This window comes from Leptospira bandrabouensis (assembly GCF_004770905.1).
GTDB lineage: Bacteria > Spirochaetota > Leptospiria > Leptospirales > Leptospiraceae > Leptospira_A > Leptospira_A bandrabouensis.
Window position 1 is genome coordinate 514,016 of sequence record NZ_RQHT01000012.1, and the last position, 115,343, is coordinate 629,358.

Consider the following 115,343-nt stretch of genomic DNA (forward strand, 5'->3'; position numbering starts at 1 on the left):
TAATCCAAAAATGGAAGGTTTGTCTTATTTAATTCGCAGGGAAGACGAAATGATCGACACCTTTCCTACGCAAGGTGGCGTGGAACATGTGTTACTTGAAAATGTAAAAAGTTTTCAGATGAAATTTTCGGAACGTGGAGATAAATGGGTAGACGATTGGAATTCTAGGACCGCAAAAAAAATTCCAAGGCTCATTCGATTTGAAATTATATCACTAGTGGGGAATGCCTTTGTTAAATATGAATCGCTTGCGCATCCAGTCATTCTCTTCAAATAAAAAAATAAAAAAGGGATTTATGGTCTATCTGCTTGTGATGGCCATAGGTACCGCTTCTTTATTTACTGCCTCAAAATTCTTTGAAGATGCTGCGACGGAATACCGAGTGGCTCGTTCGCAGGCAGATGGATTTAAGGCACATATGCTTGCCAAAGCAGGGTTTATGGGAGCCGTGGGCGCCTTAAAAAAAATCCCGGAAGAGGTATTATACCAATCGGGTTTGGCGATGGACCCTCCTCCGATTCCGTTAGGGGGTGGTGTGATCTATTACACCATGAGTCCTGAAGATGGCAAAATCAACATTAACTCCCTAGTGAAAATTTATGATGATCAACCGAACCAAAGAACGATAGAGATGGTCACGAGACTTTTTTACCAATTTGGTTTAAAGCGGGAAATGATTTTTCCGATTTTGGATTGGATTGATGAAAACCACCAGGAAACGGGGGGAGGTGCCGAGCAGTATTTCTACAGTAGACTTGTTCCACCTAGAAAAATCAAAAACGCTCCCCTTTATTCCCTCTCAGAACTTCTTAGCGTAAAGGGATTTGATCGTTCTATTGTTTATGAGAGTTTGAAGCCCAAAGATTATGATAAAAATAACTCCAAGGACTTTATGACGGAGGAGGAAAGAGCCCTTCGTTCCGATAAAGATTATGTGCTCTCCAATAATATCACAGCCTATTTGCCTGCGGGTGATTCTTATGATGACCGAATCAATATCAATACGGCACCCTATTTTGTCCTTATCTCCCTTTCTGACTTTATGACCAAACAAGCCGCCATGAAAATTTTGAAACTCAAGTTGCAGAAAGGAGGCTATATTAAAGAATTGAAAGATCTGGAGACCGAACCGGAATTCCAAGTGAAAACTACGGGGGATCTAACTCTGTATAAGGAACTGGCAGGAGAAGGAACCGATGTCTCTGGTGGGCGTATCAAAACCAAAGGCGAAGTGTATAAAATTACAGGGGTTGGAATTATAAAGGATAAAGTGGTTCGTAAGGTTTCTGGGCTTTTTGACCTAACCAACAACCAAATGTTATACTATACTGAAGATTAATTATGTTATCATTTGACCAATACCTAGCTATCGATTATGGTTCCACGTTTCTAAAGGGTGTACTTTTTAAAAAAGTACTCGGGAAAGTTGTGATCCTTCGTACGGAAAGCCTTCCCGTTGTGGAACTTGACGAATCAGAAGGGGACCCCTTCGAATACAATATCATTCGTTTCATTCAAAGTTTTTTTCCGGAAGAAAATAGGTTCCTTCTTAATTTAGGAATCCATAATCTATTTGTTCGTGACCTAACTGTCCCCTTGGTTTCGGAAAAAGCCATTCAGGAAGTTTTGCCCTTTGAAGTCGAAAACCTGGTTCCTTACCCCATGGAAGAATTAGAGGTAATTGGGAAAACTTGGAGGGTCGGTAAAGAAAACTCAGATGTGATTTCTTTTAATGTTCACCATTCGGAACTTCTCCGTGCTTTGAAACCATTTGCTAAGGGTGACCTTTCCTTATCTTGTTTATCTCTTGATTCTTTTGTTTTATCCTCTCTAGTAACAAAGAACTATCCATTGTTAGTTGCCGATAAAACAATATTACAGTTGGATCTGGGCGGCAGATACAGCATTCTTAATGTATTATTCGAGGGCAAACTTCGTCACACCCGACAAATTTATATCGGTGGAGAAGATGTTAGTTTAGAAATAGCTAATTCGCTAAAAATCGAACTAGAAGATGCAAGAGAAATTAAGGAATCTCTTCCATCAGGTTTTCTTTTTGATGACGTAGATAAAGGTGAAGAAACTAAATTTCTTACCAAATTTCATATTTCACAAGTACAATGGAAATCTCTTAGAAAGTTTATATTGGCTAAAATCGAACAACTGATCCATGAAGTAGAAAACAGTATTTTTTCTCTTCCGGAAACGGAAAGGCCAAGTTTGATTCTTCTTTCTGGTGGAGCGAGTTTATACCCAGGGCTTACTGCTTATTTGGAAGAAAAGTTAGGTATCAAAACGGGGCGATATGAATTTTTAGGAATTGCCGATCCAAGTTTTGTAACAGCTGTTGCCACGGGAACTCACTTTGAATCTCGTAACCGCGTCAATTTTTTAGAAACTGGATTTGCGAAAAGAATTCATACCAACAGATTTAAATTATCAGCTTTTAAGCCACATTTAATTCTTGTTAGTATTTCTTTGGTTTTACTTTTAGGTGTGTTTGTCATCGGAATTATTTTAGACAAACGTAAGATTTCTGCTAACAAAAAAGTATTAATAGAAAAGTACAAAAATGGAATTGGTGGGGAACTAGGGGAAGACGACGATCCGCTAGCAGAGGCCAGTAAAAAGTTAAAAGCCGAACGTAAAAAAACGGAAATTTACCGTTTGTTTCTTTCTCAGGAAAGTGTTTTGGATGTTTTGAATGAAGCCACCGAACAGTTTCCTTCTCCAGAAGTTTTGCCTTTCATTTTGGATCAATTTAACTTTGAGGAAAAGGAAATTCAAATTTACGGTCGTGTGAACGAGTTTGGTGAAATTGGTACCATCCAATCAGCACTCGAAAAGTCTGAAAAATTTACCAATATACAAATTCAAAACAAAAGACTGATCACCGGGGTCAATAAATTCAAAGTTAGCTTTAAAATCAAAATGGATGTTGTGACTCCAAAGGATGAACCATAATGTTTGATCGTTTGAATGAGAGAGAACGTGTCTTAGTCATAGGTTTAGTTAGCTTTGTGGCACTTCTTGGGATTTATACTATTATTACTCTTTTTTCTGATTTAAGAAATAGTCTTACGGAAGAAATTTTTGAAACTAGATCCCAAGCAACAGAACTAGATCGCATCATTCGTGAGTATAATTATTTACGTGGATTACAATCGGGCGGAAGTGAAGAAGATGTGAGTGTGATGTATTCGAAACTGGATCAAATTTTAGTTCGATACAACCTCAAAGATAAAGTCCAAACCATGAAGGATACAAGTAATGTCATCCAAAAGGACTATAATAAAATTACAATTGATGTATCCTTTCGATCAGTGCTCTTGCAAGATGTAATTAAACTTGTTTACGATATCGAAAAAAACAAACAAATCCAAGCAAAAGTAGACTTACTAAGTTTTCGAAAACCATTTGCTGAAAAAGAAATTTACGATGTGAATCTAAAAGTTTCTTCGTATAGCCGATTGACCAAAGGGAAATAATATGCCAAAAGAAGAAGAGTTGGAAGAAGATTTCCTCACAGAAGAAGATAATGAAATTCAAGAAAGTCTTCTAGAAGACGATGATGATTTGTTTGATGAGGATGGTGACGAAGAACATTCTAAAGTAAACCGCAAACAAGTGTTAACTTTGGTGGGGATTGCCTTTGTTTCTTTTCTAGTATTTACTTTATTTATTTTTCCTTTAAATGAAATAGTGCGTTCTATACTCATCAAAACGGGGAAAGAAACTGGAATTTTTTTGGATGCCAAAGAGATTCATTTTCCTGTGATCGGACGTAAGTCTTTTGATAGTTTTATTGCTAGTTTTCCTTCGGGAACTTCGGTCAAAGCAGAGGAAATCAGTTTAGGTGTTTCTCTACTTGGGCTTCTTCAGTCAAAATTAGAAGGTGATGCCAATATTGGTTATTTTAGTTTTGAAGGGAGTGAATGGGCTATGAGTATCCAAACTTTGGACATCCCGCTTCGTCTTTCTCCGATTGACGATAAAATTACGAAATGGAATGGAGAAGGGGAGATTGAACTTTCTGGTGGAAAGATCAAAGAGTCTGCTGAAATTCCTTTTTTAGGAAGTTTAAAAGGAACTGACATTCGTAAGGCGAATATTGTATTTAAAATTCGTTCTGGAAAGTTACTTTTGGAACGGGGCAGTTTGGAATCTTCTCTAGCTAAATTTCAATTCCAAGGTGTGATTCGTCTCTCAGACACTTTATCGTATTCCCAATTAGATCTTAAGGTTTGTTTTACTTTGACTGAAAAATTTGCTCAGGAACGCCAGGACTTAGTGGGAATGGTGGCCTTACTTCCGCAGGAAGGGGGAAAAACTTGTATCCCGATTCGTGGAACTTTTTCTTCTCCTAAAGTGGATCTTCCCAACTTAAATCAGTTAGGTGGTAGTGCTCCAAAGGCAGAAGAGACTTCCATCGAACCGGCACCAGTCCCTTAAGTTTTTATCTTAGTATCTTCCAATTGATATGATAGGACGGATCTCTTGAAAGAATGTGATTCTGTTCTCTTAATGGATTACTATCGTCATCCTTTCTCCGAATATTAAAATTTCCTAACTAGATTCTCTAGATTGTAATTGATTGATAATTCATCTCGCAAAATGCATACTGTGCTTGTGGGCTACACGGAGGATTCGTTCAGATTTCAAATTTAGCAGAGAGGCAAAAGAGATAAAAAAAGAGACCTAAGGGTTTTTGTCCCAAAGATCTCTTTTTGTACCCACTCTAAACTCGGATCGAAACAACCAGAGTTTAGGATTTTGATTGGAGTTTAGATTTTACGAACAACCAGTTGTGGATCCACAAGAGATACACTTCAGACAAGCTCCGTTACGAACCATTTGGAAGGAACCGCATTCTGTACAGGAATCTCCTGTATATCCTTTGGTTCTCGCTTCTCCAATGATTTTGAGAGTTGCCGCTGCCGATTGCGCAGCTGTTGGTGGTGTTCCGCCTGCGACTGCCACAGCTTCCGGTTTTTCTTCCAAAACAGATTTCATGGAAATGGGCGAAACTTGTAGCGGAACGCGAAGTCCGCTACTTTCCTGCTTTCCCACTAGATCCTTTGTCGGATCTGCTTTTCTTCCTACTTCATCGGTTCTTAGATCCTCGGGAGATACTTGTGCCAAGTCGTATCTTCCCAGGTAGGTAATGGCAAGTTCTCTAAAGATGTAATCGATCACAGAAGTTGACATCTTAATATGAGGGTTGCCTGAAACCATACCGTTTGGCTCAAACTTGAAGAAAGTGAATGCCTCGACAAATTCTTCTAGTGGAACTCCATGTTGTAAACCAAGAGAAACTGCGATCGCAAACGCATTCGTAAGGGAACGGAAAGCGGCTCCTTCTTTATGCATATCGATAAAGATTTCACCGAGTTGGCCATCTTCGTATTCTCCTGTGCGAAGGTATACTTTGTGACCACCTACCATTGCTTTTTGTGTATAACCTGCACGACGGTGAGGAAGTTTTCTTCTTTCCGCAATGTATTTATAAACAAGTTTTTCCGCCACTTCCGTTACCGTTTTCGGAGCAGAAGAAGTTTGAAGTTCTTCCTCTTCCTCACCCACAGCACTTAACAACTGGAATACGGAGTTAAGTGGTTGTGAAAGTTTAGATCCATCACGGTAAAGTGCGTTTGCTTTGATCATCACTTTCCAAGACATGAGGTATGCGTTTTTCACATCCTCGATGGTTGCCTCCTCAGGAAGGTTGATCGTTTTGGAGATCGCACCCGAAATGAATGGTTGTGCCGCAGCCATAATTCGGATATGTGATTGATAAGATAAGAAACGTTTTCCGTATTTTCCACATTTGTTTGCACAATCAAAAACTGCGAGATCCTTCTCTTTGATAAAAGGTGCGTTTTCAATAGTCATGGTTCCACAAACATAATCATTTGCTTGCGAAATCTCATCTGCTGTAAATCCAAGAGTTTCCAAAAGATTAAAACCCATAGAGTTATAAACTGCAGGGTCAATTCCTAAAGTTTTGGAAAGGAAATCTTCACCTAACGTGAATTTGTTGAACGCAAATTGGATATCAAAAACAAATGGAAGTTGTTTTTCGAGTTTTTCTAATACATCTTCTGTAAAACCTTTTTCTTTCAAACGAGCTGTGTTGACACCAGGTGCTCCGTTAAAAGTAGCATGGCCTTTACAGTAGTTCACAATGGCATCTTGTTCTGCTTGACTATACCCAAGTTTTTTAAGAGCCGCAGGAACGGATTGGTTGATGATTTTGAAGTATCCACCACCAGCTAATTTTTTGTATTTCACGAGAGCAAAGTCTGGTTCGATACCTGTGGTGTCACAGTCCATGACAAGACCAATGGTTCCCGTTGGTGCAATCACAGTCACTTGTGCGTTACGGTATCCGTACAATTCACCAAGTTCCAAGGCTCTGTCGGAATCTTCTTTCGCTGCTTCGAGTAAGTAGGAAGGAAGAAAAGACGGATTGATTCCCACTGGAGTGATGGTTAGGCCTTCGTATTCTTCTTTTGGTGCATTGTAAGCAGCACGTCTGTGGTTACGAATCACACGTAGCATGTGGTTTTTATTTTTTTCGTATCCTGCAAATGGTCCGAGTTCTTTTGCCATCTCCGCTGAAGTAGCATAAGAAGTCATATGCATGATGGAAGTAATCGCACCAGTCACAGCCATCGCTTCTTGTGAATCATAAGGAATACCCATGATCATGAGAAGAGAACCAAGGTTTGCATATCCCAGTCCTAAAGTTCTAAACTTGTAAGAGAGTTCTGCAATTTCTTTGGAAGGGAACTGGGCCATAAGCACAGATACTTCTAAGATGATGGTCCAAATTTTGTTTAAGTAACGGTATCCCGCGACATCAAAACTTCCATCTTCTTTTAAGAATTTAACAAGGTTTGCTGACGCTAAGTTACATGCCGTATTGTCGAGGAACATATACTCAGAACATGGGTTCGATGCATTGATCGCACCGTCTTCTGGACAAGTATGCCATTCGTTGATGGTGCTATGATATTGTGTTCCTGGGTCTGCAGAGTTCCAAGCGGCATTCGCAATTCTTTCCCAAAGATCCCGCGCACGTAAAGTTTTAGAAGGTTTTGCTTCTCTGTTTGCGGCCTTTGCTTTTTCTTTTTCCGTTCTGTTATAAAGGTGGAAAGGGAGGTCTTTTTCCACTGCTTCCATAAACTCATTTGTGATTCGCACGGAGTTATTGGAGTTTTGTCCAGAAACAGTATTATAAGCTTCGGATTGCCAATCAGTGGTCAATTCTTCAAAGAGTAAGTCTTTGTAACCTTGTTTGGAAAGGTCAATCACTCGTTTGATATAGTTGTCTGGAACAAATGCTTTTCTTGCTTTTTGGATCGCTTTTTTGAGATCTACATTGGCAGTTGGGTCGTAAGCCGCTTCTTCACCAAGTGTTTGTTTGGCGGAAGAACAAGCGCTCATAATATCGTTTAAGAGGCGGTTATTGAGAATGGATCCTGTAACAAGGGATGCCACTTTTTTCTCTTCTTGTACTTTCCAATCAATGAACTCTTCGATGTCTGGATGGTCCATATCAAGACAAACCATCTTCGCCGCACGACGAGTGGTTCCTCCTGATTTGATGGCTCCTGCAGCTCTGTCCCCAATTTTAAGGAAAGACATGAGCCCAGAACTTTTTCCACCGCCAGAGAGAGATTCATTGGCAGCACGTAAGTTAGAAAAGTTAGTTCCTGTTCCTGATCCGTATTTGAAAAGACGTGCTTCGCGAACCCAAAGATCCATGATTCCGCCTTCATTGACTAAATCATCATCCACAGATTGGATGAAACAGGCATGGGGTTGTGGGTGTTCGTAAGAAGAGGCTGATCTTACTAGTTTTCCTGATTTTGGATCCACATAGTAGTGGCCTTGTGATTTTCCATCAATTCCATACGCCCAGTGGAGTCCTGTATTGAACCACTGTGGGGAATTGGGTGCAGCCATTTGGCTTGCGAGCATAAAAATAACTTCTTCATAGAAAACACGAGCGCTATCTTCATCGGTAAAATAACCGTGTTTATAACCCCAATACGTCCAACATCCCGCAAGGCGGTGGAACACTTGTTTGGAGTCTGATTCTCCCACAAATCTGTCTTCAGGATTGAGAGCGGAAAGTTTTTCATCATCAGGAACCGAACGTTGTAACCATTCAGGAATTCCTTTTTCCGCTACCTTCTTTAAATATTTGGGAACACCTTTTCTTCGAAAGTATTTCTGCGCGAGGATATCTGTTGCCACCTGCGACCAAAAATCCGGAACTTCCACTCCGTTGGCCTCAAATACAACTGACCCGTCCGTATTCGTAATTTTAGAATCCTTACGGACCCAAGTTAAATTCGGGTAAAGACCCGTATTCCCTTTGGTAAAATGCCTCTCAATTTTCATGCAGACCCCATCTACAACAACATATACAATTTCTATTTTTTCCTCTACCAGGAGCGGAGAGGATTATGTCACAATGAAGGTATCTTTGGTTGGAAACATCCATTTTTTCTCTTGAGGTTCCCTCGTTTCTTAGAATTTTTTCAAAATTTCTGTAGGCTCTGAAAGTTTTTTTTCGTTGACCTAGCGACCTTCCTACGTAGCATGGTCACAGATTCGAGATTCCCCTTTAGCTCAGTCGGTAGAGCAAATGACTGTTAATCATTGGGTCGCTGGTTCGAGCCCAGCAGGGGGAGCGGTCTCGAGGTTGTTCTCATTTTGAGTTCCTTCCTTACCAAAAATTTTTTTTTAAAACTCCCGAAAATCTTAGATATTTCCCTCAAACTTTCACCAAATTTCTCATTATCAATCTGTTTTTTTCTAGTTTTTACGGGTTTTCCCTGGACCTCCCTCGGTTTGTCAGCCAGTGATGGGGTTTTACCAGACACAAATACTCTGCTTTTGAAATCAGAACAAATTTTATTTATCACGGCTAGTCCAGGGGAAACGAAGGGAAATTTACATTTTTACACGGTAGAGGAAGGGGAATGGATACCCGTTTTTGAAAATATTCCTGTGCAACTTGGTAAAAATGGAACCACTCCTGCAGAAAAAAAAAGAGAAGGGGATGGTCACACTCCTGCAAATATTTTTCCGATTCAAAGGGTTTTGGGTAGAGATAAAAGAGAAATCCGAAATTTAGAATACACTAAAATTCAAAAATACCATCATTGGAGTGATTCCTCTAATTCAAAACATTATAACCAACTTATAAAACATAAAGAGAAGGGTGCGGTCTCACTATGGGATTCTGAAATTTACGAATTATTTGTTGTGATTGAGCACAATACAAAACCTGCAGTACCCGGTTTTGGAAGTATGATTTTTTTACATCCGTGGAATGAGGACAAACCCACATCTGGTTGTGTGGGAGTTTCTAAAGATATTTTAGAAACCATTGTGTCTAAGTTAGACGGTAAAAAATATCCTAGTTTAGTAATTAAAATTTTAGAATAAAAAAACTTTGGCCACCGATCGTAGTGGAAATCCTTTGCGAAAGCAAAGATTGGAACGGAGAGCGGGATCGCTTTTTTAATGGAACTTTTGTGAAAGGATACAAATGGCGAGGCGCAAAAAAAAGAGAAAAGACTAAAATCATTTGCAACTATCGATTTTAGGTTGGTTGGTCAGTGAAAAAAAAGACCGGCATTGAAATTCAATACCGGCAGAAATGTTGTTTAGGATTTTAAAAAAGTTAGAAAGAATGCAGAGCAAAGTCTTTGTAGTCGGGAGTTTTCATTTCCTTTTCCCAACGACTCCAAGTGTAAGGCCACATCGCAGGATCACCATCTGGGTCTAAATACCAACTTTGGCATCCACCGAGCCAAACAGTATTTTTCATACCAGCTTTGAGGTAGGCTGCGAAATCTTTTAATGCTTCCTCTGTGGTTTCAATTTCATCAAATTTCTTTTTTCTCCAATCGTTTATGATTTTCAAAATATATTTGGTTTGTACTTCACTCATCGCAATGACAGAGAAGTTCCCAATAGGAGTATTTGGTCCGAGCATGAGAACAAAATTGGGGAAATGTGGAATAAATAAAGACCTATAGGCTTGGACTTTCTTTTTCCAAACAGTATCAATAGAGACTCCATCTTTTCCAGTGAGGTTCATGGGTCGCATAAAATTAAACGGATGAAATCCTGTGGCAAGAATCAAAACATCCAGTTCGTGGAGTTTTCCATCTTTAGTCACAACTCCTTTCTCCGTAATTTTTTCGATCCCTTCCGTCACCAAATCAGCATTAGGTTTTTGGATGGCATCATAGAATGTTGAATTAACGATCACACGTTTACATCCAACACGGTAATTAGGTGTTAATTTTGCGCGTAAAACTGGATCCTTAACAGAATTTTTTAAATTTCTTTTACAAAGAAAACTCATTAGCAAATGAGGAATTTTTTTACCAATCACCGCTTTGGAAAAAGTTTGTTCTACAGCAAAAGTATACCATCTGTGAAAACGTTTGAGTATGTTAATGTCTTTTCTCCAACGTTCTTTGTCTTTTTCAGTGTAATCGGTGTCAGGAACACGAACAATCCACTGCGGAGTTCTTTGGAAAACGGAAACTTTTTTTCCCAGTTTCATGATTTCGGGAATGACTTGGGCCGCTGTGGAACCTGTGCCTATGATCCCGATTCTTTTTCCATTTAGATCCACTGAATGATCCCACTCAGCTGTGTGAAAACATTTTCCTTGGAAAGTATCGAGTCCTGGAATGTTGGGGCGGGCAGGGTGGTGTAAAATTCCCGTAGCCGAAATTAAAAAATCGGAAACGTAAGTTTTTCCCTGATTTGTTTTTGTGGTCCACTTACCTTTGTTATAGGATGCTTCCGAAACTGCTTCATTAAAATGGATTTTGGGAGTAACCTTGTATTTATCACTGACTCGTTTAAAATAAGCTTGGATTTCATCTCCGTGAGCAAACCTGTGACTCCACTCAGGATTTGGTTCAAAACTATAAGTATACATATGAGCAGGAATGTCGCAGGCAACACCCGGATATGTATTTTCTCTCCATGTACCACCAAGATCACTTTTTTTCTCTAAGATGGTAATGTCTGTGATCCCTGCTTTTTCTAATTCAATCGCAAGCAGGATTCCGGTCATACCGGCACCGATGACCACAACAGAAGGATTTCTAAGGATGGGTGCTGTCATTTGTTTCCTCATTTCGTAATTTGTTCGAACTTTCTTATGAGAACATTGTTCCGAAATTCGCAACTGAGAGTGAATGACATCGGTTTGGGATTTGTTTGCAATAAAAAAAACATATGTGTGATAAAAAAGGAAAAACAAATTTTTGATTTAGAATCATAGTGATTCTAAAAATATTCCAATTGAACACGGCACTGGTTTGTTCAATTGGGTTTTCACCTAAATATTGTTAGTTTTTTTATTGCCATTCTCCTGGTTTTCCTTTGACTCTCAAGTCCACCGAGATTAAAAGGAAAGGTTTCTTTTGATGATTCCCTAAATCTTTCCCTTTGCAGAAACATTTGCCCAGATTAGATTCGGATCCATCCTAATTTTTGGTTCCGAGAAGATTGCGGGATTGTTTTTAATTAAGTATATGCTTAATTAAGATTTGACTAAATTAAATGTATACTTAAATATAGGAATTATGAATGCTTTTGCTGCCTTAGCAGATGATACAAGAAGAGATATTATAAGACTTGTGGCAAAAAATGGAGAACTGACTTCTTCTGAAATTTGCCAAAATTTTCAAATCAGTCCTCCAGCCATTTCCCAACATTTAAAAGTACTAAAAGAGGCAAATGTCCTTCTTATGAAAAAGGACGCACAAAAACGTATCTATAGTTTGAACCAATCAGGAATCCAGGAAATGGAAGATTGGATTTTAGAGATCAAAGAACTTTGGGTGAAACGTTTGGATAAATTGGACAGATATGTAATGAAATTAAAAGCGGAGAGAGCTAATGATAAAAAATAACACAGAGACAAGGATAAAGGATAATCAAGTAACCTATAAACGTTACTTTGATGTAGATGTTGATTTACTTTTTGAAGTTTGGTCCAAACCAGAACATCTTTCTGAATGGTGGGGTCCGGATGGATTTACCTTAACGATTAAAAGTTTAGATTTCTCCAATGGTGGTATTTGGGAGTTTGTGATGCATGGTCCCGATGGACATGATTACAAAAACAAAATCCAATTTATCGAGATCAGCAAACCTCATTTCATATTGTATCAACATTTGGGAGACGGTGAAGGCGATGAAGATGTAAATTTCCAATCTAGAATTGTTTTTGAAAAAGCCGGAGAAGGAACAAATCTCATCATGGAACAGATTTTTTCAGACAAACAAGAGTTAGAAAGAGTGAATAAAAAATACGGTGCTATTGAAGGTGGAAAACAGCATATTGGAAATCTTGCGAAGTATTTGGAGAGGATTTCAAAACCATAAGGTGCAGTAAGTGGCGATTTGCATGCAGACCAGAGTTTTTGGCGTTACCCCAACGGCCAGAACGTTTATATTCCATTTGGAGTACATAGTCGGTAAATTATTCAAGTAAGTGATTTTGCCAATAACCGTGTTCGTAACTTCAAAGGAAAGTAAAGACATGCCTCAAATTCATTTCATTCGAACCTTATTTAAGATGATGCAACGACTAGCGTTTCGAGTAGATTATTACGTGATGCATTGAGCGACTTCCCATAATTAGTATTATGTCGCATTACGGATCGGACTTTTTGTATAGAAAGGCACATCGGTAACACTTTAGATCACTCACATGTTACATGCTCCAAGTTGGATTCTAGGTAAACCTAAAACCAAAGGAATCCTACCTTTGGAACATATTCTGGCTCTTGAAAATAGAAGGAAAACTTTTCATGGAAACGATCTTTCTCAATCCTTCTTCGATGGCCGACTGGATGCTTGAGGCAATTTTTTCCTTGGATTCTGTGTCATCGGAACTAAATGGAATGGTATGAGAGGTAATCTGTTCGGAATGACCTAAAATACGCTCTTGTTCTCCCAAAGGACTTACCACTAAAAATTCCACGATGGAGGCAAAATTTGCCTGACGAAATTTGGAAGTTCCTTCTTCAAATTCTAATGAACGGTCCACTTGAACCTTTCTTAAAACAATGGCGCCAGGTTCTAGAGGATCGTTCGATTTGAGTGGTGATAACGAACTAACGCTTAAATACCGAGGACTTGTATTCGTTAGTGATTGGAGTGCAAATTGTCCGATGGAGATCTCTTGGGACGGTCCAACTTTTAGAACTTTTCTTTCCAGGTCTTCCGCATACTGCAACCTTAGTGATTTTTCTGATCTTTCGCTTGGGGATGTTGTCTCAGTTTGTGAGGTTGCCACACAATGAACCAACAAAAAGGCCAAAAAGGTAGTAAATCGAAATCCATGTTTCATAGGTAGACCTAATCACTAATTCCACCAAACAATGAGTTTATTGCAAGGCAGTCGGGAAAAACAAGGAAAACGGTGTTAGAATTTTAAAGTCCAAAATTTAGAATCCTTTGAAAACAAAGTGACTTTCCTTTTGTTTGCTTTAAAATTCAGAAAACGCACGGAATTTTCCCGATAGAGTTCCATTGGAAATTCAGTGATAAAAAGGAAATTGGTATGAAAATTGCTTATTTATTAGTCAGGATTTTGCTTGGTGCATTATTCCTTTTTTCCTCAGTGGTTGTACTGTTCAACTTGGTTCAGCAACCCGAAACAACTGGAGATTTAAAGATTTTCAATGACGGAATCAAAGCTTCCGGTTATTTAATGACTCTGATCAAAGTAACAGAACTTATTTGTGCGATTGCTTTTTTGTCGGGTAGATTTGTTCCACTCGCTTCTATTGTCATTGCTCCTATCGTTGTGAATATCTTACTGGTTCACTTGATGATTGCTCCCGAAGGAATCCCGGTTGGGATTTTTGTGGTAGTGGCCAATGCATTTCTTGCTTATGTCAATCGAAATGCATACAAACCACTGTTTGTGGCTGTATACAAATAGTTTATTTACTACTTCTCCAGACAACGCGTGTTAAAATTCATCGTTGTCTGGGTCAAAACGTATTACCTCTTTATCTATTTTTTATTCATCTTAGCCTAATTAAGATTAAGATTCAAGGTTATCGAAAAATTGAACCTCTCCTGAGGAAGTATCATAAAATCCCGAGACTATTTTAATTTCATTTTTATTCACTTTGTCAGATAAATTAGGACTATTTGTTAGAATCTCATGAATTGAATTTTTTACATTCGCCTTCACTACGTGATTAAAAATATGTTCATTTTGTTTTTGAATGGGATGGATGATCTTTTCTGATTCATCGATTGCTTTTTGGATTTTGTTTGTGATACTTGCGATATTTCCTTCTCTCAGTGCATATAAGGCACTGGAAACCGCACCGCAATTGGAATGTCCAAGCACTACAATTAACTTAGTTCCAATTTTGTCACAAGATAACTCAAGGCTTCCAAGAATTTCCTCGTTTACGATATTGCCTGCAATCCGGATGGAAATGATATCACCGAGTCCAGCATCAAAGATAATTTCAGGGCTTGTCCTTGAATCAATGCAGGACAAAACGACTGCGATGGGATTTTGGCCAAAAGCGGTAGCATTCACTTGGTGTTTGAAATATTTTTCAGACCATTTTCCTTTCATAAACCGTTCGTTACCCCGTTTTAAAAAATCCAAAATTTCATCTGGAGTTAGTTTTTGTTGTGCTTCTTTATCTAGAATATTGACAAACTGCACTTGGTCACTGAGTTCGTAGGAATCTTTTAGTCCAATTAAATTCAGTTGGATTTTCTTTTCGACTGAAACTACGGTTTTGAATTCTTCTAACACTTCTAAGATATCATGATCAATGAAATTACAGTTTGATGCATCTACGATTAATTTGGAGTTTTCTGGTAAAGCCCAAAGGGTATCTTTTATTGAAGCTTTATTTAAAAACGAAACTTGGTTTGGTAATTCAATTCGTACCGTTTCGCCAATGTTTAAGGTTTCTGTTTCCACCAAAAATGGATTCTTATAGTTATTTTTTAAGATAAAAATAAAACTAATGGAAAGTCCAATGAGAACGCCTGTGAGCAGGTCAGTAAAAATAATAGCAAAGATTGTCGCTATAAAAGGTAGGAATTGGTAAAATCCTTTTTTGTAAATCGATTGATAAAGATTAAGGTTTGTAAGTTTAAAACCTGTCACAATTAAAATGACAGCTAAAGAAGATAAGGGAATTAAATTCAAAAACGATCCAAAAAAAACAACACTAATGGACAATAGAATTCCATGAAAGATGGTGGATAATTTTGAGCGAGCACCTGCATAAATATTAACTGAACTTCGTACAATCACAGATGTAATCGGAAGTCCTCCGATGAGTCCAGAAAACGAATTCCCTACTCCTTGTGCCACAAGTTCTCTGTTAGGGGATGCTAGTCGTTTATGTGGATCAATTCTTTCCACCGCATCTAAATTGAGTAAGGTTTCAAGTGTGGCAAAGGCGGCAATCGTAAAGGCAAAGTACCAAACCTTCGTTTCTGTAATGGCAGAAAAATTAGGAAAGAAAAATACGGATTCCCAGTTTTTAATATTAGGAATGGTTACCAAATGTTTTTCAGAAAGATAGAAACTTGGAAAAAAAATGTGGTAGATTTCATTTAATACTACTCCCAGGAGGATGACAAGCACTGGAGAAGGCAAAAACTTTAATGGTTTCCATTTTGATTTGTCGTATCCAACCATTAAAGCTAAAGAAGAAATAGCGATAAAAACGGCTCCCCAGGAAAAGTATTTTATAATATTTAATAGTTCTGAAAAAGTATTTTCGCCATCTTTCTGGAAAAAAATAAAATCTTCTTCTGGATCAACATCGAAACCAACCGCATGAGGAATTTGTTTTAAGATTAAGATAATTCCAATTGATGCAAGTAATCCTTGGATCACGTTCGAAGGGATATAGTTTGCGATAAACCCTCCTCTTAATAATCCGATGGCAATTTGAATGAGCCCTGCTAAAAAAACAGCAAGGAGAAATGTGGAATAATCACCTAAACTAGCAATCGCAGCTAACACTAAAGTAACGAGTCCTGCCGCAGGTCCACTGACACTCGTACTCGAATGGCTAAGGATTCCAACTATAATCCCTCCAATGACACCAGAGATGACACCGGATAATAAAGGAGCTCCACTGGCTAATGCAACTCCCAAACAAAGAGGAAGAGCTACTAAGAAAACCACAAGGCCTGAAGGAATATCTTGTTTTAAATTGGAAAACATAAATGTCTGGTGATCCTAAAATCAGAGTGAGGAACTGTCAACCCGAATGGAAAAAGTTCCCACCGTTTTCAAGGATTACGTTTAGGAAGTAGATTCGAAAAATGTGATTTTTAAAACCATACAGTCACATCGTCTAAGTCAGCTTCGCTAATGACATGACGAACTTGGTCTTCTGTGGTAAAAGAAATAGATTGAATATGTATCGAAGACCAAAGGTTTGCATACACATGGGGTCCCACGTGACATTTGAGGATCACGTTCGGCGAAATCTTTTTATCGATTGAACAAATCAGTTCAGGTGTCTTTTTATCTTCTGGTATTAAAATCTGCTTTTGATCATCTAATGCAAAAAATAAAATTTGGAACTTTGAGATACTAGTATTTGTTAGGTTTTCCGTTTTGATAAAGAGTTGTAACTCTTTCGATTGAATTTTATGGCGAGGACGAATGGTAACAAGAATCGGTAAACCCACTTCCCGCAAATAGGCCTTTCTGTTTTCTGGAAAATTTCCACTGGTTCCGGAACAAAACCCAAAGGAGAACCAAAAAAGACCTAAAAGAGGAATCCTAATCCATCCATCCTTGATTTGTAAGTCCCTTTGTGGTTTGATTTGCAAGATTTTGCAATAATGGCTTAAGAAAGGTCCAGACTCAACCTCTTTTCCAGCCCTTCCTGGGCCTGAATCTATTGAGAAACAAACTCAAAATCCTAAGTTATATACCAATTTGATTTATGAATTTACGAGAAGTGGATTCTGTCTAAACCTGGACGTAATAGAAAAATTTACACCTATACACTATCAGGAGCTCTTCAATGACGTTGAGTCTAGACTTCTTTCGGTCCTCAATTGGAAAGAAGATCATTATGGCCATTACCGGATTTATCTGGTTTGGGTTCGTGATCCTTCACATGGTCGGAAACCTACAAGTTTTCCAAGGACCAGAAAAATTAAACACCTACGCAAAGTTTCTTAAGGATTTAGGTCCCCTATTATGGGTAGCAAGGATTGGACTCATTGTGGCCTTTTTTGGACACGTATGTACAGCCATCCTCCTAAAAATTGAAAACTCAAGTGCTAGGCCAGTATCTTATGCTAAAGGTTCTACCATCCAAGCTTCTGTTGCTTCGCGGACAATGGCTTATAGCGGACTCCTTTTACTCACGTTTCTTGTGTACCACCTTGCACATTTTACTTTAGGAATCACGAATCCAGAACATTACAGTTTTGAATACATCCTTAAAAACGGAGATGTAGTACATGATGTTTATGCGATGGTGATTCTTGGGTTTCAAGATCCAATCATTTCAGGAACTTATATTGTTTTTATGGTTTTCCTTGCTCTTCATTTTTCCCATGCATTGGGATCTATGCTCCAGACTTTGGGAATCCTCGCACCAAAACACAACCCAAGCATTCAGAAACTTTCTACAGGACTTGGTCTTATCATTTTCCTGGGAAATTGTTCCATGCCGATCTCGATTTTACTCGGGTATGTCCGTTAAGGGTTTTTAGGAGAAGTTATGAAATTAGATGCAAAAATTCCATCGGGTCCTTTGGAACAAAAATGGGACAAACACAAACAAGATATTAAACTTGTAAACCCAGCTAACAAACGTAAATATAAAGTCATCATCGTGGGAACAGGTCTTGCGGGAGCTTCTGCTGCTGCCACACTCTCTGAACTTGGTTACCAAGTTTCTGTTTTTTGTTTTCAAGATAGTCCAAGACGTGCTCACTCCATTGCTGCCCAAGGTGGTATCAATGCGGCAAAAAACTACCAAAATGACGGTGACTCCGTTTATCGCTTGTTTTACGACACGGTAAAGGGTGGAGATTTCCGTGCAAGAGAAGCAAACGTATATCGTTTGGCTCATGAATCCACAAATATCATTGACCAATGTGTAGCACAAGGTGTTCCTTTTGCTCGTGAGTATGGCGGAACCCTATCCAACAGATCTTTTGGTGGAGCACAAGTGTCCCGTACTTTTTATGCAAAAGGACAAACTGGCCAACAGTTGTTACTAGGTGCTTACTCTGCATTAGAAAAACAAATCTCTCGTGGTGCAGTGAAAATGTATCCAAGAACAGAGATGTTGGAACTCGTTCTTGTCGACGGTCATGCAAAAGGAATCGTGGTTCGTGATCTTGTCACAGGCGAAGTTTCTTCACATGCAGGAGATGCTGTGATTCTAGCATCCGGCGGATACGGAAACGTATTTTACCTTTCTACCAACGCAAAAGGATCGAATGTAACTGCTACTTACCGTGCTTACAAAAAAGGAGCAGGATTTGCAAACCCTTGTTATACGCAAATTCACCCTACTTGTATCCCACAAGCAGGTGATTACCAATCAAAACTCACTCTTATGTCTGAATCTCTCCGTAACGACGGACGGGTTTGGGTTCCTAAGAAAAAAGATGATCTCCGTGCTCCTCACGAAATTCCTGAAGACGAAAGAGATTATTACCTCGAAAGAAAATACCCTTCTTACGGAAACTTAGCTCCTCGCGATATCTCGTCACGTTCGGCAAAAGAAGCTTGTGACAATGGTCTTGGTGTGGGTCCAAAAGTTGGTGACAAACGTCTTGGTGTTTACTTAGATTTTTCTGATTCCATCAAACGATTGGGTGAACCAGTGGTGGCTGACCGCTACGACAACCTCTTCCAAATGTATGAACGCATTACGGGAGAAAACCCATATAAAGTGCCAATGCGTATTTATCCTGCCGTCCACTATACAATGGGTGGACTTTGGGTGGATTACAACCTAATGTCAACTATTCCTGGTCTTCATGTTCTGGGAGAAGCAAACTTCTCAGATCATGGTGCAAACCGACTCGGAGCATCAGCTCTCATGCAAGGACTCGCCGATGGATACTTTGTAATCCCTTACACGATTGGTGATTACTTTGCTCGTGAAGGTCATAAAAATATTTCTACTGACAGACCCGAATTTAAAGAAGCGGAAGCACGAGTGCGTGAGATGACTAACAAACTTCTTTCGATCAACGGTAAAAAAACTCCAGACGATTTCCATAGAGCCCTTGGTAAGATTATGTGGGACCAGTGTGGAATGGCACGTAATGAAAAAGGTCTAAAAGATGCTCTACAAAGAATTCCGGAACTTCGTGAAGAATTCTGGAAAAACGTAAAAGTAGCAGGATCTGGTTCTGAACTCAACCAAGAGTTGGAAAAGGCTGGTCGTGTTGCCGATTTCTTAGAGTTTGGTGAACTACTCTGTTTGGATGCTCTCACAAGAGAAGAATCTTGTGGTGGTCACTTCCGAGAGGAACACCAAACTGAAGATGGTGAAGCAAAACGTAATGACGATAAATTCTGTCACGTAACTGCTTGGGAATATAAGGGTGAAGGAAAGGCTCCTGTAGAACACCGCGAAAAACTTGAGTATGAAAACATCCACTTAGCCGTAAGGAGCTACAAATAATGGATACAATGAAGTTACACCTTAAAGTTTGGCGACAAAAGAATAAAAACGATAAAGGTCGTATGGTTAGCTATGAAGCAAACAACATCAGCGAACATATGTCTTTCCTTGAGATGTTAGATGTAGTAAATGATGACCTGATCAAAAAAGGTGATGAACCGATTGCCTTTGACCATGACTGCCGCGAAGGTATTTGTGGTGCATGTTCTATGGTAATCAACGGGGTTCCGCATGGTCCAGAAAAAGGGACTACTACTTGCCAATTACATATGCGTAAGTTCAAAGATGGAGATACCATTTTTATTGAACCGTGGAGAGCCAAAGCATTCCCAGTGGTAAAAGATCTTTTGGTGGATCGTTCTGCTTTTGACCGTATCATCCAAGCTGGTGGGTATGTTTCCATCAACACAGGTGGAGCTCCCGATGGGAATGCATTACCAATTCCCAAGGTAGATGCTGACCTTGCCATGGATGCTGCGACTTGTATTGGATGCGGTGCTTGTGTAGCTGCATGTAAAAATGCATCGGCAATGCTCTTTGTATCTGCAAAAGTTTCTCACTTAGCACTCCTACCTCAAGGTGCTGTAGAAAAGAAAGACCGTGTTCGTAAAATGGTAAAAGCAATGGACAAAGAAGGATTTGGAAATTGTACAAACCAATACGAATGTGAAGCTGCTTGCCCGAAAGAAATTTCGGTAAACTTTATCACAAGATTAAACCGGGAGTATATTTCCTCTTAAAGCTAATTGGCCCAAGAGAAATACTTTTTGTTTTTTTGCTTCTTGAACAAACCAATTTGATTTGTTCAAGAGAGGAAGTTAAGAACCCGATTGGAATCAGTCGGGTTTTTTTTATTATCTTTAAAACAGATTTGATTAGGCGACTGACTAAACTAGTAGGTAATGCAAGGGAAAATGATTATTCGGAATCGGTATGGATTACCAATTTCTTTTAGTTTAAAATAAAGAGTCAACTAACAACGATTTTAATTTCACTTTCGCAATTGAATGTTCGGATAAAAAATCATCATTCAAACGTTCCATCCAATTTATCTCCTTCCCTCGTTTGATCCGACCTTGGAGAATAGTCTCCATCCGAGTTTTAATGGCATTTTGGAAAAGCAGCTTGGTCTGTAGTCCTAACAATTCCCATTTTCCATTTTCTCGGAATTCTTCCTTTGTGAGTAAAAGTGAATACAATCGAAATCTCTCGAGAGCTTGGTACTGGTTTGAGAGTTGGTCATCGCTACCGCCATAACGGACCATTAAATTTTCATCGATTAAACCTATAGGGTAACCTTCTAAAAGAATTCTGTTCCATAAATCGTAATCTTCACATACAGGTAGTTCGATGCGAAATCCTCCAATCTTATTTAAAGTTTGTTTGTGGGCCAAAAAACTAGAAGAGGTTACCATACAAAGTTCTAAGGACTCTTTTAAAAACATTCCTGAAAGTTTCCTGTATTTTCCTTTGGGTTCCATTAAATTTCCTTTTTTATTCCAAACTTCTTTGGTTTGGGAAAATAAAAATGTTGGGTTTAATTTATGAAATTCCAATTGTTTAAAAAGTTTCTCGGGAAACCACTCGTCATCTGAGTCTATAAAGGCCATCCACTCACCTTCTGCCCTTTCGATTCCAAAGTTTCTTGCTCCGCTCACTCCCCTATGTTCTGTTTGGTGGACTTGGATGGATTTTTTGTTTCTACCAAAAGAGGATAGTTCTCCTTTCCACCTTGGAAGTTTAGAAAGTAGATCCATCCATGTATCATCGGTGGATCCATCGTCCACAATATGGAGTTCCCAATGAGGATAGGTTTGATTGATTACGGATTGAATCGCACGGTCCACAATTCCCTTTCGGTTAAACGTGGGAAGGATGATGGCTACAAGTGGTGTTTCTAAATTGCTCATTTCGATTCTTTTTCCAAAATCAAATCTAGGTGCTGGATTTGGCCCCCTTGGTGCAGGTAAAAAATAGGAATTGGTTCTATGGGCAAGTTTGAATTTTGACCGGAGGGCAATGATTCGGATAAAATTGGCAACGGCTTGGCCGTTGTGGTGATTTGCATCTTGTTAATTTCCCGCAGTAAGGATTTAACCGTCATTCCACTATAAATCGGCTCAAGGAGGATATTTGTATTTCGATAAAACGCTCTAATCCATTCTTTTTGAGAATTAGTCTGTTTGCCAAAAGAAACCGATGTTTGGTTCTCTCTTGTAGAGATGCCAGTTTGGATTTGGTGGGTTGGCTTTGATTCTTTGGGAATTTCCAATATTTGTTCTGCCGGAATGGGGATGGCTTTTAGGCCCAACCGTTTTTGTAAATCACCGGTCTTTGTGAGCCAAGTTTCTTTCTTTTCTCCTACCATCATTCCTTGCACAAGGAGGGAAGTTCCATAAAAAAAATCAAAGGCGGAGAGAAAGGTGACCCCAGATCCAATTTCCATTCGGAGAATGGAATTTATTTTTTTTCGGTGAGACTTGTGGCGAGAGGTATCCAGAGACTGGTTTATTTTATTTTCAAGTTCCTGCCAAAAAGAACGAAGTCCTAGGTTTTGCCCCGAGTGGATTCCAAATTCTGGTAAAGAGAATCCCGGATACTCTTTTTCTTTTGCCAACCAATCATCATAGGCTACTTTTCTATTCGCATAACAGACCAAAGTATTAGAATGCCCCCTGACTAACCTTTCATTATACGACCGAAGATGGGGATCCCTTGTATAGGCAATGGTATCTACGATCAAACCACTTCGACGTAGAATATAGGTAAAACTTGCCAAATAATTCCCATGGATGGCACCCCATAGAAGCACCTTTTGGATTTGGTTCTTTTGCAAATACTGAAGGATCCCCTGTGTTTTCCTCCACTTGGTTCCAAAACCAAAAGGCAGTAAGTCATCCCTAATGAAATGGAGTTCCGGAAGGGAATGTTTAGTGAGAGAGGGTGCGGTTATCTTTGTTTCTTTTTGTACAAAATCGAAAGTGCCAAACGGGATTTCCGAAATGCGGACTGGGAGTGCGGGGAAAAAATGGGAATGGTCCATGGAATCAAAATCAGAAAGAAGAAGATTCATGATCAATCAACCTTGTTTGTTGGGATTCATAGACTTTGTGTGGTGATCCCAATTCATTTTGTGCCAAGAGAATCCCTGGCACAAAATTGCAATTTAGTCCCCGGTTTTTAAAATGGACAAAAAGGCTTCTTGTGGGATTTCCACATTTCCAATTTGTTTCATCCGTTTCTTTCCTTCTTTTTGTTTTTCAAGGAGTTTTTTCTTACGAGAAATATCACCACCGTAACATTTTGCTGTTACGTTTTTACGAAGGGCAGAAATACTCTCTCGGGCTACCACTTTGGAACCGATGGCTGCTTGGAGTGGAATCATAAATTGATGGCGAGGGATGAGGTCCTTTAATTTTTCAATGATGACCCTTCCCCTTTCTTCCGCTTTGGATTTGTGAACAATCGAGGAAAGGGCATCCACCGGTTCCCCATTCACAAGGATATCCATACGTACGAGTTTGGAATCTCGATACCCCACTTCTTCGTAATCTAAGGATGCATATCCTTTGGTATAAGATTTGAGTTTATCATAGAATTCAAAAATAAGTTCTGCCAAAGGAAGTTCGTAGGTGAGTTGGAGTTTGTCTTTGGATAAATACACTGTATCCATATGGATCCCTCGTTTTTCGATCACAAGAGACATGATATTTCCCACATAAGATTCGGGCGCAATGATCGTAGCTTTGACAAAAGGTTCTTCGGATTTCCCAATTAATATGGGGTCAGGCCATTTGCTAGGGTTATCCACTTCGATCACATCGTCTTTCGTTGTTGTGATTCGAAATTTTACCGAGGGAGCCGTTGTGATCAGGGCTAAGTTAAATTCTCTTTCTAACCTTTCCTGTACAATTTCCATATGAAGGAGACCAAGGTAACCTACACGAAATCCAAATCCCAGGGCTGCTGAATTTTCCCTTTCAAAGGTTAGAGCGGAATCATTCAGTTTAAGTTTTTCGATGGCATCCACAAGAGCATCAAAGTCTTCCCCGTTAATGGGGAATAAACCAGCAAATACCATTGGTTTTGCATCTTTAAATCCTTTGACATCTTCTGCGGTTTGGCGATTGGCATGGGTGATGGTATCCCCTGTTTTGGCATCTCCCATCTTTTTCATCCCCGCGACCACATAACCTACGTCACCTGCCTGGAGTTCCTCACAAGAAACCATGGAGAGGCGGTTTATCCCCACTTCCGTCACAGTAAACTGGCGACCAATGTTCATCATATGAATCACTTCCCCTTTACGGAGCTTCCCATCATATAATCGAACTTTGGCGACAACACCCATATAGGTATCAAAAAAGGAATCATAAATCAAAGCTTTGAGAGGTGCATCTACATCCCCTTTCGGTGGTGGGAGTAAATAACAAATTGCTTCTAAAACATCTTGGACATTGAGGCCCGTTTTTGCAGAAATTGGAATGGCTTCCTCTGGATTTAATCCTAATGATTCTTCAATCATCAATTTGCATTTATCGATATCAGCAGAGGGTAAATCAATTTTATTGATAACGGGAATGATGCGAAGGTCAAGATCCATAGCCAAATATAAATTGGCCAAAGTTTGGGCTTCGACTCCTTGGCTTGCATCCACAATGAGAAGTACCCCTTCACAAGCAGCCAAGGAACGAGACACTTCATAGGTAAAGTCAACGTGACCTGGGGTATCGATTAAATTGAGATGATATACATTTCCATCTTTGGCATGATAATCAAAGGACGCATTGTTCGCTTTGATGGTGATCCCACGTTCCCTTTCGATGTCCATGGAATCAAGGATCTGGTCTTTTTTTGTTCTTTGGTCTGTGACAAGACCGATTTCCAGCAAACGATCCGCCAGAGTGGACTTCCCGTGGTCGACATGGGCAATGATGGAAAAATTGCGGGTGAATTGTTGGCGTTCGTTCACGGTTCCCTCTTCTTTTTAAGTCATTTTCCTGGAACAAGGCTCTTTGTCGAAAAAGTTTATTGTCAGAGGCTTAAATTTCCTAAGACTGGGAGTAAATTATCCCTTAGGAGAAACAATTCCCGATGTCCCAAAAAGATAGCATTCGTTCCGTCAAAGCCCGTGAAATTATGGATTCCAGAGGAAATCCAACCGTTGAAGTGGATGTCACACTCGAAGACGGTTCTTTTGGTCGTGCGGCGGTTCCCTCTGGGGCATCCACTGGTGAACACGAAGCTGTCGAACTTCGTGATGGTGATAAAAAAAGATACTCCGGAAAAGGAGTACTCAAAGCAGTCGATAACGTTAATTCTAAAATTTCTAAATCCATCCTTGGTCTTTCGGCAACAAACCAACTCCTTGTTGATGAAACAATGATATCCTTAGATGGAACTTCCAATAAATTCAAGTTAGGTGCCAACGCCCTTCTCGGAGTTTCTATGGCTGTAGCAAAAGCGGCTGCAGCTCATTCTGGCCTTCCTCTCTACCGATATATCGGTGGAACTTTTGCTCGTGAACTTCCCGTCCCAATGATGAATATCATCAATGGTGGTGCACACGCAGACAACAATATCGACTTCCAAGAATTTATGATCCTTCCTGTGTCGGCTCCCAATTTCCGCGAAGCTCTTCGAATGGGTGCGGAAGTTTTTCATAGTTTAAAGTCCGTTTTGAAAGGAAAAGGCCTCAATACTGCTGTGGGTGACGAAGGTGGATTTGCTCCTAACCTAACAAGTAACAGTGAAGCCATAGAAGTGATCTTAACTGCCATTGAAAAGGCAGGCTACAAACCAGACCTAGACATCAAAATTGGTTTGGACTGTGCTGCTTCTGAGTTTTATGATGAGAAGAAAAAGAAGTATGTTCTGAAAGCAGAAAAAAAACCAGAAAAGACCGCCGAAGAACTCGTAGAATACTACTCAAATTTAGTGTCCAAGTATCCGATCATTACCATGGAAGACGGTCTGGATGAAAACGATTGGACAGGCTGGAAAAAACTTTCCGAAAAACTGGGGAAAAAGATCCAACTTGTGGGGGATGATTTGTTCGTAACCAATATCAAAAAACTCGCACAAGGGATCGATAAAGGGATTGGTAACTCCATTCTCATCAAAGTGAACCAAATCGGAACTCTCACAGAAACCCTCAGTGCCATTGAGATGGCTAAAAAAGCGCAGTATACTGCAGTTGTGTCTCACAGGTCCGGGGAAACAGAAGATGCGACCATCTCCCATATTGCCGTGGCAACCAACGCCGGCCAAATCAAAACAGGATCCCTCAGCCGTACAGACCGAATTGCAAAATACAACGAACTCCTTCGTATCGAAGAAGAACTCGGTAAAAATGCGACTTATAGCGGAGTAAATACTTTTTACAACCTAAGGTAATATGACACCAACAAGAGCCTCTTTACTCGTAACATATATTTGTGCTGGTCTCTACCTCGGACTTTTGTCCGAGTCAGGGATTGCCGAACGTATGCGTCTTGAGAAAGAATTATCTAATCTCAATGCAGAGGTAGAGAGGCTTGTGGTCGAAAACCAAGGATTGGAAGAAAAAGAACGCCGCTTAAAAAACGACGTTTATGCCTTGGAACAGGAAGCAAGAAAGTACTATTTACTTTCTGAAACGGCACATGTATTGAAATTTGAAGAAACTCATTCTCCGGGCAAAGAAAAACCTAAAGTTATCCCTACAAATCTTAGGACTGCCGGACTTAGTGGGGAATGGAAAGAACCACCCCTCTTTTTATTACGTTTCTTTTTTATTTCTTTCAGTGTTTTCCTCGTTCTTGGCGTTTACTTCAAGCTGAAACGCTTGCAACCTATGTCTAATCACAAAAGACTGAATTAATATGGCAGAAGAAGAAACACCAGAAAAAGAAATCACCGAAACCATCCAAGATCTCATTAGCGACAAAAACATGGGAAAGAAATTCCTGGAAAAACGGAAAATCTTTCTCTGGGGTCCAGTCACTGACGAATCCTCCAAGGAACTCACCGCCAAACTTATGTATTTGGAAATGGTAGATCCAGGAAAACCAATTACATTTTATATCAATAGCCCAGGTGGTGTAGTAACTTCAGGCCTTGTTGTCTATGATACAATGCAAATGATTTCCTCACCTGTGCATACAGTATGTATGGGAATGGCAGCTTCTATGGGTTCTATCTTACTCATTGGCGGGAAAAAAGGGAATCGTTACATTTGGCCTAACGGTCGAGTGATGATCCACCAACCTTCGATTGGGGGTCAAATCCAGGCTCCTGCAACGGATTTGCTCATCCATGCCCAGGACATTGTCAAAACCAAAGAAAAACTCAATCAAATGTTAGCGGATGCTTGTGGCAAAACCTACGAACAATTGGTGGAAGACACCGATCGAGATTATTATATGGATGCCGACCAAGCATTAGCTTACGGGATTGTAGATAAGATCGTAAACACAATTGACGTCGTCTAACAGAGAATTTAAACCAAGAAGATTTTTAGAAGGTAGACATTTACAAACTGTCTACAACGTACTTTTTCCTCCAGACAATTCTCTTGAGGACGAGTACTATTCAGAGAGTATCCTCATTCCCACAAATGATGGGTCTGGGGATCTGCTTTGGTTAGAACACAATCCTCCTCTCTCCCAAATTCGAAAAAAAGCCTCTAAATGGAACGGACATTATTTACTTCTCATTCATGGAATGGAGGGTAGTTCAGAATCCCATTATATGGTAAGCGTGGGAAAAGAAGCACTAAACCGTGGTTATGGGGTGGTGCGAATGAATTTACGTAATTGCGGTCGCGGCCTTGGGATCGCTAAAAAACCTTACAATGCCGGCCAATCCGAAGATTTGGAAGTTGTCTTAAAATACATTTATAAACATTTTTCAAGATCCATATTTGTTTCTGGATTTTCATTGTCTGCCAATATGGTGATCAAATTTTTTGGAGAAAAAAGGGAACACTACTCGAAGGCATTTTCGGCCACATCCCCACCTTTGGATTTAAAAAGAAGTTGTGACTTTATAGATTCAAGAGCCGGAAATTTTTACCGGGATCATTTTTTGGATACCATGAAAGAAAAAGTAACCTCTGGCGTTTATGAAATCACAGATAAAATGAAAGAGAGAGTGTTACGCAGTAAGTCTTTTTTTGATTTTGATGATTTTTTCACAGCACCAATTTCTGGTTATGCGAATGTTTTGGAATACTATAATATTTGTTCTAGTATCAAATACTTAGGTGGGATCAAAATTCCTGGTCTCATTGTTCATGCCGACGATGACCCGGTGGTTCCTTCGGAAGTTTGGCATGAGATTCGTTGGAAGTCATTCCCTATGTTACAAACTGTCCTTACAGAGAAAGGTGGTCATGTTGGTTTTATCAGCGATCCATCTCCTGACAATCCAGAAGGACGTTGGTTACCGAAGATACTTCTCGATTTTTTTGATTCGCAAATCAAATCGTAATCATCATAGTAATTAAATTTTAAGGAAGGGACGTATGCGAAACCTATTAAAAGAATGTTTGGCCGAAGAGTCCGGATTTGTGGAACTCAGATACCACCATAAAGAAAGTCGCTCTTTTTTTGCAGAAAGGGGACGGGTGGAATCCACTGCCCTACGCAAAAGAACGGGTGTCGGTGTTCGAGTTTTGGAATCGGGAACTTGGGGTTTTGCATCTACTAGTGAAATTTCCAAATCCTCTATCCAAAATGCCATCCAGGTAGCAAAAAAAGCCGCCCGCCTATCCTCTGCTTTGCGAAAGGATAAAATCCCCAACCTCCCTAAGGCCAATTTTGCAATTGGTGATTTTATTGGCAAAGGGATTGAAGACTTTCGTAACCGAACTGTCGAAGAAAAATTAAAACTTGTCCTCGACATCCAAAATGCTGCCGCCAAACAATCGGCAAAACTCCAATCCGTGGGTTGTGGGTATTCTGAAATTTATGAAGAGAAAGCGATCGTGACTACCGATGGCGCTGATAGTTTTTTTAGTATGGTAAGACCCGAATTTCGAGTGTCTGCTGTGGCAAAAGAAGATGGAAAGATGGAATCTGGTTCTCATTCGATTGGAGTGACAGGTGGTTGGGACTGCCTCTTTCGTTCCCTGTCTCCCACAGAAATTTCCGACGAAGCCTGTAAAACAGCTGTGGATTTACTTTCCAGTTCTCTCCCTGACGGGGGACTTTCTACTGTAATTTTATCACCTTCCATTGTGGGTCTTCTCGTGCACGAAGCCATTGGCCATACGGTGGAGGCAGACTTTGTACTCTCAGGTTCTGTGGCCCAAGGAAAAATTGGTCATAGGGTCGGTTCCGACTTAGTGACGTTATGCGACTCTGGCTATTCTGAATATTATGAAGGAGCCGGTGGTTCCATTCCAGTAGATGATGAAGGAGTCATTCCCACAAACACAGTCATCATTAAAAATGGAATTTTATCCTCATACCTTCACAACAGAGAAACTGCCGAACGATTTGGTGTGGCACCAACGGGATCGGCAAGGGCTTGGGAGTATGGTGATGTTCCTCTCATTCGCATGCGAAACACTTTTCTTATGCCCGGAGATTCAAGTTTGGAAGAAATGATCGCAAACACAAAAGATGGGTATTATCTGGATGGTGCCAAAAACGGCCAAGCGGATGCGACGGGTGAATTTATGTTTGCCGTGCAAAAAGCCTACCGCATCAAAAATGGAAAGATCACCGACCTCTTAAAAGGTGTTACGGTATCAGGCCTTGCCTTTGATGTTTTACAAAATGTAGATATGGTTTCCAAAGAATTCAAATGGGATTTGGGTTCGGGGCATTGTGGAAAAGGACAACCTGCTAAAGTAGATGCGGGTGGTCCTTATGTTCGCACAAAAGTATTGTTAGGTGGTAAATAATGGATCGTAAATCGATTGAAAAACGTTTGAACGACCAAAAAGATTTACTTTCTAATTTAGTCAAAAAAGCCAAAACGAATGGGATCGACCAAGTAGAGATTTATTCCAGTTACGGATATTCGGAGGACGTTAGTTTAGAAAAAAATGACTTAAACAACTGTACGGCGACCGAAGAAAATATGTTTGGGATTCGTGTGCTTCATGAGGGAAACCAAGGTTTTATCATCTCCAATCACATCCCTAGTCTTTACCAGTCCATTGAAGAAGCCTATAGTTTGGCTAAAAGCCAATCCACTCCCGATTTGGATTTAGTCCTACCGGAACCAGAATCCATCCAGAATCATTTCAACCAATATGATGATTCTTTAGATTCTATGGGGATTGAGGATTTGGTAGCATCCGCAAAAGAAGCTCTCGGATGGAGAAATGATTTGTATTCCAAAGTCAATATTGACTCAGGCGATTTTTCGCTTAGCAAAGGTTATAAACTGATTGTTTCTTCCAAGGGTGTGATGGCCCATGAACTCGGCGCAGAACTTTCTGCATCGGTGATGGGAATGGGTGTAGATGGGGACCTCGTCGGAAGTTTTGATTATGATTCCGCAAGTGGGTTTGATAAAACTCAGTTCCAAACTTTATGGAAAAAAGCTTTTATGAATTTTGGCGACAAATGTATGGGGGCGTTGTATGCAAAACCCATCTCTGGATTTCAAGGAAAAGTTTTACTTCCACCCGATGCCGTGTATTCCTTTTTTCTCGGGCTTTTTATTGGATCCTTAAACGGAACAAGCCTACGCAAAGGGAAATCTAAAATGGCTGGTAAGTTAGGCGAAAAAGTGGCATCCCCACTTTTGTCCATTTGGGATGACCCAACAAACGATCGTTTTATGGGTTCCACTGGATTTGATCGCGAAGGCCTTCCCACTTCTAAAAAATCAGTGCTGACAGAGGGAGTTTTAGAAACTTACTTTTACAATACTTACGAAGCCAAAAAAGCAGGATTTACAAAATCCAATGGTTGTGCCACAGGTGGAGCCCAAAGTCTTCCTGGTTGTGGTCCCAAACAATTACAAATTGCCCCAGGCACTTCCGCAAAAGATGAATTTTTTAAACTCCCAGGGAAAACTCTATTTGTGAACCGAATTTCGGGAACTAAAGATGGAGCTTCTGGTGATTTTTCGGGAGTGATCAAAGGTGGATATCTTTTAGAAAATGGAGAAAAGATCCCAGTCCGGGAAGTCCAGATTGTCGGGAACGCCTTCGAGGCACTAGGCCAAATTGAAGCGATTTCCAAAGAAGGAGAACTTTTGGGAGAATCGTCTTTTGTTCCTTATATGTTACTAGATGGATTTACCATCACAGGGGTAACAGAAGAATAACCATGCCTCAAGAGATTTTAGAAAGACCACCGGGAGCTTCGTTTTTTGTCATTCTTTCCTACCAAGAGGAAGGAATTCTTTTTGAGCTAAAGGCAATGGCGGAAAAACGTTTTTCTAAAATTCTCTATGAATCTGTTTTACTTCCTAAATGGACCCCTGATGAAACAGAAAAGGAATTTGCTTATCCGGGACGGTTTACAAAAGTTCTTTCTTTCAAACAAAGAATTCATAGAGAAGAACTGGTCGAAAAAAAGAAAGAATGTTTGGAATTCCAATCGGTATTACAAAAAAAAGACCAGAGTGTTCTTCTGATCCCCGGTTACGTAACTTCGCATAACATTGTGATTGCGAAATCAAAGGATGATTTTCACCGCACTTATTTGTTCCAAGGGGTTTACGGAGAAACGGTTTATTTTTTTTCTAGAAGCCAACTCTTAGTGGCGGAATCAGCACAAAACTACTTCCGAGAAAGAGAAGTGAGTTATTTTTTTAACACCTTAAGAGAATCCTATGAATTCAATAAATTCAAATCTTGATACAAAACCAGGTTCTCAAATTTTTACCTGTACCAAAAAAAGAATGATTCAATTCAGTCATACCAAATCCCAATTCTCAAATTGGTAGCATTGCCAAAAATAGAAGGTTTCAAATGGGTCAGAACAAATCTGTTACTAGTATTTTGGGAGTTTTATTAAATCGAAAACAGTCGATTCTGCTTTTTTTTTCCAATCTTTTCATTTTAATCTTATCTTTTTTAGTTTTAAGTTGTGACCGTGTAACCACTAACAAGTTTCAATTCTGCGATAATTTCAATGAACCTTTAGATTGTACAGAACCCAAAACTGAAAACGATATAGTATATCTGGACCAAAAATTATTTAAAAAAGAAAAACCTACTTACGAAGATTTTGGAAATTTTTTATATTTTACTGCAAGAGAAACTCCAGGGTTTCGATTGGTTTTGTCACAACCATTCAATGGTATGGGCAAAGATGCCTTTCGTTCTGGTTATGCGGCTTACCTTCAGTATGGGAATTCTTCGGAACGAATGGAAGGAAATTTATTTCAAAACAATGTGGTGGTTTCCTTTCATTATTTGGGTGCACTCTTAAAGGAAGAGTTTCGCCATAAAGGAATTGAGAAGTCCCCTTTTCGATTAGAGGACTTAGGGGTTATTTCTTTGGAATACAAAGTTATGGTTCCGGAAATGGAACCAATCATCAAACAGAGAACAGTGGAACTTCGCTGGAAGTAACCTGCCTTACTTTTGAATGTATAAGGCCTTTGGATCAAAGAAAAAATCCATAGGCGTATAATCCAAATAGAGTAAAGACAGAACAGATAAAACAACCGCACCCACAATCGGGATGAGAAGGTTATCATCCACAAGTCCTTTGGCTGTTGTGTTTGCAAAAAATTCCGTCACACAAGCAGCAATGACTGAAAAGAACACAAGATAAATTGGTGTCCATAGAAATACTCCTTGGTTATCAAAGATGGCAAGAAAACTTCCTGGATGAGATTTTGTAATCAGAAAGAGAGCAAGGATGGAAAATAAAAAAGCGGGAATTAAAAATCCAATAATTCCTTCGAGTGACTTCCCATTATAAAATCTGTGTTTCCCATACTTACTTCCCACAAAGGCGGCAAAAGGGTCACCTATTACCAAAAACAAAATGGCTAGGATGGCAACTTCGGCAGGGAAAAACAAAACCACTAGGAGGTTTGCAAAAAAATATGGAACCGTGCCATTAAATCTTTTCCTTTCCGATTCTTTCATTAAGAACCCAAAGTATTGATAAAAGAAGTTTTCAAAGCCACTATGGTTTAAACGCACTAACTCTAAAATAAACAATCCGAAAAGGAAAAGAGCTAGTAAGGTTACAAGGATTGCCCGGGTGGCGTACACAAGTCCGAAGGCATCTTGGAAGGGATCAAAAAATAGAGTCACCGGGATGATGAGTCCGAGCACATGCCAAATTTTACGAAAAAAATTAAATCCTGAATTCACTGTTTACCTACTGGATCTTGAGGCCATTTTAAATGCTGCCTCTTCATTGTTTGCTATGGGAAATAAATTACGAACACCCGCCATTAAAAATGCTTGTCTAACACTTAACGGAAGATTGATTAAGATGATTTTGTGTTTGTGGAGAAAGGCTTCTTCACTGAGAGTTTTGAAAGCAATGATCCCTTGTGTGGTCACCATATTCAACTCCTCTAGATCTAAGATGACAGACCCGTGTTTTAAAGAATTGAGTACTGATTTGATGCATTTCTCAGAAGTGAAGTTGTTTAAGTTTCCCTGCAATTTGGTCACATACACTGTGTCTATTTTTTCCGTGGAAACTACTAAGTCGTCTAGGCTCATAAAAATTGCTATTTTTCTTATTTCATTCTTGCACTCTATTGCAAGTAAATAAAACTTTTGGAAGGAGTGGTGTTTGAAGGTAACTGTTGCCCATTTATACAAAAAACTGGAAGAACTGGACCGGGATGTCGTGGAACTTAAAAAATTAACCGATCGACTTGCCTCGGACAGGGAATATTCCCCCATTCTCAAAGAAACGTTTTTATCGGAGATGAATAAATTAGAGGACCAAAAATCGGAAATCCTCAAATTGAATGTTTCGAGTGCCCAGCCCGTTGCCAAAAAAACAACAGTCACTTCCGAAAACAAAACCCCCACTCCTATCCCCACTCCGGAACCTAAAAAGCCGGAAAAACCCGTTCGCAAATATTAAACAATACTGAAAATAGATAAGGAAATCCAATGAATCTAAAAAAATATCTCACTCTGGGTGTTTCACTCGGTTTGATACTCTTACCAATTTTGAATTGCTCCAAGGATTCTGAAATCCTTGCGACGTTCGATGGTGGCACTGTAACTCGCAAAGAAATGAACTTTGTGATTGAGGCTTCGAAACGAGGCAATACGGAACCACAACCAATCAGTGCCGATATCCAAGCAAAAATTTTAGAGAGTATCGCTTTAGAGAAAATCTTACTCAAAGATGCGATTGCTTCCAAAAAAGTAGCGGAAGCAGATGTTCAAAAAATTGAATCACTTGTGAACCAATTTTTGAAACTAAACGTTTATATGCGTGAATACGTTAAAAATGGTTTAAAAGAAAAACCATTAGAATTTGTAAATCTTCAGTTAGCGCTTGTTCGTGGAGAAGACGAAGCAACCAACCTCAAAAAAGCGGAAGAATTGGCAAACAAACTGAATTCTCTATCGGATAAGGAAATTGCAGAAGAGATTTCTAAAGTGACAGATGATATCACAAGAAGACCCATTGCTGGAAAATTAGAACCTTTTTGCACAAACTGTGCAGAAACCCCATTGGAAGATATTTTAGCAGAAGTGAAAAAAGCTAAAAAAGGAACTTTTATTTCTTATGCGAAAGCAGGAGAAGGAAGGATTGCTTATGTAGTTCGTTCCACTGGTACAGAAAAAGTGCATCCGGAAAGACTAAGAAAATACTTCACATCTATTTTTGATGAATTCAAAAAGGAAGCAACGGAATACGGAAAAACTCACGAAGATCCAGAAACAAAGGCATCCGTTGCTTATTTTACAGAAGGTGAATCTGCAGACAAAGCAAACCAGTTTGCTTCTCATACAATGAAAGAGTATGAACAAGGTTTGTATCAAAAAGAACTAAAAAAGATTACTGAAGAAAGTGGGATCACTGTGGCAAACCTTCCCCGTTTCACAGGTCCAAATGATATTGATCCAAAAATCTTTACTCCAGACTATTCGCTTTATTCAAATCGTGAGGGAAAAAATTACACTTGGAAAGACTTAACTGTAGAATTTGAAGCCATTCCCAATGTATTAAAACAAGAATATAAAGATGAAAAATCCAAAACTTGGGACATGCTCAACTTATTCCAATCGACCATCCTCCAAGGAAAAATTGCAGAGACTTCGGACCGAGTGCAAGATGTGGGATCAGAAATTGGATATTTAATGCAAATGGATAAAATGAAGGTTTCTTTGGCGTTAAAATCACTACAAGATGAAATCAAAGCCATTCCTGTGACTGTAACGGAAGCACAAATGAGAGATGCTTATGAAGCAGGAAAAATGTATGCTTATGCGGATCCAGATCCAAAAAACCCGCAGAATCGCATTCCTAAGCCTTATGGTGCAGTTCGCGAGAGAATCAAATCAGAGATGGAAGGCGCTCAAAGGAATTCATTTATTGAACAAAAAGTTTCCGGATTAAAAACTACTTATAATTTAGTGATCGCTGCTGATCGACTAAAAGAAGTTATATTATAAAGGAAATCTCAGTTAAGATTTAAATTATGGCAAAATTTTTTTATTGAATTTTGCCATAATTGACATATTTTGACTGTTAGGGGGGATAAATGAACAATCACATTTACATGCTTCGCAAGAAGAGAGGTATCAAACAGTACGATATGGCAAGGGCACTCGGAGTTTCTCCAAGTTACCTATCCAAAATTGAGACTGGCGCCCAAGATCCGACTGAAAAATTTAAGTCGTCTTGTGCCAAGTATCTCAAGACCTCTGTTGATAAACTTTTCAACGAAAGCGCTGTGGAAGACATCTACCCTGAGTTTTCCAATGGATTGAAAAACAAACTTTGGGCAGTACGACGTGAGTTAGGAATTAAACAATACGATTTCGCAAAGAAATTGAAGGTTTCCACTCCGTTTCTCTCAAAAGTAGAACTTGGACTTTTAGAACCACCTGAAGATTTTAAGAATCTGGTTTCTAAAGTTCTGAAAATGGAAAAAAACGAGCTATTTCTTGGCTAATTTGAAAATCACCAAAGCAAGGTGTCAAAACCTTGCTTTTTCTTAATCCTCGACAAAAAGATTTTGTCACATAATTCCTTCTACATTCAATAGTCCCTGATGAAAGAGAGACAAGTGGAAAACCACGATGGCTGGGCCAGTCGTATCGGTTTGATATTGGCTGTAGCCAGCGGAGCCATTGGACTTGGGAATTTTTTACGATTTCCTGGACAAGCTGCTCAAAATGGTGGCGGTGCCTTTATGGTTCCCTACATCATCAGTTTTCTAATTCTTGGAATTCCTGTATGTTTGGCCGAATGGACTATGGGTCGGATGGGCGGCAAACATGGACATAGCACCCCATTTATTTTTCGTGAATACTTAAAAGGATTCCCTCTGAAACTTTCAGGAACCATCGGTGTGATGATTCCTGTAATGATTTATGTTTATTATGTATTCATTGAATCTTGGTGTTTGGCTTATGCTTATTATTTTTTAACGGGACAAATGTCACTTGTCGGATCCACACAAGAGGAAATGACAAACCAGTCTTCCGCTTTCTTTTTACACCTAACAGGAGCCGAAGCAAATGGATCCAGTTTTCAATCACCGATTATCGTTTTTTTTCTCCTTTGTGTTTTGTTTAATTTTTTACTCGTTTACCGGGGACTTTCCAAAGGACTCGAAGCCTTTGCCAAAATTGCCATGCCTCTTATGGGAATTTGTGCTACCATCATCCTCATTCGTGTTTTAACGATACCTGGAATTGAATCGGGTCTTGCGGTTATGTGGAACCCAGATTGGTCTAAACTGACCCAACCTAAGGTATGGATCAGTGCCGCTGGCCAAATTTTCTTTTCATTATCCACTGGGTTTGGGATTGCTCTTGTGTTCTCTAGTTTTTTAAAGAGAAAGGACGATGTTGTATTATCGAGTTTGTCTTCTGCTTCCTTAAATGAATTCGCCGAAGTTGTGTTTGGTGGTATGATCACTATTCCTGTTGCTTTTTTGTTTTTAGGAATACAAGCCACATCTTTTGGAACTTTTGGAATGGGTTTTATCGCTCTTCCCTCTGTATTTGGAATGATGCCTGGTGGAAATTTTTTTGGTGGTTTGTGGTTTCTTGTGCTTTTTTTGGCAGCGATTACTTCTTCGGTTACTATGTTGCAACCTGGAATTCTTTTTTTAGAAGAAGGATTTCGCATTGGTAGGAGAAAATCATCCTTACTGTTGTTTCTATTTACTTTTGCATTATGCCTTCCTATTATTTATTTTAATAAAGATTTTGCCGCTCTTGACATTGCGGATTTTTATATTGGAACCATTATGATTTATATTTTGGCTTCCATACAAATCTTTATATTTGTTTTTAAAATTGGAGTGGAAAAAGGGGTAAAGGATGCCAATGAGGGAAGTCTCATCCCCTTCCCTAAATCAATAAAATTTGTATTAAAATACATAACTCCTTGGTTTCTATTATTTATCTTCGTATCTTTTTGTTATATGAACTTACCTGAATATTTAGATAAAATGAATCCGGAAGTGATGGGATTACTTGCTGAAAATAAAGGCCAAAATGTGGATGATGCCAAAACAAAAGCGATAGTGGCTCGTTCTGTGGTTCTAGGTCTTATTTTGATTTATGGTTTTATTTATTTTTTGGTATCCAAAGCGCTTGGCGAAAAAAAGGAAAAGGTTGTCCTATGATTTCATCTGGGGAACTCAATTGGCAAGGGATACTGATTATGACTGTCTCTTTAGTTTCTGTAATCAGTTTGACTGTTGTATGTATTGTTCTTCTTTTTCGCAATAGGCATTAACGATTGGACGTTCAAACTGTTTTCACTAAACAACTTCCGAAACTTTGGAAGGATTATGAAGTCAGAAAAGAACAAATGGATATGTCTACGTCCATTGAATCGGCTTTTAATACAGGTTCCCATTGGGCCATTGAAGCGGGTACGGGGGTGGGAAAGTCCCTTGCTTATTTAATTCCTAGCGCCTTATTCTCCTTAGAAAATGAATGTACAGTGGTTGTATCCACGGAAACCAAATCCTTACAAGACCAATTATTATACAAAGATATCCCACTGGTTTCAGAAGCACTTGGGGTCCCCGTCAATGCAATGGTGGCTCTTGGTGCGAATAATTATCTTTGCAAACGTAAATATGGCCGTGTGATGGAACGGGGTGATTTCGGCCCCGAAATGGAATCATCGATACAATACTTTGTAAATTGGGAAAAACAAACTACAGCAGGGATTCGTGCAGAATACGATGGATTTTTATCTAATTCCTTTTGGAGTTCTGTAGCCAGAGAGTCTGACAACTGTTTGGGGAGAAATTGTCCGAATTTTAGCTCTTCCTATTATTTTTTAGAAAAGGAAAAATGGAAAAAAGCTAATATTCTAATTGTAAACCACCATCTATTAGCAAGCCATCTAGCCGGAGATTTTAAAATCCTCCCTCCATTTTCGCAACTTGTCATTGATGAAGCCCATGCTTTTCCAGAGATTGTGGGACGTGCTTTTGGTTCAGAGATTCGTTATGATCTTTTAATGAATCTCCTCCATTATCTTTATTTTCCTGAAAAAAGAACGGGCCTTGTTTTAAAACTCAAAAACAGTGAAAAAATAATGAAATTGGTAGAAGCTTCTTTTGGTTATGCGAATGATTTTTTCCGTATGTTGCTTTCTGCCATTCCGTTGCAGTTCAACCAGTTTTCTACCCGTCATACAGAACGAATCAAATTAGATAACGGTGCTTTGGAAGATACATTGGCAGATCTAACTTCGCAGTTGGAAAGTTTACTTTCTAAATATAAAAAAGACAGCGAGGATATGGAAGAAAAAGAAATGGCTCTTGGATTAGAGATGGTTTCTGGGAACCTAAAAAAAGCCTCCTCGTTTTTAAATGACTTTCGGTTAAAAACCAATCCTAATTTGGTGTTTTGGATTGAACCTCCTCCGCAGTCGGCAAAAGATCCTTTTTATTATTTATTCTCCCAACCGAAAAATACGGATGAGATTTTAGCCAATACATTATTTCCCAATATGGATTCGGTTGTGATGACCTCGGCAACCCTTTCTCCTACGGCCGGGAATTTTCAATATTTCTTAAAAGAGGTTGGGATTTCGGAAGTAAAAACAAAAACTTTGGCTTCTCCATTTGCATATAACACCCATTCGCTTCTTTTTGTCCCCAAACAAGTAGCAGATCCTGTCCAAGATCCTAGGAAGAATAAATCGGATCTATCCTATTGGATCGCAAGGCTTTTAAAACTTTCGGAAGGCGATGCATTTGTATTATTTACTTCCAATAAACTTTTATCAGAACTTTATGAAGAATTACGAAACCAAGTGCCCTATCCCATATTTTCCCAAACGGAAATGGGACCTATTGCCGCCAAACGCGAGTTTCTTGCCAATGAAAAAAGTGTTCTTTTTGGTGTTTCTAGTTTTTGGCAAGGTGTGGACATTAAGGGTGATAAACTTAGAAACGTGATCGTCACAAAACTTCCCTTCCAGGTTCCTACAGAGCCCGTCTTACAGGCAAAAATGGAAGATATGGAAAAAAAAGGAAAAAGTCCTTTTTGGGAGATGCAGGTACCGAAGACCTGTTTACTTTTGCGACAAGGATTTGGCCGCCTCATTCGCTCTCAGTCAGATACGGGTATGGTGAGTATCCTGGATCCACGGGTGCATACAAAGTCCTATGGAAAAAACGTGTTGCAAAGTTTACCAAAAGGCGTTCCCCTCATAACGGAATTTAACGAATTGGAAAGAAAATTCCAACTTTTGCCGAAGTCATAATTATGAAACGAATCTATCTTCTCTTGGTTTTATTCTTTAGTGTTTCTCTGGGTTCAAAACCCATTCAAGATAAAGATATCTATTCCTCTGTGGTCAATTGGACTGATCTTTTGGTTTCCTCTTCGGTGAAAGAGACCATCCCAAAAATTGTTTTTGATGAAGAAGATCCTGAGTTCTCAGGAAAAAATACTGCCACAAGCCAAGGCAAAGCCCATTCCCTGGCTCGCAAAAATGCAAAAGAAAAACTAAAAGTTCGTTTGAGCCAAAGGTTGGAATCTATTTTTTTTAACGCAGATTATACGGTTTATGAATACACACAAGTAAATCCTCAAGTTAGGTTACGTTTGAATTCCTATATTGGTTCTGAAAAGGAAGAATACGATTTTCAATTTGTAAAAAATGTTTTGGAAGCCAAGGCAAGTTTGCCTCTGAAAGGAAAGGAAGGAATTCTTTCTCATATCCCTGTTGAATACGGAACAGAATCTGTTCCAGAGTTTAGTGAAGAATTGGTTCCTGTTGAGTTTTCTGGTCTTGTTGTGGATGCTCGTCATCTGAAGTTAAAAAAAGCACTGTATCCAAAAATACAAACCGATCGTGGCCTTGATATTTATTCTCCCTTATATGTAAAGGAAGCCTATGCCATTGAAACGGGATATATTGTTTATAAGGAAGACCAACTAGGAAAAGGAGTCGAAGCAAAAGTTGGAAAAAATCCTTACTTCGTATTGGCTCTTGGAACTGCTGGAAAAAATCAGACCGATTTAGTGATTCCCACAGACGAGGCAGCCAAATTTCTTAGCCACCCCGAATCGAGAAAAAACCTTACACGTTGCAGAGTTTTGATTTTAGTTTCTCAGTAAGAGATAAAAACATTTTTTCTGCTTTTACATAATCACCATGAAAGAGATAAGCAAAACCCATATCTTCTAAATCTTTGTGATTTAGTGAACTTGTTTTTGTCTCTAGTTCAGTGATTTTTTTATAAACCGAATCATACATCTTTCTTTTTTCATCAAAACTAGGAAGATTTAATTTACCTGGAATGTTTTCAAAAATTAAGTTGGCTTCTTTATGACGATCCAAAAAGAGAAGTGCCATACCAACAAGTTTATGAATGTCGGAATCGTTTAACAATTTCATATTGTCACGAAAAACTTTGATCACTTCATCATATCTTTTTAAGTAATAAATACAAATTAGTTCTTCTTTAATAAAGGAGTTATCATTCCACTGTTTTTTAAAACGAGTGATCACCGTTTTTGCTTCTTCGTATGCTTCTGCTCTAAAGTAGATTTTGATTGCAGTTTGAATGATTGGAAAACAAAGAGGATTGGTTTGGGTATTAAAATAAAGGTTTAGACTCTTACTCGCTTCACCCGTTTTTCCCATTTCATAGTTTTGAATGGCATCGACTAGAGGTGCTAGGTTTGAGATTCCTTTCGGAGCGGCAATGGTCACTCTGCCGGTAAGTTCATAAAGGGCTAAGTAACCAAGATGTTGGATATAAAAGTTCTCAGGATGACGTTTTGCAAGAACTACAACATCTTCGTTTGATCCTACTTCATAAAGATCCCAAGCTTCCTTTTCGATGGATGAATTTAATACTTGGGTTGCTTGTTGTGCCATAAGAATCCTCTCTTTCCATAAAAAGATCGGTTTATGGGCAAAATTTCCTTTAAGAAAAATTATGGACTTAGTCTGTAAATCATCCTTGGAAAGGGAATACATTCCCGAATATGGGACAAACCACAAACCCAAGCAATCACACGCTCTAAACCCATTCCAAAACCAGAATGGGGGACAGAACCATATTTACGAAGGTCCAAATACCAAGAATAATCCTCTGGAGGAAGCCCTTCTTCTTTGAGTCGTTCTACGATTTTTTCATAGGACTCTTCCCTTTCTGACCCACCAATGATCTCTCCAATTCCATCAGGAGCGATTAAGTCGGCCGAAAGGACCGTTTTAGGATCATTTGGATTTTGTTTCATATAAAAGGCTTTGATCGCCCTGGGAAAGTTTTGGATGAAGATGGCGGTTCCAAAATGAGTGGTGAGAATTTGTTCTCTATCCGAGTTGATGTCCTCTCCCCAAGTGATGTCTTCGCCAGCGGTTTGTAAAATTTGGATGGCTTCTCCATAATCTACGCGTGGGAAGGTTTTTGCCAGTTGTTCTAAAAGTGGTGCCGGATCCCTATCCAAAACCTTTAGATCTTCTAAAGTTCGTTCGATCGTGGTTTTGAGGACAGTTTTTACAAATCGTTCTTGTAGGTCTAAATTTCCTTCTTGGTTTAGGAAGGCAGTTTCGGCTTCGAGCATCCAAAACTCGGTTAAGTGCCTTCTTGTTTTGCTTTTTTCGGCACGAAATGTGGGTCCAAAACAATAAACTTTTGAGTGAGCAAAGGCAGCCGTTTCTAAATACAATTGCCCTGTTTGGGCTAGATAGGCCTGTCCTAAATCAAAATACTCTGTGGAAAAAAGTGTGCCGGCTGATTCGCCGATGGAACCTGTGAGAATGGGTGTGTCGATCAGCGTATAGCCATCATTCCGAAAGAATTCACGGATGGCAAAGGACAATTCGGATCTCACTCTTTGGATGGCAAGTTGGCGTTTGGAACGTAACCATAAATGCCTATGGTTGTGTAAAAAATCAGGTCCATGTTCTTTCGGCGTGATTGGGTATTGGTCTGACTCACCTACGACCTGGAGCGAGTGTAAAAACAATTCCTTTCCACCCGGTGCCTTGGCATTCTCTTGCAAAATCCCCTCTACGACAAGGGACGTTTCTTGCGGAAGGCCTTTGACCTGTTTGAAGGTATCCTCACCTAAAAATTCCTTTTCTGCCACCACTTGGATGATTTTTCCTTCGGTGCGGAGTTGGAGGAATTGGACATGGTTATTGCCTCGGAGTCCTTGGACCCAACCTTTGAAACTATGAGTGGATTTGGGATGAGAATTGGATTTTGATGGATCTAAACTTGGAATCATGGATGGTTTTTTCTGTTTGCCAGTTCAATTTTCTCTGAAATTTTGAACTTACAGAATGAAATCTAGCATCCTATTAGACGGTAAAGCGATTTCCGAAAAAATTCGAAATCGAATCGCAGAAACACTAGCAAAAGCTAAATCCGAAGGCAAAGGAGTTCCGACTCTTGCCACCATCCTTGTTGGGGATAACCCTGCATCGGAAACCTATGTAAACATGAAAGTAAAAGCCTGCGAAAAAGTAGGAATGGGTTCTCGGTATGTTCGGATGAAAGAAGAAACGACCACAGAAGAGCTGTTAGCTGAAATAAGAAAACTGAATGCAGATAATTCAGTTCATGGAATCCTTTTACAACATCCCGTTCCCCACCAAATTGATGAACGTTTATGTTTTGATGAAATTGCATTAGAAAAGGACGTGGATGGTGTTACCACCATTTCTTTTGGAAAACTATCTATGAATAGTGAAGCATATTATCCGTGCACTCCGTACGGTATGGTATTACTCCTGCAGGAATATGGAATTGATGTAACCGGTAAACATGCAGTTGTTGTTGGTAGATCCCCTATTTTAGGGAAACCGATGGCCATCATGCTCACAAATTTAAATGCTACTGTTACCTTATGTCATTCCAAAACGAAAAACCTACCAGAGCTTGTGAAACAAGCAGACATTGTGGTAGGGGCTGTTGGAAAACCTGAGTTTATAAAGGCCGATTGGATTAAGGAAGGGGCTGTGGTTTTAGATGCAGGTTATAATGTTGGCAACGTAGGAGATATTGAAATCTCCAAGGCCAAGGACAAAGCCTCTTATTATACGCCAGTCCCTGGTGGTGTGGGTCCAATGACAATTTCTGTTCTTCTCTTACAAACTATGTATAGTTTTTTAAATCAGTTTTCACCTAAGTTGGATTCTCATGCCTCAAACCGTTAGTTTTGATGAATGTTTCCAGACGGTTCCCAAACTAGATCCTCCTTCGGATTTAGATAGTTTTTGGAAAGAAGGAATTTCCGAGTTAAAAAAAGTCCCAATCAAAGCAACATACAAAACTGTTTTGAAAGGATCCTTTATTTGGGAATCACTAAACGATGTAAGTTTTCAAAGTATCGGCAATCATGTGTTACACGGAAAATTGGCAATTCCTAGAAAAAGGGGAAATCGACCTGTTGTAGTTTATTTTCATGATTATTTGGCACTTCCTGAAGAAATCCAAAAAGGATATTCGGATTTGGGTGTGGCACAGCTTCACCTCACCTTACGCGGTCATGGCGAAGAAATGATTCATGCTCCGATTGATCCAGTAACAGGAAAAGCACCGATTGGTTGGACTCCTAATTACTTTGCGCATGGTTTGGACCAAAAAGAAGAATTTTATATGCGTAAACTTTATTTGGATGTGATTCGTACGATTGAATTCTTACGTTTAACCGATGGAATTGATGGTGACCAAATCATTTTACATGGTAAGTCCTTAGGTTCAGCTCTTTCTGTATTTGGTGCTGCTTATTCGGACCGAATTAAGGGACTCATTTTAGAAACACCTTCGTTTTGTTATATAGACAAAGATCAGATTTCTTTAAAAGGAAATCCTTGGGTGCGAGAACTAACTCCTTTTTTGGAAAAAAGAGCCACCAAAAAAATAGATTATAAAAAAGAATTAGCCTATTTTGACGCATTAAACTTTGCCAAAAAAATAAAAATTCCAGCACTCTTTTCTTGTGGGATGGAAGATGTGATCTCTCATCCAAAATCGACATTTGCTTTGTTTAATCATATGAATTGTGATAAACGTATGCAGTTGTATCCTACAGAAGGAAATGAAGCAGGAAAAGACAAACAACCGCAAGCCAACCTGGAATTTGTGAAAGAAATTTTTGCCTTATGACAGTAGTGCCCTTTGTATTTCAGAATTCAAAATCAGGTAAAAAAGAAAGTTTTCTACCAAAAGATCCTTCCCATGTAACCATTTATTCGTGTGGGCCAACTGTTTATAACTTTGCCCATATTGGAAACATTCGTTCCTTTTTGTTTGTAGATATTCTTCGTCGTTCATTACTTCTCGGTGGGTATAAGCTCAACCAATCAATGAATATCACTGACATTGATGACAAAATTATCAATGAATCTATCAAAAGAAAAATCAGTGTAGAAGAATTTACAAAACCTTGGACCGAAGCCTTCTTTAAAGATTTAGAAACCCTTCATGTGCAAAAATTAGAACATTACCCGAAAGCTACCGAATCCATTGATGCTATGGTGGGTCTTGTGGAAACATTGAGGTCTAACGGCCTTGTGTATGAAAAAGATGGGAACTTATACTTTTCGATTCAGAAATTTAGCCGGTATGGTGAACTTTCAAAAATTGATGTTTCTGGTATGAAGGCAGGTGTCCGTTATGATGCCGATGAATACGAAAAAGATGATGTTAGAGATTTTGTTCTTTGGAAAAATCAAAAGAGCGAAGAAGAAAAGTGTTGGCATACACGGATCGGAAACGGACGTCCTGGATGGCATTTAGAATGTTCGGCGATGATTCGAAAGGTATATGGATCAGGTGTTGACATTCATACGGGTGGCATTGACCTACTCTTCCCTCATCATGAGAATGAGGCCGCTCAAAGTATTGGAGCTTATCCCAATGAAGAATTTGTGGGAACATGGCTGCACTGTGAACATCTATTAGTTGATGGTGAAAAAATGTCAAAAAGTAAGGGAAATTTTTACACCTTACGAGATATTTTAGAAAAAGGATACGACCCAAATTCAATTCGTTATCATTTGATATCTGCACATTACAGAAGTAAGTTGAATTTTTCACTTGGCAAACTAGAAGAATCAAAGATTGCAATGGAACGAATTCAAAATACGATTTATCGTGTATTAGAAGTGGGAAATTTATGGGATTTAGTTCCAAAACATTATGACGAATTCCATTTTTCAGCTTTAGATTTACAAAATATAAATTTGGAATTTATGAATTCCTTGGCGGATGATTTGAATGTTCCGAAAGCTCTTGCTTCTGTATTTGAATTAGTTCGAATTGGGAATCAATATTTGGATGCAAATGATTCGAATGTTGATACAAAGTATTTAAATGAGATAGTGCAATTGTTTTATAAAATGAATGAACTTTTTGCGGTATTTCAATTTACAAAACAAGTCCAATCCTTAGAGGGAATCTCCGAAGAATGGATTCTCGAACAAATTGAACTTCGAAAGACCGCCAAACAAAACAAAGATTTCTCTACTGCCGACAGAATCCGTAAGGAGTTGGAAGAAAAAGGAATCCTTCTCGCTGATACAAAAGAAGGAAAAACCACATGGAAAAAAGCCCAGTAGAAATACTTTTTGGTAAACGTAATTTTTTTGAGTTTTTAGAATCTTTGGACCAAATGGCGCCCGAACGAGGGATAAAAACAATTCGCGAAGTGATTGTGAAAGATTCATTGGGTAACGAAGAAAAACAAAGAATCCGTGCTTACCTGCCGAACTCAGTTAAGTTTACAACCACATCCACGAGGGAGTTGGATCGGATTGCCTCTGATAAAAATCACCAAGGTTATGTGATCATTCGGACCAAACAAAAAGCATTTGCCTCACTTGGGTTTGAACATTTTAAACAAAATGTTGAGGTCGGTGCAGGTCCCATTTTGATTTTGGACCGGATCCAAGATCCAGGTAATTTGGGAAATATTTTACGAACTGCTGAATGTATGGGCGTAAAACATGTGTTAATGTCTGATCGTGATACTTCCCCTATTACGCCTGTTGTGGAAAAAGTTTCTGCCGGAGCCGTCCATCATTTGCAAATCTATCGTGTTGCCAATTTAATGCATGGAATGGAGTTTTTGAAAAAGAACGAATATTGGATTCTTGCAACGGATGAGGAAGGGGAAGAATCCATTTGGGAGACTTTGCCTGATGCATCACAGATGGCGGTCATTATGGGAAATGAAGGAGAAGGTGTGAAACGTTTGCTTTTAGAAGAAGCAGATTATGTAGCAAGAATCCCCCTTTTCGGTTCTGTGACATCTTTGAATGTTGTGGTTGCTTGCGGAATTACTTTAGATAGGGTTCAAAATGTTTCGCGTTAGGCGAAAGCCTCTATCTGGTTTTGTATTTTTCATGATTGGAATGTTTGTATTCCAATCATGTATTTATGATTTTTATAGAAAGGAATTTGTTTCCGAAAAGAAGAAAAATTACGAATTATTACTTCTAGCTTTGCTTGGTTTAATGCCCAATCCAAACCAGAAACTTTTTGGTTTTGTTCCTGGATATTCAAGAAATTTATCCGATTCACAATTTGTAACCTCCGATATTTTTCCGAAAACAGGTAAAAAGAAAATTGTATTCATTCATGGTTGGAACCCTGCAGAAAGAGATTCTGATCCTGTAACAAATGATGAGAAAAAAATTCAGAATCTTAAAAATACTTTTTCAAATGGAATCATTCACTTCCAAGAAGGAAGGGAGTCGGCTAATGCAGAGTTTGATCTTTACCTTTATACTTACCGTACTTCCAATAGCATTCTAGTGAATGGTAGGCAGTTTCACAGTACACTTCGTTCACAGTTTTCAGATTCAGACCAAGTTTATATTGTGGCACATTCCATGGGAGGACTTGTGACTCGGGTTGCATTAGCTCCGGAAAATGGTTTTTTACCTTTTGTACGTTTGGTGGTAACACTCGCAAGTCCCCAGTTTGGATCTCCATTTGCTACCCCCAGTTTTTTAAATAGTAATCCTTTTTTAAATGAGTTAGGAAGTTACCTTGTAGGAACCCAAGGTGGTTCGGAACTTAGTTATACGAACCAAGGTGCGGGACAGACTTCTTTGGCTGGAGCGAACAATCAGGTTTTAGATACTTTGAATCAATCGTATTTAAATTCAGGAATGAACGGAAGGTTTGTGAGTTTTGGCGGTGTGATGACTGGCTGTAATGACGGGGAAACAGAATATTACAATATAGGTTGTAATTTACTTTCTAATGCTGGTTTTACGCAGTCTGATGGAATTGTTCCCATGAATAGTGCCTTTCTTGGAAATTTAACGCACAAACAGATCCAAGTGGCAGACGTTGACCATTCCATGATGGCCTTCCAAACCAAAAACATTGATGATACTAAAAGTCGAGATCTATTTATGAAAGTGATTTCTGAAATTAGAAATTCCCCTTATTAAGTTTTGGGTTAACTTTCTTTTTTTTCCTGTAACATTTGGATCGAAACATACAATCCAAAAAATCCTAAAAGAAAGATTGGTAAACCAATGATCATCTCTCCTTCACTCCAAACCAAACATTGGATCGAATACAATCCCCCAAATACAAAACAAAGGCCAGATAATGTTCCTAAAAAAGAGACAATCAATCGATTAGGATAAATGATTTGTTTTGGTTCCTCATTTTTTTTAAATAAACCTCTCCAAAAGAAAAAAGGAGGTTTGGTTGTTTCATAGAATCTGAGCAATACTTCCCGATTCGTTGTGGGTAAAACATAGGTAGAAAGTATCAGAATGATGCTAGAAGTGATGGCAGTATAGAAGATTGAATAAGGAAATACTGCTTTAAGATAAACGGAAAAAAGTAAATATAAAATAGGGGAAAGGATAAAGGCCAAAATTTCTGTCCATGCAGAAATACGCCAAAAAAACCAACGGGCAATTAAGATAAAACCAATTCCGGAAGAGGCTTCTAACAAAAATACCCATGCACCTTTAATTGTTTCCATTCCATAAACTGCAAGAAAAAAGGAACAAACTGCTGTTAGAATTTGTATTCCATAAGAAATTTTAAGATAATAAAAATCAGGTTTATCAACTTTTGTCATTGGTCTTAAGAGGTCGTTAACAAGGTAAGAGGCTCCCCAATTCAAATGTGTTGCCAATGTTGATAAATAAGCAGCAAGAAAGGCACTAAGCATCAGTCCCATCATTCCACTAGGCATTCCCTCTTGTAACACCATAAGAAATCCTTTCCCACTTTCTATTTCAGAAAGATTGGGATAAAGGACAAGGGACACAAGAGCTACTAGAATCCAAGGCCAAGGTCTTACAAAATAATGAGCAACCACAAACCAAAGAGAACCTTTGAGAGCAGCATTTTCATTTTTGGTGGCAAGGATTCTTTGGGCAATGTATCCTCCTCCCCCTGGCTCCGAACCCGGATACCAACTAGACCACCAAAGTACTGTTAGTAGAATTAAAAAATGATCCCACGGAAGAGTTCCTAACTCTCCATTAGGAAAAAATAAAATTTTGTTTGCATCTAACTTATGTTTTAATCCTTCCAATCCACCAACTGAGGGTAAATTTACTGCGAAATAGGCAAATATGATACAACCTATCCATGCCAGGAAAAACTGAAACACATCTATATAAGAAATTCCGCGAAGTCCCGCAATCGAAGTATAAAAAACACCAAATAACAGTAAGTAAATGAGAATGTGAGAACCAGTAACGTTCGGAAAAAATACTGGAATGATTTTTAACATGGCTAAATTGACCCAACCGAGAATCACAAGATTGAGTAAAAAACCAATCACAAAGGCTTTGAATCCTCTTAGAAAATCGGCTTCTTTGCCACTATAACGTAGTCCTATTAGTTCTAAGTCGGTTGTTGCACCTGATCTTTTCCATAATTTAGAAAAGAAAAAAACAGTAACAAAGCCACCCACAGCCATATACCACCAAATCCAATTACCAGAAATTCCTTGTCCTCGTATAATTTCTGTTACAGCAAGAGGTGTGTCGGCGGCAAAAGTGGTAGCAACCATTGCAGTTCCTGCCACAAACCAAGATAAACTTCCTTCCGCTTGAAAGTATTCTTTGGTTGAATTTTGTTTGGAGCGAAAACGAAATAAAAGAAGAATAATAATAACAAAAGGAAAAAGAAAAAAAACAAAATCAAGAAAATGGAAAGGAATCATAATCTCACTTTGATTCCCATCTCTTTCATTGTTTGTTTCGTTTCTTGTATTGAAAATTCACCGAAGTGGAAAATGGATGCCGCAAGTACCGCATCGGCACCACCTCTAAGGATGACTTCTGCCATATGTTCCGGATTCCCTGCCCCACCGGAGGCGATCACAGGGATAGAAAGATTGGAGGTAAAAGTTTTCATCAGATTGATATCAAATCCATCTTTGGTTCCATCTTTGTCCATAGAAGTTAGAAGAATTTCACCGGCACCCATTTCGACAGCTTCCTTTCCCCAATCCAGTGCTTCCCTGCCAGTTTCAAGGCGACCCCCATTGAGGTACACTTCGTAACGTTTGCGTTCCGGATGAAATTTTACATCGATGGCACAGACGATACATTGAGATCCATAAATTTCACTGGAATCCTTGAGTAGTTTTGGATTTTGAAAAGCACTTGTATTGATAGAAACTTTGTCAGCTCCCTTATTTAAAACTGCTTTTACATCCTCAATGGTTCGAATCCCTCCACCGACTGTGAAAGGTATAAAGAGTTTATTTGCCACTTGTTCTACTAAATGTAAAAGAATATCACGTTTATCAGAAGAGGCAGTAATATCTAAAAAACAAAGTTCATCTGCTTTGTTTTCTTCATAAGCAACCGCACAAGAAACAGGATCACCCGCATCTATAAGGTTTACAAACTGTACACCTTTTACAACCCTTCCCCCTTTGATATCCAGGCAAGGAATGACTCTTTTGGTTAACTCATCCATATTAGGTGATCTCTTTTGGAAGTGCCAACTTACATATTTCTAGTTCCGAAACTGATTTTGCGAAACTTAAAAGTTTAGATTCATTGAAATGTTCTGATGTAATTTGTAATCCAATAGGAAGACCATTGGAATCAAGGCCAGCAGGACAACTAATTGCCGGAACTCCAGCTAAGTTGACAGAAGTTGTTAAAATATCTGCTTGATACATTTGAATCGGATCTTTTGTTTTTTCTCCAACTTTGAATGCTGTTGTAGGCGACGTTGGTTGAAAAATAATATCTACCGATTTAAAAAACTCGGCATATTGTTTACGGATAAGGACCCTCGCTTTTTGTGCTTTGCCATAGTAAGCATCGTAATAACCAGAACTTAGTGAAAATGTTCCGAGTAAAATTCGGCGTTTGACTTCAGCACCAAATCCTTGGGTTCTAGATTCAGAATATAAATCTTCTAATTTACCTGCTCCTTCTTTGCGTAATCCATAACGGATCCCATCAAAGCGGCTTAAATTTGAGGAACATTCTGCTGTTGCGATCAAATAATAAACAGGAATTGCATACTTTAATAGTGAAAAATCGAGGGGAACAAGAGTTGCCCCTTTAGATTCTAAATCTTTTAAGATATCCGTGTAACGTTTGTTTACGTCAGGTGAAAAGTTAAACTCTTCTGACTTCATCACACCAATTCGTTTGCCTTTCCAATCGATGGAGGAAACAGAGTTTGCTTCGAATGAATTTACTTTGGCAGTGGTTTGGTCTTTATGGTCGAGACCGGAAAGGATTTCCATTAGGTCTGCGATTCCTTGTAAGTCATTCGAAAAAGGGCCAATTTGATCAAGACTTGATGCATAAGCGATCAGTCCGTATCTAGAAACTCTGCCATAAGTAGGCTTTAGTCCCCAAATCCCGCAAAGGGCAGCTGGTTGTCTGATTGATCCACCAGTATCTGAACCAAGGGAAACTGGTAACATGGAAGCTGCCACAGCTGCCGCCGAACCACCGCTAGATCCACCTGGAATTCGATTTGTATCAAAAGGATTTCTGGTTGTTTGAAAGGCACTATTTTCTGTGGAAGAACCCATTGCGAATTCATCCATATTCAGACGTGGGAACAAAACAAAACCCTTTTCTCTCAGTTTTTGAATGACAGTTGCATCATAGGGAGATCGAAAGTTTTCTAGAATTTTAGAAGAACAAGAAGTGATCTCACCTGTAATACAGATATTATCTTTGATTCCAATGGGAATTCCATCAAATTCAGAAAGTAATTTTCCGGATTTTCTTCTATTGTCACTTTCCTCAGCTTGTTTTAAGATATTTTCTTTATTCAATTCGAGGAAGGCTTTTACTTTGGAGTCAGTAACTTCAATTCGGTTGATATATGCAGAGACCAAGTCTTTTGATTTTAAAGAACCATCATTTAGTTTGGTTTTGATTTCGGAATAAGTTAAATAAATTAAATCTTTCATGTTTCAATTACCTTTGGAACTACAATGTATCCGTTTTCATAAGATGGAGCGATTTTTGCTAAATCATCGCGTTTTAGATTGTTTTCAGCAAAGTCCTTTCGTAGTTCATAGAAAATTTGTTCATAGATTTCATCATCACCGACAGCTGATGTGTCTAGGTTTTTGATTTCATCTACATATTGTACAATCCGAGAAAAGTCGTTTAACATAGAGGAAACTTCCGCATCATCAATGTTAAGTTTTGCCAAGTTGGCAATGTTTTTTAGTTCTTTTTCATCCATAATATTTCCTCAGTATGCGTTCCTATCAATGATTGCCTTTAGTGGTGTTAATAAAATGATTTTTATATCGAGAAGTAAAGACCAGTTCTCAATATAAAAGATATCTGCTTCTATTCTTTTTTCAATGGATGTATCACCGCGAAATCCTTGTACTTGGGCCCATCCTGTGATCCCCGCTTTTGCAGCGTGTCTTCTCATATACTGTTGGTGTTCATTTCTAAATTTTTCTACATAAAAAGGTCTTTCTGGCCTTGGACCTACAACAGACATATCTCCGAGTAATACATTAAAAAATTGTGGAGTTTCATCCAATGAAAGTTTTCGTAAAACAGAACCAACGACTGTGACCCGAGGGTCGTCTTTCACTGTCCAAAGTGTATCCGATTTTTCTTTGGTTTGTACGATCATGGATCTGAATTTGAGCATTCCGAAAACTTTATTATCAAGTCCCACTCTTTCTTGTTTGTAAAAAATAGGGCCTTTGCTTGTGAACTTCACAAGTAATGCAATGATAAGATAAAATGGACTGAATAGGATAATAAAAAATAAGGAGAATAAAATATCAAAAATCCTTTTTAAAACTAAGTTATAGCCGAGTCGTAAAGGAATATTCCTAATGGAGATAATCGGAATTCCATCTAAAACTTCGACTCTTCCTTTTGCAGTGACAATTTCTTCATAACTAGGAATGACTTTTAGGTCGATTCCGTAAAAGTCAGCAATATCAATGACTTCTTTGAGAGAATCCCCCTCTTCATGTGATAAAGCATAAACAATTAAATCTAAGTTGTTCTCTTTCACATAAGATTCTAAGTGCCCTGTATTTGTGACAGTTTTTAGTTTTTTAGGAGACAGATTCTTTTTTCCTGCCGCAAAACCTTTGACTGTATAACCGTAGATTGAATGTTTCTGAATTGTTTCAGCAAAATTAATGGCAGATTTACCAGTGCCAATCACTAGGACTGACTTTAAATTGAATCCTCTGCTTCGTAAGTATTGCATAAAGGATCTTAAAATATAATGTGAAAACGAAGTAAGGATGACTGTGCATATAGCAAAGTAACCGATGACCAATCTTGAAAAACTTTCTCCACGAAAGAAAAACAAAAGAGATAAAACCACAAGTAGGTTTAAGATTACACCAGTAATAATTGCAAAAAGTTCATCGGAAAAAGATAATCCTCTTCTTGGATGGTATAAATCGATGGATAAAAATGATAATACTTGTGAAAAACCAAGTACGATTCCAAGAATTATATAATTGATGGGATCAATTGTTTGAATTTGAAAAGCAGAGTCTGGTAAAAAATAATAACGAATTGTATAAGCACAAACAAAACTTGTAAGTGCAATGAAGAAGTCTGTTACTAGGAATAGGAGTTTGAAGGATTGGCTTCTTTCTTTTAGCATTTCTAATTCTCTTAATCGGTTAAGTCGGTCGATGTTCCATCCAGTGGACGTTTTCTAAACCTATACAATCTGACTCTTGTAGCTTGAGCAGATGCGGAATCCCCAAAACTAAAATTAGTTAAGTTAACAGAAAAGTATACAGACTGATCGTAGAAAGTCAATTGGTTGTTCATTGTAAGACCACCAGGCAACGCCCGTAAATTCATACTATAACCCAAACGGTATTCCCAGTTGTGTAGGTCTAGTTTTAGGGTCATCATAAACCGATTGATATTAAATACTGTTTTTTGCCTTTCATTTTGGCCTTTCGCGCCAGTACCCGATGCCAAATCTTCCCAAATCGTTGTTTGGTCGTAATTGGTGCCTGTTTGGGATGTATACAATTCGGGACTAGTATTCATTGCATAAAATTGGCCTTGAGCAAGGGCTGTAAGCCGCCAAGGTTCTGTTACACGAGAGTCTAACTCTAGTTCGACTCCCGAATATCTTGTTACTTTGACATCGGTTTTAAAGAAAAATCTGTAACTATCTAAAAAACTATCCTTATAAACATGATACCAGGTAGATCCAACTTCTAAACTTCTAAAAGCACGAATGATTGGCCAAGAGAACCCACCCATTTTATAGGAAAGTGTAAGGTTATTTGATAAAGACCTGTTTTGAGGAGTGTGGTGAACGTAATCATTGTTGATAAATATACCGGAATAAAAATTTCTTTTTCTTTCTAAAAGACTGGGCCTACGTGTTGTAAACCCATCCACAAAGTCAAAAAAACCACCCACTCTAACGACTGTATAATACCAACGTTGCATATTGGTAAGACCTGGATTATATGAACTTGAAAATTGACGTAAATCTCTTATGGTTCTAACAGAAACATCCCAATCATTGAGTGCATAACTTTCTAAAGAAACTTCCGCTTCATGTTGGCGTAAATTTCCAAGAATCGGATCCTTTGCTTCTGCTTTGTCCGCATCCAAACGTCTGTAGGTAGTTGATACGAAAATTTCAGGAATACCCATGCGAACCGTATGAGATTGCCTTACATATTGATAGGATTGTTGTTTTAAAAGTGTTGCGTATGCTTTGTTAATATCGCGGTCGGGACTATTCAAATCATTCCCCGATCCAGGAAATTCCACAGTTTGTTTGGTCGCACCCATATAAACAGAAGGTGTAAAGGACATATAAGCACCCATCGTTATGGGAGACCGAATTCCTGTTTCACCGATTACGTTTGTCTGTGATCGTAAAACAAAGTCATTGTATTGACTTCTTGGATCTACAACACCAGTGGTTGGGTTAGTTCTTTGTTGTGGAGGCCCGTAAATTCGATTGATATTGGTTTGAAAAAACAAATCCCAATAAATTGGACTACTCGTTCCTGGAACCAAACCAATATTACTAGAATTTCTAATCGTCACAGCAGGCAGAGTGTCTTGTGCAGCAAAATATTGATTGGCTTGGATTTGGTAAACGAGAGTTCTACTCATCGCAATTCCAACACTCAAATCTCCCCGGTTTTCCGTGTAATTTAAGTTCCAATTTAATAAGTTTCGGATAAGGCCAAAACGAACATCTCTATAAGAGTATAATGATTGGAGTGAATTGGAAGGTTGGTACCGGTTTCCAAATTCGTAATCAAATTGACGATTGCTATAATTTTCGTATTGTACTTGAACGTTTCTTGTGTAATCACGCGCGAAGTCGTTAAATTTAGCATTTAATCGTAAGTCTGTTTTCCACCAAGGGTCGTAGTTAACGCCTGTATTGCGATAAGGTAAACCTGTATTTGGAAACATTTCCCCGCGGTCTACGTTATTTGTGACGGCTACATTTCCAATTCCGCCATTACGAAATCTGTCCTCATAGACTGGTGTGATGGAATTATTTTTATAATTTGCATAACCAAGATTGATATTGTAATTTAAAATGGGAGATAATTTCCACATCTCTAACTGAGCGGCTTGTCCCGTTTTTTCATACATGTCAAAACGAAACTTATACCCATTTGCAAGGAAAATACTATTTGGATAGGAATCGGACCATTGGTAAGAGTTTTGCCAAAACCAACCTTGTGTATTGTTTTTACCAACTTGTGTGGTGACTCCGTTTCCTGATTCGGAATTGTATAACACAGGAAGCCAGAACATGGTTGTCCCACCTACCTTATATGAAACGCGGTAAGCAACAACGGACTTATCATCATGAATAATAATCTTTTTTGCTTGGAAAGACTCATGTGGAAGTTCCGCATTACAAGCGGTAAAGTAACCCATCTCCAATAGGTAACGCTTTTCATCCAAACGTTTGATTTTTTGTCCTATGAAGTAGGATGGAAACATACTTAATTTAGAATTATAAACAACACCTTGGTTGATTTTTAAGTCGTAGATCATTCGGTCGCCGTTTACTTTTGCGGTTCCGTCTTTGTATTCTACTCCACCTTCTGCATAGATTTCTTGGCGACTGGCATCGATAGACACAGAGTCCGCAACTAGTTCTCCAGAACGAATTTTTAACCTAACTTTTCCACGAAGTACAAGAACCCCACCTTTTGTTTTATCGATGTTTAAAAGTTGTCCTTCTGCTGCATTTTGGATTTGGATCGGTGGACCTTTTTTTGTTTGAGTACTAAGAAGAGCTTCAGGAGTTAACGCCTGTTCTTCTTCAGGAACAAGGGCTTCTCTCAGTCTCTCTCTTTTGGTATATATTGTTCCCGATGGATTGAGTCCGAGGTTACGAAGATTGTCCTCTACTTCTCTGTCAGTCATTGAATCCACAGATTTTCTGACGAGCCCACGTTGTACTTGCGCTGTGGTTTGTTTTCTTTCTTCTTCTTGGGTGTTTTTTGGGGCACCAGACTGGTCTGGAAATATAAGTTTTAGGTTATTGATGTCCTGCGCCAGAATTTCCATTCCGAAGAGAAAACCATAAAATAATATAAGAAAACGAATGGATTTTTGCACAGTGGGCTTCGAAAGTATAGAACGACAGTTTTACACCTGTCGAAAAAATCAATGGAAAACCAGGCAGAATTTCCCTTGGGATTCCTGTATTTTACCGGAAAAAGAGGTTGCATAAGGATTCGTGTAATGGACATAATCAAATCGCTCCATCCTTGGGCATCCGGGAGTTTTCAATGGCAAAAACCTACTCTGGAGAACGTATCCCTGGTACTTTGCGGTACAATCTCAAAGTGAGAGAGGGAAACACCGAGCTCTGTTTTGTGATTCCTGAACCGGCAATCCAAATTCCCACGGAAGGTTTCGGACCAGATGAGAGCGCAAATCGCTTAGCCCTTGCAGTCCTTTTAGATTGCACCAAAAACCCTCAATTGTCTTTTTTATATTATAAGGATTTTAACTTTTTTCTGGCGGGTTTATTTTTAGAAGACAATTGGATGTTACATTCCAGTAGGATTGAATTATTCTTTAAATTATTAGAAGAAACTCCCGAGTTATCAAAAACTTTAGTATCAGGAAAGCGTTAACATCTGTTAAAGCGGCTTGATGATGGGAAGGGTAAAAAACCAGGAAGATGCTTCTTCGTCCCTGTACATTTTACCCTTATGTTCTGTCACAATGCTCTTTGTAACTTCTAAAGAATTCATTTGAGAAATTCCCTTCATTAAATCCTCTTCCCCATTGTCTTTAATTTGAACGAGAATATGACTCGAACCATCTTCTTCCATTTGTTTCAATGTGATGGTAATTTTTCTACCGATGGAATCTTCCCTTGTATTGACTCGTATTCTCGCATCTTGCATGAGATTCAGGAGGACTTGTTTGATTTTTTGTGGTTGGCAATAAGCAAGAGGAACATCCCCCAACTCCATTTCGCACTGGATACCTTCTTTCAAAAAATATTGGTGAAGGAAGGAACGAGTATCGTTTAAAATAGTTCCTAAATTGGAATAATTCCACTGTGAGGAAGTGGATTGGGAATAGGAAACTAGGTTTTTGATAATTTTTGCAATTCTTTCCGACTCTTCTGCAATTTTACTTGCCTTTTCTCCTAAAGAAGGCTGATTCAATTTTTTAGCTTCCAATGAAATTAAATCAGCTAAATTGATGATTGATGTGAGGGGATTGTTGATTTCGTGGGAAATTCCCGAGGCAACAAGGGCTATGGTTTCCCATTTTTGATTTTCTGCAAGTCTACTTTCCACATTACGAATGTGTTTTTGCACTTGTGATTTATAAATTGCCATTTCCACAGAAATATACAAATCACGGCTGTTAAATGGTTTGATTAAATATCCAAATGGCTCCGTCGTTTTTGCGCGGTTGATGGTTGCCTCATCAGAATAGGCAGTCAGGTAAATGACAGGAATTTCTTTTGTTTTTTTTATGATTGCCGCAATTTCAATCCCATCCATTGGACCATTGAGCATAATATCCATTAAAACAAGATCAAAGTGTTCATTTTCAATATGTTCGATGGCATCATTGGCATCAGAAACATAAGTGGCATTGTATCCATATTGTTTCAATGTGGAACAGATATTAATGGCAATGATTCGTTCATCCTCAACAACGAGGATTCTTTTAACATCTGTTCCTTTATCTGTACCCACAACTGCTGTCATATTATTTTAAACCGGATTCATCTATCAAATACAATAATAAGAGTTTGTCAACAGAATCAGTACAACAAATCTCTGTATTGTGGATGAGGATTTAAACAAAGCACAAAAGTCAGTGATTTTATCTCCCGAAGGCCCGATCCTAGTCGTAGCAGGCGCAGGTACTGGGAAAACTAACACCCTTGTCAATAAATTGGCATCTCTTGTTCAGAACGGTTTTGAGCCTAGTTCTCTTCTCCTTTTAACGTTCACAAGACGGGCTGCCAAGGAAATGTTAAACCGCGCCACAAAAAAACTAGACTCAAGGATGATGTCTGTACAGGGCGGAACTTTTCATTCTTTTTGCCACCAATTCCTTCGGAAGTATTCCCTAGCTGTTTCCCTCAATTCTAATTTTACTATTTTAGATGAGGATGATGCCACAAGCCTTGTTGGGATGGCCAGAGACCAGGTAGTATCCAAACAATCCAAAGTCAGGTTCCCTAAAAAAGAAACGCTTACTGAGATTTTTTCTATGTGTTTTAACTTACAAATATCCTTAGAAAAGGTACTTCAAAAAGAATATCCAATGTTTCTCGGTTTAACAAAGGAAATTCAAGAAATTAAATCAAAATTTGCAGAACTAAAACTTAAACATAACTCACTTGATTTTGACGATTTATTAGATTTCACAAGAAAGATTTTAATGGAAGAAGAATCAATCCGTGAACGCGTAGGAACCCAATATAAATATATATTAGTAGACGAATACCAAGATACCAATCGAATCCAGGCACATATTGCTTGTTTGTTGGCAAGTAAACACCAGAATATCATTGTCGTTGGAGATGATGCACAATGTATCTACGGATTTCGAGGAGCAAACATTAAAAATATGTTGGATTTTCCAAAAATATTTCCGAACACAAAAACAATTCATTTAACAGAGAATTACCGAAGTCACCAACCTATTTTGGATTTGGCCAATGCCATTCTTGATCAAAGTAAAGAAAATTATAAAAAACATTTAATTTCTCATAACCAACATCCTTCGGAAAAACCAAAACACATAAAATTTGAATCTGCGGAAGACGAAGCAGAATGGATATCCGATAAAATATTGGAAATGTATGAAGAAAATGTTCCACTTTCTGAGATCGCTGTTTTATTTAGAGCAGGATATATTTCGAACCTTTTAGAAGTGAAATTAAGTGCAAAACAAATTCCATTTCGAAAGTTTGGTGGGAAACGTTTTTTAGATTTAGCACATGTTAGAGATTTACTCGCATACCTTCGTATCATAGATAATCCAAAAGATATTCTCTCTTGGAATCGAGTGTTACTATTGGAAAAGAATATTGGTAAAAAATATGCGCAAATCCTGTATTTGAATCTGGAAAATCAAAATTTTTCCTGGCAAGAGATTGAATCTTCTTCCTCTTTTTATTTGGGTATTTCAGATGGAGCAAAGACCTCCTTTCAGAATCTGATTTGTTTGGTTCAATCACTTTCCAGTAACCCAGAAAATAGTATGGTGGTCGTGGAAAAAGTTTTATCACACTACTTACCTATTTTAGAAACGGAGTATGATGACTTTGAAAAAAGAAAACAGGACTTAGAGTCTTTAAAAATTTTAACAAAATCAACTCCTAATCTTTCCGATTATTTGGCCAACCTAACTCTAGATCCAACAGAAAAAAAAGATACAAACCCTATCGAATCAAAAGAAGATGATTACTTAACGTTATCAACAATTCACTCTTCCAAAGGATTAGAGTGGAAGTTTGTTTTTATAATGCAAGTTGTGGAAGGAAGTTTACCTAGCGCAAGAGTCAAAACAATCCAGGAACTAGAAGAAGAAAGACGATTGTTTTATGTTGCCATTACTCGTGCCAAACAGGGATTATTTTTAACATCACCGGTGTTTTCTGATAAAAACCGATTAACTGTCATCAGTCGCTTCCTTACCGATTTACCAAACCTTGGTGAATTGGTAGAAGATTTTGCCCCAGAAATCACTGCGAAACCCATTGAGGAAACAAAACCAAATTTGGAAAACGACCGGTTCCAGGATATTCAAAGATACTTTTTGAATTGATTTATAAAAAATTACCTTCTAGAATGGGTTTATCTTTGGGGGGAGTATGAAATTATCCTTTTGTAGTTTTGTTTGTGGAGTGGTTCTTTTACTGACGTTTGTGGCTTGTGCTTCACAAGATACGAAAGAAGTCTCTGAGACTGGGAGCCAAGATTCAAAATCGAATTCACGAGCAGTTAACTTGGAAGACCCCGAAAAAGGTGGAAAAAAAATCGGTTGTATTGAAGGAAATTGTGTAAACGGTATTGGTAAATATGTATACGACAATGGGGATATTTACACTGGATCTTTTAAAAATGATCTAAGAGAAGGCCCAGGCAGTTTTCTTTATTCCGATGGTGAAAAGTTTAGCGGAACATATATAGAAGATAAAAAACAAGGTCCCGGTGAATACAATTTCAAAAATGGGGACAAATATGTAGGTGAGTTTCAAAACGGACAGATCAACGGAAAAGGAACTTATAGTTTTAAAGATGGTAAATCTGTTTCGGGTGATTTCACCTCTGATGGCCAAGAAGGAATCGGAGTACTTACCGATGATGGTAAAGCCAGAAATTGCAAAATCGCAGGAAGAAAACTTCTCTGCGAATAGGTTTCACCTTACAGTTGGCAGTTGGGACGTTTCCCTTCTGCTTTGGCCTTTTCCCATAAAACCATTGCATTTGGCATAGCAGCATTTAAATTTTTCATTCGAGTGGCATCTGACGGATGTGTTGATAGTAATTCATTGGTTTTACTACCACCTAGGGCACTCATATTTTTCCAAAGTTCTACACTTTGTCTTGGATCGAATCCCGATTTTGCCATCAGTTCTAATCCAATGATATCAGCCTCCGATTCATGTTCTCTAGAAAAAGGTAATAAAACACCAAATTTGGCACCGAGTCCAAGGGCTCCTGCTACCGTTGGTTTTCCGAGGCTTTCCAAAATTTTTACTGATCCACCTGCTAATTGGTTTTGGGATACTCTTTCATTTCCATGACGAGCTATCACATGTCCAATTTCATGTCCAATTACGGCTGCTAGTTGGTCTTTGTTTTTTGCTACAGAAAACATACCTGTATAAACACCAATTTTCCCACCTGGTAATGCAAAAGCATTAGGAGTATTGTCTCTAAACACAACCACTTCCCAAGATTCCACTCCGGTTGTATCATGAGTGACAGCTAACTCTGCGGATACGATGCAGTTTACATACTGGTTGGCAGTGGCAGCCGTATCGACAGGAGTTTTTGTTTTCATCTCTGAAAAAGCTGCTGTTCCCATTTCGTTCATTTCCGCATCTTTTACTAGGATGATTTGTTTTCTTCCCGTAGGTGAGGTGCTACATTGAACTAAAAACGTAAATGTGATAAAGAATACTAAACTTCGAATCATTTTATTTCCTGTTTTGCATAAAATTGTTTGATAAATGGAATTACTTCTTCGCTTGCAATGGGTTTAGATAACCAATAACCTTGAATTTTGTCACATTCATAAGACCTGAGTAGTTCTAATTGTTCCAACTCCTCTACTCCTTCGGCTACCACCGAATAACCAAGATCATGTGCCATATTGATAATGGAGATTAATAAAAAACTCTCTTTAGATCCTTCTTCCACATTGTTAAGAAAAGATTTATCAATTTTGACAATCGATAGAGGTAATTTTTCTAAATAAGAAAGTGAGGAAAATCCTGTTCCAAAATCGTCCAATGCGACTTTGACTCCAATATCAATGAGATTGGAAAGAATGGGAACTGTCTCGGAAAGATTTTTCATTGCTAAACTTTCCGTAATTTCCACTTGTAAAGAGGTGTAAGGAATACCTCGCCGATTGTGGAGATCTACAATCCAATGGAAAATATTCTGATCAAAAAATACTTGGGGACTTAAATTAACGGCAATGGAGATGGGTAGACCTTGTTTGGTCTGTACTTCATCAATTAAATTAGCTGCTTGTTCTAACACAAATCTTGTGATAGGGACTATTAGTCCTGAATCCTCAGCAAGAGGGATAAACTCAGCAGGAGAAACCATTCCTCTCTGCGGATGACGCCACCTAACCAAAGCCTCCCAATGCCCAATTTTATTTTCCTTTAAATCTAAGACAGGTTGGTAAAAAACAAAGATTTCATTATGAGTTAAGGCTTTCTTTAAATCGTTTTGAATTTCCAATTGGAAATGGATTTTTTCCTGCATGGCTTGGTTGAAAACAGATACAGTTCCCACTTTTTGCGATTTTGCATGAAACATAGCAATTTCTGCATTTCGTAAAAGTACATCCGCCTCTTTGCCACCAAGTCCAAAGGCCGAGATTCCGCAAGATGCTGTTAAGTAAATTTCATATCCACCCAGTGGAATGGGATCTCCTAACCTCTCAAGAAGTCTCATGGCATAACTAATTCCCTCATCAATGGCTAAAAGATGTGTGAGTAAAATGGAAAAATTATCGGCACCAAGTCTTGTGATAATCGCATCGTTATCAGAAAACTGTTTTAGTCGTTCTGAAAATATTACTAAAATTTGATCTCCAGCTTCATTACCAAGTGAATGATTGATTCTTTTGAAGTTATCTATATTGATACAAAATAAGATTGGATATCCCGTGTTTTTGGCATTGTATGCAAATATTTTTTGTTCAATACGGGCAAGAAATAAAGCCCTGTTCGGAAGTCCTGTTAGATTATCATAAAATGCATCGTGTGTTAATTGTTGTTCGGCGAGTTTTCTGTCAGTAATGTCATGGTGGATTGCAATATATTGAAATATAGAACCGTCTTGTCTAGTAAAAGGAACGATCGTTGTATCTGCCCAATAATCACCGCCGTCTTTTTTTAAATTACGGATTTCCCCGCGCCAAACCTTCCCCTTTTGAATGATTTCCCAAATTTTTGCCCAATCTTCTTTGGTTTTGTCTGCTGATTTTAGGATCCTGTGGTTTTGGCCAATGAGTTCAGAGGTGGTATATCCAGTGGCTTTTGTAAATGCTTCATTCACATAAGTGATGATCCCATTTGCATCAGTGATAGATACAATATTAGCTTGGTCTAATGCAAATTTTTGGAGTTGAATTTCTTTTAAAGATTGGTATAAAAAGATTTCTGTTGTATTTTTTTCTTTTCTGTAAACCAACTCACGTCTTTCTCTTTCTAAAACCTCAGTTAGGCGAAGTAGGTTTTTGCGATCAATAAGATCGTTAACACCCGACTTCATGTAACTTAAGTTTTTTGCAAAGTCTTCTGGATCACTGAGTAAAATAACAGGAATGTCAATTTTTTTATCGTTTAGATATTGTAGGTAAATGGGAATTTCAGAATGAAATGGTTCTCTTGTACTACAAATGATGGCATCCCAATCTTCTTCGTGGACGGTCGTTTCCCAAGATGGGTACGACTCAACCACTCGGTATAGAGGACTTAGGCCGTTGGCCTTCATTTCTCTGACTAAATCAAATACACTGTTAGAATCGTTTTCGAGTATTAGAACGCTGATTGGACTGCCCATTTTGTTTGCCGAAGTTGGCTTTCTCTAAAAATATGATTCGTATTTTTCTTAAAATCTCAACCTAAAAATGATTCGAAAAATCAGGTAATTTTCGTCCGATACAGGAGTGCATCCGAAAACTTTTGAAACTACATATATCAAAAAAGAATATTTAGAGTTTGAGCTGAGGAAATTACTCATAGATATGAGTGATTTGGATTATAAAGGACTGAATGATTATGACAAAGGTGGTTATGATGGTTTTAACCAAGCAATCACTTTGGTTTTAAAAAAGCTACAAACCTAGGGTTTTTTCTAGTCAAACAGGGTTTTCATGTCTATGCAACAAGTTTCCACAAAAATTCTTTACAAATTTGGCAAGTAAACAGATAGTATACGTGCCAGTAGGAAGTTCAATGAATTTCACAACAAAACAAGTTAAAAATCATACAGTTGTTACTCTAGAGGGTTCCCTCGATATTTACTCTGCACCAGCACTTAAAAAAGAACTCCATAAAATCATAGATGACGGGGCAGAATCTGTAGCAATTGATATGGTAAATATCAAACTACTGGATTCTTCAGGAATTGCTTTGCTTGCCAATCTCCAAAAGAAACTTAAGTCAGAAGAAGGTCAGTTTTTTCTCCTCAACGTCAGCCAAGATGTAATGGTCATTTTGAAGTTGTCTAGTTTGGACAAATTCTTCACTATCTTAGGTGGAGAATCAGAGCTTCCTTAATTTCCAGAATTTTTAATTTTTCTTAGAGCCGAAAGGACTTCACTTCCCCACGAATGATGGGGGATTCTGTGGATTTGGGGTGAGTCCAGTCACCAGAACCATTTTGAATCCAACGAGAGGATTCGGCTCTTGTCCCAGACTCTGTGACAATCTTCACAACTCCCCTATCATTAGATACTTGGACTGAAACCACCAAATCGTAGGGAAGGTTTAGTCCGAAGGTACCTAACTGTAAAATTGCAAGGTTTCCTTCAATCCTTACTTCCTCACAAACCACTTCTCTTCCATCACGTAACTTTACTTTCAATTTGAGTGGCTGTTGTGGTGTTTGTTTTTTAGTTATTTGTGTTGGTTCGATAGATTTTACCCTTAAGGTTTCAGTCTCAGGAACCAGAGGTATCTTTTCTTCTGAAACCACAGCTGCTAATTTTGTAGTTTCTCCCTTAGAAACTTCTAAAGATTCACGAATGTTTTCTTTGATTTGGTTGAGTTCTTTTGTTTCCTCAGCCGATAGATTGGAGGGAGTTTCTGATTTAAGCACCTTTTCAATGATGACGGGTTTTAAGACTAAACTTTTCCCCTCTTCAATGTTTTCTGCAGCTTTTGAATCACCAAGTTTGGAAGCTTCTTCTTTAGAAAATGCTACGAGAGATTTGTTTTCTTGATAAAAATTTCCAATCAGGAGTAAGCGGCGGTTGGCCCGAATTGCCACTTCTTTGTTTTCTTTCTGTTTAACAAGTTGGATGTATTCTTTTACTGCGTTCGAAGTTTTACCCAATTCTTCCATGGATCTTGCTTTGATATAAGATTGGTCATTGGTTAGAACGGGAAGAGATTCTAAGGTTTTTAAGGTTTCTTCGTAATCCCCACTTTGGAATAAAGAATATGCCAATTCATCAGGGGACTTTTTTTTGTTTTTAAGTTCTTCTTTTTTTTTCTCACCTTCTTCTAAAAAGCTGATAAGCAGGCTTGCATTTTCTGCATAGTGAGTTCCAGGAAATAAATCAATAGCTTTCGAAAGTTTAAGAAAGGCTTTTTCTCTTTCCCCCATCATCACCAAACAATAACCATGATGGAGCAGTGTGAACGCCATTTCATCTGATAAAGAAGAGGTAATGGAATCTTCCAACTCCTGGTATTTTTTGGATGCGATTGGATACTTTCTTGTCCTTTCCATATAAAAAGCAAATTGCAATCGAATGATTGTTTTTTGTTGTTCTTCTAACTCTAACGCAGGTTTAAAATTTAAAAAACGTACAGAATTAATGACATAGAGGCCAAAACGGTCCCGCAAACTCATTTTTAAGTCTAAACCTTCTGTTTCTGAGTTCATAATCCCAGATTCCAGAATGTTGACTTTTACCTCGGACATATAGTCGTCCTTGGAAAGGAACATTTGTTTCAATCTTTCTCTTAAAGTTTGAGAAGATAGTTCGTAATTCATCAATTGGTCCCGAAGGATTCCAAATCGTAGTTCCTGTAACTTTACACTCACGATGGACTCTGAAGCCAAAGCGAAAAAGAAAAATAGAATAAAAAAAAGTGAGAAAAAGAAAAACTTTTTCATTCCGGTACATCAAGGACAATCATTGTTACATCATCCTTATATTCCTCATGTTTTTCTTCGAGTAAAGCCATCGCCTTTTCAACAATTTCCGCATTAGATAAATGTACATTGTTTAGAACTACTTCGGTAAACCTTTCTAATCCAAAAAGACCACCTTCTTTGATGGGAGTTTCTACGACACCATCTGTATATAATACTATTTTATCCCCTGGCAGAACAGGAAAAGATTCCAAAGAATATTGGATATCATCTCCCATGCCCAAAGGTGGACCAGAACTATCTACATAGGTGATTTCTTTTGTGGAAGGACGCACAATAAAAGGTGCGTTGTGTCCGGCATTGACAAATTTAACAACACCAGGCTCTTCAAAAACAACAAAAACTCCCGTAGCAAAAAAGGATGCTTGGAGACGATTGGCAATCACTTCTCCCAGTTGATTGATTGCCTGGATGGCAGATTGATTTTCTTTCATAATGGATTGAAGTGACATTGCCATAACAACTGTTACGAGAGCTGCAGATACTCCGTGACCGGATGCATCTGCCAAAAAAAATCCATAATAATCTTTATCAGGAAATTGGAAGTATTGGTATAAGTCGCCGGATACTTCTCTCATTGGTCTATATAATTTTCCAATATTAAACTTTTTATATTTTTTAACGGAAGGCAAAAACAACTCTTGTACTTCTTTTCCAATTTGAAGTTCTTGGTTGATTTCTTCGTTTAGTCGTGTAATAGTTGTTACCTTGTTCTGGATCTCATCCGCCATTAAATTAAATGACTTTCCTAAACTATCTAATTCATCATTACTTTTAAAATCCCAATCCACTCTAGATTTTAAATTTCCTAAAGCCATGTCTTTGGAGGCAACTTCTAAAGATCCAACCCGTTTGAAGATGGCTCGGTAAACAAGAATCGCAAAAATGATATGAAACACAACTCCCCAAAGGACTGCATATCCAACTTGGATATAAAGTTGTTTCAACCTGTCCTGGATAGATGAGATATTAAAGTGAGTGTATAAAAATACTTCTTCGTTATTGGAAAGACGTATCGGTAATAAAAAATCGACTGTAAAATCGGATTCGTTTAAATCCAAACTATATCTAGCTTTGAATAAATTGCCTTCCTTATCTGAGGATACTTCTTTCGTTTTTTTTAAAACCGATTCTGTGATGACTTTTACATTGGGACCCGATTCAGGTTCGGATAACACAGTTTTGCCATTGGTATCAAATATTGTGAATGCATTGATCTCATATAATTTGAGAGTTTTACGAAATACTTCAAAGTTTTCATCCCGTTCTTTTGACAATCCAATCGTTTGGATATCAGCTAAAATGGTATTCGCAAGGTTTTCTGACTGGAATTGAAAGTTCTTGAGAAGCAGATCGGATTGGTTTTCAAAAATCATCACCGTAAAAAAGATGATATTAAGTAAGGCAAGAAGGGAATAAAAGAGTCCAATCTTAAAGCGTAAGGAATTCGTCGTTTTGATTTTGCTTTTGTTCACGGCAATTACTTGTATTGTCGATAATTAAGTGATAGAAATCTATCACAAAATTGAGATTTTCCATTGGTTTTAGGCAGCTACATATCCTTACTTTCCCGTTTTTGGGCCACCCTTTTTACCTGTTTCATGGTCTTTGGTGTAAGCTCCCTTTCCGCAGATAAGATCCGTCTGAAATCAGGAGAAGTACTGAATGGAAAGGTGGTAAATGTAACGGCAACTCATGTGGAATGGCAAGACCAAGGCAAACGTTATAAATTCTTAAATACTGATGTTTTGGGAATTGATGTGGGTTATGACGGTCTTCCCGCTTGTGCCGATTACAAAACCTTCGGTGTAGAAGATTGTGATTTAATTCTCACCAAACTGACAAAAACATCTGCTAGTTTCTCTAAAAAAAGTAGCCCATTGGAACTAGAAACCATTCCACTCAAAAAAATTTCGACTCTAAAGGTAACTTCTGATTCAGGCCTTCCTATGGAGCGTTACATTGAAACTGGTGTACGAGGAAAATGGATTTTTGGAGACAAGGAAACTACTGGTATTTTTAAAACCTTAGAACGCGGAAAAATTACCATTGAGACAGAAACTAAAACCTTAGTTTCTTTTGATCTTTTGGATTTTAACTCTTTTGAGATCCAAAATAAATCAGTGATTGTTAAAGTCATTAAAGAAGAAACACCAAAAGTCATTCCTGGTTATGCTCCCATCACTGAAAAACGATATGGTAAAGCTGCCTTCGTTTTTGGAGGAGCTTTGTTATCTGGACTTGGAATGTTATATGAATACAATGCCTCGGTAAATGCGATTAATAAAGATATAGAGTATATTCCATCCGGTGATGGAAGGGTATTTATTTTTGCCAATACACTAAGCACAAATAATTATGAATTTCATAGACAAAGATTTACTATTTATTCTGCAGTATTCGCAGCCATTATTTCTTATAGTTTGATTGATAGTTTTTATTTAGGAAATCTAGAAACTAAAAAAGAGAACGCAAACGGAGTGTATTTAAAACCCATTTTAGATATGAGACCGAGTAGCTCTCGGTTAGGCGCTATGAGCCAATCTTTTCAAAAACCAAACGAAAGTTTGTATTATGGTTTTAGTTTTGAGTCTCGATTTTAAGTTATTTGGATCAAACAATAGATTTTCTTAAAAATAAATTTTTAAAGTTTTGTTTGAATCTTAAAAAATGCCATTTTACTAAAAAAGAATAAGGGATTTTGTCTAATTGACACATTGCTCCACAATTTCCTTCTTCATTTTCCTTACACCAAAGTATCGTTCCGGAAAGCCCAACAAAACATTGTAAACCAATCCAAAGATCAAATTTGACTTTAGTATTGTCTGGAAAGATTTGTGAGGTTGGTACATAAAACAGATTTGCTTGGATATGAAAGATAGCAGAGTTTTCTTCCACATTTGAAGTATGTAAATCAACGGAACTAAAGAGTGGGACCTCAAGCATTCGATCTCTAAAAAAGTAGGGATTGATAATTCCAACAAAGAAAAACATCAAAGATAAGATAATAGGATATAATACAAATAATGCAAAATAATCCTGAAGGGCTAAATCTGGAAACTTATGAGAAATCCAATCGGGCGAATGCATCAGAAGGAAAACAGAAAGAATTCCTGGAATTAAAAAGAAAATAGTAAGGATTGAATGTCTTAAACTAGGATATTTTAAAAGTTTGATGCCGGTAGTAGATATATGTTTTTGAATATTTTGGATCCAACCTTCGTGTCGGTTATGACGGCTTAATATTTCATATTCTTCCATACTCATATTCATAATTTTAAGAATATGACCAGGAACAAGTATCCTCGATTTTGCAATGGTTAATTCCAATAAAAAGAAAAGAGAAAGTATACAAATGGGAAGAATGATGAGTAAATTGATTTCTTGAAATAAGGAAAGGTTATATAACCCGTGAACGCCAACACAAACAAAAAAACCAAAACCCAATTTCCCCCATTTGAAAATTGGATTTTTGTGAAATAAAAACATCATTAGATAGGCTCCAATGATTCCCCCATTCATCATATGAATGGGCAAAGCAGTGATGGAACGTAGGACTTGAGACCAAAGCCCTGTATTGATATAGTATAAAATATTTTCTACTAATCCAAAACTTCCACCTAACACCAATCCATAGAATATCCCATCTGTTACCGTAAATTCATCCTGGTTTTTTCTAAAAAAAAGATAAATTCCTATGAGTTTTGCAAACTCTTCGATGAAGGCAGAATGAATGAATGCATTCCAAAATGGGTTTGTATTTGGAATCCAAACCAACAGAAAAGCTTGTAAACCTATCGCAATTCCTGCGCTAAAAATAGAAAATGCGAGTGCTGTATATTGTAAAAAAGATTCTGTAAAACGGTAAAAATGGAACCTGTAAAAGGAATAATAAAATCCTAACGTAAGAAAGTTAATGAGTAAAATGACCAGACTGGGAATAGAAATTTGTGTGATCATTTTGTATGATTAACGGCAGATGGACTTCCAAAATCAATGAGAAATGCTTGGGAAATTTTTAGTTAAACTAACCTTTTTACAGCCTTTCGTAAACCTTCAATGGTTAATGGAAACATGGGGACCACGTCTTCAATCGCTTCAATTGTGGGGGCTCCCCAAAATCGTTTAGGTTCGGGATTCAGCCATACCGATTCGGGGAAATATCCCACTAATTCTTTTAAAGATTCTAGTCCACTTTTTGCCTTACGTTGTTTTTCCTCAGAACTGGAACTATGATACGCATAAGGATTGTAAGGTGTCCCCATGAGTTCGTAGGGTGCCATATACGCATCCCCAACAAAAATTAATTTTGTGTTTTTACGAAATTTTTCTTCGAATTGTTTGATAGAAATACGAGTTTGGAATTCATGATTTGAATATAAGTATTCGTGAAAGATATTGTGAAAAAAATAATTATGAACTTCTTTGAAATGGTAGAGTCCACGACTGGCACTAAATAGTTTACTCACACGGTCAGAATGAGGTGTCATACTTCCTCCTATGTCCATAATGAGTACAAGGCGCAGTGAATTTTTACGTTCTCGTTCTTCTACCAGCTCTATTTCTCCACCGTTTTCACAAGTCCTATCAATGGTTTTGTCTACATGGAGTTCCCTTCTTCCTTCTTTTTTAAGAAATCTCAGTTCTTTTAAAGCAAGTTGGATGGATCTAGTATCTAAAATTTCATCTTCGCGGTAAGCTTTGTATTTTCTTTCGTTCCATAAACTTACACCAGAACGGCTTCCCTCTCCTTCTGTATTTCCACCAATGGAGACACCATTGGGATTAAAACCGGAATTTCCAAAGGGGGATGTTCCTGAAGTTCCTACCCATTTGCTTCCGCCATCATGACGTTCTTTTTGTTCCGCTAATCTCTTTTTTAGTTCTTCAATGACCTCTTCCATACTCAAGTTAGGTGCATTTAATTTCTCGGATTCACTTAAATGTTTAGGAATATTTTCTTCTAACCATTCGAAAAGAATATCGCGAAATTGAATTCTTTGTTCTTTCCAAGTTCCAAAGGTTTTGGCAAAAGCTAGGTCATAACTATCATAAAATTTTAAATCTTTGGCAAAGTTAAGTCGACCCACCCTGTACAGTTGGTCTAGACTCATATACCCAGACGGGTCTGTGAGTTTCCTTAAACTTTCGAGAAAGGCAATCAATTCTCCTGTGGAACAAGGAACCGACTCCCCTCGTAGATTATAAAAAAAATCCAAAAACATATTAGTTCAAATAAACTCGGTAGTCTTCTTCCGATTTAAATAAGGTTCCTGCAAAAGGAATTTTATTTGTGTCTAAATTTTCTGAAGAAACGAGAAGAACTTGGATCCAATCTAGCAGTTCACTTGTAGAAGGTTTTTTACGGAGACTTTCTATTTTTCGAATTGAATAAAACATTGCTAAGGCTTTTTCCATAAATTCCGTTTGGATGGAAGGATAATGGGCTTTGATAATTTCTTTCATTGCTTCTCGTTTAGGAAATTCAATGTAATGAAAAATGCATCTCCTAAGAAAGGCATCTGGAAGTTCCTTTTCATTATTTGAAGTAATGATGACAATCGGTCTTTCTTTTGCTATTATATGTTCTTTGGTTTCTGGAATGAAAAATTCCATTTTGTCCAATTCCAGAAGTAAGTCGTTTGGAAATTCGATGTCTGCTTTATCAATTTCATCGATTAATACAACGGCTTTGTCGGTTTGTGAAAAAGCTTCTCCCAAAGCACCCAAACGAATGTAATTTTTAACTTCCCTTACCCTAAGCATAGCTTCTTCCTCTGGAAACCGGGAGTCATTCAGCCTCGAAACGGCATCATAAAAATACAAACCTTCCTTTGCCAAACTTGTGGATTTGATATGCCATCTGTAGAGTGGGAGGTTTTTAGTTTCCGCAAGGAAACTTGCAAGAAGGGTTTTTCCTGTCCCAGGCTCTCCCTTGAGGAGGAGCGGTCGTTTTGTAATTTCTGCCACTTGGACCGCTTCTTTCAGATCTTCGGACAAGATGTAATCAGCCATAATTTCTACCTTTTGGACTCCAATCTTTTCCGAAAATCAGGGGAATCCACTAAAAATTGCTTTTTGTAAGAAATTGAATTCCCATATTGAGGAATTGGAACGATAGTAAAACTATGGGCGATTTTGATAATACGAAACGGGCAATTGGTGTTGGGAAACTGGATGATTCTGCAAGAAAGGATATGTTCAATAAGTTTGTCAGTGCCGGTGGGGAAATCATAAAAGAAAAACAACCACCGAAAGAAGACGATACAAAAAGGAATCGCCCTGAACCTAAAGTGCGCACGAGCACTGTCTCTCGTGGTGGAGACGATAGCCGGTCGGGAGGCCGTGGGGGAAACCAAAACAAATCCTCTGATTCGTCGAATTCCCGTTCGCAGGCTGATTCGAAAGCACAATTTGAAAAAGAGATTAGTAGTTTTTCGGCAAGATTTGGAATCAAACTTAAATGTTGGCTTGCCCGTGTGACTCCATTTGGTTCGAGTGACCTCACTCCTAAATTCATGCATGATTTTAGTATAAGAGCCAAACAAGCATTAATTGAGCTTCAATACAGCGGAAATGAACTTTTAGCCAACCAACAATACTCACCGCAACTGAGTAAAGCATTAGATAAAATCAATCCCCTTCTCGTTGAACTACTCGCGATGGGACAAAAACTTTATAATGGACCTGAGTTAACAGACATTACCGATCCAATTTTAGTTGCACCAGAATCTCCTGTAGCCATTGAAAGAGTAAAGAACCCAATTTATGCACTTTTTAAAAGGATGTACATTCTTTATCCTTACCAAGAAACTTTGAAAAAATCTTTTGTGCAGGCGTATGATGAATTACAAAAATTAGAAGGAAAACCTTCTCTCATCTATGCAAACAAAAAAAGAAAGGTAACACAAGAGATCGATACCCTTTTTGATGGTTTTTTTGATCGATTGTATCTCATAGTTTTGAGAGCAGAAAATAAAAATATCCCACTAATTTCACGTTATATGGAAAACCTGCTTGGAATTTTGCCAGAAGATAGACCTGGACAAAGAAAGTCCGGTGAAAATGTTCCTGGAGGAAAAGCAGTAGAAACTAAGGAAGATAAAAAAGAAGAGGAATCCAAAGAATCAGAAAAGAAAGAGGAAGAGGTTCCGTTATCCAAGGAACAAGCCTACGGAATGCGTTTGATGCAAATGTATTCGATTCCTAAACTGCGCAAAAAATTTGATCCAAAGAATGAATATGCTCATATTCCTGATTCCGACAAAGCTCTACTTTCTCTTTTTTATTTTTATGAATTTGATGATGAATATTCCTTTGTAATGACCACAAAAAAAATAGATATCAAACCAGGCTCCGTCAATGGGGTTAAGGTTGATTATCGTCAAAAGATGTTAGATATCTATGAAGGCACAAGAACCATCATCGATCAATTTAGAATCTATAATGATGTGATTAAAGAATTAGAAAAACATAAGGCAAATCCAGGTACCAATTACATTGAGGCTTCAAAGAAGTTAACAGGAATAGAACAAAAACGCACGGGCCAATCTAGAACTGTGCGGATGGCAATTAAAGATTTTAGTTTAAAATCAAGAGATTCTCTTCTTGTTTTGATTAAGGATATGAAAAGCAAAAAGGAAATCGTCGCCAATATGAATGACGTATTGACTTTGGATTCGATGGAGTCTCGCAAACGCCTGAATAAAAAAGCGGTAAAACAATGCATCATGGAAGCGTATTGTTACTTGATGGCTTTGTATGATCGTTTGGACACGGGAGATTTATTTGGGGGGCTTGTGGAACTCACTCCAGAACAAATGAAAGCATCCTTTGGAGTTGATTTAGGGAATACAAATGCGGAATCGAGTCAAACGGAATTTGCTGATTTGGATAAGGAAGGAAATGAACCAACCAATCCACAATCAAAAGCCACTGATACATTGGATTCCAAAGAGACTACGGAGGATTTGTCTAATGAAGAAAATGACAATTCGGACGATCCTTTGGATGATGACATATTACCAAGTGGGAATCCTTTTTAATGGCAGTCATCAAAATCGCAATCTATCAAAAGAACTTACACAAACGTATTAGTACTGAAGAAATTTCCAAAATCCAACAAACCAAGGCTCATTTTTTAATTTTACCAGAGGGATTCCCTCATTTGTTTCAAAGTGAGTCTCCGGAAAATGCTACCAAACACGAAAAGGAATACCAAGATCATTTATTGGAAATTTCAGAGTCTTTTTCTGGTGTGATTCTTGGTGGCACACATTATCGAAAAAATGAAGAAGGTAATTTGGTTTGTGCCTTACCCATACTTCAATCTCTAGTTTTAGTCGATTTTTATGAAAAAAAGTCGCCCTCTTCTGTCAAAGAGCCGGGAGTAGTTCCTGGAAAAACTGAATCTATATTTATTATGGGTGGTCTTCGTTTTGGACTTCTTGTCGGTGAAGATTTAGAAAATGAATCTATTTGGGATGAATTTAAAAAAGAAGATATAGAGATTATATTCTATTTATCACATACAGATGAAAAACGTTCTTACGAAGAAGACCTAACCTATTTTGCTTCTTTAGCAAAGGAAAAATCTGTCCATTTCATTCGTGTTTGCGGATCATCCGATGGAAAACCTGCTCGAAGTCTATATGCTTCTCCCTCTGGAATCAACTGGAAAGTGGGAAAAATTGAAGAAGACAAAGATGTATTAAAAACTTTGTCAGTGAATGTGATGAGAAGTTATTTGTTATAAAATTTTTTTTAAAAAAGGGACCAAGTTTTTCATTTGAACCCTTTTCGTTTTAAATTCGCTGTAGTTACTTTTTATCTAACTCTTTCCAGTCCATTGTTAAGAGTAAAATCACGATTCCAATAGAAACACAGGAGTCTGCTACGTTGAAGGCAGGCCAGCGGTCGAAGAGTAAAAAATCTGGCCATTCAAAATCTAAAAAATCCACCACACCAATAAATTCGATTCCTGGTTTTTCCGGGGTGAATCCAAATCGAAATCCTACACCGGGAATCTTTACAAAGAATTTATCTAAAAAGTTTCCAAAAGCTCCTGCCATTACGAAATTCCAGCCCCAAGCATTGCCTAAATCAGCATTTTGCCAGCGGTAAAAAATTAAAAATACAATGGCAAATCCAGTAGCAAATAAAGATGGAAGTGCATTGTCTTGGAATAAACCAAAAACAAAACCTGTGTTAAAAGTTAAAGACAATCGGAAAAAATCACCTAGCACAGGGATACTTTCATGAGCTAACATTTTAGTAATAATGATATATTTGGATGATAAATCTAAAAAAAGTCCAAATGCGACAAAGGCAAGATATCCAGGTTTAAAAACCGAAAAAAATGGGGTTTTAGGTAGATTCATAAATTAAAGATGGTCCGTTTATTTTTGTTTCCAATAACTTAGACTTGATTTGGCCAAAGACCAAAAACTAAGTCCTGATAGTATGTAAAATAATATGCTTGGTTCTTTCCAGAATTTTTCCGAATAATACATTCCGAAAAAGAAAAATATCGACCCTAAAGCTCCAAAGGTAAATATTTCTTTCAGCCTTAACTCCTCCATTCTGGAAGAATCCGGGGTTTGGAACTCTCCTCGATTCCATTTGTATAAAAACTCATTTAATTCCTTCGGTAAGGAAAAGAGACTTGTGATAAATTCTTCTCCTTCGTCTTTCCACAGTTTTTTTAAAGAACTTCCCTTTAGAACGATTTGTGAAAATGGTTTTTCTGCGTAATCGATCATGGAGCGAGTTGGATCTAAATAGGATGAGTTTCCAAGTAACAAAGCAAGTACGCGGTGGAGGCTAAGAAAATTGGGAGGAAGTTTTAGGCTGGAAAGTAGGCGTTTTAAACTCACTTGAATTTCTTTTAAAAAACGAAGGTCTTCTTTGGGCCTAAGTGTATCGAGTCCTATGTTTCGGAAATGATCAGTCGATTCCAAAATACGATTTAGTTTTTCGAGTGAATATTTTACAATTTGGATGAGTTCTTCTTTGGATAAGGTTTCTGTCACGGCTCCGAGTTCAAATAAGGATTCTGTGATTAGGTGGTAGTCTTTTCTCATCGCACCAATTAGAATTCTTTCTAAAATGCGGGTTTCTTCTTCAGAGATAGACTGGACGGCTCCAAAATCAATAAAACAAAGTTCTCCCGTTTCCATAAAAATTAAATTCCCTGGATGTGGGTCCGCATGAAAAAAGCGGTATTCGAAAATCATTAAGATATAAGCTCGAACCAATTTTTCTAAATGTGGATTCTTTTTGGTATGAGGTTCTAAAGCGATTAATTCGTAAATTTTCTTTCCTTCAACAAATTCTGTGACGAGTGTATGTTTATTACAGAGTTCATCAATTGGATTCGGGCAATAAAAATCTTTTTCTAAAGCAAATAATTGTTTGGTGTACTTTAGGTTTTTTAGTTCGCTACGTAGATCAAGTTCTGCACGAATCATAGAATGCAATTGTTCATTGACTTCTTTGGCAGAAATTTTGAATACAAAACGGTCAATGATCCAAATTACCCTTGAGATGGTTTTTAAATCCCTAATGGCATCTTCTTCAATTCCTGGGTATAAGGTTTTGATTGCTACTTTTTTGTCGTGATAATAGCCAATATGAACTTGTGCGGTGGATGCACTTGCGTAAGCCGCGGTATCCAAATTTGAAAAAATTTCGACCATTGGTTTTCCATAATCAGTGATCCAACGTTTGTTTATTTCTTCAAATTCTCTTGGTGGAATTTTGTCTTGTAGGTCTTGGAGTTCCCATAAAAATTCTTCTGGCAAAACATGGAATAAATTGCTTATAAATTGACCAATTTTGATATATACGCCACCTAACTGGAAAAAGAGATTTTTGGTTTCCTTCCCTTTTCTTTTTAGAAATTCTATTCTTGCAGATTCATAATTGGTTTCATTTTTAAATTTTCGTTTAATTTTTGTTAGATAAAGATATTCAAACCAAGTAATAATTACAAAAAAATAAATAGAGACAGACCGGTTTTGTTTGGAGTTCATTTTTTTTGCCTATAAATAGATTCTATCATGTTTAGAATCTCAATATTGTCTGAAAGAGTGCCTTCCATCGTTTGTTTTTTCCCCATAATCACCTGTGAGATTTCCTCATAGATTCCTAGAAATGCATTTGCCGTTTTAGGATTTGGAAAACCAGGTGGTTCGTAGGGAGATAAACTTTGAAATCCTTTGTATAATTTTGAGGATTTCGATTGGAAAAATTGAAATCCGTCATTGGAACAAATGATTCTATGAGAGTCGGTATGTAAGTCTAATTCAAATTGAAAATATTTCCTTTCGCCACTGACATCTAAAAATACATCCACACCAGTTTTGGATCGAAACCAGGCCACAGCCCTTGATTCTATTGCCCCTTTTTTTGGGTGTTCTAATTTAGCTTCCACTAACTTAGGTTTGCCAATGAGCCAATGCAGGAGGTCTACAGCATGGGTTCCATCATGGAGTAAAGGTCCCCCTCCTTGTTTGGAAAAGGCTAACCCTGGGTTTTTTGCAGAGGTAAACACGGAGGCCCGAATGGATTTTAGATTTCCTAAATGACCTTTTGTTAGTTGGTCTTTGACATACCGATAACTGGGATGGTAACGCCTTTCATGGTTGATCCAAATTCTTGTTTTATACTGACTGGCGAGTTTTTGGATCCTTTTGGCTCCCGATTCGGAAAGGGCAACCGGTTTTTCGATGAGTAAATTGGGAATCCCCTGGCGAATGCAATGGATGGCCCAGTCTTCATGAAAAACACTGGGAGTGGAAATGACAGCCAATTGGATGGACTTTGGGAATTTGACATTTTTAGGATCGCAGTCCACTCTCTCTGCCTGGGTTTTCCAAAAACTCTGGAAGGATTCACATTTTTTAGGATCACTGTCCAAACCTAAAATGAATTCAAATTTTTCCTTCCCCCATTCGGACTGGAGGACTCCCATATGAGTACATGGTTTTTTACGATATGGGTCTGTTTCTAAACTGGATCCAATCCGTCCAAGACCGATCAGGATGGTTTTGATTTTGGATCGTTTCATTTATCTTTTTCTTCCAAATCTTTCTTTCTGAAAGAAACTGGCATAGAAGCTATGATCGCACCATTTGAATATTCCTTGTCAACTATTCTAAGTTTGTTTTCTAAAGACCCCCATTGGGACCGGACAGAAAACCCATCCTTTCGTTGGATCACAACCTCTTCTGTTGAGACAAAACCTGGATCATTGTTTGTTCCTTTACGTGGAACAAGAGATGGTCACGAATTTATTCCCGATGCCCTTAGTAAAGGTGCCATAGCTTTTCTTTGCGAAAAAAATCATCCCATTCTAAAACAACTCACAAAAGAAAATTTAGACAAGGCGATAATTGTTTCCGATAGTTTGAAGGCACTGGGTGTTCTTGCCCGTTATCATAGAGATAGGTTTAATCCAATTGTCCTTGCGGTCACTGGCTCCTCAGGGAAAACAACGACAAAGGATTTGTTAGGTGGGCTTTTTGGATTTTTAAAAAAAGATAGTTTGGTTGTTACTGAAAAAAATTACAATAATGAGATTGGACTTCCCTTTACCTTGTTTCGAATCAATGAAAAAACTCGGGTGGTCATTTGTGAATTAGGAATGAACCACAGGGGTGAAATTTCTCGTCTTTCTTTGATCGCAAGACCAACTCATTCTTTAATTACTAATATTGGTTCTGCTCATATTGAAAATCTAAAAAGCCGGGAAGCCATTGCGGAAGAAAAAATTGATATCATTTCTGGAATGGAAACCAATGCCGTTTTATTTGTGCCCGATGATTTGGATTTTTTGAATCGGGTCAAAATTAGAACCAAAAAACAAAATATAAAATTAGAAGTTTGGAACCACAAAAAAAATCCAATTTTAAAGGTTAGTAAAATAGAATCCAATGGATTTCGACTGGATTGGGAAGGAAAGGAAATTCACTGGAAACTCCCAGGATCAAAACTTCTCAGTAATGTACGTGGAATGATGGCTGTCGGAATTCATTTTGGAATTTCGACAGATCATATTGCTAATACAATTCAAAATTACAAAAGTCCAGACAAACGATTGAATATCAATAAAGGATATTATACGATTATTGACGATTGTTATAATGCCAATCCTGAATCTATGTTTTCTAGTATTGGTGCTGCAGAACAATTTGCCGGGCATCGTAACCTTGTATGGATCCTCGGATCCATGAAGGAACTTGGCAAATTTTCAAAATACTACCATGAAGAAATAGGTAAAGAAATACAAAGGATAGGTAAAGGTATCTTACTTGGGTTTGGTGAAGAAACAAAACCCATGGTAAAACAAGTCCCTGGAGCTCGATGTTTTACTGAGGTAGAGGAACTCATTCAATTTGTAAAAACAACAATTCCTAAAAATTCTGTATTACTCGTAAAGGGTTCTCGGTCGATGAAAATGGAAAGAATTGTTCTAGGCTTAGAAACTTTTAAGGGTTGATACAGAACTGGCCTTTCCTAGATTACACGTATGCCTACAAATCTTCCCAAAGTAGCTGTGATTATGGGTTCTCATTCTGATTGGGAAACCATGAAAGAAGCCTGTGATATTTTGACTGAGTTTGGAATTCCTTTTGAAAAAGAAATTGTTTCGGCTCATCGTTCCCCGGAACGAATGGTGGAGTTTGCAAAATCAGCAAAACAGAATGGGTTTGGGGTCATTATTGCTGGAGCTGGTGGTGCGGCTCATTTACCAGGAATGACTGCTTCCCTTACCACTTTACCTGTATTAGGTGTTCCTGTTCAATCCAAGGCTCTGAATGGAATGGATAGTTTACTTTCTATTGTACAAATGCCAAAAGGTGTCCCTGTGGCAACCTTAGCCATTGGAACCAGTGGTGCAGCCAACGCAGGATTACTGGCAGTCCGTATTCTTTCCCTATTAGATAATTCACTTCACAATCAATTGGCATCTTATGCGGACACAAATCGCAAATTAGCACTTTCCAAAAATGACCAACTCATCTAAAGAAAATTCGACTACAAAAATTGGTGTATTAGGTTCTGGCCAACTAGGACAAATGATGGGTTTAGAGGCCCTACCTCTCGGTTATGATTTTTTTTGTTATTCTCCGGAGAAAGATTCCCCTTGTGAAAAAGCAGGTGCTACTGCGACAGTTGCCTCCTACGAAGATCTATCTAGTTTAAAAACCTTTCTTTCTAAAATTGATGTTTTGAGTTTTGAATTTGAGAATATCCCAAAATCAACTTTAGAATATTTAGAATCGGAAAAAAAACAAATTCAGATTTTTCCACCGCCAAAGGCCCTTGTCATTGCCCAAGACCGATTTTTAGAAAAAACCCATTTTCGTAAGTTAGGTTTTCGAACTGCAGATTTTTTTCATTTAACCAAAGAATCTTCCCAAATGGATACTTCCATTCCCTACCCTTGGATCATTAAAACTCTTCGTTTTGGATACGATGGAAAAGGCCAAGTGAAAGTGAAAGATGAGGGAGAATACAAAGAGTTTTTACAGAATGCATTTTTCACGGGGAAAGAAGAATATTTAGTTGAGGAAGTAATTCCTTTTCAAAAAGAAATCAGTATCATCCTCACTCGTTTTCAAAATGGGGAAATTGTTTGTTATGGTGCTGTTGAAAACGAACATAAAAATCATATTTTAGATTTATCAATTTTTCCTGCGAGAATTCCTGTTGGATTAAATTTAGAAGCAACCGAAATGGCATCTAAACTTGCCGAATCTTTGGACTATGTAGGTACTATGGGTGTGGAATTTTTTCTGAAAGAAAACCATATGTATCTGAACGAGTTTGCACCGCGACCACACAATACAGGTCATTTTACGCAAGATTGTCAAAGTTTTTCTCAATTTCACTTACATGTTTCTGCAATTACCGGAAATCATCCCCCAACAGATGTTAGGCCAAAGCCAACTCTTATGAAAAATATTTTGGGAAATGAATATAAGGAAAGTTTGGCGATCGCAAGAACACTATTAAAAGATGATAGGTACCAACTTCATCTTTATGGAAAAAAAGATGCAAAAATTGGCAGAAAGATGGGGCATATGAATTTTAAAGGAAATTTAGAAGAGGTAAATCCCCTTTTCCACGATTTGTAATTAAGGTTGGTTCTCGAGAAGTCGAAGTCCCCAATCTCTTACATTACCTGCTCCTAAACATAGGAATATATCGCCCTTTTGTAATTTGTTTTTGATCACCAAAAGATCTAAATCCATTTCTCCTTTTAGTAATTCTGTATTTTGATGATCTAGAAAAGGAAGAAATGATTCGTGACTGATCCCCAAAATCGGAGATTCGCCAGCAGAATAAATGGGAAGGATCAGTAAACTATCCGCAAGCGAAAGTGACTCTGCTAGTTCTTTTAATAACAATTGAGTGCGTGTATAACGGTGTGGTTGGAAAAGTACAACTAGTTTTCCTTTTGATTTCAATTTATTTTTTAAAGACCGAATGACCATAGAAATTTCAGTGGGATGGTGACCATAATCATCCATGACTATCACTCCATTCCAAAGTCCTAGCACCTCTTGTCTTCGTTTCACTCCGATATAACGAAAGAGGATTTCATTTGAAATTTTGGGAGTAACCCCCGCCGCATAACTTCCCACTAACGCAACAAGTCCGTTGGTAAGATAATGAACACCGGGATAGGGTAAATGTAAGTTTATGTTTTTAAATTCCAAAAAGGAAAAATTTAGGATTTCTTCTTTGATTTGGTAAATCACCGGAATCAGATGATTTCCTAGTTTCGTTTCTAAATTTCGATACCATTCTGATTTTGTATCTTTGTCTTCTAAACAAAGGAAAAGTCGAAATTGGGGAGAGGAAATGATTTCCTTCGTTTTATTCTGTAGAACCTCTTTGATTCCTGTGTCACTGGCAAACAATACAACATCGCCCTCTGTTTTGAAAGAGATATATTCTAGGAAGGCATCTTCTAGTTTTTCTCTGGTTTTGTAATAATCTAGATGGTCATTATCAATATTTGTTAATAAACGAATGGAGGCTTTGTGTTTTAAAAAAGTGCCATCGGATTCATCCGATTCATAAACAGCAAATTCTCCCCCTCCCATTTTCCCGCCACGTTTTTCTAAAAGACTTGTGTCTCCTCCAATCATAATGGTTGGGTCCATTCCAACTTCTGTGAGAATTTGAGAAACCATAGTAGTTGTTGATGTTTTGCCATGACTTCCAGCAACGGATATCGATCTCTGATTCGAAACAAGAAGATGCATAAATTCCGATCTATGTTTTAGCGGAATATTTTTACTCTTAATTTCATCAAACACCTGTTTGTGTTTATCATTTATGGCCGAACTATAAACAACTATCTCAATTCCAACTAAAGGGATAGATGAAATATCATTTTGTATCAAAGCACCACGTTCTTTTAAATATTCTGTAATACTCGAATTTTTTTGGTCATAACCAATCACTGGTAGTTTTAGATCTAAAGCCATATGAGCAAGGCTTGACATCCCACTACCACCAATTCCCAAAAATAAAATAGGACCTTTCATCGTTTTAGAACTTCAAACTCTTTAATGGAAAAAATACGAAGCGGTTTGATAAGCTGCATTTACATTGGATAGTGATAAGGACTTATGACCCATCTCTTTTAGGATTTCAGAATGGTCTTTCCATCTTAGTAAAATTTGAACGAGTTTCGTTGGATCTTCTGAAGTAGAATGGATGGTTTCTGCGGCACCTTGTGATTCTATAAAGTTAGCGTTTTCTTTTTGGTGATTGTCAGCTGCATAAGGATAAGGTATTAGAATCATTGGCAAACCATAAACCAAACATTCCGCAAGGACACCCGCACCAGATCTTGCCACTACGATGTTTGCCCATTCATAATTGGGTTTCATATCGTTTGCATAAGATATGATCTCAGCATTTCCTACTGACTTACGTTTTGTTTCTTCATACAGGGAAGTTCCTGTTAACAATCGAAACTTATACTTGTTAGCAATATCAGGATTTTCCATTGCTTTTAGTATCATTTGGTTGAGTTGCCTTGCGCCTTGTGAGCCACCAAGAACAAGAACATTTACTGTATTCTTTTTTCCTTCATGTAAGTTTTCATTTTGCCTGATGTTTAGTTGTTCCGGAATAACACGCCTACGGATGGGATTTCCAATTGTTTTTCCTGAAATCGAATAACCATCAGCTAAAGGGAAACTAAGCGCAATTTTTTCAGCAAACATTGAAAAGATGCGAGTGATTTTTCCTGGCACACAGTTTTGTTCACATAAGTATAATTTTTTTCGAAAAAGAACTGCATATAGAATGGAAGGAAGGCTAGAATATCCTCCCATTCCAATCACTGCTTCTATCTTTAATTTTCTAAAAAGAAAAATCGATTTTATAAAAGGGAATATAAATAAAAAAGGATAAACTAACGTGCGCAGTCCACCTAACTGTGGTACATTATGCCAAAGGACGGGACAAGGTGGATTTAAAAGATCAGGATTGTCTTTGTTTCGAATCAAAGAGTGCAAATACACCTCATCGAATCCGAAAGATGATTTTTTTTCTGCCAAAACTTCGGCAAGGGCCACTCCAGGAGAAATATGTCCGCCTGTCCCACCAGCTGCAATTAAAACAGATCCACTCATAATACCAAATTCTCTTTACTTGTGATGTTGGCAAGAATTCCGAATAGGATAAAAATTGTAATGAGAGAGGATCCACCATAACTTAAAAAAGGTAAGGAAATTCCCGTAACAGGAACGATTCCTGTTACAACAAATAAATTTAAAATGGTTTGGAAACCAAAAAGAATTAAGATCCCTGCCCCTAAAAAAAATCCAAGTTTGTCTTTTAATCGTTGGAGAAGGAAATAAATTCTAACAAAAAGAAATAGAACCACCAAAAGGAATATTAAAAATCCCAAAAAACCAAAGTCTTCTACAAAGGAAGCCATCACAAAATCGGTATGGCTATATGCTAAATAACGATGTGCGTAACCAGAACCCACTGGTCGTCCAAAACTTCCACCATCAAAAAAGGCTCGAAAACTGGTAACTAATTGGTGACCTTCATCAAACCGAAATTTATAAGGATCTAACCATATCTCCAAACGTTTTTTCCTGTAACCAACTTGAGTCACAAGTACAATGAGGAGAGGCAAAATGGAGGCACCTAATATAAATAACCTCTTCATCGGAAATCCAGCAAGTAATACAAAAAAAAATAGAACGAGGAGTAGTTCAATCGTTGTACCAAATGCAGGTTCAATGACAATTAAGACTAAGGTGGCAAATATAAGTCCAATCGAGACAATTTTTTTTCTATCCCATTTTACTTTTTTAAAATCAAAATTATAAAAAAAATAAGAAGAAAAAAGTAAAATACTGATTTTTGAAAACTCAGAAGGTTGAATTTGAATTCCGCCAATTTGGATCCAACGATTAAAACTCCTACCATAACTGGTTCCCACTGATTTTCCGAGTCCAGGAATAAATACAGAAATAAGTAATAATAAACTGATTACCGAAAATAGAAATGACCATTTTACTAAAAATTGATAGGGTATTTGGCTAAACACCAAAAAACTAAAAATTCCAACAAACCCCCATAACAATTGTTTGTTTAAATAATAATTAGGATCAGAAAACTCACGTTCGGCGGGAATAACAGAGGCACTGTACATAATCACAATGCCCATTCCAAATAATAAAAAAACTCCATACAAAACAGGTCCGTCAAACCGGGAACTGCCAAATTGAAATAGGTTTTTTACATTTCGGATCATTTCCATAAGTCTATTTTAATAAATTGGACTATTGGATTTTTAATGTGGATAAAGTGATGATCGCAAGGATAATCCCAATAATCCAAAAACGGATCACTACTTTTTCCTCTGACCAACCTGACAATTCAAAGTGATGGTGGAGCGGAGCCATTTTAAAAATACGTTTTCCAGTAAGTTTAAAAGAACCCACTTGTAAAATCACACTCACGGCTTCTGCCACAAATATACCACCAAGGATTACCAAAAGAATTTCTTTTTTTAACATAATGGCAACAAGTCCAAGAGTGGATCCTAAAAACAAGGAGCCAGTATCTCCCATAAATACTTGCGCTGGATGGCAATTGAACCATAAAAATCCAAGTAGAGCGCCTGAAAGTCCTGCAAGAAATACGGCGTATTCATGAGAACCAGGTAAATAGGGAATATGCAAATAATTTGCCGCAGACGGTGTTCCTGATACATAGGAAATGAGTGCAAAGGTGGCTGTGGCAATCACAACGGTTCCCGATGCCAGTCCATCAAGTCCATCGGTTAAATTCACAGCATGGGAACTCCCGATTAATACGATAATGGCAAAGGGAACTGCCAAATATCCCAAATTCCAAACAGGACCTTTTACAAAAGGAAGAAACAAATCTGTGATGCTAAAGAGGATTCCTTTGGTTGCTACGGTATTTGATTTTCCCGTAAAATAAAAATAGAGTGTGGTGATCGAAACGGCAAAGAAGATGGTGACTAGAAACTTCGTCCTTGCCCTCATCCCTCCTTTGATTTTTTTCACAGATTTCATATAATCATCTGTAAACCCAAGTCCTGCAAATAAAATGGCAGAAACAAGTAGTAATAAAACATTTAAATTAGAAAGATTTCCCCATAACAGAGTGGAGACGGTAAGGGAAAGTATCATAATGAGTCCCCCCATCGTTGGTGTTCCCGATTTGGCAGCATGGGACTGAGGTCCATCGTTACGAACCGATTCGCGAAACTTCAAAGATAGAAGAAACGATATCAAAGCCTTTCCAAAAAGAAAGGTGATAAACATTGAAGTAAGTCCCGCCATCATCGCACGGAGAGTTACATAACTAAAAACTCTAAGGAAACCATAATCGTTTCCAAACGATTCATAAATCCACTGGAACATTCTATTTCCCCTATCGACCAAGTCCTAAATTTTGAAAAGCATTCTCTATCTCTTCAAAATCTACAAATTTTGTTTTTTCTTTTCCTATGATTTGGTACGTTTCATGGCCTTTGCCAGCTACCACAAGAATTCCATCTCGTTCCAATAATCCTACTGCTCTTTGGATGGCTTCCCTTCTGTCGGTGATTTTTTCATACCTTTGGAATCCGCGAGAAAACCCAGATTCAATTTCATTTAAAATGGATTCAGGTGCTTCCGTTCTTGGGTTGTCTGAGGTGAGAATGACAAAATCAGCTAAGGTTTCGGCAATTCTTGCCATCTGCGGACGTTTTGTACGGTCCCGGTCTCCCCCACACCCAAATAAACAAATGATTTGTTTGGGACCAATTTCCACACAACTTTTTAAGATATTTTCTAAAGCATCGGGAGTGTGAGCATAGTCCACAACGGCAATCCTCGACCTATCAGGAAAAGGAACCACATGAAAGCGACCTGGAACTGTTGGAATTTTTTCCAAACAAGAAATCACTTCCTCCCAAGGAAAACCCAATTCGTAAGCAATGGATAACGCGAAAGCGGTATTAAAAACATTAAAATTGCCGAGTAAATTGGTTTTGATACTCCGCACTTCAATAAAGGGAAGGTTCTTTGCTTTTTTATGGAATCGGTATTCGCTACCTAATAGGGAAAGTTTTGTATTTGTATAATTAAACTCCCCAGATTTTCCTAAAATATAAATCGGGGATTTTAATTTTGCCTCGGCAATGCGTTTTACCATTTTATCCCCGTAGGAAACATCACCGGCAACAAGCCCAAATTTATTTTTAACAGACGATTGTTCTAAGAGTTGAAAGATTTTAAATTTACTTTCAAAGTAATCATCCATATCTGTATGAAAATCTAAATGGTCTTGTGTTAGATTCGTAAATCCCGCACAAGTGATTTCAAGACCAGCCACTCTTCCTAGTTTTAAACCGTGACTACTCATTTCCATAAATACGTATTCAATTCCTTCCTCTAACATTTGTTTGAGGAGAAGGTTGAGTGAAGAAGCGTCAGGAGTTGTGTATCCCGATTCTAAAACCCGGTCCATGATTTGAATTTGTACAGTTCCAATAAGTGCAGCATTTTTTCCCACTTTTCTTGCTAAGTGGAAAAGAATAAACGTTAATGAAGTTTTTCCATTAGTACCTGTGATGGCCACAAGTTTCATTTTTTTGGCGGGATTTCCTGCAAGTAAACATGCGATTTTTCCATGTGCTTCACCTACGGAATCTTCTGTTTCCAGAATGGCAGAAAATAACTCCAAACTTTTTAGTTTTAAATGACGTTTGGAAACAAGGACTACCTTGGATCCAAGTTCTATTGCCATTTTCAGAAATAGTTCCTGATTTTCATTTGTATCGTCTGGAAGGACAAAAAGATCATTGGGTTTTAGTTTGCGACTATCTCCCCAAATATAATCCACTTCCAAAGAACCTTCCCCTTTGATGAGTTTTACATCGGGAATTCGTTTTAAAATTTCTGAAAGTTTCATTCTTCTTCTTTTGTTCCCTTTTCTGGGATAGGTGGCAGTTCTATAGTGACTGTACGATTGCCCAAACTAATGGGTAAAAATTGGTAGGTCCGCCGGTAGAGTGTTTCTATTCTTTCTGCGGAGGTATAAGTAACAATTCCGATTTTTAGTTCATCGTTTTTGCGTTTGAGTTCTTCTTTGGTGGAAGTTCTTTCATGAATCTGCCTTGTGAGCCTAGCTTTTGTAAGCCCTTGCCAAACCATCGTATAAAAAAAGATAAAAAAAGGAAATAGAACCAATAAAGGTTTTAACGGAGAGAAAAAACCGAATACCCTTTCTGGTATGTTTTTGATTTTTTCTTTCACCTTTCCCATCTCTTATTTAATATCGGATTTATCTTTTGGATCCCTCTTAATTTTGCCGACCGAGAGGCTCTGTTTTCTCGTATTTCTGTATCTGTTGGTAGGATAGGTTTTTTGGTTAAAATTTCAAAATGGTCAGTAGCCTTCAGGTCGCGAAAAGTCCATTTTACAATTCTATCTTCTAGGGAATGAAAAGAAATACAGGTAAGAACCCCTCCGACTTTTAACAAACCAGCAAGGATTCGAATTCCTTTCTCAGCATGTACTAGTTCTTCATTCACCTCAATGCGAAGGGCTTGGAAAATTCTCGTAGCCGGATGTGTTTCTTTGGGCCAAAATTTTCTGGGAATGGATGCCTCAACCAGTTTTACTAAATCGGTATTGGTTTCGAATTTTTTTTTATGCCTCGCCTGGACTATGTTATTTGCAACTTTTAGAGCCCAACGTTCTTCTCCGTATTCCCAAAACACTTTTTTTAAATGTAAGACTGTGCTATAATTGACCACGTCGGCGGCAGTTTTACTTCCCACTTGAGGTTCGAGCCTCATATCCAAAGGTTCATCATTTTTAAAAGTAAATCCCCGGCCAGAATGAAGGAAGTGAAATAAAGAAACTCCTAAATCAACAAGGGCTCCATCAAGTCCAGGACAACCAACCGAATCCAAAAGTTCCTGGTCGACTTCAGAAAAATTCATTTGGAAAGGAAACACACGGTCCAGAGATCCGATGACAGATAAAATTTCGTTTTTTGCCCGCTCTAACATGACAGAGTCACGATCGATTATGATGAGATATGCCTTGGGAAAGGTTTGTAAAATGAGTTTGGAGTGCCCACCTTCTCCGGCAGTTCCATCCAGAAACCATAGGGGTTCGGTGTTTTCCGTTTTTTGGAGTAATTCGATCACTTCTCTAGGAAGTACGGGGATATGATGAGATTCTGACACTGTTACTTTCTTACTGTATACTTGTCAAAATCCTTGCAATCCTTTAATCCTTTGGGGAGATTGAAAGTACAAATGAGTTCCTATGAAGAACATTCTCTTAGAAAAAACCTGTTCAGCATAGGAAAATTGGGTTATGCCAAAGGGGATAGACCCAATGTGGACTGCATTCTCTGCGGGGTTCGTGACAAAAATGAAATTGTTCCCAATCTGACCATCGCTGAGACGGAACTTTCCATCGTATCGATCAACCTATTCCCATACAATCCTGGCCATATCATAATTTTTCCCAAACGTCATATCATTCATTACTTGGAGCTAACCGAAGAAGAAGCTCTTGATATCCATAGACTCACGCAAAAAACAATGAGGATTCTCGAGAAACAGTGGAAAGTCCAAGGATTCAATACTGGTTACAATCTAGGAAAAAATAGTGGAGGATCTATCCCCCATATCCATGAACACATTGTGCCTAGGTTTCCCAATGAAGCTGGTTTTTTAGATGTACTTTCCAATACGAGGATTGTCATCTACGAACCCTACCAAATGTGGGAAGACCTCAAACAACTTTGGGCCCAAGAAGACTAAAATTCTTAGTCTTTCTTTTGGTAAATTGTGTGCCCTAAGAATTTAAAACTATCCGAAATTCCAAACATAGTTTCTGAATGCCCGAGGATTAAATACCCTTTTGGCTTCAAACTCACTTCAAAATTTTGAAATAGAGTTTTCTGCGTTGGTTTATCAAAATAGATAACTACATTTCTACAAAAGATTAAATCCAATTTTTCAGTAATCGGAAAGGGAAAATGGAGAAGGTTAATTTGTCTAAAGTCAATTAAAGCCTTTAAGTGTGGTTTTGCTTCATAATAAACATGGTCTTTTTCCATCGATTTGGTGAAGTGTTTGGTTTTCATGGCCTCTGAAACTGGTTCCAAACGATCGTCCCGATACAAACCTTTTTTAGCAGTGGCAATGACCTGTGTATCGATGTCTGAGGCGTAAATTTTGCAATTCCAACCTGGTTTTGTTTGAAAGTAATCATAAACAGTAATCGCAATCGAATAAGGCTCTTCTCCCGTGGATGAGGCAGAACACCAGATACGAAGGGTTTTTGAACCACCACTGGCCGCAGCTTGCTCTAAGGCGGGAAAGTATTGGTTTTTTAAAAATTCAAAGTGATGATTTTCGCGAAAAAAATCCGTTTTGTTAGTTGTTATGCGATTGATGAGTTCTTGCATTTCCTCGGTCGCAAACTTTGGATCCAATTTTAACTTGGCTACATAGTTTTCAAAACTAGTGATTCCTAAAGTGCGAAGTCTCGCATTGAGTCTTGACTGGACCATAATTTTTTTATGTGGTGCTAAAAAAATCCCAGCTTGTTTGTACACTAAGTTTTTAATGAATTCAAATTCTGCATCACCGATTGTGTTTAAAGATGTTCGAAAGTCCAATTTGCCCTCGTAAGTGATTCGACACTCTTTTCCCGTTCTGACAAGTTGTTTTTTAGAAGAGAAATTAGATAATGAAAATCGGCATCGTAAAACACCTGAATGCCCGCCCCCTTACCCTCTATTTTGAGCGAACGCCCGGATATACACCAGTGTATGAAAATCCTAGTGTTCTTATCGAACTTTTAAAACAAGGTGAGTTAGACTGTGCCCTTGTTTCCTCTGTAGAATGTGAGAGGAATCGGGAAAGTTTAGATTATACAAAAATTGTGGGAGTTTGTGCCAGAGATGTGGTGCGTTCGGTTCTCTTTTTTCGACATGAATCGGAACCAGGACTACCCAAAGTGGTATACACAGACAAGGGTTCTCGCTCCAGTGTCGCTCTTTTGCAATGTTTACTTTTTAGAGAATATGGGAAACTGGTAGAAGTCATTCCCACTCCCGCCAAGGAAATTTCCCAAATGATGAATGAGGGAAAAGGATCTCATCTTTTATTTGGAGATCATGCTTTATTACAAACTCCTGTTCCCGGTTACCAAGTGGTGGATCTTGCCGAATGGTGGAACCAATCGACAGGTTTGTATTTCTGTTTTGCTTTTTGGGCCTTTCCTAAAGGTAAAGTTTGGGATGATCGTCTCTTTTTAACAGCTTTGGAATATGGACTAAAAGAGTTAGATTCCATCATCAAAGAGGAAAAAAGACTTCCCATTGCCATCACCGACCGTTACCTCAAACAAGAGTTACATTTTATACCAGAACAGAAAAATTTAGATGGATTTGATTTGTTTATTAAAACCGCAAAAGAATTAAATCTTGTTTAAAAAAAACGAATTTTATATTCCCAAGTTTTTGAATCAGGATTCTCCAAAGTTTCTGTTAAGGGAATTTGGTACGTTAAATTTCCAAGTCCTATAAAACCTCGATTAGAACTACATTCGGAATCTTTTGGAAATAAAACTCTAAACTGAATTTTTCCTTCCCGCAATAGTCTAGAAGTTTCAGAAATAATTTTTTTCTCACCGACACTTGTTTCTAAAATGGCGTTGTCAGTCAAATTAGGAAAATCTCGTTTTACCGTTAGAGACCTAGGTTTGGATTTGATCGAAAAAGTTCCAATGAGTACTCCTTCTAAATGTAAAGGGTCTTCAAAGTCGAGTTTGTAAGAAACTTTTCCTTTTCGTTTGAAATACATATCGGTAGTTTCTGATTTTTCTAATTCTCGAAACGTAAAGTCTCTCACCTGTAAGTTGTTATTCGACTTTTTTTTAACAGAGGAAATGATTTCTTCTTTAGAAGTTGGTAAAAACTTAATGAGTGAGTCGTTTGAATCTTTTTTTAGAGGAACTGTATAAGAAATTTCAACAGTTCCAGAACTTAATTTACGAAAGAGAATCGTCTCTTCGTATTCAAAACAACCTATAAAAAATAATATGAGTAATAAAGGAAAACGGAACACACCCTAGGCTTCCCATACAGAAAGCCCAGGGTCAAGGACTATTTGGAAACGGGATAGGCTTCGTTTCCGTGTTCTAAAATATCCAATCCTAATAATTCTTCTTCCTCGGAAACCCGAAGGCCAATGGTTTTTTTAATGATATAGAATGCAGCAAAACTGGTTGGAAAAGCCCAAAGAAAGGCAGTAACGACCCCAATCGCTTGTGCGGCAAACTGAGCAAAACCTGCACCAGAAAAAAGTCCAGTTTCCACACTAAAAAGACCTACGGCGAGTGTTCCCCAAGCTCCACAAACTCCGTGAACAGAAACAGCACCTACAGGATCGTCAATTTTGATTTTATCCAAAAAGAGGACGGAAACAATCACAAGGACTCCTGCCACGGCTCCAATACAAACAGCACCCGTAATACTCACCACATCACAAGGTGCAGTGATGGCCACAAGACCTGCCAGTCCTCCGTTTAAGGTTAACCCAATTTCCGGTTTTTTAAATAACAACCAAGTGAGGATCATTGCAGAGATGGCTCCGGCACAGGCTGCCATATGAGTCACAACGGCAATCCTTGCAAAACTTCCCCCTTCAATAGAAGTCGTAGAACCGGGGTTAAATCCAAACCAGCCGAACCAAAGGATAAAAACTCCAAGGGCTGCCATAGACATATTATGACCAAGGATAGGATAAACCCTTCCATCGGTTTGAAATTTTCCCATACGAGGTCCTACCACAATGGCTCCGGCTAGACCCGCCCAAGCACCAATGCTATGGACTACTGTGGATCCAGCAAAATCATGAAAACCCACTCCCTCGCCGGCTCCCAGTCCTAAAGATTCTAAAAACCCAGTAGAGATTCCGAGAAGACTTCCCCAGGCAAAAGATCCAAATATTGGATAAATAAAAGCCGTGATGACGATGGAGAAAATTAAATACGCAGAAAACTTTGTCCTCTCCGCCATAGCTCCCGAGACAATTGTTGCAGCCGTTGCCGCAAAAACGATTTGGAAGATAAAGAACGTATATTTGGATGGATCCATATTTCCATCTTCGGTATTGATAAGACTTTCCGCAAAAGACGGGACTCCCACTCCAAATCCAGAAAGGACTTGGGGACCAAACATAATGGAGAAACCAATCACCCAATAAGCAATGGCTCCCACTGTTAAGTCAGAGAAGTTTTTCATCAGAATGTTCACCGCATTTTTTGCCCTTGTAAATCCTGCTTCCACATAAGCAAACCCTGCTTGCATAAAAAATACGAGAAAGGCAGCAATACAAGTCCACACCCAGTTGGCTTCTTGTTTTGTTGTTTCTAAAGCAAGTTTTGTTTCTGCGAGAGAAGTTTTGATACTTGCCATTTCTTTTGCAAGAGTTTCTAAACTCTCAACATCATTTGTCACTTCTTCGGCTCCAATGACAGAGCCAAAAAGAAGGATGGTTAAACTAAATAATATTCCAAACTTTTTCATAAACTTTCCTTAACCGACTTTTTGCGAGTGTGATTCTAACCTTAACAGTGAGGTTTTTAATTCCAAACTTTGAGGTGTGTTTTTTACGCCTTGTTGCAACACTTTGATTGCTTTTGGTTTCGCATTTTCTTTCAAATAACATTGTGCAAGTAAGATACTTGCTTTGGCAAAACTATGATCGCTCGATAATGCCATCTTTAACGCTCGTTTTGCTTCAGAAATCATTCCTGCTTTGTAGTAAGCTCTACCCATCATAAAATGGGAAGCCGCCGTATTGTCTCCAGAGGTTCTTAAATATTCCTCTAAGTACCGAATGGCTTCGTTGTATTTTCCATCTCGGTAATACATTTTTCCTAAAAAAACTAAAATTTCTTTTAGGGAAGAATCAATACTGAATGCTTTTAGTGCTTGGGCATAAGCTTCTTCCATTTTCATTTTGGAATTGGATTGTTTCGCCATTTGTATGTAATGCGAAGCTTCCGGGATCGAATCTCCACAATAGAGGAATAAAAAACTTAAATCATCACCATTGGGAACATCTCCTTGGTAAGCCCTGAATCGTTCCACAAAAGCACTTGCTAATTTTTTAAGATCAACTTTCCCCCTTCCTTCCATTACCAGACGTTCTCTTTCGTCTTGTAACCAAGTAAGGATTCTGTCCACTCCCACTTCATCTTTTAAATGATTTCTCTGTTCACTAAATCCATCTGAGATTAATAGTAAAAAATCACCCGGTTCTAATTTTCCTTGTTTTTCTTCATAATCAATTTTTCTGACAGGAAGAATGCCAAGAGGAACACCTTTTGTATCATATTGAATGAAAGTATCATCAGCCGCTTTATAGTGTAACATACGTTGGTGGCCAGCATTCACATAACCAAATGTATAATCACTGAAGATCCGAACCATAAAGGCGGTGAAATAGGTAGACTCAGGAAGTTGTTCTCTCAGTTTTTCACCGAGTTCTTCCATAATTTCAGTAAGGCCTAGTCCTGCCATCACAGACCTTCGGAACTGGTGGTGGATGGCCATAGTGACTAAGGCAGCTGGAATTCCATGCCCCGACACATCGATGTTAATCGCTGTTAAGGAATGACCTTGTCTTACGATATCAACTAAGTCTCCACTTACCTCTGCCATTGGTTCGTAGTGGCTTGCAAAATAAATTCCGTTCCAGGCACTCAAATCCTGAGGGAGAATTTGGCTTTGGACGTTACGACCCATTTTTAAATCCCATTCTAACTGATTTAGAATGGCTGCTTCTCTTGCCCTTGCTGTCACAAGTCCTTCAATAAGCCTAACCCCATAAAGAGCGAGTGCTAACTGGGAAGTGAGTGCTTCTAAAATTTCTAAGTCATCGATAATATAAAAATTTTCACGTTCACTTTCAACAGCGAGGGTTCCGAGGATTTCCTCTTTTTGCATAATAGGAACACACATCACTGATTTTGTGGTTTCCCCCTCATCGAAGTAATGCGCTGACCGAGAAAGATCGTTTACAAGAATTGGTTCTTTGGTCTCAAAAACAGTTCCCGAATAACCTTCGCCCATTTTTAAATTTCTACGAGGGGGTTCTGTTTCTTTGACAAACTTGACGGGAACTAAATACTCCCCATCCCAAAGTCGAAGTGTTGTATTGTCCGACTCAAAAATTTCCTGACATATCAGGATGACCTTGGAGAAAAGTTGGTCTTCTCTATCTAAATTGGCAAATTCTTTGGAAATGTAGAGAAGGATCGCAATTTTATCTTTATCCGTTAATCCTCCCACGACTTTGTTTTGTCCGCGGAAGTTGACGAGCATTCGTTTGGAAACTTTGAAATCAACCATATAGGATACCTTTCTGATTTAGATGCAAGTATCGTACCGACAGTGCATCTCGCCTAAAGAAGTCAGAATATCCTATATATCTCTACATTTTGTATCTAACTTCAGCGCATCCGACAAGGATCATTCATGGAAATCACTCATTATGCCTTTATTTTAAGCAAATGGTGTTCTTCATTGAAACTGGATTTGGATTTGAAAGGCGGCCCTTGTCTCAGCACCCTCCCTTTCTGGAACACTCATTCCTGCTCTCTGCACGGAGATGGAATATAAATATCCCTCTCCTATTTCTTTTGGAAAAATGGAACCTGCGATTCCAAGAGAAGCTGTATAAAAACCGCGTAGGGAATTTTCCGCACGAAACTCCCTACCCAAACCGGAGATAACTTGGAAAGATTCTACTTTACCAATCGCTAAACCAATGTTACCTGTATACATCGTATGTATTGGATAGGAAAAAGAATGATCTTTACCATTCAATGAGCTATGTGATTTTTCATAAAAGGTTCGATTCCCTTCCACTTGTAAATCTATCCATTCGTTGACTTTATATCCAATTCCGACTAACAAACGTTCCGGCAATCTTTCTTTTAGTTTTTCCGTTTTTAAATATTTGTCGAAGCGGTAACTACCTGGGGATTCTAAAATCACTCCGAAACGGAAGTCTCCCCATTGATAGGCAACGGAGGCAGATACATTCCAGGAATAGGAACTATACCCGCCAATCCGACCAGAGACTCCAGGTCCAAACTGCAAACCAAAAGAGAGATTCTCATTCCACTTCCAATTGATAAAACCCTGAAATGCGTAATTAGAAAAACGTTCATCCGTAGGAAAGGACCTTAAAAAAACTGGTTTGCCTCGAAATCCAAAACCTAATGTACCTGAATAGGAATAATAGGCAGCTCCAGAAAGATAAAGAGGCGATAATTTTGGATTCGCATAACTACCGTTCACTCCTCCATCCAAAATATGATTTGGTTGATTACTTAAAAATGCAGTGTTTCCATAGAGACTTCCTAAAGATTGGGACGAGACCACTCCACTAGACGAAAGGCCAAGTAAATAAGCGGAAGGGTATGCGGATTCGTAACCGGAAACCTGTGCGAATAGTTTTCCCCAAACACTGGTCGAAAGGAAAAGAACAATGACCAGGAAATACCATTTTCTTTTGAAAATCATTTACTGCCATTACTGCAAAGATTTATTGGAAAGAAAAGGGATTTACTATGACAAAACCTATGTACAAACAATTTCGTTCCCCACAAGGTTGGTATTCTTTTCTTTTTCCTGCCACTTGGGAGCATATGGTAGTCGAAGAAATTCCTGCTTTTTTCCATCCTAATGGGGGAGGAGCCTTACAGGTTTACGCATTTGAATCCAAACAGGAAGATTTTAACGTAGACCAGGAATTGGAAAACTACTTAAAAATCCATGAAATCGATTACGATGCAGAAAATGTTGCTGTTTTTGAGAATAACGAAGGTTCTTCTATTCGGGCCTGTGAATTTTTAAAAGAGGACCGGGTATGGATGGTCTATATGGTTGCCAATCATACACGAATGCTCCTTGTTACCTACAATTCTGATGAAGAGGTAGGAGATGAACTATTCCAACAACTAACCAATATCATAAGTTCGGTTCGGTTTTTGAATTAAATTCTTTCCCTTTTTTACTTTACAGAAACCAAATTTGTCTTAACTTCAAGTCCACTCTTTCGTGTCGAAGTTAGGAGAAAATATGAAAAAAATAGGTTACGGAATTGCGGCTCTAATAGGCTCCATTCTGCTTATCGTAATCATCGCGTTAGTTTTTGCCGGGAGTTTTATCACCCCGAGTTTTCTTGTCAAACAAATTGAATCTGCCATTAATGTTCGGGCCCATGTTGAATCTGTCAACATCAACCTTTTTAACGTTCTCTCTGGAATTGAAATTGAAGGGATTGTCCTTGCTCCGAGAGATGAAATTGCAAACAAAGGGATTCCTTTAGAAGAAAGAAAATCTAAACCCAAAGGGGTGATTGAATTAGGAAAGGCTGATGTAAAGATTTCCTTCTTAGCCCTTCTTACCAAAACCTTAAAAGTAAATAAAATCGTTCTAAAAAAGCCAGAGATTTCTCTTACCATGAACGAGGATGGCGGAAACAATCTAACTTCGCTTTTCAAAACACCTAAAATTGTGGATGGAGAAAAGAACCCTGCACTTTCCCCAGAAGCTCTCGCAGAGAAAAAAGCCGCTGAAGAGGAAGATGCAAAGGAAAAAGCAAGTGCCCCACCTTCTGGACCTTTTTCCATCAAAGACATTCCGATCGCTATTAAAATGGGTCTTGTCGGTATCCAAGAAGGAAACATCCAAGTCAATATGAGAAAAACTGGCCAACAGATTTTGGTTCAGAAATTAGATTTAGAATTAAAAGATATTGATATTGATGGAAGTGACTTAAATTCGCATAACAATGTGAATGTGAACTTTGATGCTAATGTCACAATCATTGGACGAAACAAAAAAGAAGCTGCCAAGTTTTTACTTGAAACCGAAGGAAAAGTCACACCTTTTGTTGTGAAAACAGGTCTTGTAAATCCTAAAGTAAATTATGAAGTTACCATGAAAGAGGATTCTTTTGTTTCTGGATTTGCTGCATTTGATGCCATTGCGGGTGAATTGCCAGCCATGAACCAAGCTGGGTTAAAGTTGGACAAACTGAAAGAAAAAGCAGAATTAAAGAAAGATGTTTCCTTTCATGTAGAATATAGCAATGGTAAGGTGACCTTTCTTGACGAACCAACTTTTCCTACCAAAAACTATGACCTGCAAATTTCCAAAGGATCTTATATAGTTACCACAACCAATTACCACGAAATGAAAATGGGTATGCTTTATGACGAAGATGAATCCAAAAAGTCCTTAGCATCTGTGGATGAAAAAATCAAACAGGCTACCAAAGGCCAAGGAGATCCGAAAGCCATACGAAATAAAATCGTTGGAAACTTAGTCAAAGATGACCGGTTGTTTATTCCCTTTCGCACTTATGGAGACATCCGTAATCCCAATGTAGAATTAGGTGTAGGGCTTGGATCCTTAACTGATTTAATTGGTGGTGCTGTGAAAGAGGTGATCAAAGGGAAAGCCGGTGATGCATTGAAAAAAATCCCAGGTGCGGGAGATGCACTCAAAGGATTGGGTTTTTAGTTTCAAAACTTTTACACCACTCTTGATTGATAAAAAAAGGGACTAAATTTTAGTCCCTTTTTTTTGGTATATGGAAATTCAGTGAATGTTTTAAATTCTACTTATCTTCCACTTCCCGATCTTTTTCTCATGCTGGCATCCAATACTTTTTTACGTAGACGTAAACTTTGAGGAGTCACTTCCAAAAGTTCATCATCATCTAAAAATTCAATAGATTGTTCCAATGTGAGTTTCTTCGGTGGAACAAGACGAATTGCCTCATCTGATCCAGAAGCACGAACGTTTGTGAGTTTTTTCTCACGCACAGGGTTTACTTCCAAATCAGAATCCCTACTGTTCATCCCTAAGATCATACCTGGATACACAGCCACTTGTGGTTCAATGAAAAGTTCCCCGCGTTCTTGCACTTTCCATAATGCATAAGCAGTCGATTCCCCAGAGTCCATAGAAATGAGAGCTCCGTTTTTACGACCAGGAATTTCGCCTTTGTATTTATCAAAACGTAAGAAGCGGCTAGACATTACCCCTTCCCCACGAGTTTCGGAAATAAAATGACCTCTAAATCCTATTAAGCCTCTTGTCGGAATGATATATTCTACACGAGTGATTCCTGATGTATGAGCATCCATTCCAGTGAGTTCCCCTTTACGGCGGTTCAGCTCTTGGATACAAGCACCAGAATATTGGTCCGGAAGGTCCATGACGAGAGTTTCGTAAGGTTCAATTTTTTCCCCAAGTTCGTTTTGTTTGATGATTACTTCTGGACGAGATACTTGGAGTTCATATCCTTCCCTTCTCATGTTTTCAATCAGGATGGATAAGTGGAGTTCTCCACGTCCTAAAATTTTAAAACGATCTTTGTCTTCTGTTTCTTCCAAACGAAGTGCCACGTTGGTTTCAAGTTCCCGATCCAAACGTTCGCGAAGGTTTCTTGTTGTGACAAACTTTCCTTCTTTTCCAGCAAACGGAGAGTTGTTGACCATAAAGAACATGGAAACGGTTGGTTCTTCTACTTGGATGGCAGGTAGTGGGAGTGGATTTCCTAAATCACAAACTGTATCCCCAATGAACACATCCGGAATTCCAGCCATTGCTACGATATCTCCGGATCCCGCTTCATCAATTTCGTAACGAGTGAGTCCTTCGTAACCATAAAGTTTTGTAATTTTATAATTGGCAGTGGTTCCATTTGTTTTTGCAAGTGTTACATCAGCGCCTTTTTTCATAGTTCCTTGGTAGATTTTACCAATGGCAATACGACCTACGTATTCATTATAATCAAGGGCTGTGACTTGGAATTGGAGGGCTTTATCACTTTCGTTTTTAACAGCAGCCACATGTTCCAAAACTTTATCGAGAAGTGGTTCAATATTGGATCCAGGAACTTCCGAAAGTTGATTTACTGCCCAACCTTGTTTTGCTGAAGCATAGATGATTGGAAAGTCTAACTGTTCTTCTGTGGCACCGAGATCACTAAACAAATCAAAAACTTTGTCGACTGAATACCCAGGTCTTGCACCTTCACGGTCTACTTTGTTTACGACCACAATTGGTTTGTGGCCAAGTTGGAGAGATTTTCCAAGAACAAAACGAGTTTGTGGCATCGGACCGTCGAATGCATCGACAAGTAATAATGTACAGTCTGTCATGGACAGAACTCGTTCCACCTCTCCTCCAAAGTCAGCGTGACCCGGAGTGTCTACGATATTAATGCGAGTGCCCTTGTATTTTACCGAAGTGTTCTTGGCAAGGATGGTGATTCCTTTTTCTTGTTCCAAAGTGTTGGAATCCATGAGTCTTTCTCGGTCTTCTTTTGCGGTTACGGCGCCCGTATGGCGAAGGATACAATCTGTTAGTGTCGTCTTACCGTGGTCGACGTGTGCGATGATGGCGATGTTGCGAATTTCCATTGTTTTTACCAGAAATTCTAATCCAGTTAGGCTGTAAATGGGGATTTCAGTTTGACAAGAGGTGCCCATCAGAAATCCTGGTAAGAACTACATTCGAGAAAGAGATTAGGATAGTTATATGTTCGCCATCATTGAACTTGGAGCCAAACAATTTAAAGTGTCTCCTGACCAGGTATTCGTCGCAGAAAAAACAGGAAACTCGGTTGGAAGCACAGTAGAAACGAAAGTCCTACTCCTTTCCGATAATAACAAAGTCAATATCGGTTCCCCAGCATTGTCTGGTGCGAAAGTGACTTTGAAAGTATTAGAAGACTGTAAGGGTGACAAAATCCACGGTTTCAAATACAAAAAGAGAAAAAACTACAAGAAGTCTTGGGGTCATAGACAACAACTCCAAAAACTCCAAGTAGTTTCTATCAGCGGTTAATTGATTTATAGTAAAATTTTAAAAGATTTAGGAGGGAAAATCGCAGGAATCCAACTGGAAGGACATTCTCCCAAGGACCTAGGTTCGAAAGGCGAAAATCTTTTGTGTGCAGGAGTCTCTACTCTGGTTCAGAGTGCTCACTCGTATTTGGCATCACAAGACAGTTTGGAAACGGAAGAAAAACGAGAAGGATACCTAAGGTTTTTAGTGAAAAAGGACCAAAGAGCTGGCTACCAAAGCCTACTTTCGATGGTTGCTTTTGGTTTAGAATCTTTGAAAAACTCTCATTCCGCAGCGATTTCCATCCACGACGAAATAATAAAGGGGTAAACAATGGCTACAAAGAAAGGTGGTGGATCCACAAAGAACGGTCGTGATTCGGTATCGAAAAGACTTGGTGTAAAAGTTTACGGTGGCCAACAAGCCATTGCTGGGAACATTATTGTTCGCCAAAGAGGAACTGAATACAAACCAGGAAAAAACGTAGGGATTGGTCGTGACCATACTCTGTATGCACTCGTTGACGGTGTTGTAACTTTCGAACACGTAACTAGAGAAAGACAACAAATCTCCGTTTACCCGAAAGTATAAGCCTCTCCTACAAATGTGAGAGGACAAAACCCGTTTTAGGATCTCCCTTGAACGGGTTTTTTTTTGACTAAAGGAAATTATGAGCGGATTTATCGACGAAGTACCCATTCAAATTCGAGCCGGACACGGAGGGGCAGGTTCTGTCCATTTCCATAAAGAGAAATTTGTCGAGTTTGGAGGACCTGACGGTGGCGATGGTGGCAAAGGCGGTGATGTTATTTTTGTCGCCGAAGGTAGAATGATGACCTTGGAAAACTATCTCCCCGATCGGATGTATGCCGCAGAAGACGGAGGACCAGGCCTTGGTCAAAACCGAAATGGAAAAAATGGAGAAGACTTAATCCTAAAAGTACCTGTGGGAACCCAGATCATTGACGCAGTCACTATGGAACTTGTATATGATTTCAATGCCGACGGTGAAAGTTTTACCATAGCCAAGGGTGGCCGGGGTGGCAAAGGGAATACCTTTTTTAAAACTTCTGTCCAACAAGCACCTCGTTATAGCCAACCTGGCGAAGAAGGTGGTGAACTTTCTCTAATCTTAGAATTAAAGTTACTTGCTGATATTGGAATTGTTGGTTTGCCTAATGCTGGTAAGTCGACCTTACTTGCCAAGATTACTCATGCCCATCCTAAAATTGCAGGATATGCCTTCACTACCCTATCCCCTAACCTTGGTGTGGTGCATAGACACGAAGATTTGTTTCGTTATACTGTGGCAGATATTCCAGGGATCATTGAAGGGGCATCCAAAGGTGTGGGCCTTGGGATCAGTTTTCTTAAACATATTGAACGTGTACAAGGGATTTTATTTTTATTTGATGGTGGGAATTTACAACTCGAAGAAGAATTAGAAATGTTACGAAGTGAACTAGGAAATTATAACCAGTCGCTTCTAAACAAAAAATTTCTTATTGTCATCAACAAAATGGATATTTGGGACAATGATCCTAGTTTCACAGAAGAGATTCAAAAAAACTATTCTCATTTAGGGGAAATCATTTGTATATCCGCAGACAAAGAATCCAATTTAGAATACCTACTCGAAAGAATTGATAAGGTATTCTTTCCTGAAAAAGCAAAATTAGTTTATGAAAACACGTAAGGAATTTTTAAGCTCCATTCAAAAAGCAAAACTGATTGTGGTAAAGATCGGAAGTGCACGTGTTTCCGGTGAAGAATCCAAAATTAATGATTTTTTATATGATCTTGTAGGTGATATCCGAACCCTACGTGACCAAGGTAAAGAAGTAATTCTTGTTTCCTCTGGGGCCATAGCCCAAGGAAAAAAACTTCTGGTGGATCAGATGGGATCCGTATCATTACCCAAAGGGAAAACAAGTCTCGCAGAAAAACAAGCTTTTGCTGCAATGGGCCAAAACAAACTCCTCAATCTCTATGAAAGTTTTTTTAGCCGGGTCAATATTCCTATCGCCCAAATTCTTTTTGGTCGCAAAGATTTAAACGAAGATAATAGTTTTACCAATCTCAAACAAACCTTTCGCCAACTTCTAGATTGGGGCATTTTACCCATAGTCAATGAAAATGATTCTGTCTCCACAGAAGAACTCAATTTGGGAGATAATGATATTCTTTCAGCCATTGTTGCCTCGATTGTAGGAGCAGACCTACTTCTCATCCTGACAGGAGTCGATGGTTTTTTAAATGGTAAGGAAAAAATCGATTTGTTTACAGAAATCACAAAAGAAACAGAAACTCTTGCCACAGGTCCTTCCGGCCCAGGCACTGGTGGAATGTTTACTAAAATCAACGCAGCCAAACTTTTGTTACCTTATGGCATTAAAACTGGGATCGTCAATGGGGAAAAAAAACACGCCATTTCTCAGTTTTTTGAAACAGAAAACTTTGGAACGTTAGTTGCCAATTTTTCCTATGACCACCGAGTTCCGAATGCCTCCGAAATCCAATCTCATTTTTTTTCCTTTCAGACGGAGTAAATTATGGCAGACGAAAACACAAACTATGCAAGATCATTAGCCACCAAAGCCAAGTTAGCTAGTAGAGGCTTAAAAGGTTTAACCACTTTAGAAAAAAACTCCGTTCTAAAACGAGTAGAAGAACTTCTTTTCGAAAATGAATCTGCGATTATCGAAAAAAATAAAATCGATATGAAAAATGGACAGGAGAAAGGATTATCTTCTGCCATGATGGACCGCCTTCTACTTGATTCCAAACGAATTAAAAATATGGCAAAGAGTATAGAAGAAATTCGTAATTTGCCAGATCCAGTGGGTGAAGTCGTGAGAGGAACCATTCTTCCCAATGGACTCGAACTTCTCACAAAACGTGTTCCCATTGGTGTGGTGATGACAATTTTTGAATCCAGACCCAATGTGATCATCGATATTGCTTCTTTATCTTTTAAATCCGGGAATGCTTGTATCTTACGAGGTGGTTCGGAAGCCTTTCATTCTAATTTAATCCTTTCTTCTTTATTCCACCAAGCGATCGAAGAAAAAAAATTGCCAGCTGTGACAAAAGAAGTGGTAACCTTTGTCGAAAATACAAATCGAGAAGCGATGGTTCCCTTTTTTCAATTGGATGATTTAATTGATGTGATTGTTCCCCGCGGTGGTGAGGCTCTCATTCGTTTTGTCTCCGAAAATAGTAAAATCCCTGTCATTAAACACGATAAAGGTGTTACCAATCTTTATCTTTCCCATCAGGCAAATCCAAAGATTGTCCTTCCTATTTTACTGAATTCAAAAGTGCAACGCCCTGGAGTTTGTAATGCTTTGGAAAATCTTTTGATCCACAAAGACTATCCCAATATAAAAAATTTACTGGAATCTTTAGCCACAAATGGAGTGCAAATTTTAGGAGATGAATCCATCACCAAAATATTTCCTTCCGCCAAACCTGCGACAGAGGATGATTTTTGTACGGAATTTTTGGATACAAGGCTTAGCGTAAAATTAGTGGGTTCTGTATGGGAAGCTATGGAGAATATTCGAAAGTATAGTTCTGGTCATACGGAATGTATATTGTCTGAAGATGTAACCGAAATCCAAACCTTTCAGAAGGAACTCGATAGTGCTGCCATTTTTGTGAATTGTTCGACAAGGTTTCATGATGGTGGCGAGTATGGGCTGGGTGCTGAGGTAGGAATTTCTACTGGCAAACTCCATGTGCGAGGACCAATGGGACTTATCCACCTAACAACGACCACAACGTATGTAACAGGAAGTGGACAAGTCCGCGTTTAAAAATGGAAGTTCTTTTTTTTGGAGGAAGTTTCAATCCCCCTCACATTGGACACCGACATGTGATAAAAACCATATCCCTGTTTTATCCAAACGCTCTTCTTTATATTTGCCCAAATTTTGTTTCTCCATTTAAAGAGGGAGGAAAAGAATTTAGTGCTTCTGAGATTTGGTTACTTTGTCTTTCGGAATTTGAATCATTTCTTTCAACCAATGTAATTCTTTGGGACGAGGAAATAAAAAAAACAAATATTAGTTATACGATTGATAGTTTAATGGCACTACGTTCCCTTCATCCAAATTCCGAACTTTCCCTTGTATTGGGAGAGGATAACTTAATTCATTTTGACAGGTGGAAATCTTATCAACAAATTTTAGACATTGTAAAAGAGATCATTGTGGTTAGGAGAGAAACAGCTGATCCCAAGGAAATCCCTATCCCCAATTTTGTTCCTAAGGCCAAGGTTCGTATCCTCTCCAATCCCATTTTGCCTGTGAGTAGTACAGAGATTCGAGAAATCAATTTTAAAAATTTAGCAATAGATTTTCTTATGCCAAAAACTAAAGAACTGATACGTCAGTTTTTGTTATCCAAAAGGGATTTGAGTTCCCCATGATACAAATTCCCGAGTTTCATGCCTCCATAGAAAATTGGATTTTATTTTTTAAAGAAGAAGTGCCAAAACACGTCACAGAAACTAGATACCACCATATACTACGAGTGGCAGATTATGCAGAAGATCTTGCCAAAATCCATGGATATCCCAATCCCAAAAAATCCTACCTAGCAGGACTTTGTCATGACATCACCAAACAGAAAAAACAGGAAATTCATTTGGGACTCTTTCGTGAGTTTTTTTTCGATGAAACAGGAATTCCGGTTCAGGCTCTCCATGCCTATTCTGCTCCTTTCTGGTTAAAAAAAGAATACGGTTTTTCTGATCCCGAAGTGGCAAAAGCAATCTCTTCCCATACATTAGGAAACGAGACACCAAGTCTTTTGGATAGGATTGTTTATGCTTCGGATTTTTTAGGTTCTGATTTTGCGTTTCGCAATCCAGAACTTTCTTTATGGGTTTCAAAAACCAAGGAAAACCTAAGTTACGGTGTTTTTATGAAAGCCTTTCAAACCATTTCCTTTCTTATGGAAAAAAAAGAAGTCATTCATCCTAATACGTTTCATATGTATAACCAATCCGCAATTCAAATTAAGGAAAACCAATTCGATGTTACGTGAAGAACCGAAAAAACAACCAATTCCTGCTAAAACTCTTCTTTTTGCCGCAGGTTCTTTCTTTTTAATAGCTCTTTTATTTTTAGTATTCCGCTCCAAGGGTGGATTTTCGTTAGATCAAAAATTTTCTCAAAGCAAACGCCTGCCTGTTCTTTTTTCCGTATTAGGTGATAAGGATGAATATCTTTTTTCCCTTTACGCGGAATTTTATCCGAATGAAAAGAAGGCTGCACTCTTTTTTGTAAACCCCAAAACCAGTTTTGATGATGGTGAAAAATCTTTAAAAGAAAAAGGAAGTTCGGCACCTTCTTATGTGGAATCTGTTTTAGAAGATACTTTAGATTCTAACATTCCATTTAAAATTGTTTGGACCAAAGAACAGTTTCAAAATTGGATTAATTTACTTGGTGGATTGAATCTATTTTTCGAACCAAAATCTCTTCACATCACAAAAAATTACGCAAGGAACAAACAAACTTACGTTCTTGATGGAGAAGATACATTTGATTGGATGAGTTCTCTTGCGGATGAATCAATGATCTCCTATATTCGTCGTTTGGAGATACAAGAAACAGTATTTTTGACAGTGCTCGAAGCCATTCATGAAAAAAAAGACTTACTCGGTAAACAAAGAGTAGCCTATCTCCATTCACAGATGTCGACAAACCTATCTCTAAAAGAATGGGAAACCTTGATTGAATTTCTAAAAAAAGAAAAAATTCATTTTGGAGTTTCTGAAGTTCCAGGTGAACCAATGGGTCGTCCAAAATACAAAGACGAAGTTTTAAAAGCCAATGAAGAAACGGTAAAAGTTGCCTTTCATAAATTTGCAAGCGAACTTCGTTCTCTTGCTTTTAGTGAGGGGGAACGAGCAAGGATCGAAGTACTCAATGGTACTCCCAAAAATGGACTTGCCAGATACGGCAAGGTGCTTCTGAATGATAAGGGTCTGAAAGTTCTCTCCGTTGACAATGCTTGGGATTCTAGTTTTAAATCCAGTATCATCTTAAACCGCTCCGGAAATACGCAGTACACCGATCTTATCTCAGATACCTTCCAAGGCCGAAGAGTTTACTTCGCTCTTAGAAAAGATTTGGGACTGGATGCGACTGTGATCCTCGGAGAAGATTTTCAAAATTCTAAGGACTAAAATGCCAAATATCAGTGCCGAAACATTAGATCATCTAAAGAAAATTAAACAGACGTTAATTGACAAAAAATGTGAAAATATACAGTTTTTGGATCTAAAAGATGTTCATAGTTATTTATCTATTTTTGTATTAGCAACAGTCAAAACGGAAACACAAGGTAGATCTTGTGCTAAAGATATTGATAAATACATGAAACCATTAAAACTCGCCGTCAAAAGACAAAACCTTGCCGATCTTCCGAAAGATGCGACAGGTTGGATACTTTTGGATTATGGTGAAATTTGTGTACATATCATGACAGACGAAATGCGAACTTATTATTCATTGGATCGTCTTTGGGGAGACGCCACTCCTATTCTTGTATAAGAGTGAGTGTTTCTTCCCAATTGTCTTTAGGTAATTCACAAGAAAAATTGCGACAAACATAATATAAAATACCAGAACCGGCACCTCTTCCACTTAAGAGTTCCAGTTCTTGTGATAATTCTTTTGCCCTAGATTCTTCTATGACTAACCAAACTAGGTTAGGATCTTTCAACATGGATAATTTGTTTTTTATTTTTTGGATTTCTTTAGGGTCTTTGTCTTTATATACGACAAGGACTTCTTTGGATGGATATTGGAATTTTTGGAATGCCGAAATCATCGATGGATAACTTAAAGAATTTTGAGTTAGTTCTGGGAGGAAGTAAGCAAAAATCAAATCCGCTTTTTTTTGTAGATCCCACTTTCTAAAACCCCAAGAATTTAAAAGATGAAATAAGTGTAAGATGGTAGAATTTCCAGAAGGTTCTACACCATCGTAACCTTCAATCGTACGCACAATCAAATCTTCATTGCCATGAAAGGATTCGTAAAATGGTCCAACCTTAGATTCAAAATTGGAAATTAAATATTCTAAAGATTTTTTTCCATTTTCAAAGGCAGTTCTATCTTCATCTAACTGAAAGAGTTTAAATGATACCCATATAAATTCCGTATAATCAGGAAGAGTCCCAAAATATTTTGCTTCACCTTCTCGAAACCTTCTTAAAATTGAGCCGTCTACTCCAACTAGTTCCTTAGTAATAAACAAATAAATCTTTTTGGCATCGTTTAGGTATTCTATATCGCCAGAAACTTCGTAAGCACTCAAAAGGGCTCTAATCCATAGGCAGTTCCATGAGGTTAAAATTTTGTCATCTCGTAAAGGACGTATCCTATTTATGCGCTCTATTAATAACTTTTCTTTCGCGTTCTCCAAACGGTTAGAAAATTCGGGAGTCCATTGGATTCCCTCCGCATAAGGATTTTTCCCCCGAAAGTAAACATTTAAAATGTTTTGGTGTTCAAAGTTGCCTTCTTCTGTGACATTCCAAAATCCTTGGATCTCTTCGTCCGAAACTAAATGATGAAACTCGGAATGACCCCAAAGGTAAAACTTCCCTTCCTCTCCTTCAGAATCTGCATCTTCTGCACTAGCAATCCCACCAGATTCTAAAGTCATATCCCTTCGAATGTAAGTGACAATCTCACGAATCACATTCAGAAAAAAAACTTCGCCGCTTGCTTTATACAATATAGAAAGAGCTTCCACAAAAAGAGAATTGTCATATAACATTTTTTCAAAATGCGGAACTAACCATTCATGGTCTGTCGCATAACGGCAGATTCCTCCCCCTACTTGGTCATAAATTCCACCAGACTTCATAGCATAGGCCGTGTTGAAAGCCATCTCAAGGGCGCGTGGTTCTTTTTTTAATAAATAGAATTCCGTAAGAAAAGAAAGTGCCATACTAGGAGGAAACTTATTCACAGAATTAGTTTTGAAGCCAAAATATTCTTTATCGTACACTTGGAGATAACGTTCAAAGTTTTTTTCGATGATTTCTTTGCCAGGCAACTTTCCTTCATTTGGTCTTGTTTCATTTTCTCGCAAATACTGTGTCAAATCCGATGCAGCTGTGATGAGTTCTTCTCTTTGATTTTTCCATGCCTCGGAAACTAACCGAAGAACCTCTTTAAAACTTCGTTTGCCGTAGCGATTTTCGGGAGGAAAATAAGTGCCACCAAGAATCGGTTCCTTAGTGGGAGTGAGAAACATATTGAGAGGCCAGCCGCCTTGAGTTCCCATTGCATGAAGGGCATCCATATAAATTTTATCTATGTCTGGACGTTCTTCTCTGTCTAACTTGATGCATACGAAATCACGATTTAAAACTTCCGCTGTGGAAACATCTTCAAAGGATTCTCGTTCCATCACATGGCACCAGTGGCAAGTGGAATATCCAATGGACAAAAGGATGATTTTATCTTCCTTTTGGGCTTTTTCGAAAGCTTCCGTCCCCCAAGGAAACCAATCTACGGGATTGTGTGCATGTTGTAACAGGTAAGGACTTTTTTCATGAACCAAACGATTCGGTTTTTTCGACATATTTGCCACAATACACTCCCAGAAACGATAGTTTCTCTACGTAGCTTTTTACATTTTAGGTTGATTGACAACATTGATTTTTTCATCTTGTCTGTGTAAGGGGTTTAAGAAGTTTCCATTGAATCATAATATTTTGACAACCCCAGGTTTTTTCATAAATCCTCGAAAGTTGACCAGTTGGTTAATATCTTTTAGTTTACTCAGTGTCCCAATTTTTGCGGATTCTGACTTTGAAGAGGATGTAAAACGGATGCAGCTTTCCCAATGGGAAAACGGTAATACAGTGCCAGAATTTCTGGAACAAGGGAAGGGTCCAAAAAAACTGCGACTCACCATTTCACAAGCCATTGAACAAGTAATTGAAAACAATACCATTGTCCAAAACGCAAAATTAGAAATTGTAAAAGCGGATAGTCCAGAATGGAAAAACGAATCCAAGTATACTTGGAAAGCATTGGCCAGTATCCAATCAGCCAAACAACTTTTTCCAGAAAACAGAAATAACATCTTTGCGGGAACCATTCGCTCCCAGGATAAAATCTCTGCAGGAATTGAGAAACAATTCAAAACAGGAACTTATTTTAAAACCGAAATCAGCACCATTCGGTATGACGTAAACGCATTTGAAAATCCCAATGCGCAAACAGCAGCCTTTGGAAGTTTACTGGCAGCACCTCCTATGTATACAGGAGCACTCTCAGTAACTCTTTCCCAAGAATTACTGAAATACGGGTTTGGTAAAAATGAAGAAGATAAAGAAAAACTTTTAAAAAACCAAACCTTACTGGTTAGGGAAAATTATATAAACATACTTACCCAACTGGTTGTAAAAATTCTAGTGGATTATTGGTCTCTCAGTATTGTTGATTCGCAAATTGCCACATACGAGAAGGTGTCAAAAAATACGGAAGAAATTCGCCGATTGACCCTTCGCAAAACAGGACTAGGACTTTCCGAAGGTTTTGAAGTCAACCAATGGAACCAGGCCTACCTCAAAACTCAGTCTTTATTAGAAAAAGCAAAAGTAGATCGTCTAGAAGCGGAAAGAAATCTAATCCGAATTTTAAATGTGGATACTAGTTCCTCGATTGAAGGGGTTACTGATTTAAGTGAAACTCTCCCAACTGGAATCGATCTTAAGGCTGACAAAGAATATGCTCTTTCTCGTCGAACAGACTATCTTATCTTAAAAAGACAGAGAGAGATTGCGAAACTCGCATTAAACACAGCTCTTGCTGAGGACGATCCGTCATTACTTGCTACCGTTACTTATGGTTCTTTAGGGCAAAATTTTCTTTCTCCACAAGAGAATTTTATAGCAAGACAAAGAGGTATCACTTCTCTAAACTACCCACAAATTTTAGCAGAATTAAAAATGTCTTACCCACTTTGGGATTTAGGAATTAAAGCGGGAATTCGCGATGCGGAAACCAATCTAAAACTAAACGAACTAAAAATCCAAAACCTAGAACAAGAAATTACGCAAGAAATAGACATTCGATATGAAGCATTGATTGCAAGCCATTCTTTACTTAAAGACTTAGTCAAAACAAGAAAAGAAACAGAAACTTTCTACAATGGACTGATGGAACGTTTTCGGCAAGGTCGTTATACGGCTGTTAACGTAAAAAACGCTCTTGATAGTTTGGCAAATGCTGAACTTGCGGTGACACAGGCAAAAATCAATTTTAATATCAATTTAGTCCGGTATGAGCTCGCAAAAAATTCTCTTTTTGAAAAGTATGGGCTCGATTTGTATTCTATTTTAGAAGAAGTTGAAAAAAGAGCCAAACAAGAAACTGATAAATTATGAAAGTTTATCCTTCTCATAGAAAAGAGGAGATGGTTAGGTACAGACGAACCTTTCACCAGTTTCCAGAACTTAAATACGAAGAGAAAGAAACTGCCGCTTTCGTGAAATCACATTTAGAATCCTTAGGATTCCAAGTGGAATCGGGAATCGCAGAGACAGGCCTTGTGGCATTATTTGATTCTGGAATTCCTGGAAAAACCATCCTTGTTCGAGCGGATATGGATGCTCTTCCTATCCACGAAGAAAATCATCACGAATATAAAAGTAAAAACCCCGGAAAAATGCACGCTTGTGGTCATGATGGACATACAAGCATTCTAATGGCTCTTTCTTCGGAACTGAAATCCTCTTTTTCAGAATTTGTCCCCAAAGGTAGAGTCCTTCTTTGTTTCCAACCTGCCGAAGAAGGTGGATCCGGGGCTGATAGAATGATTGCCTCTGGAATTCTTGACCGTTACAAAGTCGATTCTGTTTTTGCTCTCCATGTTTGGAACCATATTGATCTAGGGAAAGTGGGTGTTGTCAACGGTACAATGATGGCATCTGTAGACGAATTCAAAATCACTGTGAAAGGAACCTCTGGTCACGGTGCCATCCCGCAACATACAGTGGATCCCATTGTTGTGGGTTCCCATTTAGTGACAGCCTTACAAACCTTAGTTTCCAGAAATGTAGATCCTTTAGAGCCCTGTGTGGTGACCGTGGGATCTTTTCATTCCGGAAATGCTTTTAATGTCATCCCTGAAACTGCAACTTTGCACGGAACTGTTCGCACATATTCCAAATCGGTTTATGAAATGATTCCCAAACGTATGGAATCACTAGTGAACCAAATTGCCGCTGGGTTTGGAGCCAGAGTTGAATTTGAATACAGCCGAATTGACAAACCCACCATCAATGACCCTAAAATGGCGGATATCGTCAGAACTGCTGCCAAAAATGTTCTTGGTGAAAACTGTCTCACCGAAGAAAACACGAGAACCATGGGAGGAGAAGATTTTTCTGCCTTTCTAATGGAACGCCCCGGTTGTTATTTTTTTATTGGTTCGCGAAACGAAGCCAAGGGATTTATCCACTCCCACCATAGTTCATTTTTTGATTTTGATGAAGATGCCCTTCCGATTGGTCTTTCAGTTATGAAAGAAGTGATTAAAACCTATCTTTTAAATTCCTAACAAACAAAATAAATCTTGCCTGTTTTTGACCCAAGGTTATTAGTTAGACATCTAACCATTTTCTAGAGGATTTATATGATTTCATTTGAACAAGTTGACGGAATCGGTTTTATTCGATTGGGCATTAACGACAAGAACAGTTTTTCTAACGAATCGTTTTTGGAATTAAAAAAAGCGATCCAATCTGCCAAAGAATCCAATTCTAAAGCCATTGTTTTAAAAAGTGAATCTGCTGGAAGTTTTTCCTTGGGATTAGACTTAACTACGGTGAGTACAATGGATCTATCTAAAGATTTAGCTCCCTTCTTAGATTTGTTTTATGATAACTTAAAAAGTCTGTTTACCCTTCCTGTTCCCACTATTGCAGAGATTTCTGGACATGCACTTGGTTATGGAGCGATGCTTGCGCTTGTTTGTGATTACCGTTTTGCAACAGAAGACATTCGATTCGGGTTACCAGAGGTAAAAATTGGAATCCAAGTTCCTTCCTTTATTTATGCTCTTCTTGGCGAAGCTGTTGGATATGATGCGGCAAAACGCCATGTCCTTCTTGGAGATGCTTTTAAAGCAAAGGAGATGCCAAGTTTGTTTGAGGAAATTGCGGGAACAGAAGAAGAAGTAAAGAAAAAGTCGAAATCTCTCCAAACCAAATTAAAGAAAAATTCTTTGTCAGCAATGAAGGATACAAAATTAGGGATTTTGAATGTTCAGAAAAACATCTTAGCACTCATTGAAACAGACATCAAAGCAACCATCCAAAGTATCCAATCTAAGGATGCACAGGAAGGAATTTCTGCTTCGGTACAAGTAAGAAGACCAGTATTCACATCCTAAGATAGATAAAAAGAATCCTTTAATTTTCTTTTTTATTTCGAATGTGTTTGTAGATTTCTTCGAGGATAGGATATAAAATATCCTCGTTTTCTTTTGAAATTCCCCAAGTTTGTAACGAAAGAAGTTTGGCAGAGATGGTCACAATTTTCTTTCGTATTTTTTTCCCATCCTTTGACAAAAGAAGAGCCCACTCCCTTCCATCACTTGGCGATGGATTTCTTTCCACAAGTCCCTCTTTCACCAATCGATTGACAAGAACCGTACAAGTAGGTTTAGTTTTTTCGATGGTTTTGGCAATTTGCGTCATATTGATAGGAACTTTGCTTCGCAAAAGAAAGGTGAGTATTTCAAAATGGGAGGTAGTGAGACCGGGATAACCCAATTTTTCCATCTCAAATCGAACAATGTCTGCAATTTCCGAACTAATTCGATCAAAATACCGAACCGAACGAAATCGTTTGGGAAGTTCTCGACTCATGAAACGGCAACTAACTTAAATAAAACCATTAAGCTTTTAAAGCCTCAATTTCTGAAATTTCTTTGGGAATCGATTCCGTTAAGTTAACTGGATTTTTGCCGTGAATCAGAATATCATCTTCAATTCGAATTCCGATTCCTCTAAATTCTTTCGGTACCGAATCATCTGTAGGGTCAAAATAGAGTCCAGGTTCGACAGTCACCACCTGACCATCCTTAAGTGGTCTTGACTTTCCTTCTAAAAAATATCTTCCCACATCATGCACATCCATACCCAAATAATGGCCTGTTCTGTGCATATAAAATTTTCGGTAAGTTCCCTTCTCGATAATTTCTTCTAAACTGCCTTTTAAAAAACCCATTTCTCGTAGACAATCGCTGAGGAACCTAACGGTTTTTTCATGTACTTCATTGAAAGGAGTTCCTGCAATAGAATTACGAATCGCATTTTTTTGTGCATATAAAACAATTTCATAAATTGTTTTTTGCGCTTCCGTGAATTTTTTGCCTACTGGAAATACACGTGTGACATCCGCTGTATAATAATTCCATTCGGCACCCGAATCCACAAGAACCAATTCCCCTTCTTTTAAAATATCGTCATTACTCACATAATGAAGGATACAGGCATTTTTTCCAGAGGCCACAATATGTCCATAACCACCGCCAATCGATCCGTATTTTAAATATTCATGGTCGAGGAGTGCTTCCAATTCATATTCATACATTCCTGGTTTACTTTCTCGCATAATGCGCATATGGCCCAGTTTTGTGATTTCTGCGGCATTTTTTAAAAGTGAAATTTCTTCTTTGGATTTTGTGAGTCTTTCTTCGTGTAAAAAATTGGGGTGTTCGATGCGGTGCGGTCCAAATTTTCCTTCCCTTGCTCTCTCCGAAAGATTACGGCATTCAGTGATCAGTTCCCTATCACGATCAGGATTTTCACCGAAAAAATAATATAATGTATGATTTCCAATCAGGATGGCAGGTTTTTCTTTTTCCCAGTCACTTAAATCATAAGAAAAATCCAAACCTAACATGGATTTGATTTTTTCTTTCCCAAGACGAATTCCCGTCCAAATTTCTTTTTCTTTGTCTTTGGGTAAACAGAACATCCCTGAAATATCATGAGTGATGACAAGGATAGAGTCTTCTTCTGTAATTCCTGTTAGGTAATAAAAATCGGAATTTTGGCGAAACTTATACTCAACATCACGGTTTCTAATTTTATGGTTTGCCGCAAAAAGGATAAAGATTTCCCCTTTTTTTAACTTTTTCTGAATGTTTGTGATCCGACTGCGGTATAATTTAGAGTTATATTCTTTTGTTTTTTTATTTGGTAATTTCATACTTTAATGATTTCCTCAAGGGCTTCAAAAATTCGGACCGGGTTTTGGTCCATCATACAACGAAAATGTCCCTCTGGACAAATTCTACCGCCGTGAATTCCACAAGGCCTACAGTTTAGACCTTGTACTTCCATGATTTTATGTTTATCGGAAAGGCTTCCATATCCAAACGCAGGGATTGTCGCTCCATAAAGCATCACCGTCGGAGTATTGTAGGCAGAAGCAAAATGGATGGGACTGGAATCGTTGGAAATAATGGCCTTGGCATTTTGCATCCAAACCATTAATTCTTTTAAGTTAGTTTTTCCCACAAGGGAAACCAAACGGCTCCGTTCCCGAAGTTGCAAAGGTTCTGTTTTCATCAATCGAAAGATTGTATTTTCAATTTCTAAATCTGCTTTGCTTCCAATTAAAATGACTGTTTCTTTTCGTTTGCGAAGGATTTGGGTAATAACACTTACAAATTTTTCTTCCGGCATTCGTTTGGTTTCCCAAAGGGAAGAAGGTGCCACAAGAATGTATCCTTCTTCATTATTTAAAATTTCCTTTTTGGTTTTAGAAAAGGATTCTTCTTCTGGTTGGCCAGGAAATAAATACGGACGTCTTTCTCTTCCCGTAGGATAATCATATTCCTCAAACAAAAGAGAAAATAGTTTTTCTACTTCATGAGGTCCTTGTTTGGGTCTTTGGACTGTTTTTGT

The 115,343-nt window shown here is 38.3% G+C and carries 105 protein-coding genes and 1 tRNA gene (2 of these 106 running past the window's edge); 60 read left to right on the forward strand and 46 right to left on the reverse strand.

Translation table 11 applies throughout. The annotated features are described in order from the left end of the window. The 5 genes in view from EHR07_RS06140 to gspN are tightly spaced (at most 2 nt apart) and all read left to right on the forward strand, a layout consistent with a single transcriptional unit that may run on beyond the window. Positions 1–277: the 3' portion of a type II secretion system protein GspJ gene (locus EHR07_RS06140; protein ID WP_135744253.1), read on the forward strand. It extends 395 nt beyond the left edge of the window; only the last 277 of its 672 coding nucleotides appear in the window; its start codon lies off the left edge, out of view; the stop codon is at positions 275–277. After that, complete coding sequence (locus tag EHR07_RS06145; protein WP_238753985.1) at positions 240–1,340, forward strand: type II secretion system minor pseudopilin; 1,101 nt, start codon at positions 240–242, stop codon at positions 1,338–1,340. Before EHR07_RS06140 ends, EHR07_RS06145 begins: the two co-directional genes overlap by 38 nt. Positions 1,341–1,342: 2 nt before the next feature. Then, the gene (locus EHR07_RS06150) at positions 1,343–2,965 is read left to right on the forward strand and encodes a cell division protein FtsA (protein ID WP_135744254.1); all 1,623 of its coding nucleotides are present in this window, start codon (positions 1,343–1,345) and stop codon (positions 2,963–2,965) included. Further along, positions 2,965–3,489, forward strand: a complete 525-nt coding sequence (locus EHR07_RS06155) for a hypothetical protein (protein WP_135744255.1) — start codon at positions 2,965–2,967, stop codon at positions 3,487–3,489. The genes EHR07_RS06150 and EHR07_RS06155 overlap by 1 nt, the downstream gene beginning before the upstream one ends. A gap of 1 nt (position 3,490) precedes the next feature. After that, a complete protein-coding gene (gspN, locus tag EHR07_RS06160) occupies positions 3,491–4,453 on the forward strand; it encodes a type II secretion system protein GspN (protein ID WP_135744256.1) in 963 nt (320 codons plus the stop codon). 339 nt (positions 4,454–4,792) lie between these two features. Here the strand turns inward: gspN and EHR07_RS06165 are convergent, their stop codons facing one another. Next, a complete protein-coding gene (locus EHR07_RS06165; protein WP_135744257.1) occupies positions 4,793–8,413 on the reverse strand; it encodes a vitamin B12-dependent ribonucleotide reductase in 3,621 nt (1,206 codons plus the stop codon). 220 nt (positions 8,414–8,633) lie between these two features. Between EHR07_RS06165 and EHR07_RS06170 the strand changes: the two genes are divergently transcribed. Both EHR07_RS06170 and EHR07_RS06175 read left to right on the forward strand, forming a co-directional pair. Continuing rightward, a tRNA-Asn gene (locus EHR07_RS06170) sits at positions 8,634–8,706 on the forward strand. Positions 8,707–8,866: 160 nt separating this feature from the next. Further along, complete coding sequence (locus EHR07_RS06175; RefSeq protein WP_244288918.1) at positions 8,867–9,466, forward strand: L,D-transpeptidase family protein; 600 nt, start codon at positions 8,867–8,869, stop codon at positions 9,464–9,466. 238 nt (positions 9,467–9,704) lie between these two features. Here the strand turns inward: EHR07_RS06175 and EHR07_RS06180 are convergent, their stop codons facing one another. Next, entirely contained in the window at positions 9,705–11,171 is a 1,467-nt protein-coding gene (locus EHR07_RS06180; protein ID WP_135744259.1) for a flavin-containing monooxygenase, read from the reverse strand. Positions 11,172–11,634: 463 nt separating this feature from the next. Between EHR07_RS06180 and EHR07_RS06185 the strand changes: the two genes are divergently transcribed. Then, positions 11,635–11,964, forward strand: coding sequence for a metalloregulator ArsR/SmtB family transcription factor (locus EHR07_RS06185; RefSeq protein ID WP_135744407.1), 330 nt, complete (start codon positions 11,635–11,637; stop codon positions 11,962–11,964). Further along, positions 11,951–12,439: an SRPBCC family protein gene (locus tag EHR07_RS06190; protein WP_135744260.1), complete on the forward strand. Its 489-nt coding sequence runs from the start codon at positions 11,951–11,953 to the stop codon at positions 12,437–12,439. The genes EHR07_RS06185 and EHR07_RS06190 overlap by 14 nt, the downstream gene beginning before the upstream one ends. Before the next feature lie 379 nt (positions 12,440–12,818). Here EHR07_RS06190 and EHR07_RS06195 read toward each other — a convergent pair whose 3' ends face one another. Then, positions 12,819–13,409 carry a hypothetical protein gene (locus EHR07_RS06195; RefSeq protein WP_135744261.1) on the reverse strand — a complete coding sequence of 197 codons (591 nt, stop codon included), beginning with the start codon at positions 13,407–13,409 and terminating at the stop codon, positions 12,819–12,821. Between the two features lie 213 nt (positions 13,410–13,622). On the opposite strand from EHR07_RS06195, the gene EHR07_RS06200 reads away from it, so the two are divergent. Then, on the forward strand, positions 13,623–14,006 hold the full coding sequence (locus EHR07_RS06200) for a DoxX family membrane protein (protein ID WP_135744262.1): 384 nt from the start codon (positions 13,623–13,625) through the stop codon (positions 14,004–14,006). A gap of 105 nt (positions 14,007–14,111) precedes the next feature. Here EHR07_RS06200 and EHR07_RS06205 read toward each other — a convergent pair whose 3' ends face one another. Both EHR07_RS06205 and EHR07_RS06210 read right to left on the reverse strand, forming a co-directional pair. Next, entirely contained in the window at positions 14,112–16,283 is a 2,172-nt protein-coding gene (locus EHR07_RS06205) for a SulP family inorganic anion transporter (RefSeq protein ID WP_135744263.1), read from the reverse strand. 110 nt (positions 16,284–16,393) lie between these two features. Beyond that, the gene (locus EHR07_RS06210) at positions 16,394–16,870 is read right to left on the reverse strand and encodes a hypothetical protein (RefSeq protein WP_409035761.1); all 477 of its coding nucleotides are present in this window, start codon (positions 16,868–16,870) and stop codon (positions 16,394–16,396) included. A 227-nt stretch (positions 16,871–17,097) separates the two neighbouring features. Here EHR07_RS06210 and EHR07_RS06215 point away from each other — a divergent pair, with 227 nt between their 5' ends. The 3 genes from EHR07_RS06215 to EHR07_RS06225 are packed head-to-tail and all read left to right on the forward strand — an operon-like array spanning position 17,098 to position 20,471. Then, positions 17,098–17,787, forward strand: a complete 690-nt coding sequence (locus tag EHR07_RS06215) for a succinate dehydrogenase cytochrome b subunit (protein WP_135744264.1) — start codon at positions 17,098–17,100, stop codon at positions 17,785–17,787. An 18-nt stretch (positions 17,788–17,805) separates the two neighbouring features. After that, positions 17,806–19,731 carry a fumarate reductase/succinate dehydrogenase flavoprotein subunit gene (locus EHR07_RS06220; RefSeq protein WP_135744265.1) on the forward strand — a complete coding sequence of 642 codons (1,926 nt, stop codon included), beginning with the start codon at positions 17,806–17,808 and terminating at the stop codon, positions 19,729–19,731. Positions 19,732–19,739: 8 nt separating this feature from the next. After that, positions 19,740–20,471 (forward strand): succinate dehydrogenase/fumarate reductase iron-sulfur subunit, encoded by a 732-nt coding sequence (locus EHR07_RS06225; protein WP_167483355.1) that lies wholly within the window; start codon positions 19,740–19,742, stop codon positions 20,469–20,471. Positions 20,472–20,687: 216 nt separating this feature from the next. On the opposite strand, the gene EHR07_RS06230 is transcribed toward EHR07_RS06225, so the two are convergent. The 3 genes from EHR07_RS06230 to lepA all read right to left on the reverse strand — a co-directional run bounded on the left by EHR07_RS06230 (position 20,688) and on the right by lepA (position 24,703). Then, entirely contained in the window at positions 20,688–21,641 is a 954-nt protein-coding gene (locus EHR07_RS06230; RefSeq protein WP_135744267.1) for a glycosyltransferase family 2 protein, read from the reverse strand. Then, complete coding sequence (locus tag EHR07_RS06235) at positions 21,638–22,804, reverse strand: hypothetical protein (RefSeq protein WP_135744268.1); 1,167 nt, start codon at positions 22,802–22,804, stop codon at positions 21,638–21,640. The genes EHR07_RS06230 and EHR07_RS06235 overlap by 4 nt, the downstream gene beginning before the upstream one ends. A 93-nt stretch (positions 22,805–22,897) precedes the next feature. Further along, positions 22,898–24,703, reverse strand: coding sequence for a translation elongation factor 4 (gene lepA, locus EHR07_RS06240; protein ID WP_135744269.1), 1,806 nt, complete (start codon positions 24,701–24,703; stop codon positions 22,898–22,900). A 122-nt stretch (positions 24,704–24,825) separates the two neighbouring features. Between lepA and eno the strand changes: the two genes are divergently transcribed. The 8 genes from eno to EHR07_RS06280 all read left to right on the forward strand — a co-directional run bounded on the left by eno (position 24,826) and on the right by EHR07_RS06280 (position 32,257). Next, a complete protein-coding gene (gene eno / locus EHR07_RS06245; protein ID WP_135744270.1) occupies positions 24,826–26,127 on the forward strand; it encodes a phosphopyruvate hydratase in 1,302 nt (433 codons plus the stop codon). Position 26,128: 1 nt separating this feature from the next. Next, positions 26,129–26,593, forward strand: a complete 465-nt coding sequence (locus tag EHR07_RS06250; protein ID WP_135744271.1) for an FtsB family cell division protein — start codon at positions 26,129–26,131, stop codon at positions 26,591–26,593. A gap of 1 nt (position 26,594) precedes the next feature. Then, complete coding sequence (locus tag EHR07_RS06255) at positions 26,595–27,203, forward strand: ClpP family protease (RefSeq protein WP_135632313.1); 609 nt, start codon at positions 26,595–26,597, stop codon at positions 27,201–27,203. Beyond that, positions 27,190–28,203 carry a YheT family hydrolase gene (locus EHR07_RS06260; protein ID WP_135744272.1) on the forward strand — a complete coding sequence of 338 codons (1,014 nt, stop codon included), beginning with the start codon at positions 27,190–27,192 and terminating at the stop codon, positions 28,201–28,203. The genes EHR07_RS06255 and EHR07_RS06260 overlap by 14 nt, the downstream gene beginning before the upstream one ends. A 34-nt stretch (positions 28,204–28,237) precedes the next feature. Beyond that, positions 28,238–29,623, forward strand: coding sequence for a TldD/PmbA family protein (locus tag EHR07_RS06265; protein ID WP_135744273.1), 1,386 nt, complete (start codon positions 28,238–28,240; stop codon positions 29,621–29,623). Continuing rightward, a complete protein-coding gene (locus EHR07_RS06270; RefSeq protein ID WP_135744274.1) occupies positions 29,623–31,002 on the forward strand; it encodes a TldD/PmbA family protein in 1,380 nt (459 codons plus the stop codon). Before EHR07_RS06265 ends, EHR07_RS06270 begins: the two co-directional genes overlap by 1 nt. A 2-nt stretch (positions 31,003–31,004) precedes the next feature. Next, on the forward strand, positions 31,005–31,538 hold the full coding sequence (locus tag EHR07_RS06275; RefSeq protein WP_135744275.1) for a DUF4416 family protein: 534 nt from the start codon (positions 31,005–31,007) through the stop codon (positions 31,536–31,538). Positions 31,539–31,651: 113 nt separating this feature from the next. Beyond that, on the forward strand, positions 31,652–32,257 hold the full coding sequence (locus tag EHR07_RS06280) for a hypothetical protein (RefSeq protein WP_238754770.1): 606 nt from the start codon (positions 31,652–31,654) through the stop codon (positions 32,255–32,257). A gap of 6 nt (positions 32,258–32,263) precedes the next feature. On the opposite strand, the gene EHR07_RS06285 is transcribed toward EHR07_RS06280, so the two are convergent. Both EHR07_RS06285 and EHR07_RS06290 read right to left on the reverse strand, forming a co-directional pair. Continuing rightward, positions 32,264–33,013, reverse strand: coding sequence for a diacylglycerol/polyprenol kinase family protein (locus EHR07_RS06285; RefSeq protein WP_135744276.1), 750 nt, complete (start codon positions 33,011–33,013; stop codon positions 32,264–32,266). 3 nt (positions 33,014–33,016) lie between these two features. After that, on the reverse strand, positions 33,017–33,373 hold the full coding sequence (locus EHR07_RS06290) for an STAS domain-containing protein (RefSeq protein WP_135744277.1): 357 nt from the start codon (positions 33,371–33,373) through the stop codon (positions 33,017–33,019). Positions 33,374–33,446: 73 nt separating this feature from the next. Here EHR07_RS06290 and EHR07_RS06295 point away from each other — a divergent pair, with 73 nt between their 5' ends. The 6 genes from EHR07_RS06295 (at position 33,447) to EHR07_RS06320 (ending at position 40,447) form a co-directional block, all read left to right on the forward strand. Beyond that, entirely contained in the window at positions 33,447–33,746 is a 300-nt protein-coding gene (locus EHR07_RS06295; protein WP_135744278.1) for a hypothetical protein, read from the forward strand. A gap of 29 nt (positions 33,747–33,775) precedes the next feature. Then, positions 33,776–35,293 carry an LIC12015 family putative lipoprotein gene (locus tag EHR07_RS06300; RefSeq protein WP_135744279.1) on the forward strand — a complete coding sequence of 506 codons (1,518 nt, stop codon included), beginning with the start codon at positions 33,776–33,778 and terminating at the stop codon, positions 35,291–35,293. Between the two features lie 107 nt (positions 35,294–35,400). Next, positions 35,401–35,796: a helix-turn-helix domain-containing protein gene (locus tag EHR07_RS06305; protein ID WP_015678327.1), complete on the forward strand. Its 396-nt coding sequence runs from the start codon at positions 35,401–35,403 to the stop codon at positions 35,794–35,796. Between the two features lie 99 nt (positions 35,797–35,895). Next, positions 35,896–37,482: a sodium:neurotransmitter symporter family protein gene (locus tag EHR07_RS06310; protein ID WP_135744280.1), complete on the forward strand. Its 1,587-nt coding sequence runs from the start codon at positions 35,896–35,898 to the stop codon at positions 37,480–37,482. Between the two features lie 116 nt (positions 37,483–37,598). Beyond that, positions 37,599–39,587, forward strand: coding sequence for an ATP-dependent DNA helicase (locus tag EHR07_RS06315; RefSeq protein ID WP_135744281.1), 1,989 nt, complete (start codon positions 37,599–37,601; stop codon positions 39,585–39,587). Between the two features lie 2 nt (positions 39,588–39,589). Then, positions 39,590–40,447, forward strand: coding sequence for a hypothetical protein (locus tag EHR07_RS06320; protein ID WP_135744282.1), 858 nt, complete (start codon positions 39,590–39,592; stop codon positions 40,445–40,447). Here EHR07_RS06320 and EHR07_RS06325 read toward each other — a convergent pair. Then, on the reverse strand, positions 40,410–41,213 hold the full coding sequence (locus EHR07_RS06325; RefSeq protein ID WP_135744283.1) for a hypothetical protein: 804 nt from the start codon (positions 41,211–41,213) through the stop codon (positions 40,410–40,412). The two genes, EHR07_RS06320 and EHR07_RS06325, sit on opposite strands and share 38 nt — an antisense overlap. 59 nt (positions 41,214–41,272) lie before the next feature. Beyond that, positions 41,273–42,574 carry an asparagine--tRNA ligase gene (gene asnS, locus EHR07_RS06330; RefSeq protein ID WP_135744284.1) on the reverse strand — a complete coding sequence of 434 codons (1,302 nt, stop codon included), beginning with the start codon at positions 42,572–42,574 and terminating at the stop codon, positions 41,273–41,275. 55 nt (positions 42,575–42,629) lie between these two features. On the opposite strand from asnS, the gene folD reads away from it, so the two are divergent. Genes folD through EHR07_RS06355 form a run of 5 tightly spaced genes read left to right on the forward strand, consistent with a single transcriptional unit; the run spans position 42,630 to position 47,756 of the window. Next, positions 42,630–43,505, forward strand: a complete 876-nt coding sequence (folD, locus tag EHR07_RS06335) for a bifunctional methylenetetrahydrofolate dehydrogenase/methenyltetrahydrofolate cyclohydrolase FolD (protein ID WP_135744285.1) — start codon at positions 42,630–42,632, stop codon at positions 43,503–43,505. Next, the gene (locus tag EHR07_RS06340) at positions 43,489–44,457 is read left to right on the forward strand and encodes an acetylxylan esterase (RefSeq protein ID WP_135744286.1); all 969 of its coding nucleotides are present in this window, start codon (positions 43,489–43,491) and stop codon (positions 44,455–44,457) included. Before folD ends, EHR07_RS06340 begins: the two co-directional genes overlap by 17 nt. Next, positions 44,454–45,911, forward strand: coding sequence for a cysteine--tRNA ligase (gene cysS, locus EHR07_RS06345; RefSeq protein WP_135744287.1), 1,458 nt, complete (start codon positions 44,454–44,456; stop codon positions 45,909–45,911). Before EHR07_RS06340 ends, cysS begins: the two co-directional genes overlap by 4 nt. After that, the gene (gene rlmB / locus EHR07_RS06350) at positions 45,893–46,666 is read left to right on the forward strand and encodes a 23S rRNA (guanosine(2251)-2'-O)-methyltransferase RlmB (protein ID WP_135744288.1); all 774 of its coding nucleotides are present in this window, start codon (positions 45,893–45,895) and stop codon (positions 46,664–46,666) included. Before cysS ends, rlmB begins: the two co-directional genes overlap by 19 nt. Continuing rightward, positions 46,653–47,756 (forward strand): PGAP1-like alpha/beta domain-containing protein, encoded by a 1,104-nt coding sequence (locus tag EHR07_RS06355; protein ID WP_135744289.1) that lies wholly within the window; start codon positions 46,653–46,655, stop codon positions 47,754–47,756. Before rlmB ends, EHR07_RS06355 begins: the two co-directional genes overlap by 14 nt. An 8-nt stretch (positions 47,757–47,764) precedes the next feature. Here the strand turns inward: EHR07_RS06355 and EHR07_RS06360 are convergent, their stop codons facing one another. Genes EHR07_RS06360 through EHR07_RS06385 form a run of 6 tightly spaced genes read right to left on the reverse strand, consistent with a single transcriptional unit; the run spans position 47,765 to position 56,342 of the window. Beyond that, entirely contained in the window at positions 47,765–49,501 is a 1,737-nt protein-coding gene (locus EHR07_RS06360) for a sodium:solute symporter family protein (RefSeq protein WP_135744290.1), read from the reverse strand. Beyond that, positions 49,498–50,265 carry an imidazole glycerol phosphate synthase subunit HisF gene (gene hisF, locus EHR07_RS06365; protein WP_135744291.1) on the reverse strand — a complete coding sequence of 256 codons (768 nt, stop codon included), beginning with the start codon at positions 50,263–50,265 and terminating at the stop codon, positions 49,498–49,500. Before hisF ends, EHR07_RS06360 begins: the two co-directional genes overlap by 4 nt. 1 nt (position 50,266) lies before the next feature. Then, positions 50,267–51,733, reverse strand: coding sequence for an Asp-tRNA(Asn)/Glu-tRNA(Gln) amidotransferase subunit GatA (gene gatA, locus EHR07_RS06370; RefSeq protein WP_135744292.1), 1,467 nt, complete (start codon positions 51,731–51,733; stop codon positions 50,267–50,269). Continuing rightward, positions 51,730–52,014, reverse strand: coding sequence for an Asp-tRNA(Asn)/Glu-tRNA(Gln) amidotransferase subunit GatC (gene gatC, locus EHR07_RS06375; RefSeq protein WP_135744293.1), 285 nt, complete (start codon positions 52,012–52,014; stop codon positions 51,730–51,732). The genes gatA and gatC overlap by 4 nt, the downstream gene beginning before the upstream one ends. A 9-nt stretch (positions 52,015–52,023) precedes the next feature. Then, a complete protein-coding gene (locus EHR07_RS06380) occupies positions 52,024–53,424 on the reverse strand; it encodes an undecaprenyl-phosphate glucose phosphotransferase (protein ID WP_135744294.1) in 1,401 nt (466 codons plus the stop codon). 11 nt (positions 53,425–53,435) lie between these two features. Continuing rightward, on the reverse strand, positions 53,436–56,342 hold the full coding sequence (locus EHR07_RS06385) for an LPS-assembly protein LptD (protein ID WP_135744410.1): 2,907 nt from the start codon (positions 56,340–56,342) through the stop codon (positions 53,436–53,438). 224 nt (positions 56,343–56,566) lie between these two features. Between EHR07_RS06385 and EHR07_RS06390 the strand changes: the two genes are divergently transcribed. After that, positions 56,567–56,917, forward strand: a complete 351-nt coding sequence (locus EHR07_RS06390) for a hypothetical protein (RefSeq protein ID WP_135744295.1) — start codon at positions 56,567–56,569, stop codon at positions 56,915–56,917. A 6-nt stretch (positions 56,918–56,923) separates the two neighbouring features. Here EHR07_RS06390 and EHR07_RS06395 read toward each other — a convergent pair whose 3' ends face one another. Continuing rightward, complete coding sequence (locus EHR07_RS06395) at positions 56,924–58,015, reverse strand: response regulator (protein ID WP_135744296.1); 1,092 nt, start codon at positions 58,013–58,015, stop codon at positions 56,924–56,926. Positions 58,016–58,094: 79 nt separating this feature from the next. Between EHR07_RS06395 and EHR07_RS06400 the strand changes: the two genes are divergently transcribed. Continuing rightward, positions 58,095–60,089, forward strand: a complete 1,995-nt coding sequence (locus tag EHR07_RS06400; RefSeq protein ID WP_135744297.1) for an ATP-dependent helicase — start codon at positions 58,095–58,097, stop codon at positions 60,087–60,089. Between the two features lie 46 nt (positions 60,090–60,135). Further along, on the forward strand, positions 60,136–60,681 hold the full coding sequence (locus tag EHR07_RS06405) for an MORN repeat-containing protein (protein WP_135744298.1): 546 nt from the start codon (positions 60,136–60,138) through the stop codon (positions 60,679–60,681). Positions 60,682–60,689: 8 nt separating this feature from the next. Here EHR07_RS06405 and EHR07_RS06410 read toward each other — a convergent pair whose 3' ends face one another. Both EHR07_RS06410 and EHR07_RS06415 read right to left on the reverse strand, forming a co-directional pair. After that, positions 60,690–61,466, reverse strand: a complete 777-nt coding sequence (locus tag EHR07_RS06410; RefSeq protein WP_135744299.1) for a M48 family metallopeptidase — start codon at positions 61,464–61,466, stop codon at positions 60,690–60,692. Further along, positions 61,463–63,574, reverse strand: a complete 2,112-nt coding sequence (locus tag EHR07_RS06415; protein WP_135744300.1) for an EAL domain-containing protein — start codon at positions 63,572–63,574, stop codon at positions 61,463–61,465. Before EHR07_RS06415 ends, EHR07_RS06410 begins: the two co-directional genes overlap by 4 nt. A 106-nt stretch (positions 63,575–63,680) precedes the next feature. Between EHR07_RS06415 and EHR07_RS06420 the strand changes: the two genes are divergently transcribed. After that, the gene (locus tag EHR07_RS06420; protein ID WP_135744301.1) at positions 63,681–63,860 is read left to right on the forward strand and encodes a hypothetical protein; all 180 of its coding nucleotides are present in this window, start codon (positions 63,681–63,683) and stop codon (positions 63,858–63,860) included. Positions 63,861–63,969: 109 nt separating this feature from the next. Next, complete coding sequence (locus EHR07_RS06425; RefSeq protein WP_002974097.1) at positions 63,970–64,293, forward strand: STAS domain-containing protein; 324 nt, start codon at positions 63,970–63,972, stop codon at positions 64,291–64,293. Positions 64,294–64,315: 22 nt separating this feature from the next. Here the strand turns inward: EHR07_RS06425 and EHR07_RS06430 are convergent, their stop codons facing one another. Together EHR07_RS06430 and EHR07_RS06435 are read right to left on the reverse strand one after the other, a co-directional pair. Next, the gene (locus EHR07_RS06430; protein WP_135744302.1) at positions 64,316–65,860 is read right to left on the reverse strand and encodes a tetratricopeptide repeat protein; all 1,545 of its coding nucleotides are present in this window, start codon (positions 65,858–65,860) and stop codon (positions 64,316–64,318) included. After that, complete coding sequence (locus EHR07_RS06435) at positions 65,857–67,374, reverse strand: PP2C family protein-serine/threonine phosphatase (protein ID WP_135744303.1); 1,518 nt, start codon at positions 67,372–67,374, stop codon at positions 65,857–65,859. The genes EHR07_RS06430 and EHR07_RS06435 overlap by 4 nt, the downstream gene beginning before the upstream one ends. A gap of 63 nt (positions 67,375–67,437) precedes the next feature. Here EHR07_RS06435 and EHR07_RS06440 point away from each other — a divergent pair, with 63 nt between their 5' ends. After that, positions 67,438–68,502, forward strand: coding sequence for an LB_137 family protein (locus EHR07_RS06440; RefSeq protein ID WP_244288919.1), 1,065 nt, complete (start codon positions 67,438–67,440; stop codon positions 68,500–68,502). A gap of 10 nt (positions 68,503–68,512) precedes the next feature. Here EHR07_RS06440 and EHR07_RS06445 read toward each other — a convergent pair whose 3' ends face one another. The 3 genes from EHR07_RS06445 to EHR07_RS06455 form a co-directional block, all read right to left on the reverse strand. Then, positions 68,513–69,859 carry a PrsW family intramembrane metalloprotease gene (locus EHR07_RS06445; RefSeq protein ID WP_135744304.1) on the reverse strand — a complete coding sequence of 449 codons (1,347 nt, stop codon included), beginning with the start codon at positions 69,857–69,859 and terminating at the stop codon, positions 68,513–68,515. A 62-nt stretch (positions 69,860–69,921) separates the two neighbouring features. After that, the gene (locus EHR07_RS06450) at positions 69,922–71,124 is read right to left on the reverse strand and encodes a VWA domain-containing protein (protein ID WP_135744305.1); all 1,203 of its coding nucleotides are present in this window, start codon (positions 71,122–71,124) and stop codon (positions 69,922–69,924) included. 1 nt (position 71,125) lies between these two features. Next, positions 71,126–71,914 (reverse strand): AAA family ATPase, encoded by a 789-nt coding sequence (locus EHR07_RS06455; RefSeq protein WP_135744306.1) that lies wholly within the window; start codon positions 71,912–71,914, stop codon positions 71,126–71,128. A gap of 113 nt (positions 71,915–72,027) precedes the next feature. On the opposite strand from EHR07_RS06455, the gene EHR07_RS06460 reads away from it, so the two are divergent. Continuing rightward, positions 72,028–73,944 (forward strand): hypothetical protein, encoded by a 1,917-nt coding sequence (locus EHR07_RS06460; protein ID WP_135744307.1) that lies wholly within the window; start codon positions 72,028–72,030, stop codon positions 73,942–73,944. Continuing rightward, positions 73,944–74,654 carry a carbon-nitrogen hydrolase family protein gene (locus tag EHR07_RS06465; protein WP_135744308.1) on the forward strand — a complete coding sequence of 237 codons (711 nt, stop codon included), beginning with the start codon at positions 73,944–73,946 and terminating at the stop codon, positions 74,652–74,654. Before EHR07_RS06460 ends, EHR07_RS06465 begins: the two co-directional genes overlap by 1 nt. A gap of 64 nt (positions 74,655–74,718) precedes the next feature. On the opposite strand, the gene EHR07_RS06470 is transcribed toward EHR07_RS06465, so the two are convergent. Genes EHR07_RS06470 through EHR07_RS06480 form a run of 3 tightly spaced genes read right to left on the reverse strand, consistent with a single transcriptional unit; the run spans position 74,719 to position 77,969 of the window. Beyond that, positions 74,719–75,279 (reverse strand): lipoprotein signal peptidase, encoded by a 561-nt coding sequence (locus EHR07_RS06470; RefSeq protein WP_135569478.1) that lies wholly within the window; start codon positions 75,277–75,279, stop codon positions 74,719–74,721. Between the two features lie 18 nt (positions 75,280–75,297). Next, a complete protein-coding gene (locus EHR07_RS06475) occupies positions 75,298–76,932 on the reverse strand; it encodes an ABC1 kinase family protein (protein WP_135744309.1) in 1,635 nt (544 codons plus the stop codon). Next, on the reverse strand, positions 76,929–77,969 hold the full coding sequence (locus EHR07_RS06480) for a Gfo/Idh/MocA family oxidoreductase (RefSeq protein WP_135744310.1): 1,041 nt from the start codon (positions 77,967–77,969) through the stop codon (positions 76,929–76,931). Before EHR07_RS06480 ends, EHR07_RS06475 begins: the two co-directional genes overlap by 4 nt. A gap of 51 nt (positions 77,970–78,020) precedes the next feature. Here EHR07_RS06480 and EHR07_RS06485 point away from each other — a divergent pair, with 51 nt between their 5' ends. Genes EHR07_RS06485 through EHR07_RS06495 form a run of 3 tightly spaced genes read left to right on the forward strand, consistent with a single transcriptional unit; the run spans position 78,021 to position 81,042 of the window. Further along, positions 78,021–79,400 (forward strand): UDP-N-acetylmuramoyl-tripeptide--D-alanyl-D-alanine ligase, encoded by a 1,380-nt coding sequence (locus EHR07_RS06485; RefSeq protein ID WP_135744311.1) that lies wholly within the window; start codon positions 78,021–78,023, stop codon positions 79,398–79,400. A gap of 30 nt (positions 79,401–79,430) precedes the next feature. Continuing rightward, positions 79,431–79,928: a 5-(carboxyamino)imidazole ribonucleotide mutase gene (gene purE / locus EHR07_RS06490; RefSeq protein ID WP_135744312.1), complete on the forward strand. Its 498-nt coding sequence runs from the start codon at positions 79,431–79,433 to the stop codon at positions 79,926–79,928. Beyond that, complete coding sequence (locus EHR07_RS06495) at positions 79,912–81,042, forward strand: 5-(carboxyamino)imidazole ribonucleotide synthase (protein WP_135744313.1); 1,131 nt, start codon at positions 79,912–79,914, stop codon at positions 81,040–81,042. Before purE ends, EHR07_RS06495 begins: the two co-directional genes overlap by 17 nt. Here the strand turns inward: EHR07_RS06495 and murC are convergent, their stop codons facing one another. The 7 genes from murC to rsmH are packed head-to-tail and all read right to left on the reverse strand — an operon-like array spanning position 81,043 to position 88,664. Beyond that, positions 81,043–82,464, reverse strand: coding sequence for a UDP-N-acetylmuramate--L-alanine ligase (gene murC, locus EHR07_RS06500; RefSeq protein ID WP_135744314.1), 1,422 nt, complete (start codon positions 82,462–82,464; stop codon positions 81,043–81,045). 21 nt (positions 82,465–82,485) lie between these two features. Continuing rightward, complete coding sequence (locus tag EHR07_RS06505; RefSeq protein WP_135744315.1) at positions 82,486–83,562, reverse strand: UDP-N-acetylglucosamine--N-acetylmuramyl-(pentapeptide) pyrophosphoryl-undecaprenol N-acetylglucosamine transferase; 1,077 nt, start codon at positions 83,560–83,562, stop codon at positions 82,486–82,488. After that, positions 83,559–84,707 (reverse strand): FtsW/RodA/SpoVE family cell cycle protein, encoded by a 1,149-nt coding sequence (locus tag EHR07_RS06510; RefSeq protein ID WP_135744316.1) that lies wholly within the window; start codon positions 84,705–84,707, stop codon positions 83,559–83,561. Before EHR07_RS06510 ends, EHR07_RS06505 begins: the two co-directional genes overlap by 4 nt. A gap of 22 nt (positions 84,708–84,729) precedes the next feature. Beyond that, a complete protein-coding gene (gene mraY, locus EHR07_RS06515) occupies positions 84,730–85,842 on the reverse strand; it encodes a phospho-N-acetylmuramoyl-pentapeptide-transferase (RefSeq protein WP_135744317.1) in 1,113 nt (370 codons plus the stop codon). Positions 85,843–85,852: 10 nt separating this feature from the next. Next, on the reverse strand, positions 85,853–87,379 hold the full coding sequence (locus EHR07_RS06520) for a UDP-N-acetylmuramoyl-L-alanyl-D-glutamate--2,6-diaminopimelate ligase (protein WP_135744318.1): 1,527 nt from the start codon (positions 87,377–87,379) through the stop codon (positions 85,853–85,855). After that, complete coding sequence (locus EHR07_RS06525; RefSeq protein WP_135744319.1) at positions 87,376–87,732, reverse strand: hypothetical protein; 357 nt, start codon at positions 87,730–87,732, stop codon at positions 87,376–87,378. Before EHR07_RS06525 ends, EHR07_RS06520 begins: the two co-directional genes overlap by 4 nt. Then, entirely contained in the window at positions 87,720–88,664 is a 945-nt protein-coding gene (rsmH, locus tag EHR07_RS06530; protein ID WP_135744320.1) for a 16S rRNA (cytosine(1402)-N(4))-methyltransferase RsmH, read from the reverse strand. The genes EHR07_RS06525 and rsmH overlap by 13 nt, the downstream gene beginning before the upstream one ends. A gap of 72 nt (positions 88,665–88,736) precedes the next feature. Between rsmH and EHR07_RS06535 the strand changes: the two genes are divergently transcribed. Further along, a complete protein-coding gene (locus EHR07_RS06535; RefSeq protein WP_135744321.1) occupies positions 88,737–89,249 on the forward strand; it encodes an HIT family protein in 513 nt (170 codons plus the stop codon). Between the two features lie 5 nt (positions 89,250–89,254). Here the strand turns inward: EHR07_RS06535 and EHR07_RS06540 are convergent, their stop codons facing one another. After that, positions 89,255–90,112, reverse strand: coding sequence for a CheR family methyltransferase (locus EHR07_RS06540; RefSeq protein ID WP_135744322.1), 858 nt, complete (start codon positions 90,110–90,112; stop codon positions 89,255–89,257). 71 nt (positions 90,113–90,183) lie between these two features. Between EHR07_RS06540 and EHR07_RS06545 the strand changes: the two genes are divergently transcribed. Continuing rightward, positions 90,184–90,930, forward strand: coding sequence for a menaquinone biosynthetic enzyme MqnA/MqnD family protein (locus EHR07_RS06545; RefSeq protein ID WP_135744323.1), 747 nt, complete (start codon positions 90,184–90,186; stop codon positions 90,928–90,930). On the opposite strand, the gene EHR07_RS06550 is transcribed toward EHR07_RS06545, so the two are convergent. The 4 genes from EHR07_RS06550 to EHR07_RS06565 all read right to left on the reverse strand — a co-directional run bounded on the left by EHR07_RS06550 (position 90,927) and on the right by EHR07_RS06565 (position 96,037). Further along, positions 90,927–91,565, reverse strand: a complete 639-nt coding sequence (locus EHR07_RS06550; protein WP_135744324.1) for an LIC11874 family lipoprotein — start codon at positions 91,563–91,565, stop codon at positions 90,927–90,929. The genes EHR07_RS06545 and EHR07_RS06550 overlap by 4 nt on opposite strands. Before the next feature lie 38 nt (positions 91,566–91,603). Beyond that, positions 91,604–93,028 (reverse strand): ammonium transporter, encoded by a 1,425-nt coding sequence (locus EHR07_RS06555; RefSeq protein ID WP_135744325.1) that lies wholly within the window; start codon positions 93,026–93,028, stop codon positions 91,604–91,606. Between the two features lie 9 nt (positions 93,029–93,037). After that, positions 93,038–94,858 (reverse strand): GAF domain-containing SpoIIE family protein phosphatase, encoded by a 1,821-nt coding sequence (locus EHR07_RS06560; protein ID WP_135744326.1) that lies wholly within the window; start codon positions 94,856–94,858, stop codon positions 93,038–93,040. Between the two features lie 171 nt (positions 94,859–95,029). After that, positions 95,030–96,037 carry a hypothetical protein gene (locus tag EHR07_RS06565; RefSeq protein WP_135744327.1) on the reverse strand — a complete coding sequence of 336 codons (1,008 nt, stop codon included), beginning with the start codon at positions 96,035–96,037 and terminating at the stop codon, positions 95,030–95,032. Positions 96,038–96,084: 47 nt separating this feature from the next. Between EHR07_RS06565 and EHR07_RS06570 the strand changes: the two genes are divergently transcribed. Continuing rightward, positions 96,085–96,513 (forward strand): hypothetical protein, encoded by a 429-nt coding sequence (locus EHR07_RS06570; protein ID WP_135744328.1) that lies wholly within the window; start codon positions 96,085–96,087, stop codon positions 96,511–96,513. A gap of 82 nt (positions 96,514–96,595) precedes the next feature. After that, entirely contained in the window at positions 96,596–98,044 is a 1,449-nt protein-coding gene (locus EHR07_RS06575) for an AsmA family protein (protein ID WP_135744329.1), read from the forward strand. 101 nt (positions 98,045–98,145) lie between these two features. Here EHR07_RS06575 and typA read toward each other — a convergent pair whose 3' ends face one another. After that, complete coding sequence (gene typA / locus EHR07_RS06580; RefSeq protein ID WP_135744412.1) at positions 98,146–99,954, reverse strand: translational GTPase TypA; 1,809 nt, start codon at positions 99,952–99,954, stop codon at positions 98,146–98,148. Between the two features lie 118 nt (positions 99,955–100,072). On the opposite strand from typA, the gene rplU reads away from it, so the two are divergent. The 10 genes from rplU to rsfS all read left to right on the forward strand — a co-directional run bounded on the left by rplU (position 100,073) and on the right by rsfS (position 106,947). Further along, positions 100,073–100,381, forward strand: coding sequence for a 50S ribosomal protein L21 (rplU, locus tag EHR07_RS06585; RefSeq protein ID WP_135640794.1), 309 nt, complete (start codon positions 100,073–100,075; stop codon positions 100,379–100,381). Then, entirely contained in the window at positions 100,382–100,711 is a 330-nt protein-coding gene (locus EHR07_RS06590) for a ribosomal-processing cysteine protease Prp (protein ID WP_135744330.1), read from the forward strand. Positions 100,712–100,714: 3 nt separating this feature from the next. Continuing rightward, positions 100,715–100,972 carry a 50S ribosomal protein L27 gene (gene rpmA, locus EHR07_RS06595; RefSeq protein ID WP_135744331.1) on the forward strand — a complete coding sequence of 86 codons (258 nt, stop codon included), beginning with the start codon at positions 100,715–100,717 and terminating at the stop codon, positions 100,970–100,972. Between the two features lie 79 nt (positions 100,973–101,051). Beyond that, positions 101,052–102,077, forward strand: a complete 1,026-nt coding sequence (gene obgE, locus EHR07_RS06600; protein ID WP_135744332.1) for a GTPase ObgE — start codon at positions 101,052–101,054, stop codon at positions 102,075–102,077. Continuing rightward, positions 102,064–102,930: a glutamate 5-kinase gene (proB, locus tag EHR07_RS06605; RefSeq protein ID WP_135744333.1), complete on the forward strand. Its 867-nt coding sequence runs from the start codon at positions 102,064–102,066 to the stop codon at positions 102,928–102,930. The genes obgE and proB overlap by 14 nt, the downstream gene beginning before the upstream one ends. A 3-nt stretch (positions 102,931–102,933) precedes the next feature. Beyond that, positions 102,934–104,199, forward strand: a complete 1,266-nt coding sequence (locus tag EHR07_RS06610) for a glutamate-5-semialdehyde dehydrogenase (protein ID WP_135744334.1) — start codon at positions 102,934–102,936, stop codon at positions 104,197–104,199. Between the two features lie 2 nt (positions 104,200–104,201). Then, on the forward strand, positions 104,202–104,813 hold the full coding sequence (locus EHR07_RS06615) for a nicotinate-nicotinamide nucleotide adenylyltransferase (RefSeq protein ID WP_135744335.1): 612 nt from the start codon (positions 104,202–104,204) through the stop codon (positions 104,811–104,813). After that, positions 104,810–105,433, forward strand: a complete 624-nt coding sequence (yqeK, locus tag EHR07_RS06620; protein WP_135744336.1) for a bis(5'-nucleosyl)-tetraphosphatase (symmetrical) YqeK — start codon at positions 104,810–104,812, stop codon at positions 105,431–105,433. Before EHR07_RS06615 ends, yqeK begins: the two co-directional genes overlap by 4 nt. Then, positions 105,423–106,580 carry a LytR C-terminal domain-containing protein gene (locus EHR07_RS06625; protein ID WP_135744337.1) on the forward strand — a complete coding sequence of 386 codons (1,158 nt, stop codon included), beginning with the start codon at positions 105,423–105,425 and terminating at the stop codon, positions 106,578–106,580. The genes yqeK and EHR07_RS06625 overlap by 11 nt, the downstream gene beginning before the upstream one ends. A 1-nt stretch (position 106,581) precedes the next feature. Beyond that, positions 106,582–106,947: a ribosome silencing factor gene (gene rsfS / locus EHR07_RS06630; RefSeq protein ID WP_135744338.1), complete on the forward strand. Its 366-nt coding sequence runs from the start codon at positions 106,582–106,584 to the stop codon at positions 106,945–106,947. Here the strand turns inward: rsfS and EHR07_RS06635 are convergent. After that, complete coding sequence (locus tag EHR07_RS06635; protein ID WP_135744339.1) at positions 106,934–109,003, reverse strand: thioredoxin domain-containing protein; 2,070 nt, start codon at positions 109,001–109,003, stop codon at positions 106,934–106,936. The two genes, rsfS and EHR07_RS06635, sit on opposite strands and share 14 nt — an antisense overlap. A 241-nt stretch (positions 109,004–109,244) precedes the next feature. Between EHR07_RS06635 and EHR07_RS06640 the strand changes: the two genes are divergently transcribed. From EHR07_RS06640 to EHR07_RS06650, 3 genes are all read left to right on the forward strand, one after another. Next, positions 109,245–110,807, forward strand: a complete 1,563-nt coding sequence (locus tag EHR07_RS06640; protein ID WP_135744413.1) for a TolC family protein — start codon at positions 109,245–109,247, stop codon at positions 110,805–110,807. After that, positions 110,804–111,982: a M20 metallopeptidase family protein gene (locus tag EHR07_RS06645; RefSeq protein WP_135744340.1), complete on the forward strand. Its 1,179-nt coding sequence runs from the start codon at positions 110,804–110,806 to the stop codon at positions 111,980–111,982. Before EHR07_RS06640 ends, EHR07_RS06645 begins: the two co-directional genes overlap by 4 nt. Positions 111,983–112,057: 75 nt before the next feature. Further along, positions 112,058–112,816: an enoyl-CoA hydratase/isomerase family protein gene (locus tag EHR07_RS06650; RefSeq protein WP_135744341.1), complete on the forward strand. Its 759-nt coding sequence runs from the start codon at positions 112,058–112,060 to the stop codon at positions 112,814–112,816. A 19-nt stretch (positions 112,817–112,835) separates the two neighbouring features. Here the strand turns inward: EHR07_RS06650 and EHR07_RS06655 are convergent, their stop codons facing one another. The 3 genes in view from EHR07_RS06655 to waaF are tightly spaced (at most 28 nt apart) and all read right to left on the reverse strand, a layout consistent with a single transcriptional unit that may run on beyond the window. After that, entirely contained in the window at positions 112,836–113,294 is a 459-nt protein-coding gene (locus EHR07_RS06655; protein ID WP_135744342.1) for a MarR family winged helix-turn-helix transcriptional regulator, read from the reverse strand. Between the two features lie 28 nt (positions 113,295–113,322). Continuing rightward, a complete protein-coding gene (locus EHR07_RS06660) occupies positions 113,323–114,642 on the reverse strand; it encodes an aminopeptidase P N-terminal domain-containing protein (protein WP_135744343.1) in 1,320 nt (439 codons plus the stop codon). Next, positions 114,639–115,343: the 3' portion of a lipopolysaccharide heptosyltransferase II gene (gene waaF / locus EHR07_RS06665; RefSeq protein WP_135744344.1), read on the reverse strand. It continues 357 nt past the right edge of the window; 705 of the gene's 1,062 nt are visible here — the last part of the coding sequence; its start codon lies off the right edge, out of view; it ends in the stop codon at positions 114,639–114,641. The genes EHR07_RS06660 and waaF overlap by 4 nt, the downstream gene beginning before the upstream one ends.

What these genes read in the sequence shown, in the direction of transcription:
- EHR07_RS06575 (WP_135744329.1), top strand. Translation starts at nt 96,596, where the DNA reads ATGAAAAAAATAGGTTACGGAATTGCGGCTCTAATAGGCTCCATTCTG.
- purE (WP_135744312.1), top strand. Translation starts at nt 79,431, where the DNA reads ATGCCTACAAATCTTCCCAAAGTAGCTGTGATTATGGGTTCTCATTCT.
- gatC (WP_135744293.1), bottom strand. Translation starts at nt 52,014, where the DNA reads ATGGATGAAAAAGAACTAAAAAACATTGCCAACTTGGCAAAACTTAAC.
- EHR07_RS06155 (WP_135744255.1), top strand. Translation starts at nt 2,965, where the DNA reads ATGTTTGATCGTTTGAATGAGAGAGAACGTGTCTTAGTCATAGGTTTA.
- EHR07_RS06510 (WP_135744316.1), bottom strand. Translation starts at nt 84,707, where the DNA reads ATGGAAATGATCCGAAATGTAAAAAACCTATTTCAATTTGGCAGTTCC.
- EHR07_RS06610 (WP_135744334.1), top strand. Translation starts at nt 102,934, where the DNA reads ATGGCAGACGAAAACACAAACTATGCAAGATCATTAGCCACCAAAGCC.
- EHR07_RS06625 (WP_135744337.1), top strand. Translation starts at nt 105,423, where the DNA reads ATGTTACGTGAAGAACCGAAAAAACAACCAATTCCTGCTAAAACTCTT.
- EHR07_RS06300 (WP_135744279.1), top strand. Translation starts at nt 33,776, where the DNA reads ATGAATCTAAAAAAATATCTCACTCTGGGTGTTTCACTCGGTTTGATA.
- EHR07_RS06660 (WP_135744343.1), bottom strand. Translation starts at nt 114,642, where the DNA reads ATGAAATTACCAAATAAAAAAACAAAAGAATATAACTCTAAATTATAC.
- EHR07_RS06195 (WP_135744261.1), bottom strand. Translation starts at nt 13,409, where the DNA reads ATGAAACATGGATTTCGATTTACTACCTTTTTGGCCTTTTTGTTGGTT.
- EHR07_RS06355 (WP_135744289.1), top strand. Translation starts at nt 46,653, where the DNA reads ATGTTTCGCGTTAGGCGAAAGCCTCTATCTGGTTTTGTATTTTTCATG.
- EHR07_RS06380 (WP_135744294.1), bottom strand. Translation starts at nt 53,424, where the DNA reads ATGCTAAAAGAAAGAAGCCAATCCTTCAAACTCCTATTCCTAGTAACA.
- gspN (WP_135744256.1), top strand. Translation starts at nt 3,491, where the DNA reads ATGCCAAAAGAAGAAGAGTTGGAAGAAGATTTCCTCACAGAAGAAGAT.
- EHR07_RS06145 (WP_238753985.1), top strand. Translation starts at nt 240, where the DNA reads ATGAATCGCTTGCGCATCCAGTCATTCTCTTCAAATAAAAAAATAAAA.
- EHR07_RS06520 (WP_135744318.1), bottom strand. Translation starts at nt 87,379, where the DNA reads ATGAAACTTTCAGAAATTTTAAAACGAATTCCCGATGTAAAACTCATC.
- EHR07_RS06465 (WP_135744308.1), top strand. Translation starts at nt 73,944, where the DNA reads ATGGCAGTCATCAAAATCGCAATCTATCAAAAGAACTTACACAAACGT.
- EHR07_RS06250 (WP_135744271.1), top strand. Translation starts at nt 26,129, where the DNA reads ATGACACCAACAAGAGCCTCTTTACTCGTAACATATATTTGTGCTGGT.
- eno (WP_135744270.1), top strand. Translation starts at nt 24,826, where the DNA reads ATGTCCCAAAAAGATAGCATTCGTTCCGTCAAAGCCCGTGAAATTATG.
- EHR07_RS06555 (WP_135744325.1), bottom strand. Translation starts at nt 93,028, where the DNA reads ATGAAAAAGTTTGGAATATTATTTAGTTTAACCATCCTTCTTTTTGGC.
- folD (WP_135744285.1), top strand. Translation starts at nt 42,630, where the DNA reads ATGAAATCTAGCATCCTATTAGACGGTAAAGCGATTTCCGAAAAAATT.
- murC (WP_135744314.1), bottom strand. Translation starts at nt 82,464, where the DNA reads ATGAAAGGTCCTATTTTATTTTTGGGAATTGGTGGTAGTGGGATGTCA.
- EHR07_RS06430 (WP_135744302.1), bottom strand. Translation starts at nt 65,860, where the DNA reads ATGAAAAAGTTTTTCTTTTTCTCACTTTTTTTTATTCTATTTTTCTTT.
- rlmB (WP_135744288.1), top strand. Translation starts at nt 45,893, where the DNA reads ATGGAAAAAAGCCCAGTAGAAATACTTTTTGGTAAACGTAATTTTTTT.
- EHR07_RS06470 (WP_135569478.1), bottom strand. Translation starts at nt 75,279, where the DNA reads ATGAATCTACCTAAAACCCCATTTTTTTCGGTTTTTAAACCTGGATAT.
- asnS (WP_135744284.1), bottom strand. Translation starts at nt 42,574, where the DNA reads ATGATTCCAAGTTTAGATCCATCAAAATCCAATTCTCATCCCAAATCC.
- EHR07_RS06455 (WP_135744306.1), bottom strand. Translation starts at nt 71,914, where the DNA reads ATGGCTGATTACATCTTGTCCGAAGATCTGAAAGAAGCGGTCCAAGTG.
- EHR07_RS06535 (WP_135744321.1), top strand. Translation starts at nt 88,737, where the DNA reads ATGAGTTCCTATGAAGAACATTCTCTTAGAAAAAACCTGTTCAGCATA.
- EHR07_RS06505 (WP_135744315.1), bottom strand. Translation starts at nt 83,562, where the DNA reads ATGAGTGGATCTGTTTTAATTGCAGCTGGTGGGACAGGCGGACATATT.
- EHR07_RS06570 (WP_135744328.1), top strand. Translation starts at nt 96,085, where the DNA reads ATGACAAAACCTATGTACAAACAATTTCGTTCCCCACAAGGTTGGTAT.
- EHR07_RS06215 (WP_135744264.1), top strand. Translation starts at nt 17,098, where the DNA reads ATGACGTTGAGTCTAGACTTCTTTCGGTCCTCAATTGGAAAGAAGATC.
- EHR07_RS06545 (WP_135744323.1), top strand. Translation starts at nt 90,184, where the DNA reads ATGAAAATCGGCATCGTAAAACACCTGAATGCCCGCCCCCTTACCCTC.
- EHR07_RS06255 (WP_135632313.1), top strand. Translation starts at nt 26,595, where the DNA reads ATGGCAGAAGAAGAAACACCAGAAAAAGAAATCACCGAAACCATCCAA.
- EHR07_RS06425 (WP_002974097.1), top strand. Translation starts at nt 63,970, where the DNA reads ATGAATTTCACAACAAAACAAGTTAAAAATCATACAGTTGTTACTCTA.
- EHR07_RS06190 (WP_135744260.1), top strand. Translation starts at nt 11,951, where the DNA reads ATGATAAAAAATAACACAGAGACAAGGATAAAGGATAATCAAGTAACC.
- EHR07_RS06235 (WP_135744268.1), bottom strand. Translation starts at nt 22,804, where the DNA reads ATGAATCTTCTTCTTTCTGATTTTGATTCCATGGACCATTCCCATTTT.
- EHR07_RS06640 (WP_135744413.1), top strand. Translation starts at nt 109,245, where the DNA reads ATGCAGCTTTCCCAATGGGAAAACGGTAATACAGTGCCAGAATTTCTG.
- EHR07_RS06385 (WP_135744410.1), bottom strand. Translation starts at nt 56,342, where the DNA reads ATGGAAATTCTGGCGCAGGACATCAATAACCTAAAACTTATATTTCCA.
- EHR07_RS06650 (WP_135744341.1), top strand. Translation starts at nt 112,058, where the DNA reads ATGATTTCATTTGAACAAGTTGACGGAATCGGTTTTATTCGATTGGGC.
- rpmA (WP_135744331.1), top strand. Translation starts at nt 100,715, where the DNA reads ATGGCTACAAAGAAAGGTGGTGGATCCACAAAGAACGGTCGTGATTCG.
- EHR07_RS06645 (WP_135744340.1), top strand. Translation starts at nt 110,804, where the DNA reads ATGAAAGTTTATCCTTCTCATAGAAAAGAGGAGATGGTTAGGTACAGA.
- EHR07_RS06560 (WP_135744326.1), bottom strand. Translation starts at nt 94,858, where the DNA reads ATGGTTGATTTCAAAGTTTCCAAACGAATGCTCGTCAACTTCCGCGGA.
- EHR07_RS06390 (WP_135744295.1), top strand. Translation starts at nt 56,567, where the DNA reads ATGGCAAAAACCTACTCTGGAGAACGTATCCCTGGTACTTTGCGGTAC.
- EHR07_RS06230 (WP_135744267.1), bottom strand. Translation starts at nt 21,641, where the DNA reads ATGAGCAATTTAGAAACACCACTTGTAGCCATCATCCTTCCCACGTTT.
- EHR07_RS06225 (WP_167483355.1), top strand. Translation starts at nt 19,740, where the DNA reads ATGAAGTTACACCTTAAAGTTTGGCGACAAAAGAATAAAAACGATAAA.
- EHR07_RS06480 (WP_135744310.1), bottom strand. Translation starts at nt 77,969, where the DNA reads ATGAAACGATCCAAAATCAAAACCATCCTGATCGGTCTTGGACGGATT.
- cysS (WP_135744287.1), top strand. Translation starts at nt 44,454, where the DNA reads ATGACAGTAGTGCCCTTTGTATTTCAGAATTCAAAATCAGGTAAAAAA.
- EHR07_RS06445 (WP_135744304.1), bottom strand. Translation starts at nt 69,859, where the DNA reads ATGATCACACAAATTTCTATTCCCAGTCTGGTCATTTTACTCATTAAC.
- EHR07_RS06265 (WP_135744273.1), top strand. Translation starts at nt 28,238, where the DNA reads ATGCGAAACCTATTAAAAGAATGTTTGGCCGAAGAGTCCGGATTTGTG.
- EHR07_RS06525 (WP_135744319.1), bottom strand. Translation starts at nt 87,732, where the DNA reads ATGGGAAAGGTGAAAGAAAAAATCAAAAACATACCAGAAAGGGTATTC.
- EHR07_RS06615 (WP_135744335.1), top strand. Translation starts at nt 104,202, where the DNA reads ATGGAAGTTCTTTTTTTTGGAGGAAGTTTCAATCCCCCTCACATTGGA.
- EHR07_RS06220 (WP_135744265.1), top strand. Translation starts at nt 17,806, where the DNA reads ATGAAATTAGATGCAAAAATTCCATCGGGTCCTTTGGAACAAAAATGG.
- EHR07_RS06360 (WP_135744290.1), bottom strand. Translation starts at nt 49,501, where the DNA reads ATGATTCCTTTCCATTTTCTTGATTTTGTTTTTTTTCTTTTTCCTTTT.
- EHR07_RS06275 (WP_135744275.1), top strand. Translation starts at nt 31,005, where the DNA reads ATGCCTCAAGAGATTTTAGAAAGACCACCGGGAGCTTCGTTTTTTGTC.
- EHR07_RS06460 (WP_135744307.1), top strand. Translation starts at nt 72,028, where the DNA reads ATGGGCGATTTTGATAATACGAAACGGGCAATTGGTGTTGGGAAACTG.
- typA (WP_135744412.1), bottom strand. Translation starts at nt 99,954, where the DNA reads ATGGAAATTCGCAACATCGCCATCATCGCACACGTCGACCACGGTAAG.
- EHR07_RS06280 (WP_238754770.1), top strand. Translation starts at nt 31,652, where the DNA reads ATGGGTCAGAACAAATCTGTTACTAGTATTTTGGGAGTTTTATTAAAT.
- EHR07_RS06205 (WP_135744263.1), bottom strand. Translation starts at nt 16,283, where the DNA reads ATGTTTTCCAATTTAAAACAAGATATTCCTTCAGGCCTTGTGGTTTTC.
- EHR07_RS06405 (WP_135744298.1), top strand. Translation starts at nt 60,136, where the DNA reads ATGAAATTATCCTTTTGTAGTTTTGTTTGTGGAGTGGTTCTTTTACTG.
- EHR07_RS06165 (WP_135744257.1), bottom strand. Translation starts at nt 8,413, where the DNA reads ATGAAAATTGAGAGGCATTTTACCAAAGGGAATACGGGTCTTTACCCG.
- EHR07_RS06180 (WP_135744259.1), bottom strand. Translation starts at nt 11,171, where the DNA reads ATGACAGCACCCATCCTTAGAAATCCTTCTGTTGTGGTCATCGGTGCC.
- EHR07_RS06290 (WP_135744277.1), bottom strand. Translation starts at nt 33,373, where the DNA reads ATGAGCCTAGACGACTTAGTAGTTTCCACGGAAAAAATAGACACAGTG.
- EHR07_RS06340 (WP_135744286.1), top strand. Translation starts at nt 43,489, where the DNA reads ATGCCTCAAACCGTTAGTTTTGATGAATGTTTCCAGACGGTTCCCAAA.
- EHR07_RS06185 (WP_135744407.1), top strand. Translation starts at nt 11,635, where the DNA reads ATGAATGCTTTTGCTGCCTTAGCAGATGATACAAGAAGAGATATTATA.
- proB (WP_135744333.1), top strand. Translation starts at nt 102,064, where the DNA reads ATGAAAACACGTAAGGAATTTTTAAGCTCCATTCAAAAAGCAAAACTG.
- mraY (WP_135744317.1), bottom strand. Translation starts at nt 85,842, where the DNA reads ATGTTCCAGTGGATTTATGAATCGTTTGGAAACGATTATGGTTTCCTT.
- hisF (WP_135744291.1), bottom strand. Translation starts at nt 50,265, where the DNA reads ATGGATGAGTTAACCAAAAGAGTCATTCCTTGCCTGGATATCAAAGGG.
- gatA (WP_135744292.1), bottom strand. Translation starts at nt 51,733, where the DNA reads ATGAAAGATTTAATTTATTTAACTTATTCCGAAATCAAAACCAAACTA.
- EHR07_RS06410 (WP_135744299.1), bottom strand. Translation starts at nt 61,466, where the DNA reads ATGATTCGAAGTTTAGTATTCTTTATCACATTTACGTTTTTAGTTCAA.
- EHR07_RS06305 (WP_015678327.1), top strand. Translation starts at nt 35,401, where the DNA reads ATGCTTCGCAAGAAGAGAGGTATCAAACAGTACGATATGGCAAGGGCA.
- EHR07_RS06325 (WP_135744283.1), bottom strand. Translation starts at nt 41,213, where the DNA reads ATGGCACAACAAGCAACCCAAGTATTAAATTCATCCATCGAAAAGGAA.
- EHR07_RS06270 (WP_135744274.1), top strand. Translation starts at nt 29,623, where the DNA reads ATGGATCGTAAATCGATTGAAAAACGTTTGAACGACCAAAAAGATTTA.
- rplU (WP_135640794.1), top strand. Translation starts at nt 100,073, where the DNA reads ATGTTCGCCATCATTGAACTTGGAGCCAAACAATTTAAAGTGTCTCCT.
- EHR07_RS06310 (WP_135744280.1), top strand. Translation starts at nt 35,896, where the DNA reads ATGAAAGAGAGACAAGTGGAAAACCACGATGGCTGGGCCAGTCGTATC.
- EHR07_RS06415 (WP_135744300.1), bottom strand. Translation starts at nt 63,574, where the DNA reads ATGGGCAGTCCAATCAGCGTTCTAATACTCGAAAACGATTCTAACAGT.
- obgE (WP_135744332.1), top strand. Translation starts at nt 101,052, where the DNA reads ATGAGCGGATTTATCGACGAAGTACCCATTCAAATTCGAGCCGGACAC.
- EHR07_RS06485 (WP_135744311.1), top strand. Translation starts at nt 78,021, where the DNA reads ATGATCGCACCATTTGAATATTCCTTGTCAACTATTCTAAGTTTGTTT.
- EHR07_RS06395 (WP_135744296.1), bottom strand. Translation starts at nt 58,015, where the DNA reads ATGACAGCAGTTGTGGGTACAGATAAAGGAACAGATGTTAAAAGAATC.
- EHR07_RS06450 (WP_135744305.1), bottom strand. Translation starts at nt 71,124, where the DNA reads ATGTTTTTGGATTTTTTTTATAATCTACGAGGGGAGTCGGTTCCTTGT.
- EHR07_RS06150 (WP_135744254.1), top strand. Translation starts at nt 1,343, where the DNA reads ATGTTATCATTTGACCAATACCTAGCTATCGATTATGGTTCCACGTTT.
- yqeK (WP_135744336.1), top strand. Translation starts at nt 104,810, where the DNA reads ATGATACAAATTCCCGAGTTTCATGCCTCCATAGAAAATTGGATTTTA.
- EHR07_RS06495 (WP_135744313.1), top strand. Translation starts at nt 79,912, where the DNA reads ATGACCAACTCATCTAAAGAAAATTCGACTACAAAAATTGGTGTATTA.
- EHR07_RS06200 (WP_135744262.1), top strand. Translation starts at nt 13,623, where the DNA reads ATGAAAATTGCTTATTTATTAGTCAGGATTTTGCTTGGTGCATTATTC.
- EHR07_RS06320 (WP_135744282.1), top strand. Translation starts at nt 39,590, where the DNA reads ATGAAACGAATCTATCTTCTCTTGGTTTTATTCTTTAGTGTTTCTCTG.
- EHR07_RS06655 (WP_135744342.1), bottom strand. Translation starts at nt 113,294, where the DNA reads ATGAGTCGAGAACTTCCCAAACGATTTCGTTCGGTTCGGTATTTTGAT.
- rsfS (WP_135744338.1), top strand. Translation starts at nt 106,582, where the DNA reads ATGCCAAATATCAGTGCCGAAACATTAGATCATCTAAAGAAAATTAAA.
- EHR07_RS06475 (WP_135744309.1), bottom strand. Translation starts at nt 76,932, where the DNA reads ATGAACTCCAAACAAAACCGGTCTGTCTCTATTTATTTTTTTGTAATT.
- EHR07_RS06565 (WP_135744327.1), bottom strand. Translation starts at nt 96,037, where the DNA reads ATGATTTTCAAAAGAAAATGGTATTTCCTGGTCATTGTTCTTTTCCTT.